The organism is Pseudomonas putida, assembly GCF_028682175.1.
GTDB classification, from domain to species: Bacteria; Pseudomonadota; Gammaproteobacteria; order Pseudomonadales; family Pseudomonadaceae; genus Aquipseudomonas; species Aquipseudomonas putida_AD.
The window spans coordinates 1-110,661 of sequence record NZ_JANHKS010000013.1 but is presented as its reverse complement, the minus strand read 5'-3'; the positions used below and the strand labels follow the sequence as shown (position 1 = coordinate 110,661).

Here is a 110,661-nt window from a genome sequence, read left to right as displayed (position 1 = left end):
CGCATGAAGCCGAAATCGACGAAGGGTTGAATCATCAGGCTATAGAGCGTCACAGCGTGGTTTCCTCGTCGATTTCGCAGGCCGCAGCATCCGGGCTCCAGTGCTCGGCCATGTTCTTGGCGCGGCGCAGGTTATCTGCGTGAAGGATGTCGGCGGTGTTGCCCCAGGCGATGGTTTCCCGCGCCAGCAGCAGGGTGCTGGGGAAGTGCTGGCGAACCTGCTCGATGTCGTGCAGTACGGCAATCACGGTGCGGCCCTGGCCGTGCCAGGTGTTGATGAGCTTGAGCAGGTCTCGCGTGGTGCGGGCGTCAATGGCGTTGAACGGCTCATCGAGCAGGATCACCGAAGCGTCCTGTAACAGCAGGCGGGCGAACAGCACTCGCTGAAACTGCCCCGACGACAGCGAACTGATGCTGCGTTGTTCAAAGCCCTCAAGGCCTACCGCCAATAACGCCTGGCGCGCCTGTTCGGCATGCTGACGGGTGGCGCCGCGAAACGCGCCGATGCTGCGCCAGGCGCCCATCATCACGGTGTCGGCCACGCTCAGCGGAAAGCTGCGATCGATCTCCGCCGCTTGAGGGAGATAGCCGATGTGCCGGGTTTTCAGGCTGCCACGGTCGATACGGCCCACCGCAGGTTTCAGTGTCCCGGCGATGGCCTTTATCAGCGTCGACTTGCCTGCGCCGTTCGGCCCGACAATCGCCGTCAGGCTGCCCGCCGCGAAACGCCCGCTGACGTGATGCACCGCAGGCCGGCGCTCGTAGGTCACGGTCAGGTCGTGTAGATCAATCGCGGCACTCATGGGATTGCCACCGCCCACGCGATGCCCGCCCACAGGAGCGCGATCAGGGCCAGCGAAACCAGCACCCGCCTGCCCGCCGATTGAGCAAGGGCGGAGGCAGCGATGTTGGGGGAAAATCGGGGTGCGGGTTTCACTGTAAATGTGCCTGAAATGTTTTGTTATAGTATTACATCACTATTTTCCGGCGTGAGGGAAGGGGTATTTTGGGCTGGTTCAGCAAGCCGACAGAATGCTGGTGGGTGTGGCCCCGGCGTTTTCTCGGGGCGACAAACCCTGTAGTTTCCTGAGCATGTGTTTTTCTTTTCTCAGGATCATCCGTCATGTCCGCTTCCCATCGCCGCGCTGTTCCCCTCGCCAAATGCTATCGCCTGCTCAATCACGGGCCGACGGTGCTGGTCAGTGCCGCCCATGAAGGGCAGCGCAATATCATGGCGGCGGCGTGGGCGATGCCACTGGACTTCCTGCCGCCCAAGGTGACGGTGGTGCTGGACAAGTCGGTGTGGACGCGCACCTTGCTGGAAGGCTCGGGGACCTTCGTGATCAACGTGCCGACGGTCAGCCAGGTGGATATCGTCGAGACGGTGGGTTCGACTTCGGGGCTGGAGATTTCCGGAGAGCAGGGCTTCGACAAGTTCAAGGCGTACAACCTGTCGACCTTCGACGGTGAGGTGGTCGAGGCGCCGCTGCTGGAGGGCTGTGTGGCCTGGCTGGAGTGTCGCTTGCTGCCCGAGCCGCATAACCAGAATCAGTATGATCTGTTCATCGGCGAGGTGGTCGCCGCCTGGGCGGACGAGCGCGTGTTTTCGGACGGGCGCTGGCATTTTGATGGGTTTGATGAGTTGCGCACCTTGCACCACGTGGCCGGCGGGCATTTTCTGGTGATCGGGGAGAGTGTCGATGGCAGGGTGCTGGAGCGCTCGGCGACTTGAGAGCGCAGATTATGGGCCAGTTTCAAGCTCGCTGACGCCGGCAAGCGCGACGCCCCACCCGTAGCAGCACGGCTTGCCGGCGGGGGCGATTTCAAGGCCCCCGTCGCGGGCAAGCGCGCTCCTACAGGAGAGCGGTCAATCCTTGACCGGCTGACCATCCACCAGACGCCAGGTGTGCAGCGGATTGCCTTGTTGCAGCGCGGGCGGCAGCAGGGAATCCGGCACGTTCTGGTAGCACACCGGACGCAGGAAACGGTCGATGGCCGTGGCACCCACCGAGGTACTGCGGCTGTCCGATGTCGCCGGGAACGGCCCGCCGTGGACCATCGAGTAACTCACCTCGACACCGGTGGGGAAGTCATTGAACAGAATCCGCCCGGCCTTGCGCTCCAGAATCGGCATCAACGCTTGGGCAATCGTCTTGTCGCCTTCCTCATAGTGCAGGGTGACTGTCAACTGGCCGTCGAACCTGGCCGCGACTTTCTGCAGGTCCGCCACATCCTTGCACACGATCAACAGCGCGCTCGGGCCGAAGTTCTCGTCTTCCAGCGCCGGGTTGGCGAGGAAGGTCGCCGAGTCGGTGCGAAAGAACGCGGCCCGTGCCTGGAACGAGCCTTCAGCTTCGCGACCTTCGGCCACCAGCGTTACGCCAGCGGCTTTATGCAGGTTGTTCAGGCCGTTGCAGTAGGCGCCGTGAATGTTCGGCGTGAGCATGGTGGTCGGCGTTTTTTCAGCCAGCGCCTTGGCGGCGGCCGAAACGAAGCGCTCAAGCGCATCGCTTTCCAGCGCCAGCAACAGGCCGGGGTTGGTGCAGAACTGCCCGGCGCCCAGCACCAGAGACTCGACAAAGCCCTGGGCGATGCTGTCTGCGCGGCTCGTCAGCGCAGCGGGCAACAGGAACACCGGGTTGATGCTGCTCATCTCGGCGTACACCGGAATCGGCACCGGGCGGGCTTGGGCTGCGGCGACCAGCGCCAGGCCACCGCGACGCGAACCGGTAAAACCTACCGCCTGAATGCGTGGGTGGCTCACTAGCGCCTGGCCGACGCTGATGTCCTTGTCGATCAGTAGCGAGAACACGCCGTCCGGCATCCGAGTGTCGGCGGCGGCTTTCTGGATCACTCTGCCAACCAGCTCGCTGGTGCCCAGGTGCGCCGGGTGAGCCTTGACGATGACCGGGCAACCGGCCGCCAGCGCCGAGGCCGTGTCGCCACCCGCCACCGAAAAGGCCAGCGGGAAGTTGCTGGCGCCGAACACTGCAACCGGGCCGACGCCGATGCGGCGCTGACGCAGGTCAGCGCGAGGCAGCGGCTGACGATCCGGCAGGGCGCCGTCAAGCACCGCGCCGTGCCAGCGACCGTCGCGCAACAGGCTGGCGAACAGCTTGAGCTGGTTGACGGTGCGCATGCGCTCGCCCTCCAGGCGCGGCTTGGGCAGGCCGCTTTCCAGGTGAACACGCTCGGTCAGGGTGTCGCCAAGATCCAGCAGGCCTTGTGCGATGGCATCGAGAAAACTCGCCCGCTGCTCGTCGCTCAAGTGTCGGTAAGAGTCGAAGGCGGCTTCTGCCAGTTCACAGGCCGCCTGCACATCATCCACCGTGCTGGCGCCGAAGGCCGGGGTCAACTGCTCGCCGGTGGCGGCCGCAAGGGCAAACACCTCGCCACCCTGGCCGCGCGCGGTACGTTGGCCGATGATCGTTTCACCAAGAATCTGCATCGCTACACCTCCCGTTGTTTCCATGACGACCACTATCGGCCTGTTGTATTGCAATGCCGTGGACAGGTGTCGAGGTTACATCAGGCGCTGGGCACGCGAGCGCGAAAACTGGAAACAACAGGGGCGGGGATTGTGGGGCAGGGATAAAAGGTCCAAAATAACGACCTGTTTTGAGGGCTTAAATATGCAAAGTGTTCTTGCTGATGTCGCCGTAAGCGTGTCCGAACTAAAGAAAAACCCTTCGGCGGTACTCAAGGGGGGAAACGGTCAGCCCATTGCGGTGCTCAACCACAACCGAGTCATGGGTTACATGGTGCCGACCGAAGTCTTTGAAGCAATGATGGAGCGGCTGGACGATCTGGATCTGGCAGAGTTGATCAAGTCTCGCGCGCACGAGGTGCCGGTGCCGGTAAGTGTCGCGAAGAAGCGTTGAGTGTTGCAGATCAGAACCTGCAACACCCAGGATGTGAAACCTTACTGCTGAACCGCGCTATACCCTGCAAACGCCGTCTGCTGGGCAATCGCTGTCACGATGTTCTTGCGGGTGGCAGGCTGTTCGTTGCCTTCGTTGTCCGTGAAGACTTCGCTTTGCAGTTCTGCCTCATCGCCTTCGCCGATGAACGAGAAGCCCAGGAATTCGAAGGCTTCGCGGTCCAGGCTGGCTTTGGAGCGCGGGGTGCGCAGGGGCAGGGTGACGCTGATGCCGTCCTTGCTGATGACGAACACTTCGGCTTCTTTCTTTGCCCGTGTGGCCTTGCTCTTGCCGCCGCTCGGGTTGCTGACGGCCTGATGGGTCTGGTTCAGGACCTTCAATGCCAGGCTGTAGACCAGTTCCTGGAAGCTTGGGTCTTCCTTGTAGCTGGACAGGATCCGGCTGATCGGGAATTTCGTGCTCAGGTCTTCCAACGCGGCCATGTCGGCGGCTTCGGCGTCCTTGAGCTGTTTGAGCTGGCCCATCAGTTCGTAGGCCTGGTCGTCGTCGAAACGATCGTGGGCCTGACGGATGGCTGCGCGAAGCTCACGAATCTGATCGCTTTCCTTGGCGCTCTGGAAGGCGTCGAGCACCATCTCGCTGATGGTCTTGGCCTGGGGCACGTGCTGTGAAAGATTGATGGCGTCTTCGTAGGCCTGCTTGGAAGACTGGGCAGGCTGGGCTGCATCATTACGAAAATCAGACATTGAACATCCATTGCTTCATTAACGGGGTTTGAGACGCGAACCAGGGTGCGCGTCTCGCAAGGGAGGGTAAATTATTTACCGCCCAGAGCACCACCTGCAGCGCCGCCCAGGCCTGCGCCGATGGTGCCGCCCGTCTTGCCACCCAGCTTGTTGCCGATTACCGAACCGGCAGCGCCGCCAAGGCCGCCGCCGACGGCTGCGCGGGTCTTGTGGCCCTTCTTCGCGCCCACCGCACTGCCGGCAGCGCCTGCCAGGCCTGCGCCGACCGCAGCACCGGTGCTACCGCCCATTTGCTGACCGACCACGTTGCCCAGCGCGCCACCCAGACCACCACCAATGGCGGTGTTGGTGCTGCCGGCCATTGCGCCTTGGGAAATCAGAAGACCTAGAACCAGTGCAGGAATCGTGAAACGCATGAGCTCGACCTCAGTAGATAAGGAATGCATCTTGAAGGGATATCTTAAAGGCTCTGGGCCAGCCTGGCTGCCGGGACGATGGACGGATCAGACAGCCAGAAACAACAAAGCCCGCACGAGGCGGGCTTTGTTGAGGTACTTGGTGGCTACACAGGGACTTGAACCCCGGACCCCAGCATTATGAATGCTATGCTCTAACCAACTGAGCTATGTAGCCAAGTGGCGCGCATTATTCTCTGAGATCGGGGATGTGTCAAGCGTCTGTTCAAAAAATTTATGCGTGCGATCAATCGGTTAGGGTTTTCGTTCCGATTCCTGCCTTCAGCGCCCCATTGCGTCCCCATGGCGGTGACAGCCCTGCGGTGCATTCTGTGTGGTTTTGCCCCACTTTGATGCGTATCGGCTGCACTGGATTCGCGCACGTGCCCATTTAGATGGCTTGTTGCTATCGGTCCGTTTCTTGCTTCGTGCCTGCCACTTCGTTTGTCTGCGCCACTGTAGACGGGCGGTGATCGTTTTCGAAACAAAGACATGGCATTTTGCCGGTAACAATGTGAGGCAACATCTGTCGTGGTCACAAGCTGCGGTGGCGGGTTGTCCGTGAGGAGTAGTCGGACATGCAAAGTCTTCTGTCGCCAGGTATCCGTCTGCTCGGACGTTTGGGGTTTGCGCGCAAGTTTCAGGTGCTGTTCCTGCTATTCATGCTGCCGCTTGCGGGCAGCCTGTGGATGATCGGCCAGGATTATCGCAGCAAGCTTGCGGTGATTTCCGGTGAGCAATCCGGCGCCCGGCAACTGCTGGCGCTCAACGCGCTGGATGACCAGTTGACCGCCCAGCGCAACCGCGCTTCTCGCTGGAAAGCCGCTGACATCCTTCACGACCCGACCCCGGCTGCCAAAGCCGCCATGGCAGCGCTGGATGCCGCCAGCCCTGTTTTGAACCAGACACTGTCAGATCTTGGCGAGCAACTGCGGCGGCACAACGCCGGTGCCGACACCCTGGCGCGCTACCAGGCGTTGCAGGCGGCGGTCAAAGGCATGGATTCCGACGCGCTGCGCACCGTGGGCTGGTGGCCTGACGGTTATGACCGCTTCACCGCGGCACTGACCGCACTGCAAAGCCTGCGCGAACAGATCGCCATGGACACCGGGCTGATCCTGGATCCCTGGCTTGAAACCTATCAGTTGATGCAAGTGGCGACCCAACAGGCGCCGGACCTGATTGAGCGCGTGGCGCGCACTGCCAGTATCGGCCAGTCATCGGTGGCGTCGGGGCAGTTCTCGCTGCAGAGCCGCCTGCAGATGCGCGACCTGCGCAGCCGCATCGGCGATGCGCGCGATCAACTGGTCAAGGCCGGGGCATCGTTGCAGGCCAAGGCCTATCCGGGCATGGAAGACTGGAGCCGGCAATACAACGACAGCCTGCAGCGTCTGGACGGCGAGCTGAAGGTGCTGGATGACGGCGTCTTCGGTGGCACTATCAAACTGGATACCGCCACATTCGAACGCAGCGTCGACGGCACCCTCGAAGCGCTGGCCGCGCTGCGCAACCGCTCGCTGATGTCGCTGGACAGCCGTCTGGATCACTACCACGATCAGGCGATCCGGCACTTCATCCCCGTCGCTGCGGTCTTTGGCATTCTGGCGCTGGCTGCGCTCTACCTGTTCATGTGTCTGCAAACCTCGATTCGGCGCAGCGCCAGTGGCATCACTACCCTGGCCGAGTCGCTGCGTGACGGCAACCTGTGCGTGGAAGTCGCGGTAGAAGGCCGCGATGAGCTGGCAGCCATCAGCACCGCCCTCAACGTTGCGGTGGTGCAGTTGCGCAGCAGCCTGCTGGGCGTCAACCACGAGACTCAGCAGCTGGGCGCGGCGGTGCAGACCCTCAACTCGCAATCGGGCAGCACGCTCAACGAAGTGGAAGATCAGCAGCAACAGATCAGCCAGATCGCGGCGGCGGCGACCCAGTTGGCGGCAACTTCCATGGGCGTCGCCAAGAGTTGCGAAGAGGCGTCCGGCAGCGCACAGCGCACCCGCCTCATTGCTCAGGACAGCAGCCGCGACAGCCAGCGCACCACGGCAAGTATCCAGCAGCTCAATCAGAAACTCACCGAGACCGCCGACGCACTGGGCAAGGTCAGCGAGCAGGGCCAGCAGATTCAGTCGGTGGTGGACAGCATTCGTGGCATCGCCGAACAGACCAACCTGCTGGCGCTCAACGCCGCTATCGAAGCGGCCCGGGCGGGGGAGCAGGGGCGTGGTTTTGCCGTGGTGGCCGACGAAGTGCGCAGCCTCTCGCAGCGCACCCAGGCGTCCACCGCGCAGATCGCCGGAACCGTCGACAGTTTGCGCGCGACCGTGAGCCAGGCGGTGAACCTGATGGAGGCGGCGTGCGGCCAGGCCGTCACCGATGCGCAGTCGGTCACAGGTTTGGGTGAGCGACTTGGGGAGATTGCCAGCGCGGTGCAAGTGGTGACCGATACCCTGGCGCAGATCGCAACCGCCGTGGAAGAACAGGCAGCGACCGCCGATGAGGTCAGCGGCAACATCCAGCAGGTGGATCAGGCCGCCGGGCGCCTGCTCGATGGCGCGCGGGCGGTGAACCACGCAGCCGATACGCTGAGCAAAGGCAGCCGGGCGCTGAGCGACAACACCTCGCGTTTCAATTTGGGATAAACCAGTCCCGTAGCAGCACGGCTGACAGGGGCGCAAACCTGTAGCAGCACGGCTTGCCGGCGGGCTGGTGCGCAGCGCCAGTAGAACCAGACGCCGCCGGTGCATCAGGCAGATCGCGTGCTCAGGGTTTACTGGCGCTTCGCACCAGCCCGCCGGCAAGCCGTGCTGCTACGGGATCGGGTTCACAAGAACACAAAAAACCTTGACGAGGCATCCGGGTCATCGGTCTTATTGCCGACTGATTCGATCACTCGCAAGGTGCTTCCCATGACCGACAGCAGCGCCGCCGGTGCGGCGGTTTACTCTCCACTGACCCTGGCCCTGTACGACGCGTGGGTGCTGGGTATTTCCAATCGCTACGCCTGGCGCTGCCCGACCGGTTCGACGCTGTTGCCGTTTTTTCGCGCCAACGTGCGCCCGCGTCATCTGGATATCGGCGTCGGGACCGGCTACTACCCGGCGAAGGCGCAGCTGTCTTCCCAGACGCAAGTCACCCTGCTCGATCTCAACCCCAGCAGCCTGGAGGCGGCCAAGCGCCGGATCAACCGCCCAACCACCCGCACAATCCAGCACGATGTGATGCAGCCGCTCCCGGGCGAGCCGCGCTTCGATTCGATTTCCCTGTTCTACCTGCTGCATTGCCTGCCGGGCCCGCTGGACGCCAAGGCGAAGATCTTCGCCAACCTCAAGCACAACCTGCAGCCGGGCGGGGTGCTGTTCGGTGCGACGATTCTGGGGGACGAGGCCGGGCACAACGCCTTCGGCCGCAAGCTGATGGCCGTGTACAACAAGAAGGGGATTTTCGGCAATCGCCAGGACACCCAGGTCGGTTTCGAAGGGCATCTGCGCGAGCACTTTCGCGATGTAACCATCAAGCGCGAGGGCTGCGTGCTGCTGTTTCGGGCGGCCCAGCCGGTTATCTGAACAGGCTTGGCCCGGCCAGCGCCGCTCAGGGAGCAAGCGACGCTGGCTGGCTGCGCTGCATTAGGCCTTTTTCTGCACGCTGGCAGCGGTTTGCCCGAACAGGATCTTCTTGCCTTCCTCGGTCACGGTGGTGCGGTTTTGTGAAACCGTCTCACCCTTGGCGTAGGCGCGGATCGTCGCCGGGCGAGCGGCGATCGCGTTGAGCCAGCGCTTGAGGTTCGGGAAGTCATCCAGATTCTGCTGCTGGCGCTGCCACGGCACCACCCACGGATAGCACGCCATGTCCGCCACCGAATAATCCTGCCCGGTGATGAAGTCGCGGCCTTGCAGGCGACGATCCAGGACGCCGTACAGGCGGTTCGTCTCGTTCACGTAGCGGTCGATGGCGTACGGCAGTTTTTCCGGCGCATAGACGCCAAAATGATGATTCTGGCCGGCCATCGGACCAAGGCCGCCGACCTGCCACATGAGCCATTCGGTCACGGTGTTTTGACCGCGCACATCGCTTGGCATGAACCGGCCAGTCTTCTGCGCCAGGTACAACAGGATCGCCCCCGACTCGAAAACGCTGATCGGCTCGCCGCCGTCGGCAGGCGCGGTGTCGATGATCGCCGGCATCCGGTTGTTCGGCGAGAACGCCAGGAACTCAGGCTTGAACTGATCACCCGCGCTGATATCGACCGGGTGAATCCGGTAGTCCAGGCCAGCCTCTTCCAGAAACAGGGTGATTTTGTGGCCATTGGGTGTTGGCCAGTAGTAGAGCTCGATCATCGCTGCGACTCCATGACAAGTGAGGAAAGCGAAGCAGGCGCAAGCTGTACATCGAGCAGCGCCAGCACCGGGCGGACCACGCTTTCCAGCAGGGGCCGCTGCGGTTTGGCCCGCGCCAGTACGCGCAAGCCCAGCAAGGTGTTGAGCAACAGGCTGGCCAGGTCTTCGTCGGCCTGAAAGCGCGAAATCGTGCCGTTCTCCTGGCCCGCCCTGACGCAGCGCAGGAAGAACGCCTGTGCCTGCGCCAGAAACTCATCCACCACCACCTGGGCATCGGGATTGTGCGGCGCGGCTTCAAGCGCCGAGTTCACCATCAGGCAACCGCGTTGCTGCGGGTCAGTGATGGAGCGCTCGATGATCTCGACGAAAAACGCCTCGATGGCCTCACGCGGGGCCAGGCTGCCCTCAAGGCGGGCGACACGTTCACCCAGACCGTTCTGCAGGTAGTGCTCCAGCGCCTTGCGATACAGCGCGCGCTTGTCGCCAAACGCGTTGTACAGGCTGGCGCCGGTGATGCCCATGCAGTCGATCAGATCGCGCATCGACGTCGCCTCGAAACCCTTGACCCAGAAGCACTGGATCGCCGCATCGAGCACGCTGGCTTCGTCGAATTCTCTTGGTCTTGCCACGTTGATTTCCTTGCCTGGCTGACACAAACGTTGCGCCATGCTTCACATTGCGCCTAATCTAGATCAACTGTTCTAAAACGCAAGGTGCTTTTTCGAGCAGCGCAGCCATTCGCGATTTTGCCCATTTCCTACCGTACGAGATGACCGCCATGATCCGTTTCTACTTCCACCCTACGCCCAATCCCGCCAAGGTCGCGCTCTTCCTCGAAGAGTCGGGCCTGGCCTACGAACTGGTGCCGGTGGATACCAGCAAAGGCGAACAGCACCTGCCCGAGTTTCGCGCCATCAACCCCAACGGCAAGGTGCCGGCCATCGTCGACACCGACGGCCCCGGCGGCAAGGACGTGCGGGTGTTCGACTCCACGGCGATCCTCCTGTACCTGGGCGAAAAAACCGGCCAGTTCATGGGCGCAGCTGAAGACAAACCCGAGCTGCTCTCATGGCTGTTCTTCATCGCCTCGGGTCTTGGGCCGTTCTCGGGTCAAGCGGTGCATTTCCAGTACGCAGCCCCCGAAGGCAACGACTACGCCGTGAACCGCTATCGCCGTGAAATCGAGCGCCATTACGAGGTGCTGGACAAGCATCTGGCAGGCCGCGACTACATCGTCGGCAACCAGTACACCCTCGCCGACATCAGCGCATGGGGCTGGCTGATCCGCGCCCCGCGCGTAATGAAAGGCGCCGAGGATGCGCTGGCAGACTTCCCGAATCTTGCCCGCTGGTTCCACGCCATCAACGCCCGCCCGGCTGTGGCCAGGGCGAACAAGGTCGGGAGCGAGGTGGCGTTCAAGAAGGACATGGATGAACAGGCGAAGCGGGCGTTGTTTCCGTCGAATTATCCGAAGGGCTAACGCATACGCGCAGGAGCCGGACGCGCATAAGCAAGGCATGAAGCCATGCAGAGCAAGTCCCAAGCGTGTAAAACGTAGCTCCTGCCAACCGACCCGATGCGTTCATGACTGCCTTTTACCTCAAGCTCCTCATCACACCACTGCTGATGCTCTCGATTTCACTGGCCGCCAAGCGCTGGGGCACCCGGATTGGCGGGTTGCTTTCCGGGCTGCCGGTGACGTCGGCGTCGGTGATGTTGTTTCTGAGCCTTGAACAAGGCCCGGGCTTCGCCGAGAAGGCGGTGCCTGGGGCGCTGGCGGGAGTGGCGGCGATTCAGGCGACTTACCTGTTTTACTTCCTGGTGACGCGCAGGCTTTCAGTGCTGCCCGGGTGCGTGGCGGCATTGGTTTTCTATGCCGCTGTCGCATTTCTGATGAGCTGCATCGGATGGCAGGCGGTGTCGATTGTGGTCGCGCTGTGTCTGGTTGCGGCAATCGTCCGGGCCACCGCTAAAGGCAGCGAGCCTGCGCCTGGGCGTTATGTCTCGCTGCCGCGCTGGATCATCCCGATGCGCATGCTGACCGCGACCCTTCTGCTGCTGGCCATTACCGCTGGCGCCCAGTGGTTCGGGCCGGTGGTCAGTGGCTTTCTGGCGCCGATCCCGGTGATCGCCTGGCCGCTTGCGGTCTTCGCTCATGTTCATGGCGGACGCTATGAACTGGCGGCCATCGTGCGCGGGAATGCCATCGGCGGTGTTGGCGTGATCGGGTTTTATCTCGCGCTTCAGGGCCTGGTGATGCAATGGGGCATCTTCGTCACAGTAGCCGTCGCGGTTGCGTTGGCGGTCGTGGTGACTGCCGGTCTGGCGGGGCTGCTGAAGGATTGATAGAGCGTCGCTCAGACCCGCTCTTCTGCTTCGGCCACCTGGGTCGCGATGGCTTCCAGGTACTGGGATTTCAGGTCATCGGTCAATGGGCCGAGGATGGGATTCTTCTTGAAAGCACCCATCAGGCGATTGATTACCGCATCGACCGTCACCTTGGCCGCCTCGACGCTGGCGGGGATTCGCGGGTCGAACTCGATCCGTTCCATCTCCAGATCGAGCCGTTTCAGGACCGGTTCGGCATCCTGAATCTGGTTACGAAGCACGTCGAGCGCTGATCCCATCATGTATCTCCCTATGTGATGTTCGATCCGAAACCTGTGCCCACACGCTTTTCGGCGGCTTTCCAGGAAGCCAGGAATACCGTCCTAGAGCCTCGCGTGGCGATTTCAGGCGGCGCGACTATACCGCTGAAATGTTGAATTGCTGTAGTGAAAAAGTTTACATCTGGTTACCAGCAGCCTCTTCTGCGATACGCAGGCAATAAAAAACCCGCCGAAGCGGGTTCTTTTCTATCAAGGCCATCCAACGTCCTGTCGGTAGCGTTCCTGGCAGTGGCAGATCATCCGTGATCTCCGAGGTGCTTCCTGCTCCCCGGTTGATGGATCCAATTTATGACTTTGCCCTCGTTGTGTAAACGGCCAGTTTGATGAAGTGCGTGTAAGCCTTTTCTTACACGTTTGCGCCGGGGTTGCGAGGTCGTGCTTCAACGTCAGATTCCCACCTGTAGGAGCGCGCTTGCCCGCGAATGGTCGTGTCCGGCGACGGAGATGTTTTGGACGTACCAACGTCGTCGCGGGCAAGCGCGCTCCTACAATGGTGGCTCAGAGGTCTCTGGAAACCACGCAAAAAGGGCGAGCATCATGCCCGCCCTTGTCATTGAGGGAAGTTACTTCTTGGCAGCCGTCAGCGCCGAGTAGCTGTTCATCAGGTTGCGGTAGTTGGGAATGCGCTGGGACAGCAGGTTGCCCAGGCCTTCGATGTCGTTGCGCCAGTCGCGGTGCAGCTCGCAGGCCACGGCGAACCAGTTCATCAACTGCGCACCGGCCGCCGACATGCGATTCCATGCCGCCTGCTGCACGCCTTCATTGAAGGTGCCCGAAGCGTCGGTCACCACGAACACATCAAAACCTTCGGCCAGGGCGCTCAGGGTCGGGAAGGTCACGCAGACGTCGGTCACAACGCCGGCAATGATCAGCTGCTTGCGGCCAGTGGCCTTGATCGCCTTGACGAAATCTTCGTTGTCCCAGGCGTTGATCTGGCCAGGGCGGGCGATGTACGGCGCGTCGGGGAACATCTCTTTCAGCTCCGGCACCAGCGGGCCGTTCGGACCCTGCTCGAAGCTGGTGGTCAGGATGGTCGGCAGGTCGAAGAACTTGCCGCAATCGGCCAGGGCCAGCACGTTGTTCTTGAATTCGTTGGGCGAGAAATCCTGAACCAGGGAGATCAAGCCAGTCTGGTGGTCAACCAGCAGCAGTACGGCGTCGTTCTTGTCCAGGCGCTTGTAAGTAGTCATGTGTGCATTCCTTTTGAGTCGAGAGAGTTGTGAATCGAAAGTGTTGCTGCGGCGTGTCTGTGTGTTCAGTCGCTGCGGCATGGGATGAACTTTAGGGGTGATTCGATTCGCTAACAATCCGGCAAAAAAGAGACTTACTGATTCAAAATCAGGGACAGTAATACAGACATTGCATCAATCTCCGCAAATTCCCGAACATGAAGGATGGTAATGAGAATCTTTCTATGTATCATGCGCGACACTTTTCTTGGTATACCATCGTCTGAGAGTTTCTAGATGCGCTACGCGTTGACCTCGCTGTGCCTGCTTAACGTATTTTCCCCGGCCGTATGGGCAGAAGGTTCGAATGAACTGGCACTGCCCGCAATCGACATCCAGGCCAGCAGCCAGGGCGCAGCGAGTGAACGCGAGGCGTACCGTGCCACGCACACGTCCAGCGCCACGCGCACCGATACCGACATCCACGAAGTGCCGCAGTCGGTTTCCGTCATCACCAACAAGGTGCTGGAGGACAGCAACGTCACTCGCCTGCAGGATGCGCTGGATTACGGCGGCGGCATCGGCCGGGCCAACAACTTCGGCGGCCAGGGGCTGACCACCTACACCGTGCGCGGCTTCACCACCGGCGAGTTCTATCGCAACGGCTTCCCGGTCAACCGTGGCTATCCCAACGCGCCGGACGCCAACACCATCGATCACGTCGACATCCTGCGTGGCCCGGCGGCCACCATGTACGGCCGCAGCGATCCGGGCGGCACCTTCAACGTGGTCACCCAGCAGCCCGAGGCCGAGCAGAAAACCTCCATCGGCGGGCAGATGGACGACCAGGGCATGTACCGTGGCACCCTGGACACCACCGGCGCGCTCAATGATTCCAAGACCCTGACCTACCGTCTGAATTTGTTGGGCGAGGGCGGCGATTCGTTTCGCGATCACGTCGAAACCGAGCGTTACGACCTGGCGCCTGTGATCGAGTGGCAGGCCACCGACGACACGCGCATCACCTTCGAGGGTGACTACATGCGCAACAACCATCCGCTCGACCGTGGCAATACCCATTACGGCAGCCAGATCGGCGTCGGCAACCGCGACACCTACGTGTGGGAAAAAGGCTCGGACAACCTGCTGCACAACGACAACAACGTCAGCCAGTTGCGTTTCGAGCACCTGCTCAACGACAACTGGAAGTTGAGCGGCGGCGTGCAGTGGCTCGATGGCCAGCTCAAGGGCAACGCGGTGGAGGCCAACGGTATCCAGGCGGACGGCCGCACCCTGGGGCGCAATTTCAACTGGCGCAAACTGGAATGGAATGACCAGGATTTCCAGTTGAACCTGTCCGGCACCTTCAACACCGGCAGCATCGAACACACCCTGCTGACCGGCCTTGAGTATGAGGAATACGACTACAAGTCGATCATCATGCGTTCCAGCGGAGCGTTGACGGCGTATCCGATCGACATCTTCAATCCGGTACTGGGCCAGGCGCGTCCGGCGCTGACCCGCACAACCACCCATGACCACGAAAAGCTCAAGAGTACGGCAGCCTTCGTGCAGGATCAGATGCGCCTGACCGAGCGGTTGAAGTTGCTGGTTGGCGCCCGGATCGAGCGTGACGAGCACGACTACGACAACAAGCTGCCCAACTCCGTGGACTGGAACAAGAGCGAGAGCGCGGTCACGCCACGTTACGGCCTGGTCTACGACCTGACGCCGGATGTTGCGCTTTATGGCAGCTACTCGGAGTCATTCAAGCCCAACACCGGCGCATCGCGTGAAGGTGGCGGTTTCGATGCAGAAGAGGGTAAATCTTACGAACTGGGCGTGAAGTGGAAGACGCTGGAAGATCAACTCACCGTCGATGCGGCCATCTTCCACACCATCAAGGACAACGTGCTGACCCTCGATCCGGTCGATTCCAACTACAGCGTGGCGGCCGGGCGCGTGCGCAGCCGAGGTTTCGACCTGAACGTGGCGGGCAACATCACCCCGCAGTGGCGCGTGCTGGGCGGCTATTCTTACGTCGATGCCGAAGTGGTCAAGGATAACTCGCTGCAAACCGGCACTCGCCTGGCGAACATCCCGCGCAGCAGTTACAACCTGCTGAACGTGTATGAGTTCCACGAAGGCACACTCAACGGCCTTGGGCTGGGCTTGGGTGTGCGCCATGTGGGAGGCCGTGCGGGCCAGACCGCCAACTCGACCTACAACATGGCGAGCTACACCGTGGCCGACGTGCTCAGCTTCTACCAGATCACGCCGAAGCTGCGGGTGAACCTGGACCTGAAGAACGTCTTCAACGAAGACTACGAAGAAGGTGCGTTCAACCTGTACGCCTATCCGGGCGCGCCGCGCACGGTTCAGACTGGCTTCACCTACACGTTCTAAAAAGCGTCATCAAAGGTCCAGCACCAGATCGGATGTCGGGCGGCTGCAACAGAGCAGACGCAAGCCTTTGTCGATCTCGCGCTGGCGAATCCCTCCGTTGTGCTGCATATCGACTTCGCCCTGCAGCACGGCGGTCTTGCAGGTGCCGCATACGCCCTGGCTGCAGGAGGAGGGGACTACGGCTCCGGCTTTTTTCGCCGCGGCCAGCAGGGTCTGGCTGGGGCTGACGCTGAAGGTCTTGCCGGATTTGGCGAGGGTCACGGTGAAGCTCGTTTCGCTCGGTGCGCTGGCTGGCGTCACCGGTGCGGCCGTTTCCGCAGCCAGTGCGTTGATGTCGAAACTTTCCTGATGGTAGTGCGCCACATCGAAACCAGCTTTCTCCAGCACGCCACGGGTGGCGCTCATGTAGCCCTGAGGGCCGCAGGTGAAGACTTCGCGCTCCAGAAAGTCGGGCACCTGTGTGCTTAGCAGCGCCAGGTCCAGGCGGCCAATCGGACCCTGCCAATCGGCTTCGTCACCTTCCGCTTCACAGACGGCCAGCACCCGGAAGCGGGATTGCTGGGCCTGCATCTGCGCCAGTTCATCACGGAAAATAATGTCGGCGGGCGAGCGCGCGCTGTGGACAAACACGATGTCCAGATTGGCCGCCAGATCGTACGCCGCCCGTGCCATGGCCATCAGCGGGGTGATGCCCGAACCTGCCGAGAGATACAGCAGCTTGCCGGTGGGCAGCCCGACCGGGGTGAAGCTGCCTGCCGGCCCTGACGCGGCCAGCGTGCTGCCCGGATGCAGGTTGTCGTGCAGCCAGTTGGAGACTTCGCCGCCCGGTACGCGCTTGACCGTGATGCAGAAGTTGAAAGGCCGCGTCGGCGAGGACGAAAGGGTGTAGCAGCGCGAAACGATCTTGCCGTCGATCTGTGGCGAGATTGTGATGAACTGCCCCGGTTCGAAGGCCAGCGCGGTGAAGTCGGCACAGCGAAAGACGAAGGTTTTGACGTCGTGGGTTTCGTTGCGCACGGCGCAGCATTCGATGCGCCGGGTTTCCCCACTGGGCCATTCGGCGCCGTGGGTGGCCCAGGTGGCTTCATCGGCGAAGCGCACGTCCGGAATATTCTGCAAAGTGGTCATGGTCATTCCCTCACACGCCGTGGGCGGCCAGGCGCGCGGCGTACCAGCGCGAGAACTGATCGACGTAGGACTCGGTAAATGCCGAGAACGGCCCCGGTGCGTAAGCCGGATCCTGGGTGCCGCTGTGGGTGATGGCGACCAGATTGGCGTCCTGCTGGTTGGTGGCGTTCCACACTTCGGTGAGGGTCTGGCGCTCGTAATCGACGCCTTCGACCGCATCCTGGTGCACCAGCCAGCGGCTGCGCACCAGGGTCTTGTCGGCGGACAGCGGGATGATCCAGGAGATCACCGCGTGGTCGCTCATGACGTGGGTCCAGGAATTGTGCGTCCACAGGTGCATGTCGCCCAGATCGCGGCGCGTCACGTCGCCCAGCAGACGGGTGCAGGCCACCTGGGTGTTGAGGGTTTGCGACTCGCCGTTGCCGGCGATCACCAGCCGTTGCGAGCGAAACTGCGTGATCGAGGCTTCGTCCAGATACTCGACGGCGTCACAGATGAAGCCGTCTGCTTCCCAGCTCGCCTTGGCCGCGGCGTTGCGGGCGTAGTAATCGTCCAGCGCGACGAGGGATTCTTCGCTCAGACCGTCGGTGCAGAAGCCGAAGTCTTCCGGCAGGAACGAGGCGGTCAGTTCCGGGTGGGTGCCTGCGCAGTGGTAGCACTCGCGGTTGTTCTCGATGACCAGCTTCCAGTTACCGTTCTCGATGATCTCGGATTCGTGGGCGATCTTGGCCCTGCTCAAATCGAACGGTGCGAAGCGCGGCGTCATGGTGTCTTCGAGGTAACCGATGTCTTCTGGCGGCTCGCTGGACAGGCAGACGAACACGTGGGCACCCACGACCTTGGTGTGCACCGGGTGCAGGCTCTTGCAGGTGCGGTCGAAGTCCTTGCCCATGTGCGCGGCGTGCTTGAGGCTGCCGTCCAGGTCGTAGGTCCACTGGTGGTAGGGGCAGACCAGCATCCCCACCGTGGACTTGCCGGCCTCCTTCAGGCGCGCGCCGCGATGGCGGCAGACGTTGCGGAAGGCCTGGACGTTTTCGTCATCGTCGCGCACCAGGATGATCGACGCCTTGCCCAAGTCAACCGTGTAGACATCACCCGGTTCCGGAATGTCGGCGGTGACGCCGACCAGAATCCAGTGCTTGTTGAAGAACACGTCAACGTCGGTGGTGAAGACGTCGTCGCGACCGAACAATTCGCCGGGCATGCCGTGGCCGGGCATGCGTTCGACGAGCAGTTGGCGATGGCTCTTCACGGGGGATACGATCATGTTGCACCTCGGGTCATCAGGCTTGTTTTGCTTCGATCCAGTATCGAAATGCCCCGAAGAACGGTCAACGCGCTTTATTCTCACCCTCGTATGAGCGCAGGTTATGCGAACTCCCGCGTGCCATCCTGACGCAGCCACTGGGTCAGGATCTGCACGAATCCCGAGCTGCTTCGGCCTGTGGGAACCACCACGTAATAGGCGTCCTTGGGCTTGACCACCAGCGGAGTGACCCGCACCAGCTCCCCCGATTCGAGCAGGTGATGCACCAGCCGGCCCCAGCCCAGCGCGATGCCGTGACCCTGCATTGCGGCCTGAACCGCGTCGCTGTAATGGCTGCAACGCAGCTGATAGGTCAGGCGCGGCGGTGCCTCTCCCAGCGCACGGAACCAGCTGTTCCAGGTGATCCAGCCTTCGAGGGTGGCGTCTGAATCGATCAGCGGCGCGTGGTGCAGATCCTGCTCGGTGTGCGGCGCAGGATGGCTGGCGAGCCAGGCCGGGGAGCACACCGGGAAGACCTCTTCATCGAACAGCAGCGTCGAGGTGCCGTCGTCCCAGCGGCCTGTGCCGAAGCGCACTGCGAGGTCGACGTCATGGTGCTGCGTGGACACCAGCCGCAGGTGCAGGTCCGGTTGCGCCTGGCGCAGCGCCGTGAGCCGGGGGAGGATGCGCAGTTGCGAAAATGCCGAGGTGCTGGCGAGCACCAGTTCCTGCTCGGTGGTGCCTTCGGCGATCTTGTCGAACGTCCCGGCGATGCGCTGCATGGACTCGGCGACCACGGCATACAGCGCGTAGCCCTCGGTGGTGAGCTTGATCGAGCGGTGCAGGCGATGAAAAAGCCGCGCATTGAGGGTGTCTTCCAAGAGCTTCACCTGCTTGCTCACCGCCGCCTGGGTGACGCCCAGCTCCTGCGCCGCGAGGGTGAAGCTGCTCAGGCGCGCCACGGCTTCGAATTCCAGCAGCGCGGTCATGGAGGGAATCAGGCGCCGGTAGCCCTTGATGCGTCGCGGTCCGGGTGGTTGCAAGCTGGGGATGCTCATGGTCGGCCTCGGCTGTTTTTATAGTCTTTCGGAATAGCGTCCACACAATGTACGCAGGTGTACATTAAATGATCGATACAGTACAGTGCTTTTATATTGATGTGTGGGGAAAGCGGTCATGGCGAGAATCAAGGCACAGGATGCGGGCTGGCGCGGCTCGGCGGAGGGCTGGCTTCAAGCGGCTTATGAAGCGCTGAAAGAGGCGGGCATCGATGCCGTTCGGGTGATGCCGCTGGCCAAGCGCCTGAACCTGTCGCGTACCAGTTTCTACTGGTTCTTCGAAGACCGCGAGCAGTTGCTCGCTGCGCTGATCGCGCGCTGGCGGGACAAGAACACCGGCAGCCTGCTGCGCCAGAGCGAGGGCTATGCCGAAAGCATCAGCGAGGCTGCGCTGAACGTCTTCGAGTGCTGGCTCAACCCCGAGATGTTCGACTCGCAATTCGAGTTTGCGGTGCGCAGTTGGGCGTTGCAATCGCCGGAAGTCAGCCAGGAAGTGGCCGCCGCCGACCAGGCGCGCCTGGCCGGATTGGCCGCGATGTTTCGCAGATTCGGTGCCGAACCCGAGGTGGCAGATGCCCGGGCGCGGACGCTGTACCTGACGCAGATCGGCTACATCACCATGAACACCCGTGAAGAGGCCGTGGAGCGTTTCCAGCGCATTCCGCACTACGTGACCATCTTCACCGGCAAGGCGCCCAAGCGCCGCGAGCTTGACCGTTTCTATGGCAAATTCGGGTACGCACAGACCGATCCCGGCGTGTTTGTCCCGCTGGTTGATACCTTCGAGGAGGCCGTGAGTGAGTGACCAAACGCTGGGCATCATCGGCGGCACCGGCTGGTTGGGCGACGGGATTGCCAAGGCTGCGCTGGCGAGCGGGCTGTTGTCGGCGGATCACCTGGTGCTGTCTAACCGTTCCGGCGAGGGTGAGCTGGCCGGGCGTGGGGTGCGCATCACCACCGACAATTGCGAGCTGGTTCAGATGAGCTCGATGATCATGCTCTCGGTCCGGCCCGAGCAGTTCGACGGTTTGAAGCTGGACGCGGCGGGCAAGTGCGTGATTTCGCTGATGGCTGGCGTCCCTGCGTCGCGCATCAAGGCGGCAACCGGTGCCAGCGTTGTCGTGCGCGCGATGCCCAATGCGGCGGTGGAGATTCGACGGTCTTTCACGCCTTGGTTCGAGGACGGTGAGCTGTCGGTGGCCGACAAGATGTTCGTGCAGCGGTTGTTCGAAAGCGTGGGCGATGCGGCCGAAGTGCCGTTGGAAGATCATATCGATTACCTGAGCGCGCTGTCGGGCACTGGGCCTGCGTACCCGGCCTTGCTGGCGCAGGCGTTGACCCAGGGTGCAATGGCTCAAGGCATACCCGAATCAATCGCCCGTCGCGCAGCCTTGGGTGTGGTGGTCGGCAGCGCACCGTTGCTGGCCGAGCGTTCCGCAGAGCAGTTGATCGAAGCCCTGATGGCGTATCGCGGGGTAACCGCAGCCGGGTTGCAGGCGCTCACCGATGACGGGTTCGAAGGCCTGATAGGCAGCGCGATCCAGGCCGGCGCCACGCTTGCCCGAAAAGGAATGTAGCCCCACAGAGTTCTGGGGTGTACACGGTCACGCTTCTGCCCGAAGGGCGTAGCAGCGCGGCTTGCCGGCGGGCTGGCGCGAAGCGGCAGTAAACCCTGAGTACGCGGTTTACCTCACAACACCGCGGCGTCTGATTTTACTGGCGCTGCGCACCAGCCCGCCGGCAAGCCGTGCTGCTACGGGTGCAAGGCTGGCAAGCCGGACTGCTACGGGGCATGGTTGTATGGGCAATCTCTTTGGGAGCACACGGTCACGCTTCTGCCCGAAGGGCGTAGCAGCACGGCTTGCCGGCGGGCTGGCGCGAAGCGGCAGTAAACCCTGAGTACGCGGTTTGTCTGCCACCACCGCAGCGTTGATTTTACTGGCGCTGCGCACCAGAACGCCGGCAAGCCGGACTGCTACGGGTGCAACGCCGGCAAGCCGTGCTGCTACGGGGCAGCGTCGGCAGGGCGGGTGACGTTTTCAGAGATCCTTCACCAACCGCAGTGCGTCGTAGATCGCGGCGTGGGTGTTACGTGCCGCGACGGCGTCGCCGATGCGGAAGAGCTGGAAGCGCCCATCGGGGTTGGTCACGATGTTTTGCGCGTTGCCGGCGATCAGGTCGTGCTGCTCCACGGCCCCATCGTTGAGCGAGTGAGGGCGCAGGTCGAAATACAGATCGTCCAGCGGCAGGGTGCCGTGGTTGACGATCACCTGATCAACGACCCGATGCTTGTTCACCGGCCCATAATCACTGCCCAGATGCGCAATCAGTTTGCCGTCCTGGCGCTCCACCCGGTCAACCCGGTAGGTCACGGTGAAGGTCACGTCCAGGTCCTGCAGCGCCCGCATGTACGGCACCAGGTTCATCGCCATCACTTCCGGCGAGAACGAGCGGTCCGGGGTAATGACTTCCAGCGTCGCGCCGCTTTTGGCGATCAATTCCGCAGCCTGCAGCGCGGCATGATCGCCCGCATCATCGAAAATCAGCACGTTCTTGCCGGGCTTCACGTCGCCGGAAATCACGTCCCAGGCCGACACCACCAGCTCGTTGCCGCTGCTCAGCACTTCAGTGTCAGGCAGGCCGCCGGTGGCGACGATTACCACGTCCGGCTCTTCGGCCAGCACGGTGTCGGCCTCGGCCCAGGTATTGAAATTGAATTTGACCCCCAGGCGTTCGCACTGGGTCATGCGCCAGTCGATGATGCTGATCATCTCCCGGCGACGTTCCGACAGCGCCGTCAGGCGAATCTGTCCGCCTGGCTGATCCGCCGCTTCGAATACCGTCACCTGATGCCCGCGTTCGCCTGCCACCCGCGCCGCCTCAAGCCCGGCGGGACCTGTGCCGATCACCACCACCTTGCGCGTTTTCGCGGCCTTGGGGATGTCATGGGGCATGGTGGTTTCACGCCCGGTGGACGGGTTGTGGATGCAATACGCCGCACCGCCCTGATAGATGCGGTCCAGGCAGTAGTTGGCGCCGACACAGGGGCGGATGTCTTCTTCGCGCTTCTCGATGATCTTGCGCACGATGTGCGGATCGGTCATGTGCGCGCGGGTCATGCCGATCATGTCGACCTTGCCCGAGGCGATGGCGTGGCGCGCGGTGGCCACGTCCGGAATCTTCGCTGCATGGAAGGTCGGGAAGCCGGTGGATGCGCGAATCTCTCCGGCGAAATCCAGGTGCGCGGCGTTACGCATGCCCTGAATCGGAATCACGTCGGTCAGGCCTGCGTCGGTGTCGATGTGCCCGCGCACCACGTTGAGGAAATCGACCAGGCCGCTGTCCTTGAGCATGTGGGAAATCTTCATGCCTTCTTCAGCGTTGAAGCCACCCGCCAGGTCCTCATCGCCGGTGTAGCGCACGCCCAGCAGGAAATCCTCGCCGCAACGCTTGCGAATGCCGCTCAGGATATCGAAGGTGAAGCGCATGCGGTTTTCCAGCGAGCCGCCGTACGGGCCGTCCAGATCGTTGGTCAACGGCGACCAGAACTGATCCATCAGATGCCCGTACGCCTGCAGCTCCAGGCCATCCAGGCCTGCGGCCTTCATGCGTTCCGCGGCATCGACATAGTCCTTGATGATGCGGTCGATGTCCCAGTCTTCCAGCTTCTTCGGGAACGAGCGGTGCGAGGCTTCGCGACGGTGCGAAGGCGAGACGACCGGCAACCAGTCGGCCTTGTCCCAGCGCGTGCGACGGCCCAGGTGGGTCAACTGGATCATCACCGCCGCGCCGTGTTCGTGGCACTCGTCGGTCAGGTCCTTCATCCACTTCACCACCTCATCCTTGTACGCCAGCACGTTGTTGAACACCGGCGGACTGTCCCGCGACACCGCGGCCGAACCTGCGGTCATGGTCAGCGCCACACCGGCCTTGGCGCGCTCCACGTGGTAGGCGCGATAAAGGTCCTTGGGCATGCCGTCCACCGGATACGCCGGTTCGTGGGAGGTGGTGATGATGCGATTGCGCAGGGTCAGGTGCTTGATCTGGTAGGGCTGCAGAAGCGGATCGGTGGACATTATCGGTGCTCTCTTGGAGGAACATCAGGCTCGGTCTGGCATAACATTAGGATCGAATGTTCACAGGTGTCAATCTCTAAAACACAGGTGTACATTTTGCTTGCTAGCCCCGAAAACCATGGCTAAGATCCGTTCAGAACAGGCGATACAGCGTCCTGAAGACGAAGGAGACCGATACGTAGCTCACTCATTACCTGGATTCATTCGACGCAGCGTTTTAGTCGTTTGAACGCGGTGTGGCATTTTGCTTTGATAGGCCGAATGCCTGCCTTTTTCACTGCCAGCTCCACCACACATAGAAGAACCAAAGGAGAAGCCCTAGATGAATAATTGCGCGTTCAAGACCAAGACAAGCCGCTGGCTTGCCGGCATGGCCCTGGCGACAGTGTCGATGTTTTCCCAGGCGGCCGAGCCTGTGAAGATTGGCTGGGTCAACTGGTCGGACACCGAAATCGCAGTGAAACTGGCCTCGGCCGCTCTGCAGGATCATCTGCAGCAGCCCGTCAAACTGGTGCAAGCCGACATCGGTATCCAGTTTCAGGCACTGGCCAACGGCAGCATCGACCTGATTCCGATGGTCTGGCTGCCCTACACCCACAAGCCGTTCTACGACAAATACAAGGATCGTCTGGAAGATCTGGGCGTGTTGTATGAAGGCCGCATCGGCATGGCGGTGCCGGACATCGTGCCGGAAAGCGAAGTCGCCAGTATCGAGGACCTGAACAAGCCCGGCATCCGCGAGAAGTTCAGCGGACAGATCCTTACTTCCGAGGTGGGCAACGGCCAGTACAAGGTCACCCTCAAGGCGATCGACGACTACAAGCTCAATGGCTACAAGATGGTCGCCTCAAGCGAAGCGGGCATGCTCAGCGAACTGGACCGCAACCTCAAACGCGGCAAGTGGTCGCTGGTCAACGCCTGGAGCCCGCACTGGATGTTCTCCAAATATCCGCTGCGTTACCTGGCTGACCCTAAAGGCGCACTGGGCGGCACCGAGCAGATCCACGCCATCGCCCGCAAAGGCTTCTCCGCCGAACACGCCGACGTCGCTCACTTCTTCGCCAACTTCAAGATTCCAAAGGAAGATCTGGAAAAGCTGATGCTGGCCGCGCGTGAAAGCAGCGCAGACAAGGTCGTGGCCGATTACTACGCCGCCAACAAGGCGCGTTACCAGGCGATGTTTGCCAGCGCGCAATAACGATTATCTGCGGTAACGAAGAAGCCCCGACATCTCGCGATATCGGGGCTTTTTTGCAGCGCCGGAATCTTGTTTCTCGCCTTATCAATACCTTTGGGGACTTGGCCAACAGCCTGTCAGGCAATATCTGCGTCATCTTCAGGTCTGCGGTGAGAAGATCATGCACCAACCGCCCAGTTACATTTGCGTCAGCCGACGACCCACCAGAGCCGTGTAAAATCAGATGATTACAATGCGCTCGAGGACTGAGCTTGGCGAAATTTCACGTTGACGCTATCCAGCATTGGGAGTCGTTTGAACATGCTGGAACGTCGTATGATCTTGGTCACTTGGACTGTCACGAAGTCCTGCTACGCAAAGAAGCGGGGAAGGATCCGATCCGCTTCGTCGTCACTTACGGGCTGCATTGCTTCACCAAAGATGACACGGAACAGAACATTCCACTGAAATACGCTGATGGGCGTGAGAGCCGCCTGGTTTGCATTGAGCGCTATGAAACCTCCCGACAACTGCGCAGCGCGCTCGAAAAATTGGCCGGCGCGACTGTCTACCTGACCCAGGGCGAAAGCTTTTTCACCATGGATGTCATGAATAACGCGAGCGGTGAGGTAGAACCATTCAAGATCTGCATGGCTGTTTTTCGAGAAAACCGGGTTTTGCGGATCCATGTCACCAGCGCATTTTTTGCGAGGTCAGGTGAAGGTTCGCCTGGGGTACCGATCAGAAGAAAAGGCTTCAGCATCTTCAAGATCGCAGTCGACGCTCTTAAGAAACCGAACGGCCAATTCCCCAAAGAGGTTCGGAATCGCTATCCCAAGAGGAAATGAATGGCCCAGAAACGGCGAATCCCTCTCAAGGAGGGATTCTCAGCCGTTGATGCATGCATCAACGGGGCAGGTCGTTCTCACGTCGCGCTCGGCGAACTGGTGTCCCAGTAACGGGGTGCGATCCGAAGATCCCTGTAACCACCCTTTGGTTTACGCATATGCGCAAAAATATCTTCCACTATCAGTGGAATGGGATCAAGGTTTTTTTATGTTCATCTCTCAAAGCTGCCGATCCCATTGGTCGTAACAGCATCGTTATGCTGACTTTCTGTCACCCGATATCAGAGCCTCTAAAACGCAAAACCCCCGTATCGCTTGGCGATAACGGGGGAGATCTTTCACGCGCCGTGGAATCCCACGAAGTACGTCAGACGTTGAAACGGAAGTGCAGCACGTCACCGTCCTTGACGATGTAGTCCTTGCCTTCCAGGCGCCATTTGCCTGCTTCCTTGGCACCGGCTTCGCCCTTGTACTGGATGAAGTCGTTGTAGGCGACGCATTCGGCGCGGATAAAGCCTTTTTCGAAGTCGGTGTGGATCACGCCAGCAGCCTGTGGTGCGGTGGCGCCGACGCGGACGGTCCAGGCGCGGACTTCTTCGACGCCTGCGGTGAAGTAGGTCTGCAGGTGCAGCATCTCGTAACCGGCACGGATCACGCGGTTCAGGCCTGGCTCTTCGAGGCCCAGGGCTTCGAGGAACATGTCTTTCTCTTCACCGTCTTCGAGTTCGGCGATTTCTGCTTCGATCTTGTTGCAGACCGGCACCAGCATTGCGCCTTCTTCTTCGGCGATGGCGCGGACCACGTCCAGGTGCGGGTTGTTCTCAAAGCCGTCTTCGGCGACGTTGGCGATGTACATCACCGGCTTGGTGGTCAGCAGGTGGAAGCCCTTGATCACGGCTTTCTCATCGACACCCATGTTCTTCATCAGGCTGCGCGCCGGCTTGCCTTCGGTGAAGTGGGCGATGAGTTTTTCCAGCAGGCCTTTCTGGACCACTGCGTCCTTGTCGCCGCCCTTGGCGTTACGGGCAACTTTCTGCAGCTGTTTTTCGCAGCTGTCGAGGTCGGCGAAGATCAGTTCCAGATCGATGATCTCGATGTCGCGTTTCGGGTCGACGCTGTTGGAGACGTGAATCACGTTCTCGTCTTCGAAGCAGCGAACCACGTGGGCGATGGCATCGGTTTCGCGGATGTTGGCCAGGAACTTGTTGCCCAGGCCTTCACCTTTGGACGCACCGGCTACCAGGCCTGCGATGTCGACGAACTCCATCGTGGTCGGCAGGATGCGCTTGGGGTTGACGATGTCCGCCAGCGCCTGAAGGCGGGAGTCGGGCATGGCCACGATGCCGCTGTTCGGCTCGATGGTGCAGAAGGGAAAGTTCTCTGCCGCGATACCGGATTTGGTCAGGGCGTTGAACAGGGTGGACTTGCCGACGTTGGGCAGGCCGACGATGCCGCAGTTGAATCCCATGATGTTTCCCCTCGAGTGATGTCAGGCCTTCTGGCTGTGCAGGACGCGCATCGCCTTGGCGAAGTCGCCGGCGAATACATCCGGCAGCACGCCGAGGGCAAAGTCGATGCTGGCATCGAGTTTTTCCTGTTCGGCGCGTGGCGCACGACCCAGGACGAAATTTGAAACCATGCTGGCGACGCCCGGGTGGCCGATGCCAAGCCGCAGGCGGTGGAAATTGTTCTGATTACCCAGTTGCGCAATGATGTCGCGCAACCCGTTGTGCCCGCCATGGCCGCCGCCCAGCTTGAGCTTGGCAACGCCCGGAGGCAGGTCGAGTTCGTCGTGTGCCACCAGGATTTCTTCAGGCTTGATGCGGAAGAAACCGGCAAGTGCCGCCACGGCCTGGCCGCTGCGGTTCATGTAGGTGGTGGGAATCAGCAGACGAACGTCCTGGCCCTGATGGCTGAATTTAGCCACAAGACCGAAATACTTGCGATCAACGGTCAGATTGACACGCTGTGCGCTGGCAATGCGTTCAACGAAAAGAGCCCCTGCGTTATGCCGGGTCTGTTCGTATTCGGGGCCGGGGTTTCCCAGGCCGACGATCAGTTTGATGGCGGTCACGTCAGGGGCTCTTCCTTGGGTTGCGAGTGACGATAGCGAATACCGTCACCCGGTCAACCGGCGTGCGAGTAAAGATTACTCGGCAGCGCCTTCTTCAGCTTCTTCAGGAGCAACGCGTGGAGCGTGAACGTTGGCAACTGCCTTGTCGTCACCGTGAGCCAGAGCCACGAATTCAACGCCTTTCGGAGCTTTGAGGTCCGACAGGTGGATGATGGTGCCGATTTCAGCGTTGGCCAGGTCGACTTCGATGAACTCAGGCAGGTCTTTGGCTTCGCAGGAAACTTCGATGTCGTTTTCTACGTGCGAGATTTCGCCGCCTTTCTTGACCGGAGCTTCTTCGTTGATGAAGTGAACCGGAACCTTGGCAGTCAGTTTCTGGCCAGCGACAACACGGATGAAGTCAGCGTGCATGATGAACTGCTTGGCTGGGTGACGCTGCATGGCCTTGACGATGACGTTTTGCTTTTTGCCGTCAACGTTCAGTTCGATAACGTGGCTGTAGGCCGCTTCGTTTTCGAACAGTTTGGCGATTTCCTTGGCCACGATGGTCAGGGATTCAGCGGCTTTGTCACCACCGTAAACTACGGCAGGGATGCTGGCGGCGTGACGCAGGCGGCGGCTCGCACCTTTCCCCAGGTCAGTACGCGCTTGGGCGTTCAGAGTGAAATCAGTCATTTTGTATCTCCAAAATAGCCATTACCGGTTGGCGTTTGCGACCAGCGCCAGACTCGGTATGGGCAAAAAAGCCCCGCCCCGACAATGAGTGTCGGGGCGGGGCGCTTTTCGTCAACGGATGATTCGAAAGGGCAGGGCCCTTAGCGGAACATCGCGCTGATCGATTCTTCGTTGCTGATGCGACGCATCGCTTCAGCGACTACCGGTGCGATATCCAGCTGGCGGATACGGTCACAGGCTTGTGCTGCAGCGGACAACGGGATGGTGTTGGTCACCACCAGTTCGTCCAGCACGGAATTTTCGATGTTCTCGATCGCGCGACCCGACAGAACAGGGTGGGTGCAGTAGGCAAAAACCTTGGCTGCGCCGTGTTCTTTAAGGGCCTTGGCCGCGTGGCACAGGGTGCCGGCGGTGTCGACCATGTCGTCGACGAGAATACAGGTACGGCCTTCGACGTCACCGATGATGTGCATCACTTCGGAGTGATTGGCCTTCTCACGGCGCTTGTCGATGATCCCGAGATCCACGCCCAGGGATTTGGCAACAGCACGTGCACGCACGACGCCGCCGATATCCGGGGACACGATCATCAGGTTTTCGAAGCGTTGGTCTTCGATGTCATCCACCAGAACCGGGGAGCCGTAGATGTTATCTACCGGAATATCGAAGAAGCCTTGAATCTGGTCAGCGTGCAGGTCAACGGTCAGCACACGGTCGATACCGACGACGGTGAGCATGTCCGCAACCACTTTAGCGCTGATAGCCACGCGAGCGGAACGCGGACGGCGATCCTGGCGGGCATAACCAAAGTAAGGAATAACAGCAGTGATACGAGTAGCCGAGGAACGACGGAAGGCATCAGCCATCACGACGAGTTCCATCAGGTTATCGTTGGTCGGAGCGCAGGTCGGCTGAATAATGAAGACGTCTTTACCGCGAACGTTTTCATTGATCTCAGCGGTAATCTCGCCGTCGGAGAATTTTCCGACAGAGATGTCACCGAGAGGGATATGCAGCTGACGTACGACACGCCGAGCCAGATCGGGGTTGGCGTTCCCCGTAAAGACCATCATCTTGGACACGCGCAGTACCTGGAGGCTTAGGGTATGCCTGGATGACTATAGGAAAATGGCAGGGGCGGCTGGATTCGAACCAACGCATGGCAGGATCAAAACCTGCTGCCTTACCGCTTGGCGACGCCCCTGTATCTGTTGCAACGAATGCCTGGCATTCGGTTCTCTTAGAGCAGTGTCTGTAACTTGCGATGCAACATCGAAACGTTGCTTCCCTTTGCTACAAACCCTGTAAGGGTCTCTGTAAGAAGGGCCGAGACTTTATCAGCTTCAGCTTTGTTTGGGAAGGCCCCAAACACACAACTTCCAGTTCCGGTTAATTTTGCTTCGGTAAATTTACCTAGCAAATTCAAAGCGTTACGTACATCTGGATAACGCCTTGCTACAACCGGTAAGCAGTCATTTCGACTGTTTCCCTTGGGAACGGGGCGCACTTTAATGGGAGGAGTGTCACGTGTCAACAGTGGATCTGAAAAAATTTCTGCTGTACTTACAGATACTTGCGGCACGAGCACGACATACCACGGTTCTTCGGGGGTTACAGGGGTAAGGATTTCGCCCACACCCTCAGCAAATGCGGCGTGTCCGCGCACGAAAACCGGCACGTCAGCCCCCAGCTTGAGCCCCAGCGCCGCCAGGCGATTTTCATCCCAGCCCAGTTGCCAGAGATGATTGAGCCCCAGCAAAGTCGTCGCTGCATCGGAGCTTCCGCCACCGATGCCCCCGCCCATGGGCAGGATTTTTTTCAGCCAGATGTCCACGCCGAGCGTGCAACCCGATTGTTCTTTCAAGGCGCGAGCCGCTTTGACAATCAGATTGCTGTCGTGAGGGACGTCGGCAATTTCCGTTTGCAGGCGCACTTCACCATCTTCGCGCAGGGCGAAACTCAACTCGTCGCCGTAGTCCAGAAACTGGAAAATCGTTTCGAGCTGGTGATAGCCGTCTTCGCGGCGGCCAAGAATGTGCAGCATCAGGTTCAGTTTGGCCGGCGCGGGGAGGGTCAGGCGGGGTGCGTCTTGAACAGGCAGCGACATGATCATTGCCCCAGCTTGCGTGGTTGCCAGTCCTTGATGACCAGCGTGACGTCCAGGTCCTGGCCGTGCAGTTTCATCCGCTCGGGCAGCCAGTAACCGTTTTGCTCGGTGTAGCTGAGGTACTCGATCTGCCAGCCATCCTGCTCAAGACCCGACAGGCGGCTGTCGCCGTCCAGGGTAAGGCTGCTCTTGGTTTCGGGGGCGGGCAGGCCGCGCACCCACCACACCAGATGCGAAACCGGCAGTCTCCAGCCCAGTTGATCCTTGAGCAGGGTTTCGGGATCGGGCGCGTCATAGCGGCCCTGATTGGCGACTTCCAGCGAGACAGCGCCAGGGCGCCCGGTCAGGCGTGCTGCACCGCGCCCCAGGGGGCCGGAGAGGCGAATGTCGTAATAATCCTGGCGTTGCAGCCAGTACAGCGTACCGCTGCCGGAATCCTTCGGCGCGCGAATGCCGACCTTGCCGTTGATCTCCCAGCCGTCGAGGCGGGTGAGCTGTTCTTTGTTGACGCGCCATTTGGCGGCGTCGCCCGTGCCTTGTACAGCTTCGCGCGGGGTGACCCCTGCGCAACCGGCGAGCAGGGCGATAAGGGTGAAAGCGATCAGGTGGCGCAAAGACATAAATCAGAGGGTCTCGGAGCCGGTCAGGCGCTTGAGCGTACTGCGCAGGACCGGGCTGTCAGGTTGTTGTTCCAGGGCCTTGCCCCATATTTTGCGTGCCTCGCGCTGTTCGCCCTTGGCCCAGAGCACTTCGCCCAGGTGCGCCGCGACTTCGTGGTCGGGGAAGCGCTCCAGGGCTTCGCGCAGCAGGCGCTCGGCCTCGTCGAGGTTGCCCAGGCGATAATTGACCCAGCCCAGGCTGTCGAGGACCGCAGGGTCTTCGGGATTGAGCTGGTGGGCGCGTTCGATCAGTTCCTTGGCTTCGGCATAGCGCGTGGTGCGGTCGGACAGGGTGTAGCCCAGCGCATTGAGCGCCATGGCGTTGTCCGGCTCGCGCTTGAGGATCGCCCGCAGGTCGGTCTCCATCTGCTTCAGGTCGTCGCGCTTCTCCGCCAGCATCGCGCGGGTGTACAGCAGGTTCAGATCGTCCGGGTACAGCTTCAACGCCTGGGTCAGCACTTGCCAGCCACGGTCGCTCTGGTTGTTGTTGGTCAGGGTTTCAGCTTCGATCAGGTACAGTTGAATCGTGTAATCGGGCTGATCGGCACGGGCCTGGGCCAGGCGCTTGGAGGCCTCGGCGGTGTTGCCGTTGCTCATCAGGATGTCAGCCTGACGCAATTGCGCCGGCAGGTAATCGTTGCCCGGCCCGACCTGAGCGTACTCGCTCAAGGCGTTTTGCGGGTCGTTGCGCTCTTCGTAGATGCGGCCAAGGTTCACATGAGCCGAATCGACGTGGCTGCCACGGGCGACCAAGTCTTCGAGATAGCCCTGGGCTTCATCCCAGGCCTTGTTTTCCAGGCACACCAGCGCCAGCGAATAACGCAGTTCGTCGTCATCCGGGTACTGCTGAACAAGATTGGAGAACTGCACCTTGGCGTCTTCCATGCGGTTCTGTTCCACCAGCATGCGCGCGTAAGTCAGGCGCAGACGCTTGTCGTCCGGGTACTTCTTGATGCTCTTTTCCAGCAGCGGAATCGCTTCCTTGCCGCGGTTCATGCTTTGCAGCAGGCGTGCGCGCAACAGGATCGGCGCGACTTCGCCTTCGCCCGGCGGGTTGTCTTCGAGCAGCTTGAGGGACGCATTGCTGTCGCCCTCCTGCTGGAGCAGCAGCGCCTTGCCGAAGATCAACTGGCCGTTTTTCGGGTACTTGGCCAGCAGCCGGTCAAAGCTGGCCAGAAGGCCCTTGCGGGTGTTGGAGTCGGTTTCCGCAGCCGACAGGGCGAGGAAGTCGAAATGGGTATCGCCCTGACCCTGCAGCACCTTTTCCATGTAGCGCATGGCGTCGTCGTAGCGACCGGCCCGGGCCAGCTGGATAGCGGCCGCGCGCTGGGCTTCCAGGTTGGTCGGATCGTTGCGCGCCCAGATCATCGAGGTGTCCAGGGCGGCCTGATCGGCGCCAAGGTACTCGGCAATGCGGAAGGCTCGCTCGGAAATGCCCGGATCCTGGGTCTGGATGGCCTGGGTCACGTAGTTGTCCAGCGCAATGTCGAAGCGGTTGCGCTGTCCGGCAAGCTCGGCAGTCAGCAGGCTGACGACGGTGTCCTGGGTGAACGATCCGTAGACCTGCGGCTTGGCCTCGGGCGCGGGCGTCGTTTCCTTCGCCGCAGCCGGCGGCTGCGAGGATGCGGGAGGCGTCGACTGACAGCCACCGAGAACGACTAGGGCAAGGAACAACGCGGACGATTTATTCATATAGAAGAGGGGCGGCTTACCTGCGGTTTGGAAGCATCATGACATAAGGCAGGGAGCAAACCCACAGCCCGGCTAAAAACTTAAAGACCCGTTATTTAAAGCCTGCGCCCGGACAATTTGTCGCAGGGGCAGGGCTGCGAAGCGGATCTCTATAGGGACAATAGACTGTCCTGGACGTTCTGAATGTATTGCGGTGGTTGTTCTCGGTCTAGTGAAGTAGGACAATTGCCGGCTTCTCGTCACCGTCAGCGACCTTGAATGGCCTTTCTTGCTCTGGGTATCAATCATAAGACTGCATCAGTGGATGTCCGCGAGCGCGTGGCATTTACGCCTGAGCAGCTGGTTGAGGCATTGCAGCAGCTGTGTCGCCTGACCCAGAGTCGTGAAGCGGCGATTCTTTCGACCTGCAACCGCAGCGAGCTCTATATAGAGCAGGATCAGCTCACCGCCGAGGTGGTGCTCAGCTGGCTGGCCGACTATCACCACTTGAACCTCGAAGAGTTGCGCGCCAGTGCCTATGTGCACGAGGACGACGCTGCCGTGCGCCACATGATGCGCGTGGCTTCGGGGCTCGATTCGCTGGTGCTGGGCGAGCCGCAGATTCTCGGCCAGATGAAATCCGCCTACGCCGTGGCGCGTGAAGCGGGGACCATCGGCCCTTTGCTCGGACGGTTGTTCCAGGCCACCTTCAGCGCTGCCAAGCAGGTGCGCACCGACACGGCCATCGGTGAAAACCCGGTTTCCGTGGCTTTTGCCGCCGTCAGCCTGGCCAAGCAGATATTCAGCGACCTTCAGCGCAGCCAGGCATTACTGATCGGCGCCGGCGAAACCATCACGCTGGTCGCCCGGCACCTGCGTGATCTTGGGGTCAAGCGTATCGTGGTCGCCAACCGCACGCTGGAACGCGCAAGCATCCTGGCCGAAGAGTTCGGTGCCCACGCGGTGTTGCTGGCCGACATCCCGGCCGAACTGGTCAACAGTGATATCGTCATCAGTTCCACCGCCAGCCAGTTGCCGATCCTGGGCAAGGGCGCGGTGGAAAGCGCGCTGAAACTGCGCAAGCACAAACCGATCTTCATGGTCGACATCGCCGTCCCTCGCGACATCGAGCCGGAAGTCGGCGAGCTGGACGACGTTTACCTGTATACCGTCGACGATCTGCACGAAGTCGTCGCGGAAAACCTCAAGAGTCGCCAGGGTGCAGCCCAGGCGGCCGAGGAACTGGTGAGCCTTGGCGTCGATGATTTCATGTCGCGCCTGCGCGAGCTGGCGGCGGTCGATGTACTCAGGGCCTATCGTCAGCAGAGCGAACGCCTGCGCGACGAAGAACTGCAAAAGGCCCAGCGCCTGCTCGCCAATGGCGCCAACGCTGAAGATGTACTGGCGTCGCTGGCCCGTGGCCTGACCAACAAAATGATGCATGCCCCCAGCGTGCAACTCAAAAAGCTGTCCGCCGAAGGCCGCGTCGATGCGCTGGCCATGGCCCAGGAACTCTTTGCCCTCGATGAGGGCTCCACGGATAAACCCCCGCAATGAAAGCTTCACTGCTCAACAAGCTGGACGTGCTCAGCGACCGTTTCGAAGAATTGACCGCGTTGCTGGGCGACGCCGAAGTCATTTCCGATCAGACTCAATTTCGCGCCTATTCCCGTGAATATGCGGAAGTCGAGCCGGTGATCCAGGTCTATCGCCAACTGCAGAAGGTGTACAGTGATCTTGAGGGTGCCCAGGCGCTGCTCAAGGACAGCGACCCTGACCTGCGCGAAATGGCGGTCGAGGAAGTACGCGAAGCCCGCGACCGCCAGGAAGTCCTGGAAGCCGATCTGCAAAAGATGCTGCTGCCCAAGGATCCCAACGACAGTCGCAACGTGTTTCTGGAAATTCGTGCCGGCACCGGTGGTGACGAGGCGGCGATTTTCTCCGGCGACCTGTTCCGCATGTACTCGCGCTATTCGGAGCGTCGTGGCTGGCGGGTGGAAATCCTATCGCAGAACGAAGGCGAGCATGGCGGCTTCAAGGAAGTCATCGCGCGGGTCGAGGGCGACAACGTCTACGGCAAGCTTAAGTTCGAATCCGGGGCGCATCGCGTGCAGCGGGTTCCCGAAACCGAATCCCAGGGCCGCATCCATACCTCGGCCTGCACGGTGGCGGTATTGCCCGAGCCCGATGAGCAACAGGACATCGAGATCAACCCGGCGGATTTGCGGGTCGACACCTACCGCTCTTCGGGTGCGGGCGGGCAGCACGTGAACACCACCGACTCGGCCATCCGTATCACTCACTTGCCAACCGGTATCGTGGTCGAGTGTCAGGAAGAGCGTTCCCAGCACAAGAACCGCGCCCGGGCGATGGCCTGGCTCGCGGCCAAGCTCAAGGATCAGCAGACTTCCGCAGCGGCCAACGCCATCGCGTCCGAGCGCAAGCTGCTGGTGGGTTCGGGCGACCGTTCCGAGCGCATCCGCACGTACAATTTCCCACAGGGGCGAGTGACAGATCATCGCGTCAACCTGACGCTGTACTCGCTGGATGAAGTTCTGGCCGGTGGAGTCGATGCAGTGATAGAACCGTTGCTTGCCGAGTATCAGGCAGACCAACTTGCGGCACTGGGTGAGTAAATGACCATCATCGCCAGCCTGTTAAGAAACGCCGAACTGCCGGACTCCCCGACAGCCCGCCTGGACGCCGAACTGCTGCTCGCCGCTGCCCTGGGCAAGCCGCGCAGCTTTCTGCACACCTGGCCCGAGCGCATCGTCAGCTCCGAAGCCGCCCAGGCCTTCGATGGCTATCTGAAACGCCGTCGTACTGGCGAGCCGGTGGCCTATATCCTGGGCCTGCAGGGCTTCTGGAACATCGATCTGGAAGTCGCGCCCCACACGCTGATTCCGCGGCCGGAAACCGAAATGCTGGTGGAGACCGCGCTGGAGCTGCTGCCCGGGGCCATCGCTCATCGCCTGCTGGACCTGGGCACTGGCACCGGCGCTATCGCCCTGTCGCTGGCCAAGGATCGCCCGCAGTGGACCCTGACCGCCGTGGACCGCGTGGAAGACGCCGTCGAGCTTGCCGAGCGCAATCGCCAGCGCCTGCACCTGGACAATGCCCGGGTGCTGCAAAGCCACTGGTTCAGCGCCGTTGAGGGTCAGCGTTTCGACCTGATCCTGAGCAATCCCCCTTATATCGCCGCAAGCGACCCGCACCTGGTCGAAGGTGACGTGCGCTTCGAGCCCAGCAGTGCGCTGGTGTCGGGCGACGACGGGCTGGACGACCTGCGGCTGATCGTCTCCCAAGCGCCTGCGCATCTGGAAGCCGGTGGCTGGTTGCTGCTGGAGCACGGCTACGATCAGGGCCCGGCGGTGCGCGAACTGCTCAATCGTCATGGCTTCGAACAGATCCAGACCCGCCGCGATCTGGGGGACCACGAACGCATCACTTTCGGACGCGTGCCACTTTGAACACTGCCGACCTGACCGACGAAGAGCTGCTGCGCTACAGCCGACAGATCCTGCTGTCTCAGGTCGATATCGACGGCCAGTTGCGCATCAGGCACAGCCGCGCCTTGATCGTCGGCGTCGGCGGGTTGGGCTCGCCGGTGGCGTTGTACCTGGCGGCGGCCGGTGTGGGCGAGCTGCATCTGGCGGACTTCGACACGGTCGACCTGACCAACCTGCAACGCCAGATCATCCACGACACCCAGAGCGTCGGCCAGAGCAAAGTCGATTCGGCCATCGCCCGTTTGAGCGCGATCAACCCGCAGATCAGACTGGTCGCCCATCGCACCGCGCTGGATGTCGATTCCCTGGCTGCTGCGGTGGCGGGTGTGGACCTGGTGCTCGATTGCTCCGACAACTTCTCGACCCGCGAGGCGGTCAACGCTGCTTGCGTGGCCGCCAGACGTCCGCTGGTCAGTGGCGCGGCGATCCGTCTGGAAGGGCAGCTCTCGGTGTTCGACCCGCGTCGCCCTGAAAGCCCGTGCTATCACTGTCTTTACGGGCATGGGAGCGAAAGCGAACTGACCTGCAGCGAAGCCGGCGTGATCGGCCCTCTGGTGGGCCTGGTCGGCAGCCTGCAAGCGCTGGAGGCCCTGAAACTGCTGGCCGGTTTTGGTGAGCCGCTGGTCGGGCGGCTGCTGTTGATCGATGCCCTGGGCAGCCGCTTCCGCGAGCTGAAGGTCAAGCGTGATCCCGGTTGCAGCGTCTGCGGCGCGGCCCATGAATAGAGCGCGCAAGGATGGCTAGAGACAACGATGCGCCCATCGGCGTGTTCGATTCAGGTGTCGGCGGCCTGTCGGTCCTGAGCGAAATCAATCAGCTGTTGCCCCGCGAGTCGCTGCTCTATGTGGCTGATTGCGGGCACATCCCCTATGGCGAGAAATCCCCCGAGTTCATTCGTGAGCGCTGCGTGATCGTCGCCGAATTCTTTCGCGCTCAAGGCGCCAAGGCCCTGGTGCTGGCGTGCAACACCGCGACGGTTGCAGCGGCTGCCGACCTGCGCGAGCGCTACCCGGACTGGCCAATCGTCTGCATGGAGCCTGCGGTAAAGCCTGCGGCCGCCGCCACCCGCAGCGGTGTGGTCGGTGTGCTCGCCACCACGGGCACCCTGCAAAGCGCAAAGTTCGCCGCCTTGCTCGACCGTTTTGCCGCCGATGTTCAGGTGGTCACCCAGCCTTGCCCCGGGCTGGTCGAGCTGATCGAAACCGGTGATCTGGCGAGTCCTGCCCTTCGGCAACTGCTCAAGGGCTATGTCGACCCGCTGCTGGAAGCCGGTTGCGACACCATCGTGCTGGGTTGCACCCACTATCCCTTCCTCAAGCCGCTGCTGCGGGAGATGATTCCGGCGTCGATTTCGCTGATCGATACCGGCGCCGCCGTCGCCCGTCAATTGCAGCGTCTGCTCAGCCAGCAAGACTTGCTCGCCAGCGGTCACCCTCTGACCGCGCAGTTCTGGACCAGTGGTGATCTGGAAAATTTCAGAAACATCCTACCTGTACTATGGAAATATTCTGACAGTGTGCGAAGCTTCGGCCTGTGAAAAAAACGTGAATAGCGCTGTTTTCTACTGAACTAACGCTCGCTGACGGATTTCTACACGAAGTCTGTTGATATAAAAATTTCTAACTGCACTCGAAAATGGGATGTTTCAGATGAAGCGACTGTTTTGTTTGGCTGCGATTGCGGCCGCGTTAACGGGGCAAAGTGCAATTGCTCAGGCCGATGGGGTCGAGTTCTCGGTGGGACACACCGGCGAATCGACGATGACCTATCGTCTGGGCGCGCAATTTGATTGGGACAAGAGCTGGTGGCAAACCAGCGTCGGTCGTCTGACGGGCTACTGGAGCGGCGCCTACACCTACTGGGAAGGTGACAAGAGCTCCAGCAACAACAGCCTGTCGTTCTCCCCGGTATTCGTTTACGAATTCTCCGGTGAAAGCGTCAAGCCGTACATCGAGGCCGGAATCGGTGCTGCAGTATTCCAGCACACCGAAGTTGAAGGGAACAAACTGGGCAGCGCCTTCCAGTTCGAAGACCGCATCGGCTTCGGCCTGCGCTTCGCCGGTGGTCATGAAGTCGGCCTGCGCGCCACTCATTACTCCAACGGTGGCCTGACCAGCAGCAACGATGGTATCGAAAGCTACGCGATCCATTACACGATGCCGTTTTAAGCATCTGGGCCAATTCGCCGGCAATCTTTCTGCTGGCGATTGAACTCACGTAGCAGCACGGCTTGCCGGCGGGGCGGTGTATCTGTGAAGGATATGTCCGCTGACACACCGCCCCCGCCGGCAAGCCGTGCTGCTACGGGTAGGTGTTACACATACGCCGTCGCAATCCCTTCCCGCTCGGTGATGCATTCCGGCGCACCCATCTCGAATTCCCTACAGATCAACGGCCTTTTGTCGTAGATCGTGCAGCGCATCGTGTCGCGATCCAGCGCCGCGCACCAGCCGTCGTCCAGGCGCAACATGACCTCGCCGCCCCAGTCATCGGTATCGATGAAGCGTTCGGGCACGCCGGTATCGGTGATCAGCATCACTTCCAGTTGGCAGCAGCAGGCGGCGCAGGTGGAACAGGAAACGGCGGGCTCGGCAGGTTCTGCGGGGAGTTGCAGCAGGGGAATGGCACTCATGGGCGGCAGTTTAAAGCAGTGACGCCATCGCAGGTGAGCGGACTGACAGACGTAGTCATCAGGCTGAAACCTCGCTGTGGTGGGCCTGGCGAAAGTAGTTCGCCAGCCAGTGCAGCAACGGCAGCACCAGCGCCCAGATCGCGGCAAGGATCAGCGCACTGGGCCACACCCCCAGCGGCAGTTGAACGTAGGTCAGGTGCGAGCCGGCAATGTAGGACGCCGGGCCGCCCACGGCGCCCATGACACTGGCCAGCCACCAGCGCTTGCCGGACCACGCCAGGCAATGTCCCAGGGTGGTCGCCAGCAAGGGCCACAACAGCGCCAGCCACAGCGGGATTACCCGTCCGACCTCGCCGAAATCGAACACGCCGATTTTGATCAGCGCGCTGTCGAGCACGCAGCCCAGGGCGAACACGGTCATCAGCAGCTTGCCCTCGGCCCGCCAGGAGCCGATGAAACGCAGGTGCACGAGCAGGATCGCAAAGGGGATCAGCAACCAGCCACTGTTGCCGCCCAATACACAGGTGAACCATCCCAACTGAAACAAAACTGCGTTCAGTAGATTTCTAAGCATCGAAACGTCCCAACAAAGGCTGCGACATCGCCCGGGGCTTGGCCAGCAGCAATTGCGCGGTACCAATGGTGCGCTCAAGAAAACCGCCCTCGCAGTAGCATAGGTAAAACTCCCACAGGCGCAGGAAGTAATCGTCATAACCCAGTTGCGAAAGACGGCTGCTGGCGTGCCTGAAGTTCTCGTGCCACAGGCGCAGGGTGCGCGCGTAATGCAGGCCGAAGTCCTCCATGTGCAGCAGGTTCATGTCGGTGTCCCTGGCGACGACATCCAGCATCCGCGTGACCGAAGGCAAGGCGCCACCAGGGAAGATATAGCGCTGGATGAAGTCGACGCTGCGCCGCGCCTGTTCATAGCGCTGCTCACGGATGGTGATCGCTTGCAGCAGCATCAGGCCATCGTCCTTGAGCAGGCGCGTGCACTGCTTGAAGTAGGTGGACAGGAAGCGGTGGCCGACCGCCTCGATCATCTCGATGGACACCAGCTTGTCGTATTGCCCGGTCAGGTCGCGGTAGTCACTGAGCAGCAGGGTGATGCGGTCCTGCAGGCCCAGTTCGGCGATGCGCTGCTCGGTGTAGGCGAACTGCTCCTTGGAAAGCGTCGTGGTGGTGACCTTGCACCCGAAGTGCTGCGCCGCGTGGATCGCCATGCTGCCCCAGCCGGTGCCGATTTCGAGCAGGTGATCGCTGGGTTTGAGGGCAAGCTTCTGGCAGATACGCGTCAGTTTGTTCAGTTGCGCCTGCTCAAGGGTGTCGTCGGGGCTCTGGAACTGCGCGGCCGAGTACATCATGGTCGGGTCCAGGAACTGCTCGAACAGATCGTTGCCCAGGTCGTAGTGGGCGGCGATGTTCTTCTGCGAACCTTTGCGGGTGTTGCGGTTGAGCCAGTGCAGGCCGTGCACGAAGGGCCGTCCGAGCCTGGCCAGGCCACCTTCCATGGCGTCGAGCACATCCAGGTTGCTGACGAACACCCGGATCACGGCAGTAAGGTCAGGGCTGGTCCAGTACCCGTGGATGAACGCCTCCCCGGAGCCGATGGAGCCGTTGCTGGCGACCAGGCCCCAGACCGCCGGGTCATGCACGTGGATTTCGCCGAGGGTCTTGGAGCCCGCCGCGCCAAAGACATGGCGTTCATCGCCTTCATACACCACCAATTGGCCATGGCGCAGATGCGAAAGCTGGCGCAACACGCCTCGGCGCAACAGGCCCGAGGTCAGGCTGTTGGCGTTCAAGCCAGCAGCGAGGCTGTTACTTTTCATGGCGTCGATCCTCGGGTTGAACGGCGGCCGTGCGGTAGGTGCCTTCGGCGGCTTGATGGGAAAAAACCGGAACACGTTTGAGAAACAGGCGCAGCGCCTGCCAGTAGATGGCCAGGCAGGTCTTGGCGGTCATCCACGGGAAATCCCGCAGATGGCGATGCAGGGCGGAGCGATCCAGCGCCTGACGGTGCAGGTTCAGCGTGGCGTCGAACACTTTTTCATCGCCTTGCCAATCGGCCATGTGCACGCCCAGGCGCTCGCCGGGCGGGCTGAAACTCATGCGGTACTCAAGATCGGCTGGCAGAAACGGCGACACGTGAAAGGCCTTGGCCACGGCAAAGTGCTGGTGGCCCTCGCTGCCTGCCGGCAGCACGTAGTGATAGCGCTCGCGCCAGGGCGTGTTGGTGACTTCACAGACAATCGCCGCCAGCGAGCCATCGGTTTCGAAGCAATAGAAGAAGCTCACCGGGTTGAACGACAGGCCCCAACTGCGTGCTTGCGTCAGCAGGCAGACCCGGCCCTGGGGCGTGCGGCCCAGCGCGGTATGCAGAATTTCTCGCACGGAATCGATCAGAGACAGGCCGCGCCCGGTGTGTGCGCGCAGATAGTCGCTGTGGCGAAACGAAAACGGCGCAAGGCGACTGGCGCCGGACAGCGGTGACAGCTTCATCACCGCGTCCTGTTCGTCGAGGTCCAGGTACAGCATGCCGATGCGGTAAGTGAACGCATGGGCCTTCGGCGAGAAGCGCCGATGGGTCACCAGGCCGCTGTACAGGGCGCTGTTCATAGCGCCTCCCCGAATGCCGACGCCACGCGCAGCGCACTGACCACGCCATCCTCGTGAAAGCCGTTGGCCCAGTAGGCGCCGCAGTAATAACTGTGTTGCGCGCCGAGCAACTCCTGCCAGCGCGCTTGGGCGGCGATGCCCTTGAGGCTGTATTGCGGATGGGCGTAGCGGTAGCGGGCGAGGATCTTGTGCGGGTCGATCGCCGGCGTCTGGTTCAGGCTGACGCAGAACGTGGTATCGCTCTCGATGCCTTGCAGGATATTCATCGCGTAGGTCACCGCTGCCGACTGATCCCCCGCGCCGCCGAGCCGGTAGTTCCAGCTGGCCCAGGCCAGTGGGCGCTTGGGCAGCAGGCGAGTGTCGGTGTGCAGCACCACGTCGTTGTCGGCGTAGGGCAGGGCGCCGAGGATTTCCCGTTCGGCGTGGCTGGGTTCGGCCAGCATTCCCAGCGCCTGATCGCTGTGGCAGGCGAAGATCACCTTGTCGAAGCGCTCGCCGTTGCTGCTGCCCCCGCTATGGATCGTCACGCCGTCACTGTCACGCTCGACCCGGCTCACCGGGCATTGCAGGCGAATGCGCTCGCGAAACGGCGCGGTCAGCGGTTCGATGTAGCGGCTGGAACCGCCCTCGATCACGCACCACTGCGGTCGATTGCTGACCGACAACAGGCCGTGGTTCTTGAAGAAGCGCACGAAGAATTGCAGCGGGAACGCCAGCATGTCGGCCAGCGACATCGACCAGATCGCCGCGCCCATGGGCACGATGTAATGGTCGGTGAAGCGCTGCCCGTAACCCTCGGACTTGAGGTATGCGCCCAGGGTGGTGTCGGCGGCGATACGCTGGCTTTGCAGATCGGCCAGCGCCTGTTTGTTGAAGCGCAGAATGTCGCGCAGCATGCCCCAGAAGGATGGCGACAACAGGTTGCTGCGCTGGGCGAACAGGCTGTTGAGGTTGTTGCCGTTGTACTCGGTCTGGCTGCGCGGGTCGCTCACCGAAAAGCTCATCTCGGTGGGTTTGAAGGCGACGCCCAGGGTGTCCAGCAGCTTGATGAAGTTGGGGTAGGTCCAGTCATTGAAGACGATGAAACCGGTGTCGATGGCGTGGCTCTTGCCGTTCACCGTGACGTTGACGGTGTGGGTATGCCCGCCGATCCAGTCATTGGCTTCGAAGACCGTGATGTCGTGGGCCCGGTTCAGCAACCAGGCGCAGGTCAGGCCGGAAATGCCGCTGCCGATAATCGCGATCTTCATGCCGAGCTCCCGCTCTGCCTGGCGTCACGGACCATGCGTTTGCCCAGCGCCAGTTGCAGGCGCTCGGGGAGCAGGGCGAGGAGTTTCAGGGACAGGATCAAGGGCCAGGGAAAGGCGACTTCCATGGGGCGGCGGTTTTTTTGCAGACGCTGCGCGATGAACCGCGCGGCTTTCGGCGCGGGCCAGCTCATGGGCATCGGGAAGTCGTTCTTGCGGGTCAGGGGCGTATCGACGAACCCTGGGCTGACCACCGTGACATCGATCCCTTCGCGGGCCAGGTCGATGCGCAGGGAGCGAAACAGGTAGCGCAGACCGGCCTTCGACGCGCCGTAGGCTTCGGAGCGGGTCAGTGGCAGGTAGGCCACGGAGCTGGCGACCCCAACCAGATGCGGCCTCTGGCCCAGGCGCAGCAGGTGCAGCGCCTCCTGGATGCAATAGGATGTGGCGATCAGGTTGGTGGTGACCACCCGCTCGACCAGTTGCGCATCGAACCGGGTGGCGTCGATGTACTCGCAGGTGCCGGCGTTGAGAATCGCCGTGTCCACCGCACCCCAGACCTGTGCGATGCGCTCGCCGATGGCCTTCACCTGCTCAGGGTCGGTGATGTCGCCGGGTGCGAGCAGCACCTGGCGCGGGAAGCGCTGGTCCAGGGCCTCCAGCGGCTCGAGGTTGCGCGCCGTCAGGGCAAGCTGGTGCCCGGCGTTCAGCAGTTCTTCAGCCAGGGCCAGGCCGATGCCGCTGCTGGCACCGGTCAGCCAGATGCGCCGTTTCATCCCAGTCGCCCCTTAAGCCAGCGGATCATCCTGCCCATGACGGGCAGGTGTTCATAGAGCAGGGCGCCTGCGTCGAAGAAATCCCGATGCTGGAACACCTTGTTGTCGGTCCATAGCAAGTGTGAACAACCCTGCACGGCGATCGGCTCGCCATGCTTGAGATGGGCGTGGCGCACGGTCATGGTCCAGCGCAGGTAGCCTTTGCCTTCGCGGACCTGGTCGAAGGCGTGGAATTCGAACTGCAGGTCCGTGACGTTTGCGTACAGGTCAGCGAAATATTTCTGCAGCGCCGGCAGCCCGTGGACTTCATGCAGCGGGTCGGTGAAAGCGATGTCGTCGCTGTACAGCTCGCCGAGGCGGTGCAGGTTGTCCTTGTCCAGTTCGGCGAAACGCCGGGCGTAATCGCGCAGGAATTCACTCATGGTCTTGAGTCTCTGCTTGTCGATGGGGCAGGGATTTGAACGCGGCCAGTGCGCGCTCGCGGCTGGATTTCAGGTCGACGATGGGCCGTGGATAACCCTGGACGCCAAACAGGCCGCCCATTGCCGATGGATCGTGGATGTCGCGTTTGTTCAGCTCGGCCAGTTCAGGAACCCAGTGCTTGATGAACAGCCCTTCAGGGTCGAAGCGCTCGGACTGGCTGACCGGATTGAAGATCCGGAAATAGGGCGAAGAGTCGGTGCCGGTGGACGAACTCCACTGCCAGCCGCCGTTGTTGGCCGCCAGATCGCCATCGATCAGGTGCTGCATGAAGAACCGCTCGCCTTCGCGCCAGTCCAGCAGCAGGTTTTTGGTCAGGTACATCGCCACCACCATGCGCAGGCGGTTGTGCATCCAGCCGGTTTCCAGCAATTGGCGCATGGCGGCGTCGACCAGGGGCAGCCCGGTGCGGCCCTGTTGCCAGGCTTCCAGGTCCTTGGGGGCATGGCGCCACTTCAGCGCTTCGGTTTCAGGGCGGAAGGCTCGATGGCGGGATACCCGCGGGAAACCCACCAGGACGTGCTTGTAGAACTCGCGCCAGATCAACTCGTTGATCCAGGTGACGGCGCCCTGGCTGCCGGATTCGAACTCGCCATGGTTGCTGCGCAGGGCGGCGTGCAGGCACTGGCGCGGCGAAACCACGCCCGCCGCCAGGTACGCAGACAACTGGCTGGTGCCGGGTTTGGCCGGGAAATCCCGCTCGTCGTTGTAGTAATGCACCTGGTCGTCGGTGAAGTGCTCAAGGCGCTTGCGTGCCTCGTCTTCCCCCGCCGGCCAGAGCTTGCGCAGCGCCTGGGACGGCGTGGCGAAACCCTTGACGCTGTCGGGCACTTCGTCGCTCTTGATATGCACCGGCGACTGCTTGTGGGGCAGGCGCACCACCGACGGCACCGAGTGGTGCAGACGGCCGTAACAGACCTTGCGAAACTGGGTGTAGACCTTGAAATAGCCGCCGCTCTTGGTCAGCACGCTGCCCGGCTTGAAGAACAACTGATCCAGATGGCTGTGAAACGCGATGCCCTGCTTATCCAGTGCGGCGGCCACCTCGCGGTCCCGGCTCTGTTCGTTGACACCGTATTCTTCGTTGACGTGAACCTGCTCGACCCCATGCTCCTTGCAAAGATCCGCCAGGGCCTTGGGCGCCTTGTCCCAGGTGTTGGCGTGAACGATCAGCAGCGGCACGTTCAGGGCCTTGAGTTCGGTCTGCAACGCCTTGAGGTTGCGCAGCCAGAAGTCGACCTTGCAGGCGGCGTCGTCGTGCAACTGCCATTGGCCGGGACTGATCATGTACAGCGCAATCGTCGGCCCCTGATGCATGGCAGCGCTCAGGGCGGTGTTGTCATGTACGCGCAGGTCGGTGCGCAGCCAGAAGAGTTGCATGGTCATTCCTTAGATGAGCCCCAGCCGCTGCAGGGCGGTCTGGGTGGTCAGCGGGTCTTCGGCAAGGGTGAGTCCGGCGACCTCACTGACAGATACGGTCAACTCGGCCGAATGGATGCGCACCGTCGGTCCGATAATCAGTTTCGGGCAATCGATATTGTTCAGCAGGCGCGGCAACTGGCTCAGGTTCAGTGACTTGCTGGAGTACAAGAGCACCGCGCGAGGCTTGAGATGTTCGCAGGCCAGGCCCAGCTCGCCCGGCGGCACCGGCCAGTCGAAGACTTCCACGGGGCAGTCGGCGCTGCTGATCAGCCAGGCGGTCAGCCACAGGTGCGGCTCCAGCGGGACATCGGACTGATTGATCAGCAGGAACGGCGCACCACTGACCTGGCGGTTGTTGTGGTACAGGCGTGCGCCAAACTTGCTGCGCAGCCAGGAGTAGAAGAACACCCGCTCCATCTGCGCGCCGAATTGGCCTTGCCAGCGCTGTTCCAGGGCGGCCAGCAACGGCAGCAACAATTGCTCGCACAACGTGCGCGGCGGGTAGAGCGACATGGCCTGGTTGACGGTTTCGTCCAGCTTGCGCTCGGCCAGGTTGCTGATCGCTTGCAGGAGCGTCTGGCGCAGCCGGTCCCAGTCGCTTTCGACATCGGGAGGCGGCGTCTGCTGGCTGTCGATCAGGTTCTTGACCTGGCTGACGGCCACACCGCGATTGAGCCAGGTGAGGATGGTCAGCACCCGCTCGACATGTTCGGTGCTGTACAGACGGTGCCCCTTGGGCGTGCGATGGGGGACGATCAGGCCGTAGCGGCGTTCCCAGGCACGCAGGGTCACGGCGTTGACGCCGGTCAGGCGCGCCACCTCGCGGATCGGCAGCCAGCCGTGTTCGATGGCCTGGGCGTATTCGTGCGGATCGTCGGCGAGGGCTTCTGGATTGGAATTGTTCATGGGTCAGATCGCATTGCGCAGGCTGAGGTTTTCCGGATGCGGTTGCAGGTAAACCTGTAGCGCGATGTAAGGGTCCGGGTGTTGGCGAAAGTGGTGCTTGAGCAGCGTCAGCGGCACTACCAGCGGCACGATGCCTTGGTGGTACTGGTTGATGAGCCCCTGGATTTCCTGCTTGTCGGAAGCGCTGATGGTTTCGCGCAGGTAGCCGCAGATGTGTTGCAGGACATTGGTATGGGTGCGGCGGGTGGCCGGTTTTTTCAGGGCGGTCATCAGCTCGCTGAAATAACGCGGGGCGATTTCGGCGGGATCGCTGCGCCCCATGTTGCCCAGCAGGCTGCCCAGCGCCTTGTACTGCATGGGGTCGTTGGCCATCAGCTGGTACTTGTAGCGCGAGTGAAACTCGGTGAGCGCGCGGCGGGTGATGCCGGCTTTGAGCAACTCTTGCCAGGCGGCGTAGGCGAATACCCGGGTAATGAAATTCTCCCGAAGCACGGGATCATTCAGGCGCCCGTCTTCTTCCACCGGCAGGTTGGGGTGCTGCTCGCAGAAGGCCTGGGCGTAGATGCCACGGCCCCCTTCGTCGAACGGCGCGCCGTTGGGGCGATAGACCTTGACCCGCTCCAGGCCGCAGGACGGGGATTTCTGCATGAAGATGTAGCCGCAGATGTCATCCATTTCCCGGGCCATGTGTGTGCCGTAGTCGGCCAGCGGTTGGGTGACGTTCATGTCCTCGTGGACAGTGCCCACCGCCTGCGGGTGCGCGGGATCGCCCACCAGGCGGATGGCTTCGCGAGGGATACCCATGCCGATGGCGACTTCAGGGCAGGCGGGGACGAAATCGAAATATTCGTTCAGGGCGCGGGTGAGCAGATGGGATTCCTTGTGCCCGCCGTTGTAGCGAACCTCGACTCCCATCAGGCAGGCGCTTACGCCCAGTTTGGGTCTGGATGTGTGTTGCGGCGATTGATCCGCAGGCGTGGACATGGCAAAACCTCGATAAGCGACTTGTACAACTTGTAATGGTTGTACAACTTAGCTTCATCATAGGTTTGGAGTTGTACAAGTCAAATTATTTGTACAAGGTTTTTGCGGAGCCGTGGGCAGTGTAGGAGCGCGCTTGCCCGCGACGGCGGTTGTGCATCCGACACTTTTCCATCGAATGCACCGCCCATTCGCCGGCAAGCGCGCTCCTACGGTTTTGGCTATGCCCAAGAATATGGAACCGATCCAAATCCTGTAGGAGTGAGCTCGGTCTGGGCCGCATTCGGACGATGGCGACCTTGAGATCGTTCCCGCCGGCAAGCCGTGCTGCTACGGGGGGGGCGGCGTTGAGCCATTGCGTAGACAAGGCAAACAGCTCAGAGCTTCCAGCCCATCAGCCAGCTCTGCTCATCCTGCAGCACCTGCCAGGCCATTCGCTCGCTGCGTTTGGTCAGTACGGCCTGCAATTCGACGTCCAGCACGGTGCCTTCTTCATCGCAGAAGAGCTCGGTAACCAGGAAGTGTTTCTCGCGGTTTCGGGGATGGGCTGCTGTCCATTTCGACAGCAGCAATTTGCGCGGGTTGAGACGATTCACTTCAGGTGTTCAAGCAAGCGACGTGCTGCCTCCTGGCCGCTGAGCCATGCGCCTTCGACACGCCCGGACAGGCACCAGTCGCCGCACACGTAAAGGCCCAGATCCGGATCGGACAGCGCGCCGACTTCGCGTCCTCCGGCAGGGCGGGCGTACAGCCAGCGGTGGGCGAGGGTGAAGGCCGGGGCGGGCATTGCGCAGTTCATCAACTCGGCGAAGGCCCCGTGCAGATGGTCGATCACCTGTTCCTTGGGCATGTCCAGGTGCTGGCGGCTCCAGGCGCTGGTCGCGTGCAGCACCCAGGTGTCCATGCGGTCGTCGCGGCCGGGCTTGCTGCGGTTGCGCGCCAGCCAGTCCAGCGGGCTGTCTTGAACGAAGCAGCCTTCGAGCGGTGTATCGAGCGGGGTATCGAACGCCAGCGCGACCGCCCAGGTCGGCTCCATCTTCACGCCCGCCACCACACTGGCGAGCTTGGGCACCGAGGCCAGCAGGGTCGAAGCCTGCGGTGCGGGGATGGCGATGACCACCTGACTGAAGGGGCCGTGGGTGCGGCCATCGGTGTCGATCAGGTTCCAGTGCTCTTCGCCCCGGAACACTTCGGCGATGCGGCAGGAAAACGTGACCGGCATGTCGCCAAGCATGGCGCGGGTGATGGCGCTCATGCGCGGCGTCCCTACCCAGCGGACCTGTTCGTCCGGGGAAAGGCTGAGCTGGCCGCCGTGGAAGTTGTACAGCAGCGGCGCCCATTCGGCGACGTGACCTTCGGCCTGCCACTGCTGAACGGCAGCGGCAAAGCGGCGGTCGCGGGCCGTGAAGTATTGCGCGCCCATGTCGAGCGAGCCTGCATCGCTGCGCTTACTGGACATCCTGCCGCCCGGGCCGCGGCTCTTGTCGAACAGGTGAATGCCATGCTCGGCGGCTTGCAGCGCCCGGGCGGCAGAGAGTCCGGCGATGCCGGTACCGATGATTGCGATGGGTACAGTCATGGGGGCCTCGTTACCTTGTCTGCACAGACTACGCCGTCGTTGAAACCTGTACAATTCTGTTTTTCGGTATAACTTGGCGTCCTTCGACGTTCAGGACGCAGACCGCTCTGGCGATCAATCTTGAGTCTGACGCTTCACGAAAAACGTTCAACTCTACGAACGGATTAATCGAACGGATGCGGATGAGGTCGTTCTCTATAGCGTGGCCTATGGTTCAACAATGCGCTTCGTTCAGAAGCACTTTGTTTGTGAAGAAATAGACTACTGATTTGCGACGAACGCCACGCGAGGAACTCAGTCATGCACATCTTGCTGACCGGCGGTACAGGTCTGATAGGTCGTCGGCTTTGTCGGCACTGGCTCGATCAGGGCCATCAATTGACGGTCTGGAGTCGCAGGCCCGAACAGGTCGCGCGGCTGTGTGGCGCTGGCGTGCGCGGCATTGCCCATCCCGACGATTACGGCAGCCAGCCGGTCGATGCCGTCATCAACCTGGCCGGTGCGCCTATTGCCGATCGCCCCTGGACCCGCAAGCGCCGGCTGCTGCTGTGGGACAGCCGCATCACCCTCACCGAGCAACTGGTGAGCTGGCTTGAGCGGCGAGAGCAGAAACCCGCTGTATTGATTTCCGGCTCGGCCGTGGGCTGGTATGGCGATGGTGGCGAGCGTGAGCTGGATGAAAACGCCGGGCCCGTCAGCGAAGATTTCGCCAGCCAGCTTTGCATCGCCTGGGAGGAAACGGCGCAGCGGGCGCAGGCGCTGGGCATTCGCGTGGTGTTGCTGCGAACAGGTCTGGTGCTGGCCCCCGACGGCGGCATGATGCAGCGGCTTTTGCCGCCGTTCAAAATGGGTCTGGGCGGACCGATTGGCAACGGGCGCCAGTGGATGCCGTGGATTCATATCGATGACCAAATCGCTGCGATTGATTTTCTGTTGAACCGTGAAGACGCCGAAGGTCCTTATAATGCCTGCGCGCCATCACCGGTTCGCAATCGTGATTTCGCCAAAACCCTGGCCGAGATACTGCACCGCCCGGCGTTCATGCCCATGCCCGCTTTGGCCTTGCGCGTGTTGATGGGCGAGTTGTCGATTCTGCTGTTGGGCGGCCAGCGCGCACGCCCGGCCCGGTTGCAGGCTGCCGGGTTCACTTTCCGATTCACCGAGCTGCACGCGGCCCTGGAAAACCTTTTGGGCCGCCACTGACATAAGGTGTTGCATGACCGATCACGCACTACTGCTGGTTAACCTGGGCTCACCGGCCTCCACCGAGGTCGCGGACGTACGTCGTTACCTCAACCAGTTCCTGATGGACCCCTATGTCATCGATCTGCCGTGGCCGGTCCGGCGCCTGCTGGTGTCGCTGATCCTCATCAAGCGCCCGGAACAATCGGCCCACGCCTACGCCTCGATCTGGTGGGACGAAGGCTCGCCTCTGGTGGTGCTCAGCAAGCGTCTGCAACAGGCCATGACCGGGGAGTGGACCCAGGGCCCGGTGGAACTGGCGATGCGCTACGGCGAGCCGTCGATTGAAACGGTGCTGACCCGGCTGGCGAGCCAGGGCATCAAGAAGGTCACGCTGGCGCCGCTTTATCCGCAGTTCGCCGACAGCACGGTGACCACGGTGGTCGAAGAGGCCCGGCGGGTGATTCGCGATAAAAAGCTGAGTTTCGATCTGGCGCTGCTGCCGCCGTTCTTCAATCAACCTGAATACCTTGATGCATTGGTGGAGAGCGTGCGTCCGCATCTGACACAGGAATTCGATCACCTGTTGCTGAGCTTCCACGGCTTGCCCGAACGACATATCACCAAACTGGACCCTACCGGCAGTCATTGCTTCAAGAACGGCAATTGCTGTGAGAACGCGACGCCTGAAGTCCTTGCCGTGTGTTATCGCGCGCAATGCATGCGTTCATCCGCCGAGTTCGCCGAGCGGATGGGACTGCCCGATGCCAAATGGTCGGTGTCGTTCCAGTCGCGACTGGGCCGCGCCAAATGGATCGAACCCTACACCGAGGCGCATCTGGCCGAACTGGCGGGGCAGGGGGTGAAGAAGCTGCTGGTTATGTGCCCGGCGTTCGTTGCTGATTGCATCGAGACACTGGAGGAGATTGGTGATCGCGGGGCCGAGCAGTTCAAGGAGGCGGGGGGCGAGGAGCTGGTGTTGATTCCGTGCCTCAATGACGACCCGAACTGGGCGAAGGCTTTGAATGCGCTGTGTGAGCGTGCGCCGGTGATGAAGCTTTAGGAGAGCTGTAGGAGCACGCCCACTCCTACAGGTTTAAGGCGGACAGTGTGGGAGCGGGCTTGCCCGCGAATGCGTCAAGACAGACGCTGCGATGCTGACTGAAAATCCCTCATCGCGAGCAAGCTCACTCCTACAGGTTTTGCGTCATCACAGACGCCGCAAAGCCTTACGGCATCTGATCATCCAGACGCTTGTTCTTCCAGCCATCGTTGCCCGGCAGGATCAGGTTCAGCAGAATCGCAGTCACCGCACACAGCGCAATGCCTTTCATGCCGAAGTCATCCGGACCGTTGCCGGTGCCGATCAGTACGCCGCCAATGCCAAACACCAGCGTCACCGACACGATCACCAGATTGCGTGCCTCGGCGAGATCGACCTTGTGGCGAATCATGGTGTTCAGGCCCACGGCCGCGATCGATCCGAACAGCAGGCACAGGATGCCGCCCATCACGGGTACCGGAATGCTCTGCAGCAGCGCGCCGAACTTGCCGACAAACGCCAGGGTGATGGCGAATACCGCCGCCCAGGTCATGATCTTCGGGTTGTAGTTCTTGGTCAGCATCACCGCGCCGGTCACTTCGGCGTAGGTGGTGTTGGGCGGGCCGCCGAACGCGCCGGCCACCGTAGTGGCGATGCCGTCACCGAGCAGGGTGCGATGCAGGCCAGGCTTTTTCAGGTAGTCGCGACCGGTCACGCTGCCCACTGCAATCACGCCGCCGATGTGTTCGATGGCTGGCGCCAAGGCGACCGGCACGATGAACAGAATGGCCTGCCAGTTGAACTCTGGTGCTGTGAACTTCGGCAGTTCCAGCCATGGCGCTGCGGAGATCTTCGCCACGTCCACCACGCCGAACCAGAACGACAGCGCGAAACCCACCAGCACGCCGGAGATGATCGGCACCAGGCGGAAGATGCCCTTGCCGAACACCGCGACGATCAGCGTGGTCAGCAGAGCTGCCATGGAGATCGAGATCGCGACGTGGTACGGAATCAGTTCGGCTGCACCGTCACCGGTCCTGCCCATGGCCATGTTCGCGGCAATGGGTGCCATCGCCAGGCCAATCGAAATCACCACGGGACCAATCACCACCGGCGGCAGCAAGCGGTCGATGAATCCGGTGCCCTTGATCTTCACCGCCAGGCCCAGGAAGGTGTAGACGAAGCCTGCCGCCATCACGCCGCCCATGGTCGCCGCCAGGCCGAACTGGCCCTTGGCAAGAATGATCGGGGTGATGAATGCGAAGCTGGAAGCCAGGAAAACCGGCACCTGACGGCCTGTCACCACCTGGAAGCACAGCGTGCCCAGACCTGCGGTGAACAGCGCAACGTTGGGATCAAGCCCTGTAATCAATGGCATCAGCACCAGCGCGCCGAAGGCCACGAACAGCATCTGCGCACCCGACAGCACGGTGCGCCACAACGGGTCGTTGAACTCATCCTGCTTCATCAGGCGTCCTTCTGCTTGGTGCCGAAGATCTTGTCACCGGCATCGCCCAGGCCCGGAATGATGTAGCCGTGCTCGTTCAGGCGCTGATCGACGGATGCGGTATACATCTGCACGTCCGGGTGAGCCTTCTCGACCACCTCGATGCCTTCGGGCGCCGCCACCAGCACCATGGCGCGGATGTCCTTGCAGCCGGCTTTCTTCAGCAGGTCGATGGTGGCGACCATCGAGCCGCCGGTGGCGAGCATCGGGTCGATGATCAACGCCAGGCGCTGGTCGATTTCCGGCGCGAGCTTTTCAAGGTAGGTGTGCGCTTCGAGGGTTTCCTCGTTGCGCGCCACGCCCACGGCGCTGACCTTGGCGCCCGGGATCAGGCTGAGCACGCCCTCGAGCATGCCGATGCCGGCGCGCAGGATCGGCACCACGGTGATCTTCTTGCCAGCGATCTTCTCGACCTGAACGGTACCGGCCCAGCCCTGAATGTCGTAGGTTTCCAGCGGCAGGTCCTTGGTCGCTTCGTAGGTCAGCAGTGCGCCGACTTCCTGAGCCAGTTCACGGAAATTCTTGGTGCTGATATCAGCACGGCGCATAAGGCCGAGCTTGTGACGGATCAGCGGATGGCGGATCTCACGAATGGGCATAGGGGGAAGGCTCCAGCGGGCGGGCAAAAAAAACGGCTTAGATTAATCTATTCAGCTGTAACTTGTCTTACCGGTTAGGTTCAGCTTTCTTACATTAATGGGACGTCAGTTCTACGTTAGTCCAGAAACGCTTGCTCTGACGAAGCCGGATGCGTACCTTTGCCCGCTTTTCCTTACCCAGCCCCCCTTGGAGAGCGTCATGTCCGCTGATCTCGAGCATATCCGTCAAATCATGCGCGAGGCTGACTGCCTGTACACGAACGACGAAGTCGAGGCGTCCATCGCCCGCGTTGGCGAGCAAATCAACAGCGTGCTGGCCGACCGCAACCCGGTCGTGTTCTGCGTGATGAACGGCGGTCTGATTTTCGCCGGCAAGCTGCTGACGCATCTGAACTTCCCTCTGGAAGCGTCCTACCTGCACGCCACCCGCTACCGCAACGAAACCAGCGGCGGCGAGCTGTTCTGGAAAGCCAAGCCGGAAGTGTCGTTCATCGACCGCGACGTGCTCATCATCGACGACATCCTCGACGAGGGTCACACCCTGGGCGCGATCATCGACTTCTGCAAACACGCCGGCGCCCGCGCCGTGCACACCGCAGTGCTGATCAACAAGGATCACGATCGCAAGGCGCGTCCTGACCTGAAGGCCGATTTCGTCGGCTTGCCATGCATCGACCGTTACATCTTCGGTTACGGCATGGACTACAAAGGCTACTGGCGCAATGCGGCCGGTATCTTCGCCGTCAAGGGGATGTAAGCCATGAGCGCGCCACGTTACATGGATGCATCGCTGTTCCAGGGGCTTGCTGGCAAGGCAAAGGACAGCCCCCGTGGGCGCGCTCATCACAACTTCCACGAGATGGAAGAGCCGTGCCATCGGATGATGGTCGGGATGCAGCCCGAAACCTACATCCCGCCGCACCGTCATCTGAGCCCGGACAAGGCTGAAGCCTTGCTGGTGCTCAAGGGCAAGCTGGGCCTGCTGGTTTTCAGTGAGCAGGGCGAGCTGCTGGACAAGCGCGTGCTCGAGGCCGGTGGCGAATGCGTGGGCGTCGATCTGTCGCCCGGTGTCTTCCATGCCCTGGTGGTGCTGGCCCCCGACACACTGATGTTCGAGTGCAAGGCCGGTCCTTACCGCCCGGTCAGTGAAGCGGAGATGGCCCACTGGGCGCCTCGCGAAGGCGACGCCGGAGTGGCCGCCTATCACGCCTGGATGCTGGCACAGTTCGCCGAAGCCTGATCGACGCCCCTGATGCCCGTCGCGCTGCAGCCGGCAGCGAAACCCGTTGTGCCCCATGCTAGAGTGCTCCCCTGTTTTCCTGGGGAGCCACCATGTCTTTGTCATTGCGCCGTCGTGCTGCGTTGCTGGCCCTGTTGTGCCTGCCACTCAGCGCTCCTGTTTTTGCCGAACCCATGCACGCCCAGTACCTGCCGCCCGACGAATTGTCGGTGCGCGAGGGCGAGCCCGAGCAACAGCAATTGCTGCAGATCACCGACTATACGGTGGTGGTCGGCAGCCAGCGTCAGTCCAACCAGCAGCCGATTCCGGTGACGTCCCCCTTGAGCCTGAGCCTCAAAGGCAAGCCGATGAATAAGGGCGCGACCATCGCGCAGGTCTTGGTTCACTTCGACGGCGAAAGCAAAAGCCTGAAAAAACCGGCCTACGATGAATCGAGTCGGACCCTGACCCTGTACTACCCACCGAGCCAATACCGCGTGCTGGTCGATCTGCTGCGCAATGAAAAGGTCTACGTCCAGTTCCTCAGCTACGCCAACGGGCATGTCTGGGCCGATCTGCACACCGGCAGCGTACGAGCGCGTTGAGCCCGGGACCGGGCGAGGGGTAAACTGCCCGCCCCGTGAATGTCTTGCAAGTCAGTTGGAGTCAGCAATGCGTAAAGATAAGAAGCAGGTGATTGGCGATGAAATCGGCGACGCCCAGATCAAGCTGTTCCTGGATTTCGAACCGGCCGATGCCACTTCGCCGTCGCTGCACAAACTGATCAAGGCCTACCGTGGCCTGCGTATCGATGACTTCGAGCGTTTTCTGGCGTTCTTCAAGGAAGCCGGCTACGACCTCGATGGCAAGGACGAACAGGGCAATGATTTCGTCGCGATCATCAAGGATCAGCGTAACGCCGAAGACTATATCGAGCTGATCGAGAAGGCCCGAGGCTGATCGCAGACAGTCTGCGCAGTGGGCGAGTGATGCGGATTGTTGCTGCAAAACTGAAAGCCACGCTGCGTGGGCGTGGCTTTCAGTGATCTCACTGATTCAGGGCAAGCCCTGAATCAAGCGAAGCTTGCCGCCTGGCTGCTCGAAACCAGGTCCAGGCTCTCGTCGCTCTGGGCGCTGACACGCTGGTACAGCTGCGCGTCGGTTTCCAGGGCTTTTTCCCGAGCCGGGAAGATTTCGTTCAGTTTGGGGGCCCATTCGGTGCGGGCTTTCTCAGGGAAGCAGCGTTCGATCAGGTCGAGCATGATCGATACGGTCACCGAAGCACCTGGGGAGGCGCCCAGCAGCGCTGCAAGGGAACCGTCCTTGGCCGAAACCAGTTCGGTACCGAATTGCAGGACACCGCCTTTCTTCGGATCTTTCTTGATGATCTGCACGCGCTGACCGGCCACTTCCAGGCGCCAGTCTTCGGCTTTGGCTTCCGGATAGAAGCGACGCAGGGCATCCAGACGCTGTTCCATCGACTGCCGCACTTCGCTGATCAGGTACTTGGTCAGGTCCATGTTGTCGCGGGCCACGGCCAGCATCGGCGCAATGTTGGCGGCGCGGATCGACAGCGGCAGGTCCATCAGCGAGCCGTGCTTGAGGAACTTGGTGGTGAAGCCGGCGTACGGGCCGAACAGCAGGGAGGTCTTGCCGTCGACGACGCGGGTGTCCAGGTGCGGAACCGACATCGGTGGCGAACCCACGGCGGCCTGGCTGTAGACCTTGGCCTGGTGGCGCTTGACCACTTCAGGGTTGTCGCAACGCAGCCACTGGCCGCTGACCGGGAAGCCGCCGAAACCCTTGCCTTCTTCGATGCCCGACATCTGCAGCAGCGGCAGGGCCGCGCCGCCGGCGCCGAGGAACACGAACTTGGCGTCGATTTCGCGGGTCCCGCCGCTGTTGACGTCCTTGATGGTCACGCTCCAGCCGTCGCCTTTGCGGGCAAGGCCGGTGACGCGCTTGCAGTACTTGACCTGCGCATCGGGTGCGCTGGACAGGTGCTTGAGCAGCTGGTTGGTCAGGTTGCCGAAGTTTACGTCCGTGCCATGCATGACGCGGGTGGCGGCAATCGGCTCGTCGGCCGGGCGGCCCGGCATCATCAGCGGCATCCACTCGGCCAGCTTGGCCTTGTCTTCGGTGTATTCCATGGACGCGAAGGCGTGGTGCTTGTGCAGCGCCTCGTAGCGTTTCTTCAGGAACGACATGCCTTTTTCGCCCTGAACGAAGCTCAGGTGCGGCACCGGTGTAATGAAGGAACGGGCAGAGCCAAAGCTGCCTTTGCGCGCCAGATACGCCCAGAACTGCTTCGAGACTTCGAACTGGGTGTTGATGTGGATCGCTTTCTTGATGTCGATCGAGCCGTCGGCCGCCTGCGGCGTGTAGTTCAGCTCGCACAGGCCTGCGTGGCCGGTACCGGCGTTGTTCCATGGATTGGAACTCTCTGCGGCACCGGAATCCATCAGCTCGACGACTTCGAGTTTGAGGCTCGGATCAAGCTCCTTCAGCAGCACTGCGAGGGTGGCACTCATGATGCCGGCCCCGACAAGTACTACATCCACTGCTTCGTTATGCGCCATTAACGCGTCTCCAAAATCTGCAGCACCAAATTGACGACATGGGATCCCGAGGTCAGTTGCCAGGTGTGGGCGTCGCGGTCTTCGCGGGGTGCCTTTCACGACCTGGCCGGGTCGTCATGTCCGATTCTTCGCAATTCTTTGCACTTGCTCGCACGCCTTCATCGGGCCCGGGTCGATGCTCTTATAGAGAGCATGAACTCATTTTTTGGCCCCGACAGCCATTCGACCATCGTCAAGACGTCCGGTCATGCAGCCCGATCCGTAACGGAAAGGGCTCAGGCTCCGGTTGAGGAGGCTGCGTTGCGCGCGGTCCTGTGCAAGGGGGCTGGGTCAGACGCTAATGGTGCATTTACAAACGCGTAACTATTCATTTGCTCGCCACACTCTTGTGAAGTTGTGAAAACCCGTTTTTTTTCACGCTCTTTTGGAGACGCGAACCTCAAAAAAGGCTGCGCGATGGCAGCACTGGCAGATCATGTTCCAGCACAGTGTGGGCATTGGCGTGGGCGAATGGTTCGAGCGAATCGAGTTTTTTCGCACCGGCAAGGCGGACACACGACGCTGCACGTGTCTGTGTGGAAGGCTCTCTGTGGGCGATACGGAGGTGTTGATAACGGCATCAACGGTGCTGCGAGGCCCGATCAGGAGACGTCCTTATAATCGGGGGGAGATTATAGCGATGAAACGCGCAGAATTGATCCAGTAAAAATGACTTTTATTCGCCGTTCGGTCAGATGCTGAGCAATTGGCGGGCGGTAATCGCACGCGGGCGTGGGCTGACCCGTACGTTGGACGGCAAGGGCTGGTGCAGCCAGCTCAAGCGGGCCTCGCTGATTTCCACCCAGCCGCTGCCTTGTGGCTGCGCTGCGCAGTGCTTGAACGCCATGCAGACGCCGTGCTGATCCAAGCGAGCGAAGTGGCGATACCGGCGACGTGGCGAGAACAGAGACCAGAGAAAGTCCATGGTCGGACTCCTTGTTGGGGGCTGTGAAAATTATGTCGTGCGGCGATGACATCCCTGTGACGAGGTGATTGCACATTGAAGTTTTACAGCGACACGGCGCCGTCATGATGCGGAACCGGTGCGATGGCATTTTGTCTTATCTTTACGCTAGTGAGCGGCCACAGGAGGTCGTTATACTGCGGCACATTTAGTGCCTTGGCCCATGGAGAAATGAGCATGTTGCGTCGTGTTTTGTTCGGTTTGCTTGCTGTAGGCAGTCTGACGCTGGTGGGTTGTGCCCACAGCCCGCAGTCACTCAACCCGCAACCCAAGCTGAACAGCCAGCTGGCGCCGGTCGGCCATGGTCAGCAAGTGGTGGTGCGCGTGGTGGACGGTCGCCAGTCGCAGACCTTGGGCACCCGTGGCGGCCTGTACCCTGAAACCAGTTCTATCACCGTCAATGGCCAGCAACTGGTGCCGCAGTTGCAGGCTCAGGCCGAAGCGGCCGTGCGCCTGCTGGGCTTCACCCCGGTTCAGGGCGGCAACGGCCCGCAGTTGACCATCACCCTGGCTGACCTGAAGTACCAGTCGCCGAAAGAAGGCCTGTACGTGACGGAAGCCAACATCAGCTCGACCTTCCGCGCTGACGTGCAGAACAATGGCCGCAGCTACAGCGGTCGCTATGCCGCCTCGCTGGACCAGCGCTTCGGCATGGCGCCCAACGAAGAGACCAACACCAAGCTGATCGGCGATGTGCTCAGCGATGCGCTGACCCGTCTGTTCCAGGACCAGACCATCGGTCAGATGCTGGGCCAGTAAGCCTCAGGATCGCTACGAAAAAGCCCCGGTATCGCGAGATGCCGGGGCTTTTTGCGTTCTGCTACGGACCTGTAGGAGTGAGCTTGCTCGCGATGGGGTATGTCAGATGTCGATTTCGCGACGGTCAGATCGCTATCGCGAGCAAGCTCACTCCTACAGGGATTGGGTGTTTTAGGCGGCCTGGTAGAAATCCAGAAAGCTGAACCCCGTCTGCAGGTCAACCTCGGGCAGGTCGTGATGCTGGTGCCCGCCCAGCGCGCAATAGACCAGCCAGTGGCGGTCCTGGACGTTGAAAGCCAGACCATCGATCAAGGCTTGTTGTTCGTCGCTTTCGGCGATGAGATAGAGGCGATCCTGGTTGCGGGCGTGCAGCATGACGGGCTCCGTGTCGGGTGGGGTGGGGCTACACAGTGACCGGTTCAGGTGACGTTAAGGTGACACGCAGTACCGTTATCGTCAGTTGCAACCGAATCTGCCGCGCCTCCTCGCCAGGCGCCCTCGAGGCCCCCATGTCTGTCCTCTCGCAATCTCCCGGGATCATCCTCAACCTGTTCGCATTGCTGGCGGCCGGCCCCGGCATCTGGCTGCTGCACACCACCCGCAGCCGGGAGCAACGCGAGACCTCGCACCTGAACAGCCTCACCGAGCAGGCGCCTATCGACGAGCCGATGCACCTGATGGACGTGGCAACGCTGCGCATGATCCGCCAGAGCTACCGCATCGGTGCGGCGTGCCTGGCGTTTGCGCTGGCGTTGTCGTGGGTGAGTACCAAGCTCTGAAGTTCAACTGACGTTGAACCCCTGTAGCAGCACGGCTTGCCGGCGGGGGCGGTGGGGCAGCGAATGATGCATTGACTGACACGACGCCCCCGCCGGCAAGCCGTGCTGCTACGGGGTGTTTGGCGCGTGGTTCAGAGAGGCAAGCCGGCCTTGACCCGATACTGATTGCGCACCGGTGTCGCATATTGCAGCACCAGGTAAGGCCGGTGTTCGGCCGGGCAACCTTCCAGGCGGCGCTGCCATTCTTCCCTGGCGCGCTCCAGCTCTTCTGCCGGGAACACCTGGGCAGCACCTGGCACGTTCAGTTCAGGATCGGCGTCGACCCATTGTGCGTAGGCCAGGTAGTGCACAGGAAACAGGCGATAGCCGCCCAGGATCTGCTTGTCCATTTCCACCGCCAGTTGCTTGGTGTCTTCGAACAGCCCGGTGACCGGCGGGGCAAAGTTGACGTGCACCCGGCCTTTGTAGCCGGTGATGCCCAGCGCGATGCTGACGTCATCCTCGCCCGGCGCCTTGGTGTAGCTGCCGGTGGTGGCACGAATGTACAGCTCGCGGGCCTTGGCGTGATCGCATGGGTCATATTCGTAGCTGATCGACACCGGCGTCAGGTTCAGCGACTGGATGACTTCGCCGAACGGCTCGTCCTTGCGGCTCATGTGGAACATCTTGAGGATCGCCGATTCGGTGCGATCGTCGCCATCCTTGGCGCGTCCTTCGGCCTGGGCGATCCAGATCGAGGCGCAGTCATTGCGGATGGAGTGGTTGATGTAGGCCGACAGCAACTGATAAGCCGCCATCTTTTCCCGGCGTCCGGCGATGGAGCGATGCACGATGAAGCTCTTGTTCAGGCGCATCAGGTCGCTGACGAAGGGTTTTTGCAGCAGGTTGTCGCCAATGGCGATGCGTGGCGTGGGCAGGCCCGCGTGGTACACCGCGTAGTTGACGAACGCCGGGTCCATCACGATGTCGCGGTGGTTGGCCAGAAACAGATAGGCCACGCCCGACTTGAACTGCTCGACGCCGGTGTAGGTCACACCATCGGTGGCACGTTCGATTGTGTGATCGACGTAATGCTCGACCTTGTCCTGCAAGGCCGCGACCGACTCGATACCGGCAAACTGACGGCGCAGCTTGCGCGCGATGGCCGGCTGCAGCACCCAGCCCAGGGTATTGGCCAGGCGCGGAAAGCGGAAATGCGTGAGGATCGACAGGAACGCCTTGTCACCCAGCAGCCGGTCGAGAACGGCTTTTACTTCGGTGTCGTCGTACGGTCGGATGGCATCGAATTCGCCCATCATGCTCTCTTTCAGGAAACGGCTAGGGTAAAGGTAGGTCAGGCTCAGATGCTGAGATAGTGGCCGGACCGCAAACAAGTCGGCGATTATACGCAAAACTGCGCCCGGAGACTGTGATGCAGGAAATACAGGACTATGACTGCCCTTATTGCGGCGAGCCGGTCGAAGCAGTGCTGGATCTTTCAGGCGGCGACCAGACCTACATCGAAGATTGTCCGGTGTGTTGCCGGCCCATCATTTTCAGCCTGCACACGGACGGGGAAGACTGGACACTGGACGTGCGTAGCGAGAATGAATGATGCGCAAGATCTATGAGCCGGAAAACATGATGGAAGGCGAGTTGCTGCAGTCGATGCTGGCCAGCGAAGGCATCAAGTCGCATATCACCGGCCGCCACCTGCTCGGCGGAATCGGCGAATTGCCAGTGTTCGGTTTGCTGGGTCTTGCGGTGGACGATGAGCAGGCCGAACGGGCGCGGCAGTTGATCACTGAGTACAATGGCGCCTTCGTGCTGCCCGGTGAGGAACCTGACAGCTATCCCGATGTGTTGTTGTGCTGAAACCGGTACGGCGTCGCTTCATCCGCTTACAAGACGAGTTGGCCCCAACCCATGTGTGGACGTTATGCCCTGTTTCGCTGGACGCCAGCCTTTGCCGCCTTGCCCGGTTTCCCCGCAGGCCAGCAGGCGCAATGGAACATTTCTCCGGCCGATTCGGTGCTGATGGTTCGGGCAGGCGAGGAGGGTGGTCGGGAAGTGGCCCGGGCCCGCTGGGGGCTGACGCCGCCCTGGCTCACTGACATGTCCCGTACCCCGGCCCATGCCCGGGCTGAAACCCTGGCCGAACAACCGATGTTTCGCCAGGCGTTCCGCGAACGCCGCTGCCTGCTGCCGGCAAACGGCTTCTATGAATGGCGCGGTACGGTGCGCAAGCGTCCGTTCTGGCTGACGCCGGGGGAGGGTTCGTCGCTGTACTTCGCGGCGATCTGGGAGGCGTATCCGGTTGAAGGCCACACCTATCTGAGTGTGGCGGTGGTCACCCAGCCTGCGATGAACCAGCGCCGGCCGCTGATTCTCGACGAGGAAGGCCAGTCCCAGTGGCTGGACCCGAACAGCTCGCTGATCACCCTGCAATCACTGCTCGCCGTCCCGCAGGCACCGCTGCGCGAGCGGCCATTGGCCAATCTGGTGAACGATCCCAAGCTCAATGCGCCGGAGTGCCTGACGCCGCTTTAAGGCAGCTCACAAATCCCGTAGCAGCACGGCTTGCCGGCGGGCGCGGTGGATCAGCCAATGATGCATCGACTGACACGACGCCCCCGCCGGCAAGCCGTGCTGCTACGAGGCGGGGTGAGTCTGGTTTTCTTACACCCTGAACTGATTGATCAACCGGCGCTGCTGCTCCGCCAGCTTGGTCAGTTCCGCGCTGGCCTGGCTTGATTCATCCGCGCCGCCGGCCACTTCGTTGGCGACCTGGCCGATATTGATCACGTTGCGGTTGATGTCGTCGGCCACTGCACTCTGTTCCTCGGCAGCGCTGGCAATCTGGGTGTTCATGTCGTTGATGACCGACACCGCCCTGGTAATGCTTTCCAGCGCCTGGGCGGCCTCGGCAGCGTGGCCCACGCTTTCGTCGGTCTTGGTCTGGCTGTCTTCCATGACCTTGACCACCTGCCGCGTGCCGGTTTGCAGTTGCTGGATCATGCTCTGGATTTCTTCGGTCGCCTGCTGAGTCTTCTGCGCCAGGTTGCGAACCTCGTCCGCCACCACCGCAAAGCCGCGACCCTGTTCGCCCGCACGGGCCGCCTCGATGGCTGCGTTCAGGGCCAGCAGGTTGGTCTGCTCGGCGATGCCACGGATGGCCGTCAGGATCGCGTTGATGTTCTCGCTGTCCTTGGCCAGGGTCTGGACCACGCCAACCGCACGGCCGATTTCCACCGCCAGTTCGCTGATGGAGTTCGAGGTGTTGTGCACGATGCGCATGCCCTGGTTGGCCGCGTCGTCGGCATGGTTGGCGGCTTGCGCGGCCTGGGTCGCATTGCGCGCCACGTCCTGGGCGGTGGCGGTCATTTCGTGAACGGCGGTGGCCACCAGATCGATCTCGGCCATCTGCTTGTGCACGCCCTTGTTGGTGCGGATGGCGATGTCGGCGGTGTGTTCCGAGGAATCGCTGACCTTCTGCACCGAGGTCACCACTTGGGTAATCATCGCCTGCAGCTTGCCCAGGAAGGTATTGAAGCCGCTGGCGATAGCGCCCAGTTCGTCTGCACGGTCGCTGGTCAGGCGGCGGGTCAGGTCACCTTCGCCCTTGGCGATATCGTCGAGCATGGCAACCATCTGCTTGAGCGGACGGGCGATGCCGCGGCCCACGAGCCAGACGATCAGCAGGCCGAGCGCGGCAATCCCCAGGCCGACGACGGTCATGCCGAAGATGTCGGTGTCGCGCTGGTGCGCCAGGTCTTTCTGCAGTTTCTGCAGGTCAGCCATGACCGCATCGACCGGCATGCGGATCATCAGGGTCCAGCGGGCGTCGGTGTTGCCGATGCCGAACGGCAGGTACAGCTCGATGTGGCCGTGCTCCTTGTCGATGTCGTAACGCACTTCGCCTTTGGTGAGGGTATTGAGGTTGGCGACTTCGTTGGCGTCCAGAATCTCGCTGGCCTTCTCGCCCAGCTTGCTGGTGTCCTTGGTGTAGGCCACCAGCCGGCCGTTGGTGGCGATCAGGGCCAGGTCGCCTGCGCTGTTGTAGAGCTTCTTGTCGGCGTTCTCCAGCATGTCCTGGATGAAGTTCACCGACAGGTCGGCGCCGACGATGCCCTGGAACTTGCCATCGACCATGATCGGCTCGATGAAGGAAGACAGCATGACCATCTTGTCACCGACCTTGTACGGCGCCGGGTCGATCACGCAGGGCTTGCGGGTTTCACGGGAGCACAGGTAGTACTCGCTGGAGCGGATGCCGGTGGACAGGACCTTCTGGTCTTCAAGGCTTGCGAGTTTTTCCAGGTTGAAGGTGCCATCCGGTTTGCGATACCACCAGGCCATGAAGCGGCCGTCCTTGGGGTCGACGCCGGTAATCGGCGCTTCGGCGTAGGCTGCGTCATTGTGATCCAGTGCGTTGGGTTCCCAGCCAATGTAGGAGCCCAGAATCTTCGGGTTGCGCACCACGGTTTCGTGCAGCACGTTGAGCAGTTGCTCGCGGGTGACTTTGAGTAGCGGCTCGCCCTTGGCGTCTTTCATCCCGATGACGGCGTTTGTGGTGGCAAGGCCGGCGGCCGTCTGCAGCGGCGCTTCGAGTTCACGCTGGATCTCGCTGGCCTGGGTGCGGGCGATGGCGGTCAGGCGTTCCTGGATGGCCTGTTCGAATTGCTCAGAGGTGCGGTGCTCTACCAGTTCCTGGGTGCGGGCGCCGGAAAACAACGAATAAATCACGAGGGCCGCAACGACGCTGAGGACGATGGCACCTGCCAGCGCGGCAACCGAAAACTGGATCGACTTGAACTTCATAGGGGCTCCGGACGTGGAATTACGCCTGAATGGGCTATCGCCCCGGCGGTGTTTTCCATGAGCCGCAATCCGACGAAATGGCCGTTTTCGATCGCTATTGGTCGTTATTGGATATGTGGCCCGAATGCCCGGATTCATTGGGCTTCGGCCGTCCAGAAAGAGAGACGGGCAGTGTTTCAATCCTGTTACGTTAGCGGCAGATTCTGATGTCTGTTTATATGGCAATCCGCTGCCATCTGGCACATGAGTGCCGTACCGCCTAGGATGGGCGCCATGTTTCCACGGAGATACAAAATGCGTCAGACCTTTGCTCTATGTGCGCTGAGTGCCGCGCTGCTGGTTGCAGGCTGCCAGTCCGTCAATACCACCAGCGGAGATTCGGTGGGCGTCGAGCGCAAGCAGTACATGTTCAGCATGCTGTCGACCGACCAGGTCAACCAGATGTATGCCCAGTCCTATCAACAGACGGTCAGCGAAGCCACCACCAAAGGCGTGCTCGACAACAGCAGTGCCGAGGCCAAGCGCGTGCAGAACGTTGCCAAGCGCCTGATCGCCCAGGCGCCGAAGCTGCGGCCTGATGCTGCCCAGTGGCAATGGGAAGTGAACCTGATCAAGAGCGACGAGCTGAACGCCAACTGCGGCCCGGGCGGCAAGATCATCGTTTACAGCGGGCTGATCGACACGCTCAAGCTGAGCGATGACGAACTGGCCGCGGTCATGGGGCATGAAATCGCCCACGCCTTGCGTGAGCACGGTCGTGAAGCGATGTCCAAGGCGTACGGTGTGCAGATGGCCAAGCAGGGCGCCGGGGCATTGCTGGGCCTGGGCCAGGACAGCCTGGCGCTGGCCGACACGGTGGTCAACTACAGCCTGACCTTGCCCAACAGCCGGGCCAACGAGAACGAAGCCGACCTGATCGGACTGGAACTGTCGGCGCGTGCCGGCTACAACCCCAATGCCGCGATCACCCTGTGGCAGAAGATGCAGGCCCAGGCCGGTGCTTCGCAGCCTGAGTTCATGAGCACTCACCCGGCTTCGACCAACCGGATCGCTTCGCTGCAGGCAGCGATTCCGAAAGTGATGCCGCTTTACGAGCAAGCGCCGAAGTCCTGATGAAAATCATTGGTTAACGCCGAACCCTGTAGCAGCACGGCTTGCCGGCGGGAGCGATTTCGAAACCGCTCCCGCCGGCAAGCCGGACTGCTACGGGAGAGTCGCAGGCTTAAACCCAGCCACTCACCTGCATCGCCTTGTACACCGCGACGATCGCCAGGATGAAGAACGCACCCGCAGCCAGGCGGCGAATCAGGGTCAGGGGCAGTTTTTCTGCCGCGAAGTTACCCGCCAGCACCACCGGAACGTTGGCCAGCAACATGCCCAGCGTTGTGCCCAGGATCACCAGCCACAGGTAGGAATACTGCGCCGCCAGCATCACGGTTGCGATCTGCGTCTTGTCACCGATTTCGGCGAGGAAGAACGCGATCAGCGTGGTCAGGAACGGGCCGAACTTGCGGCCGGTGTTGGCTTCATCGTCGTCCATCTTGTCCGGCACCAGCGTCCAGAGCGCCGTGGCGGTGAAGCTTGCGGCCAGGATCCAGTGCAGCATGGCGTCGGAGAAGAAACTGCCGAACCAGGCACCGACGGCACCGGCTGCGGCGTGGTTGGCCAGCGTGGCCGCGACAATACCAGCGATGATCGGCCAGGGCTTGCGAAAGCGGGCTGCGAGGATAAGCGCGAGGAGTTGGGTCTTGTCACCGATTTCTGCCAGTGCGACGACGGCGGTGGGGACCAACAGGGATTCCAGCATCAGGATTTTCCTAAGGGGCGGGTCGACACGGCTATGACACGTACAGCCTCCCCGCCCCGGGTCAGGATGTTCGTGTCATAGGTCTTGTCAAACCGCCGATCCGTCTATGCGGATCTGGGGTCGCACGCACCATGGTCTGAGGACCAAGTATGTTGATGCGCGCCATACGAGCAAGGGGCTCGCGGGAGACTACTCCCCTAGGACGGTGCGGATTCTGCCTACAGCTTTTGCATTCGGCAAGCGCTAATTTTCACCCACGTTTTGCACGGTAAATCCGGAAACCCTGTCCTTCTGCCAAGACGGCACATACGCCAAGATGTTGCTCGATGATCGGCTGGTAGCGCAGGAAACTGTTGGCGACCAGCCGCATTTCGCCACCTTTTTTCAGATGATCGCGGGCTTTTCGCAGCAGGGTTTCTGTTGCGGCGTAGTCGGTGTGAACGCCGGTATGGAAGGGCGGATTGGTCAGAATCGAATCCAGGTGTTTCGGCGCTGCGTCGATTCCGTCACCGGTAATGACCTCGCCTTCCAGGCCATTGGCGGCCAGGGTGAGGCGGCTGCTGGCGGTGGCGAAGGCATCCACGTCGAGCAGGGTCACTTGCATGCCTGGATTGCGGCGTTTGACCGCAGCGCCGAGCACACCAGCGCCACAACCGAAGTCCAGCAGGTGCCCGGTGGGCAGGTTGGCGATGTTCTCAAGCAACAGCGCCGAGCCGCGATCAAGGCGGCCGTGGCTGAACACGCCGGGCAGGCTGACGATTTTCAGTGGCTCGTCGTTCACATCGATTTCAAAGTGTTTGGCCAGGCTGTCCAGTTCGACTGCCTGTGGAGGGTTTTCCACGGTGACTTGCCAGAGCTGGCAGTGGCGGGCGCTGTCGAGTTTGCGGGCGCGGCCCAGGGGGCTCAGTTGGCGCGCAGCGGCTTCGATCCCGCCGCGTTTCTCGCCCACCAGGAACAATTCCTTGCCGGCCAGGCGGGAGGCGAGGGCGTTGATCAGGTAGTCGCTGAGGTCCCGCGCCTTGGGCAGGAACAGCACGGCGGCATCGAACGCTTCGGCAGGCGGTTCGGTGCCAAAGTGGGTGCGCGCGCCGAAGCGCGCGTCCAGCGCGGCGAAATCGCCGGCGTGCCAGCTCCAGCCCCGGGCATTGGGCAAGGTGCCGAGCAGATCGTCGGCAGGCAAGCCGGTCAGCAGCAAAGAGCCCTGAAACAGTTCGGCCTGACGGAGTAACACTTCACTGCGCGGGTCCATCTTCGGCTCCTGCAAAAAAACGCGGAGTTTAACAGGTGCGAGAGGCCCTGCGCGTGACGTGAAAAGGGTTGGGAACGCACCGACGCCATCGTCCGGATGCGGCCCAGACCAAGCTCACTCCTACAGGTTCGCACGTTCCCTGTAGGAGTGAGCTTGCTCGCGATTTTTTCAGGCTGCGCGGTGTTAGCTGACCACGCGGATGGGCTGGCCTGCGTAAAACGCCCGGGCGTTCTCGTTCACCTGGCCGACGATGCGCTGCCGGGCTTCCTGGCTGCCCCAGGCGCTGTGCGGGGTGATGATCAGGCGCGGGATGTCCCCTGACAGCAGCGGGTTGCCGTTGACCGGTGGCTCGACGGTCAGCACGTCCGTCGCGGCACCGCCCAGGTGACCATTACGCAGCGCATCGGCCAGCGCCTGCTCGTTGATCAGTCCGCCGCGAGCCGTGTTGACGATGAATGCCTTGGGCTTGAACAGGCTCAATTCATGGGCGCCGATCATGTCGCGGGTGTGTTCGTTGAGCGGGCAGTGCAGGGTCAAGGCATCGACCTGCGGCAGCAATTCGTGCAGCGGTACGCGGTCCGGGCGGGCAGGGCGGCCTGGAATCTGGCCCAGCAACACGCGCATGCCAAAGGCTTCGGCCAGTTTCGCCACCGCGCCGCCCAACTCGCCGTGACCCAGCAAGCCAAGGGTCTTGCCTTCCAGTTCGACGATGGGGAAATCCAGCAGGCAGAACTGTTTCGATTTCTGCCATTGGCCCTGGTGAATCGCTTGCTGATAGTCCGGCAGCCGGGTCGCCATCGCCAGCAGCAACATCAGCGTGTGTTGGGCTACAGACGGCGTGCCGTAGCCTTGGCAATTGCTCACCACCACGCCGTGTTTGCGCGCAGCATCGAGGTCAACGTTGTTGACTCCGGTGGCGGTGACCAGTACCAGCTTCAAGTCCGGACAGGCAGCGAACGCGGCGGCATCGATCAGGATCTTGTTGGAAATGGCCACTTGCGCGCCTTGCAGGCGCTCGATCACCTGATCCTGTGTAGTGCTGCTGTGCAGAACCAGTTCGCTGAAGGTTTCACGCCAGGGGGCGAGGTCCAGATCGCCGAGGTCCAGAGAGGTGTGATCCAGGAAAACTGCTCTGCTTTGACTCGACATCAGCTGTACCTTTTGCTCGAAGGATGGGAGGCGTAAGGTAACGAACATATCAGAGCCTGTCGTTCGCCAACATATCTGGAGCACCCGATGTACTGGACGGAATTCCTCACCGTTGCGCTGATTCACCTGCTCGCCGTCGCAAGCCCGGGTCCGGACTTCGCGGTGGTGGTGCGTGAAAGCGTGACCCATGGCCGCAAGGCCGGCACCTACACCGCCATGGGTGTGGGAACGGCGATTTTCCTGCACGTCGGCTATTCGCTGCTGGGCATCGGGCTGATCGTTTCGCAGTCGATCGTGCTGTTCAACGCCTTGAAATGGGCGGCGGCTGCCTACCTGTTGTACATCGGCTTCAAGGCCCTGCGCGCCAAGCCTGCCGGCGCGTCCGATGCTCCGGTGGACATCGCCAAGGGTGAGCGCACCGCCAAGGGCGCCTATGTCGCAGGCTTCGTCACCAACGGCCTGAACCCCAAGGCGACGCTGTTTTTCCTGTCGTTGTTCACTGTCGTCATCAACCCGCACACGCCGCTGCTGGTGCAGGCCGGTTACGGTGTTTACCTGGCCCTGGCGACCGGCATCTGGTTCTGCCTGGTGGCGCGTCTGTTCAGCCAGCCGCGCGTGCGCGCAGGCTTCGCCCGCATGGGCCACTGGTTCGACCGCGCCATGGGCGGCGTGCTGGTGGCGCTGGGGATCAAGCTGGCGTTTACGCAGGCGAATTGATTTGAATTAGCACCCCGTAGCAGCACGGCTTGCCGGCGGGGGCGTCGTGTCAGACACGCATCTGGCACTGACCCACCGCTCCCGCCGGCAGGCCGTGCTGCTACGAGACAGGCGCGAACTCTGTGTTCAGCGCTTCAACTCTTTCAACTGCTTCAACGCCCCCAGATACTCCCGGGGGCTTTCCCCCAGCAGCCGGCTGAACATCGCACTGAACGCCCGCGCGCTGCCGTAGCCCAGGTCGTTCGCCACCCGCTGCACACTCTCGCCGTCCAGTAACCGTGGCAGCGCCTCCATCAGCCGCACCTGCTGGCGCCAACTGTTGAAACTCAGCCCCAGTTCCTGACTGAACAACCTCGTCAGGGTGCGCGAGCTGGCGCCGACGTCCTGCGCCCAGTCCTCCAGCGTGTTGCCGTGATCCGGCTTCTGCAGCAGCGCCATGCAGATGTTCTGCAAGCGCCGGTCCCGGGGCATGGGAATGTGCAGCGGCAGATTCTCCAGGGTCGCGACTTCTTCGAGCATCAGCCGCTGGATCAAGGGATTGGCCGCGTGCTCATCACTCTGGGTAGCGCGCACGATCAACTCACGCAGCAAGGGCGTCACCGCCAGCACGCAGCAGTGGTTCAAACCCGGCGGGCAATGCTCGGCGGCGACGAACAGCGAGCGCATCAGGACCTCCCCGGACATGAAGATCTCATGCTCGACCCCCGGGGGAATCCACACCGCACGGCTGGGCGGGATCACCCACGCGCCACTGTCGGTCACCAGCCGCATCACGCCGCTGACGGCATACAACAGTTGCGCCTCGGCATGCAGGTGCCGGGGCTGGTGGGCGCCGTCGGGATAGTCCCTGGGGTGGGCGGTGACAGGGCTGTGGCTGAGCAGGCTGATCAACATGGCGGATTCGATGACTTATGTGTCCCAAATGCGGTTTGTCGCCAACTTAGCATGATCCTCCACAATCACTGCAAGCCCAGGATGCGCTGCCATGAGTCAGACCCGAGCCGCCAACTCACCCCAACGGGTGATCCATTTCATCAACGCCGCCCACGTCATCGATCACATGTTCATGCTGATCTTTCCCGCCGCCGTGCTGGGCATGACCCACGCCTTCGCGCTGGACTACGCGCAACTGATCGGCCTGTCACTGGGCGGCTTCATCGCCTTTGGTGCCTGTTCGCTACCGGCGGGCTGGCTGGGTGATCGCTGGAGCCGTCGGCACATGATGCTGGTGTTTTTCTTCGGCATCGGCGCGGCTTCGATTCTCACCGGGCTGAGTACCAGCACCACGATGCTGGCCGTCGGCATGACTCTGGTCGGTGTCTTCGCCGCCATTTATCACCCTGTCGGTACGGCCGTGCTGGTGGCCTATGCGCAGAATCGTGGGCGCGAGATTGGCGTGAATGGCATGTGGGGCAACCTGGGCGTGGCCTTTTCGGCATTGCTGACCGGCTTTCTGGTGGCGCAGTTCGGCTGGCGCTCGGCCTTTATCCTGCCTGGCGCGGTGGCCATGGTGATCGGGGTGCTGTTCGCCTGGCAGGTCAAGGACGAACCGATTCCGGCGCGCCCCCACGCCGCGCCCAAGGGCAGCTCGGGCCAGCGTATTTCCATGACCATGGTCTTTACCGTGCTGGCCATCGCCACGGCCACCGGCGGCGTGGTGTTCAACGCCACCACCATGACCTACCCGAAATTGTTTCAGGATCGCCTGCATGAGCTGTTCGCCTCGCCGCAAACCCTGGGCCTGGTCATCAGCCTGGCTTACGCCTTCGGCGCCGTTGCGCAACTGACCATCGGCCGTTTTCTCGACCGCTTCAGCCTCAAGTGGCCGTTCGTGATCCTGACCGTTGCCCAGGCGCCGTTTCTGTTCGCGATGGCTTACGTCGATAGCTGGCCGGTGATCGTGCTGGGCGCAGGCTTCATGTTCGTGGTGTTCGGCCAGGTCACGGTCAACGATGCGATGGTGGCCAACTTCGTGGCCCCGCAGTGGCAATCCCGGGTGTTCGCACTGCGTTACTTCCTGTCGTTCGGCGCCAGTGCCACGGCGATTCCGCTGATTGCCTTTGTCGAGCCGCGTCAGGGCCTGGCCGGGCTGTATGTGATCCTGGCCGGGTTCGCCGCGCTTACCTTCGCTGCAGCGCTGATTTTTCCTCGCACTCCGGCGCAAAGCCCCGTCGCAAAGCTCGCGTAGGGCCGTTTTGCCCTTTCAAATGGCGCAATGCCTGTATGGTCGCTCGTCACCCGAATCATCCCTTTGGCTGATTTGGCTGGCGAGCGAAGGCTCTAGAGTGCATATTTTCGGCTCCGCCAATGCATCTTGAAAAGGGATTCCTATGCTGCAGACACGCGTGATTCCGCCAGCTGATGGCGCGTACCAGTATCCTCTGTTGATCAAACGCTTGCTGATGTCGGGCAGCCGCTATGAAAAAACGCGGGAAATCGTCTACCGGGACCAATCACGCTATTCGTATCTGACGCTCAACGAGCGGATCTGCAGACTTGCGAATGTGCTGACCGAGGCGGGAGTGAAAGCGGGCGATACGGTGGCCGTCATGGACTGGGACAGCCATCGCTATCTGGAATGCATGTTTGCCATTCCCATGATCGGCGCAGTGATCCACACCATCAACGTGCGCCTGTCTCCCGAGCAGATCCTGTTCACCATGAACCACGCCGAAGACACCTTCGTGCTGGTCAACAGCGAGTTCGTGCCGCTGTACAACTGCTTCGCCGACAAGCTCACGACCGCCGAGAAGACGCTGCTCCTGACCGACACCCCCGACAAGACCGCCGAGCTGCCGAACCTGGTGGGGGAGTATGAAACCCTGCTGGCGGCCGCAAGCCCGACCTATCACTTCGAAGACTTCGACGAGAACTCGGTCGCGACCACCTTCTACACCACCGGCACCACGGGCAATCCCAAGGGCGTGTACTTCACCCATCGCCAGCTCGTGCTGCACACCATGGCCGTGGCGACGATCATGGGCAGCGTCGAGGGGCTGCTGGGCACCGACAAGGTCTACATGCCGATCACTCCGATGTTCCACGTCCACGCCTGGGGCGTCCCGTACGCCGCGACCATGCTGGGGGTGAAACAGGTCTATCCCGGCCGTTACGATCCTGAACTGCTGGTGCAGCTGTGGCGCGACGAGAAAGTCAGTTTCTCCCACTGCGTGCCAACCATCATGCAAATGGTGCTCAACGCCAAGTCGGCCAAGGACGTCGATTTCACCGGCTGGAACATCATCATCGGCGGCAGCTCGCTCAACCGCTCGCTCTATGAGGCGGCCAAGGCCAAGGGCATCCAGCTGACCGCGGCCTACGGCATGTCCGAAACCGGGCCGCTGGTCTCGGTGGCGCATTTGAACGACGAGTTGATGGCGGGCAGCGAAGACGAACGCACTACCTACCGCATCAAGGCCGGTGCGCCGGGGGTGCTGGTCGAGGCGGAAATCGTCGACGGCGAAGGCAACTTCCTGCCCCACGACGGCGAAACCCAGGGCGAGCTGGTGCTGCGTGCGCCATGGCTGACCGAGGGTTACTACCGTGAGCCCGAGAAAGGCGCCGAACTCTGGGCCGGCGGCTGGCTGCACACCGGCGACGTCGCGACGCTCGACAGCATGGGCGGCATCGATATCCGCGACCGCATCAAGGACGTGATCAAGACCGGCGGGGAGTGGGTGTCGTCACTGGAGCTGGAAGACCTGTGCAGCCGTCATCCCGGCGTGCGCGAAGTGGCGGTGGTCGGGATCGCCGATCCGCAGTGGGGCGAGCGGCCTTTCGCGCTGCTGGTCGCGCGGGAAGGGCATGCCATCGACGCCAAGGCCCTGAAGGAGCATCTCAAGCCTTTCGTGGAACAGGGGCACATTAACAAATGGGCGATTCCGAGCCAGATCGCCCTTGTTACCGAAATTCCCAAGACCAGCGTCGGCAAGCTCGACAAGAAGCGCATCCGCCTGGACATCCTCGAATGGCAGAGCACTAACAGCGCTTTCCTCTCCACCCTCTGACCTTCTGCACTTCACGCCCGTTGCCGCGATTTCGCTCGTGGCAATGTGTCGTGAACGTGTCTGGCTTGCGTCTTCCTTGCCATATTTCGAAATTCAGCCATCCTCCCTGTGCCGCACCCGTCGGCACGTCGAAATCGGCGTGCCAGACGCTCTGACGCTCAAATCACACTTTAGAGGGATCAAGCGCTAGCGCACGCTCGTTATAGTCGGCTTCAGGTCTGAACCGGAGAAAAACGCCACGTCGTTTCGCAGCTTCACATGGGCTGCCCGACACGCGTTGCCACTCAGCCACTGCGGATCGGTGAGCCTGGGTCGTTTCTGGAAGCACCCACTGCCATAAAAATAAAGCACATGGAGTAGCGTCGATGACATCTGCAAACCAGTTCTGGCGCCGGGCGAAACTGCCTCTGGCCGTCAGCCTCGCTTCAACGCTCGCCGGTCCTGCATTCGGCGTCAGTTTCAACATCGGGGAAATCGAAGGCAATTTCGACTCGTCGCTCTCCATCGGCGCCAGCTGGTCGACCGCCAAGCCCAACAAGGACCTGATCGGTGTCAACAACGGCGGCCGGGGCCTTTCCCAGACTTCCGACGACGGTCACCTGAACTTCAAGCGTGGGGAGACCTTCTCCAAGATCTTCAAGGGCGTGCACGACCTTGAGCTGAAATACGGTGACACCGGCGTGTTCATGCGCGGTAAATACTGGTACGACTTCGAACTCAAGGATGAAAACCGCGAGTTCAAGGACATCAGCGATTCGGGCCGCAAGGAGGGCGCCAAGTCGTCCGGCTTCGAACTGCTCGACGCATTCGTCTACCACAACTATTCCATTGCCGATGAGCCGGGTTCCGTGCGTTTCGGCAAGCAGGTGGTGAGCTGGGGTGAAAGTACCTTCATCGGCGGCGGCATCAACTCGATCAACCCCATCGACGTCTCCGCGTTTCGTCGTCCCGGCTCGGAAATCAAGGAAGGCCTGATTCCGGTCAACATGTTCTACCTGTCCCAGAGCCTGACCGAGAACCTGTCGGCCGAAGCCTTCTACCAGCTCGAATGGGACCAGACCGTTGTCGACAACTGCGGCACCTTCTTCTCCCAGCCTGACGTGATCGCCGACGGTTGCAGCAACAACCTGCGCGTGCTGAACAAGCGCTCGACCATCCCCGCTGCCGCCTTGCCAACCCTCACCGCGCTTGGCGTCGACGTGAACCAGGAAGGCGTGCTGGTGCGCCGTGGCCCGGACCGCGATGCCCGCGACAGCGGCCAGTTCGGCGTGGCGATGCACTACAACTTCGAACCGCTGGATACCGAATTCGGCGCGTACTTCATGAATTACCACAGCCGCAACCCGATCTTCAGTGCCCAGGGTGCCGCCGCTTCGGCGTACACCCGTCCACTGGGGCCACTGGCTGCGCTGCGTCCACTGATCGTGGCGGGCAGCTCCAACTACTTCGTCGAGTATCCGGAAGACATCCGCCTGTACGGCCTGAGCTTCTCCACCACCCTGCCTACCGGTACGGCCTGGAGCGGTGAACTGAGCTACCGTCCGAACGCGCCTGTGCAATTGAGCACCACCGACATCCTGTTTGCCGGTGTGACGCCGATCCCGGGCTTTGCCAACGCCTCTGTGCTGACCGGTACTCCGGGGCAGGACCTGCATGGTTACAACCGTAAGGAAGTTACCCAGTTCCAGACCACCTTCACCCACTTCTTCGACCAGATCATGGGCGCCAGCCGCCTGACCACCGTCGCTGAAGTCGGCGTGACCCACGTCGGTGGCCTGGAAAGCAAATCCGATGCGCGCTACGGCCGTGACCCGGTCTTCGGCCCTGGTTCGCTGCCCGGCAACTTCTGTAACGTGCTGAACAACTCGACCGCACAAGGCGGTGGCCTGCCAAATGCCGCCGGCCTGAACACCAACTGCAGCAACGATGGCTACACCACCGCGACCTCCTGGGGTTATCGCGCCCGTGCCATCTGGGACTACAACAACGTGTTCGCCGGGGTGAACCTCAAGCCGAGCGTGGCCTGGTCCCATGACGTCAAGGGTTACTCGCCAGGTCCTGGCGGCAACTTCGAGGAAGGTCGCAAGGCGGTCAGCCTGGGCGTGGAAGCGGAGTACCAGAACACCTACACCGCCAACCTTTCCTACACCAACTTCTTCGGCGGCGATTTCAGCACCGTGGATGACCGCGACTTCGTGGCCCTCAGCTTCGGCGTGAACTTCTAAGGACGATTTATGAACATGAAAATCACCAAGAGTCTGTTGCCTGTCGCCATGCTGGGCCTGTCATTGCTGGCCACCAGCGTGATGGCGGCAGTTTCTCCGGACGAGGCCGCCAAGCTGGGCACTACCCTGACCCCGATGGGCGCGGAAAAAGCCGGTAACGCCGACAATTCGATCCCGGCCTGGAGCCCGATGCCGACCAACGCCGGCGCGGTCGATGACAAGGGCTTCCTGGCCAACCCGTACGCCAACGAGAAACCGCTGTTCACCATCACCGCGCAGAACGTGGAGCAGTACAAGAACAAGCTGGCGCCCGGCCAATACGCGATGTTCAAGCGTTACCCGGACAGCTTCAAGATGCCGGTCTACCCCTCGCACCGTGGCGCCACTGTGCCGGCCGATGTGTTCGCCGCCATCAAGAAAAACGCCACCAGCACCAAGCTGGTCGCTGGCGGCAACGGTCTGGAAAACTTCGAAACCGCAGTGCCGTTCCCGATTCCCAAGGACGGCCTTGAGGTGATCTGGAACCACATCACCCGCTACCGTGGCGGCAGCGTGTCGCGCCTGGTGACCCAGGCCACGCCGCAGACCAACGGTTCGTTCAACCCGGTGTATTTCCACGATGAGTTCGTGTTCCGCGACAAGATGAAGGATTTCGATCCGAAGAACCCGGGCAACATCCTGTTCTACTTCAAGCAGGAAGTGACCGCGCCTGCGCGTCTGGCCGGTTCCGTGCTGCTGGTTCACGAAACCCTCGACCAGGTCAAGGAACCACGCGCGGCGTGGGTCTACAACGCCGGGCAACGTCGCGTACGTCGCGCACCGCAAGTGTCCTACGACGGCCCGGGTACCGCAGCCGACGGCCTGCGCACCTCCGACAACCTGGACATGTTCAACGGCGCACCGGATCGCTATGACTGGAAACTGATCGGCAAACAGGAAATGTACATCGCCTCCGACAGCTACAAGCTCGACGATCCAAAGCTCAAGTACGCCGACATCATCAAGGCCGGCCACATCAACCAGGACCTGGCGCGCTATGAGCTGCGTCGCGTCTGGCACGTGACCGCGACCCTCAAGGACGGCCAGCGCCACATCTACGCCAAGCGTGACTTCTTCATCGACGAAGACACCTGGCAGGCAGCGGTGATCGATCACTACGATGGTCGTGGCCAACTGTGGCGCGTGGCCGAGGCCCATGCCGAGAACTACTACGACAAGCAAGTGCCGTGGTACGCCCTGGAAGCGCTGTATGACCTGCAATCGGGCCGCTACCTGGCGCTGGGCATGAAGAACGAAGAGAAGAAGGCCTACGACTTCGGTTTCACGGCTTCCATCAGTGACTTCCAGCCCAACGCCCTGCGCCAGGAAGGGGTGCGTTGATCTGAGCTGAATTGGCGCAGAGCTGCCTTGTTGATCACAGCTGCAAAGCACCGTTGTCCTGCGCCGCCTTACCCTATGGTTGAACCCCATAGCCGCAAGAAGAAAACGCCCCGATTCGTCGGGGTGTTTTTTTGTAGCAGTCCGGCTTGCCGGCGTCTGCGTCCTGGAAATCACTGACGCCGGCAAGCCGGACTGCTGAGGGCGAGGAGGGTCAACAACAGCCATTTCCTGCAACACATTCCCCCGTTTGAAGCCCCTTTCTTACAGTCTTCTCCCTTTCTTGTGCAGGACATTTCCTAGAAACTCTCAGCCGCTTGTGCATGGTGATTTCGCTCTCTACTCTGCGTCCGTCGCTGGAATCAGCGTCCGGGTTTAGCAGCCTGAAATTGTCATCCAAAGCCAGCAGAACCGCTTTATGGCGGCTTTGCGCGGGGCACGTTCGCGTGCGCTGGTTTTTTGGGCTTTTGGGACCAGTCTGCTAACCCGTGTCAAAGTCGCCACCTTCATTCGTTTAGCAGCGAAGCATTGGTGGCCTTATTAACCTAAAGGCCAAAAAATGCTCAAAATCACGCCAGACCCGCCCCACGCTTCCCTCGAAGAATCCCTCGTCCACGCATCCGACCTGTTGCGCTGCGCAACCGCCACCGCCTATGAAAGCGCCGACCACCTGAGCGGCAGCAAACGCGACCTGGCCTTCTCCGTCGTGCACCTGATAGACATGGCCAAAGCCGCCGTCGACCGCTCGCTAAACACCCTCCCACCCCGATAGCAACACGCTCCTATCCACTTAACACGTCTGAAAATACTTGGCGCCGTTGGTTGTGTCGGCGGCGCCTCCTGCATTTTCAGAAACGTCTGACAGACCTGCCAGCGAGTCTCCGTTACCTTTGTCGCCCTCCGCGTGCTTCAACCCCAGCCAGCTTCTGTAGGAAATCCCCACCCTTTTTCTCAGTCTTGTCTGATGGATTAGTTGGCTGTGGGCTCAGCCTGAGCATTTCAGCGGCGCTCACACTCATCACGATATTTATCTTGGCGGCTTTCAAAGCCGCTTTCGCAATGGATAGCCTCTATGACAACTCTCACACCTCGCATCAATAGCGCTACTCGACTGTATGAGCTGGAAGGTCCCGCACCCTTTGACCAAATGCTTGTCGAACGATGGACGGGGTTCGAGCAGCTGTCCAATCTGTTCCGATGGGACCTGCTGACGCTCAGTCCCGAACATGACATTGCGTTCGACAAAATGCTCGGCCAGACACTTCGCCTGCTAACGACGTTGGCCGACGGCAGCCGGTGTTCGCGAAGCGGTTTGGTCGTCAGTGTCCGCAATCAAAATTCCGACGGCGCGCTGACCCGGTATTACCTGGAACTCAGGCCGTGGCTGTGGGTGCTGGCCCAAGGTAGGAACAGCAGGGTGTTTCAGGACCTGTCGGTGCTGCAAATCGTCGAGCAGGTGTTTGCCGGGTATCCCGCCTACGCACACTGGCAGATCACAGGCGATGCCGAGCATTTGCTCACTCGGGTACGCCCACGCAGTTACTGCACTCAATATCGGGAAAGCGATCTGGATTTCGTCGAACGGCTGCTGGCTGAAGAAGGCTTGGGATATTGCTTTGTCGAACACGCACAGGCGCCAGCCGGGCACAGTCTGATCATCTTCGGAGACAGCACGCTGCTGCAAGAGGACTCGACTTCGGCCAGCGCCACGGGCCTGCGCTTCCACCGCGCCGCCAGCGCCGAGGAGCAGGACAGCGTACAAATGATGGGCCCGACTGTGCGCTCCGGCAGCACGCGTACCACCCTGCTCAGCAGCAATTACAAAACGCGTCAGGCCACCACGGCATCGCTCTCGCTCAGCACGGATGAGGGCCGGGAAAGTTACGACCCGGTGGGCAGCTACGCATTTCTCACCTCAGCGGAAGCCAGCCACTACGCGGTGCTGCACAAAGACGCGCACAACGTGGACCGGCGTTTCTGGAAGGGCCAGGGCACCGTTCGCAGTGCCCGCTGCGGCACGCGGTTTGAGGTGATCCAGGCGCCGTGGCTCAACCAAGGGCCCTACGCGCGGCAATCTGAATTTCTCTACACCGGCATTCTCGGCTGCGGCGTCAACAACCTGCCCGCGACCGTGCCGGTGCCGGAGGATCGGTGCCCTGACCTGCTGGGGCTGGATCGATTTGCCCGGCATGTGCTGGTGCGCGCGCAAGACCTGGGTTACGCCCAGCAATTCAGCGCGGTACCGCGCCTTACGCGCTGGCGTCCGACCTTGGCCAACGGCACCGGACAACGCCTCAACCCGGTACCCACGTCCCATGGCGCCCAAACCGCTATTGTCGTCGGCCCTGACGGCAGCACGACGCCGGGCAGCGGGGTGCCGCTGTATTGCGATGCGCGGGGCCGTGTGCGATTGCGCTTTCACTGGCAGGCCGAGGAAGATCGCGGCGCGTGCTGGGTACGCGTGGCCCAGGTGCTCACCGGCAACGGTCATGGTGCGCAGTTCCTGCCGCGCATCGGTCAGGAAGTGCTGGTGCAGTTCATGGACGGCGACATGGATCGACCGGTCATCGTCAAGTCGCTGTACAACGGCCGGGGCGACGCGGGTGTGCCGCCGACACCGGGCGGTCAACCGGGCAAGTCCGACCTCTCGGCCTACGGGCAAGCCCGCGATCACCGGCCCAGCGCCGAACTCAATCGCCGCGGCGGCAACAGCCCGGCGTGGCATGGTGGCGGGCCCGGCGAAGATCAGCATCGCAACCAGGCGGCGTTGTCCGGCATCAAGACCCGGGGCTTCGACGGCCAGGGTTACAACCAACTGGTGCTCGATGACAGCGACCAGCAAGGCCGTCTGCAGATGGCGACCACGCAGGCCCACAGTCAGCTCAACCTCGGCCACCTGATCCATCAGGCCGGCAACTACCGGGGCAGTTTTCGCGGTCTGGGGTTCGAGCTGCGCACCGATGCCTACGGCGCCATCCGTGCCCGACAAGGCCTGCTGTTGAGCACCTATGGCATTGACCCGCAGACCCCGGCCGGTGATGCGGTCGCCGCGCAAGCCCTGCTCGAACAACAACAGGCATTGGCCAGGCGTTTCGACCTTGCGGCGCAGATCCACCAGACCGTGCCGCTGAGCAGCGTACGCGGCGTCAACCTGCCGGACCACAGCGCATTGATTGCCGATCAAGCACCGCTCAAGGCGTTGTTCACCAGCCTGAGCACCACCGTGGCCAGCGACACGCTCAGCAACGGCCTTGCCGATGCCCCGCTGCGCGACAGCCACCCAGCCGAAGGCCGCGTTCCGCAGACCGGCGATGCCCTGCTCACCCTCAGCGCCCGCGACAGCCTGCTGCAAATCGCCGGACAAAGCCTGCACCACCACGCCGGCGAAACCATGACGCTTGGCAGCGGCCAGGACAGCAACTTCGCCATCGGCGAACAACTGCGCCTGCACAGCGGCCAGGCCATCGGCTACCTCGGCGGCGCGCAACAGGCCGACGACATCGGCCTCTCGCTGATCAGCGGTGCAGGCCCGCTCGACGTGCAGGCCCAACACGACGACATCAAGGTGCTTGCCCAGGGCGAACTCAAGCTGATGTCGCTCAATGCCGAAACCGAGCTGGCGGCGGGCAAGGCCATTTCAATCAAGGTCGATGGCGGCGCAAGCCTGACCATCGAGGGCGGCAACATCACCTTCGCCTGCCCGGGGACGATGACCTTGCATGCGGCTGAGCATCTGTTTGAGCCGGGGATAGCGGTGCCTTATGAGGTGCCGCAGTTTCCAGAAGGGATCTGCGTGGAGTGCATGCTCAAGGCCATGAATGGCGGCTCTGCTCTTTCCAGTAAAAATGCGTGAGGCCAGTCACCATGATCACACTACAACTTGAGACGCCCCTGCCTTACTGGGTCGATCCCTACCCGGAAAACGCTGCCCAATCACTGCTGGCCAACCTGCCCGCGCACACTTGCCACGCGTTGATCGACATGGCCTTCAAACCTGGCCTGCATGAACAGTGGGTTCAACACTTCCCTACGCTGGAAATGCACAGCCTGTTTGCCGGGAAGTTTGAAGGCGTTGGGCTGGCTGAACTCAGCCCCCACTTGCTGACCTTGCCCCAAGCGCCCGAGCAGCGCCGGCAAGTCATCGATTTTTTGCTGCATCACACACGCGGCACGCCGATGCTGAGCTTCGTCGCCAGCCCGCACGGTGGTCTGCTCAAACATCTGCAACAGCAACTCGACGCGCAGAATCCGGAGGGCGAAGGGTTTGTCATGCGCCTGGCCGACAGCCGAGCGCTGCACGCATTACTCCAGGTGCTTACCGCCGAGCAGCGCCAACGTCTGTTATTGCCGGGCATGCAGTGGTGGTACTGGAAAATGGACGGCGAACAGGTCCAGGTCGATAGTGACGCAGAGCCAACAGGCGAAGCCCAAACCGGGCCCTATCGGTTTAGCGATGAGCAAATCAGTCAGCTGATTGCATTGTCCCAACCAGGCAAGTGGCTGCGGGTGATCGAGCAACACCCACAACATTTTGGTCACCTCACAGGCACCCCTTCTCAGGTGTGTGAGTGTCTGCGTGAGGTATTGCAAAGAGAAGAGTCACGACAACTGCACGATGCCGAACTCTTGAATATTTTCAAAACCGCGCTGTTGCAGGCCGCTCTGGTAACTGTGGCTTCAAAGCATGGGACGCTGAATGAATAATCAACGCCTGGGCCGGATGATCTGGTGGCTGACGGCAACTACGTTAGTCATCACTGTACTGACACTCACCTTTTATAAACCAGAGCCCAAAGATGAAGGCCTAGGGCTGGGCATTTCAATTCTCAATTACGCAGATCAGCCATTAGGCGTTGTATATGTGAATGATATTTGGGCTGGCAACATGCCAAGTCACAGCGGTGGAAGTTCTCTCGCTGGAAGCGTGGGGCTACCCTCCAAATGGCGACCGGGGTTGAAAATTACCGTGCACTGGCAGGACGATGAGCTCTATAAAAAAGATCGTGACGCCTTGCATGTTACTGAAGTTTCGATCGAGCCCTATACCGGCGACTTTCCAAGCATTTTATTTCTCGCTTTTTTCCCGAATGGAAAAATAAAGGCTTATCCATCCAGCTATTTCCCACAACACCCGGATTTTCCGGACGACCTGGATCGTCCCGATACCATGTGCAAAGCCGACCCGGCCTGCAAAGCAAAGTTTTTTGACTAACGGAATTGACTATGATCAAACAACGCTTGGGCCGGATTATCTGGTGGCTGACAGCAGCGACATTAGTCATCACTGTACTGACACTCACCTTTTATAAACCAGAACCCAAAGATGAAGGCCTTGGGTTGGGCATTTCAATTCTCAATTATGCAGACCAGCCATTAGGCGTCGTATATGTGAATGACATCTGGGCCGGCGGAATGAAAAGTCACGGTGGAGGAAGCTCGCTTGCCGGAAGTGTGGGGCTGCCTTCAAAGTGGCGACCAGGCCTGACTATTACAGTGCACTGGCAGGATGACGAACTCTATCAAATGGACCCAACGGGTCTGCATGTGACAGAAGTGTCGATTGAGCCCTATACCGACGAATTTCCGAGCATCCTCTTCTTGGCCTTCTTTCTAGATGGAACGATAAAAGCTTTTCCAACCAGCTTTGGTCCTGGCCATCCTGATTTTGCAGGCGGGCTTCAGCGACCCGATGACGTATGCAAAGCTGATCCTGCTTGCAAAGCCCGCTTTTTTAAACTAAAGGAATAGATCATGACCAAACAACGCCTGGGCCGGATTGTCTGGTGGCTGACGACAAGTACACTATTAATGACTGTACTCACGCTCACGTTTTATAAGCCAACGCCGAAAGACGACGGACTGGGGTTAATCATTTCAATTCTCAACTATTCCGATGAACACATTGGAGTCGTTTACGTAAATGATATCTGGGCAGGCAGTATGCCCTACCATCGAGGAGGTAGTTCATTTGCTGGCAGCGTTGGTGTGCCTTCAAAATGGCGACCGGGGCTGACTATTACAGTACATTGGCGGGATGACGAACTCTACCAGCGAGACCCAACGGGTTTACATGTAGCTGAAGTTTCAATCGAGCCCTATACCGATGACTTCCCGAGCATCCTCTTCTTGGCTTTCTTTCCAGATGGTACGATAAAAGCCTTTCCAACCAGCTTTGGTCCTGGCCATCCTGATTTTGCAGGCGGGCTTCAGCGGCCAGATGACGTATGTAAAGCTGATCCTGTTTGCAAAGCCCGTTTCTTTTACTAAAGGAATAGATCATGCAACTTGAGAAAGTAGGAATTGATCCATTCGCATTAACACTCGATGAACAATGTCTTTGTCTGGCTGATAAATTCAATGCGATGGGAACATCCTGCACCACTGAGTTCCACCTGGGGTTTTTCTTCGATGGCACCAATAACAATCGTGAGCGGGACATCCCCAAACAAGCGCATAGCAATGTAGCTCGCCTTTACGACACTTATGAGGAAGCCAAAGAGCAGGCACGTATCTACGTACCCGGAGTAGGCACGCCATTTGAAAAAGAAACCAGCGACACCGGACGCGGATATCACGCCCGAGCCGGGCTTGGTGCAGGATGGGGTGGCGAGGCACGCATCAACTGGGCGCTGTTGCAGATCACTAATTATTTTTATCGGCGCCTCAAAGCCTCGACTGTCAGCTACAAAATGCGCACCAATGACCTTGATCTGGTCAAGCGTATGTCTACCGATATCAACCTGTCGGAACAGATTCTCAAGGCCACGGGCGCCGATGAAATCGAAGAGCTGAGCAATGCCACCACCCTTGGCACGCTGGGTTACATCCTTGACACCGCCTCGGTGGAACCTCGGCACAAGGTTCGTCGACAGGTACTCAAGGAGCGCCGGGATTTTGTGTCCAGAGAGCTCAAAGATGAGCTCGCCAAACGCAAACCCAAGCTACTCAAGATGCGCATCTCGGTATTCGGCTTTTCCCGAGGCGCGGCTGAAGCGCGGGTGTTCTGCAACTGGTTGAAAGACGCGCTGGACGATGACATGACCCTGGCGGGGGTACCGGTGAGCGTAGATTTCTTGGGCATTTTCGACACTGTGGCCTCGGTGGGGCTGGCGCAAAGCGCGATGTTCTTCAAGGGCCATGGCGGCTGGGGGCAGGAGCAATTTTTGCGCATCCCGGACTACGTCAAACAAACCCTGCACCTGGTCTCGGCCCATGAAGTGCGCGGCTCGTTCCCGTTGGACACGGTTGGTGAGCGGCGCAACTGCACCGAGTTGGTGTACCCCGGGGTGCATTCGGATGTCGGTGGCGGTTACCCGCCCGGCGAACAGGGTCGGGGATGTGATGAAGCCGGCAATCACGACGACAGCTCCAAGCTGTCGCAAATCCCGTTGGCGAAGATGTATCGCAGTGCTGTGGCTGCGGGTGTGCCGTTAAATATGGAAGGCCCGCACATCATTCCTGAAATAAAAAACGCACTGAAAATCTCCCCCACACTGCGCACCGCCTTCAACGACTACGTCGACCTGGTCAATGAGCTGACACCCGCGGGCGCCAGTACCACTGAAGCGGCGCGCACTCAATACGCTTTGTACCTGCGCTGGCGGCGTCTGCGGGTCAGCACCGACGACAATGCGCTGGAGCAGCAGCCTTTTTTCAGCAGGGCCGAGACCTTCAACCCGCAAGACGGCGAAGACCTGCGCAGGGCCAATGACGAATTGCGCGAAGAGATGCGCGACCTGCTGACACGTGAAAACGAATTCGCCTACTCCGACGGCTGGATGAAACGCACGCTGCTGGCGGCCATGCCGCTACGGGCTGCCTACTCAGCGTTTGAGCAAGCGATCTGGGGCGAAAAGGTCCGCCAATGGCGAGAGGTCAAACCCCATTGGCAACAGCCCGCCATTCTCGATCCCCGCGCCATCAAGATGTTCGACGATCATGTGCACGACTCACGCGCCTGGTTCAAACCCTTCGGCGCGACCAGCGAAGACGTCTGGAAATCCAACCAACGCGGGCGGATGCGGGAGCTGGAATCGCGACAGCAGCGGTGGGAGTCGCTGATGAACGAAGTCAAAAAAGACCCTCAAGGGGCTTTTCGCGCCTACCAGCCGATGGCGGATGGGCGCACGACCAAATACGCCCCGCTGCCCCTCAGCGACTCTGATCGCGAAGCCATCCTGCGCTACAGAAAAGACGGCAGCCTGCCCCTTGAGTCAACTGGCCGCGAAAGCAGCTCGATCTGGGGCTACCTGCGCTGGCGCACCCATTACGCTCCGGAGCCGACGTTGAGCGAACAGGCCGAGACGGCTTGGAATCAGGTCAAGGTGTACAGTGATGAGTATTTCCGCTCGATCATGACCGGTGTAGACAATGGCCAGCAAGGTCTGCTCGACGCGGCTGCCGAGTTGCTGCAAGACCCCGAGCAGTCGCTGGAAAAAAGCGTGGCGGATGAGTTGAAGCGCTGGCTTAGTCATGGATTGCCGAGGCTTTGAGATCCGACGCGCGCTGGAACGTCTGTACCGCGGCAGCAGGTGGTAACGCGAGCCTGATGACGATCGGTTAAACCGTTCTCCTGTAGGCGCGCGCTTACCCGCGACTGGGCTGGGTTAGACACCACAATAGTGACTGACCCGGCCCCATCGCGAGCAAGCTCACTCCTACAGCTTCTTCGGCATCTCGGATATTGATGTTCCACACCGCCCACCGTAGCAGCACGGCTTGCCGGCGGGGGCGTCCTCAAGATCGCTCCCGCGGGCAAGCCCGGCTGCTACGGGTATGCGAAGTCATGCAGCCCTTCTCCAAAACATATGAACCAACATTCGCACTGTTGATTGGATATGTTTTCTTACAGACTTTCGTCGAACTTTCTTCAAAACTCCAGGCATAGCCGCTAGTCTCCGGATCATCTGAACGCCGAATAACAAGCATCTCAACAAGAGCCGGCCATGACTGATCTGTCGCGTTTGCAGGGATTCGCAAATCACGCAGTCACTGCGTTGGAAGGACGTTTCTTCCGCCCACCCTTGCCCGAAGGCTATGTGCCCAGACCCCGGCTGTGCCAGCGCTTGAGCGCCGGTCTGTCCGGTCGCCTGTTGCTGGTCAGCGCGCCGGCCGGGTTCGGCAAGAGCTCGCTGGCGGTGGAGTTCTGTCAGAGCCTGCCCAGTCAGTGGCAAAGCCTCTGGCTGGGCCTGAGCCAGCGCGACAGCGATCCGGGGCGGTTTCTGGAACGGCTGCTTTGCGGCCTTCAGCAGTTTTTCCCGCAGTTGGGCAATCAGGCGCTGGGCCTGTTGAAGATGCGTCAGCGGCACCAGCCTTTCGCCTTCGAAGAATGGCTCGACGGCCTGCTGGACGAGCTGGCGATGCACCTGATGCTGAGCAAGCCGCTGTTGCTGGTGCTCGACGACTATCACCTGGTGCAGGGCCCCGTGCTGGATCGCTGCCTTCAATTCCTGCTCAATCACTTGCCGGCCGGCATGATCGTCATGGTCACCAGCCGCCAGCGTCCTGACTGGCATCTGGCGCGGCTGCGTCTTTCCCGGCAGTTGCTCGAGCTTTCCGAGCAGGACCTGCGCCTTACCCACGACGAATCACTGGCGGTCCTTGAGCAGCACAGCAGTTCACTGACCGAGGAAGCGTTGCACACACTGCTGCAACGCAGCGAGGGGTGGGTCGCGGGTTTGCGCTTCTGGCAACTGGCAGCCACTGAAGCCGGCAGCGATGCCTTGAATCACGGGTTCAACGGCGGAGAAGGGCTGATTCGGGAGTATCTGCTCGAAGAGGTCATCGATTGCCTGCCTGCCGATGTGCAGGCCTTCCTCTATGAAACGGCCTGTCTCGAAAAATTCTGCGCAGCCCTGTGCAATGCCGCCCGGGATACCCACGACAGCAGCGAAATGCTCGCTTTCCTGCAAGCGCATCAGGTGTTTCTGGTGCCGCTGGACGAAACCGGGCGCTGGTTTCGCTATCACCATCTTTTTTCCGACCTGCTGCGCGCCCGCGCTGGCAGTAACGTCGCGCCGCAGCAACGGCGCCTGCATCTGAATGCCTGCCGCTGGTTCAGTGAACAGGGCCTGCTGGATGAAGCCATCGAACAGGCCCTGCGCGCGGGCCATCTGGATGTGGCGGCCAACCTGGTACAAAACCTCTCCGAGGAGCAATTGCTCGCCGAGCAGAACGTCGGAATGCTGCTGCGCTGGAAGATGGACCTGCCCGACAGCCTGCTGGTCAGCACGCCGCGTCTGATCGTGCTGTACGCCTGGGCGCTGGGGCTGGCCTGCCAGCTGGATGCCGCCGAGGAACTGGGCAATCAACTGAGTCGCTTTCTACCGGCGCCTTCGGCCACCGCGCAGAAATCCATGCTGGCCCAATGGCTCGCGCTCAGCGGCATCATTGCCCGCGGGCGCGGCGACAGCGAAACGGCCCATCGCTATTGCAGCGAGGCGCTGGCGAGCCTTCCGCAGAAACGTTACGGACAGCGGCTGATGTGTCTGTCGACGCTGGCCAATCTGGCGATTGCCGAGGGCGACCTGTGGCGCGCCCGGGCACGAAATCGTGAAGCGCTCGAATTGGCCCAGCGGGTGGCCAATCCGCTATTCGAAGCGCTGGCGCATTACGATCGTGCGCGCACCTTGCAGGCTCGCGGCGAGGCGTTGCGCGCCCTGGAAGAGGTGCGTCAGGGCCTCAAGCGATTGAACGGACTGTCTTCGCAGCGCCTGTATGCCGTGCGTGCGCGTTTGACGCTGTACGAAGGCTACCTGCTCGCCCAGTGCCTGCAACCGGTGGCCGGACGCGAGCGCCTTGCCGCAGGCCTTGCCGAAGCCCGCGCCTGTCGTGACATCAGCGTGCTGATCGGGCACTGCGTGATCGCCGGGCTGGAAGGCCGGGAAGGGCGCTTTGCCGAGGCCTTCGCGGAGCTGGCCGAAGCCGAACGCCTGATGCACATCTGGGACGTGCCGCCAGTGTATTACCTGGCGATGATTACCCTGGCCAAATGCGAACTGTGGCTGACCCAGGGCCGCATCGACCTGGCCGACGCCTGGCTGCTGCGCCTGGGCCAGACCTACGGTGGCGAGCATCCTGCCGCAGCGCCCGAATGCCTGCCGCAGATGCCGCAGCACATCGAACTGCTGCGCGCCATGCTCGACCGGATCCAGGGCCGCACGGAACAATCAGCCCTGCGCCTGACACAGCTGCGAGACGACGCCTTGAAAACCGGCGCAGGTGTGCTCGCGCTGCATGCGTCGAGCCAGCACATCCTGCTGGCGCTGGACGCATCCGACCGCGCCCTCGCACAAAAACTGCTGGAACCTGCGCTACAGGCCGCCACCGGCGGAGCCATTCTGCCGCTGCTCGGTGTAATCCGCCAACACCCCGACTGGCTGCGCGAACAACTGCTCAAGCGCCCTGCGTGCCGACTGGTCAGCTACCTGCTCGACCAGCTTCCCCCAGGCACCGACAAAGACCTGCCCTGCGCGCGTGATCCCTCTGAACAGATCGCCTGCGCCGGCACAGACGCCCTGAGCGCACGGGAGCTGGGCGTGTTGCAACTCATCGCCCAGGGCTGCTCGAATCAGGAAATCAGCGACCGGCTGTTCATCTCCCTGCACACCGTCAAAACCCACGCCAGCCATATCAACAGCAAGCTTGGGGTCGAACGTCGGACCCAGGCGGTGGCGCGGGCGCAGGAGTTGGGGTTGTTGGGGTGAGATAAATCGGTATTAAAGTGCCGATTTCTTGAACGTAAGCGCTTTGGTCGGCATTAAATTGCCTTTTTGCTTCGTCTTGGCTATGGTCATAGGCATTAAATTGCCGAGTTGCGTTCATGCTGCTTACCTTACAGTTGTATGCCGACCATCGGTGGCGCGACAGGGGCAGGGGGCGAGGCGCCGAAGCTGTTGCTCGCTGAGGATGCAGGCGGTTTTTTGCACCCCGATGCCACCCTCGCAGACAATCTGGTCCGTCAGCACTGGTTCGTCAAATTCTCGCGTAACAAAGGCAATGAGACAGATCGAACCATCCTCAGAAGCGAGTTCTGTTATTACCAGGCACTGGAGCGTATCGGGGTCAACACCGTGTCGTGCGATGGCATGACGCTGGAGGAGTCCGCCAAGCCCAGCCTGTGGATGAAGCGTTTTGATCGCACGGTGAGCGAGGACGGGGTGAGCCGGCAGGCCGTAGAGTCAGTGTATTCCCTGGCACAGATCACCCGCCCGGGCAGCTACATGTCCCATGTAGATGTCGTGAAAGTACTTGCCCAGGCTTGGGAGGCCAATGGGCAGCGGGATGAGATTCCCGAACTGATCGCCGAGTATCTTCGCCGGGATCTGATCAACCAGATTCTGGGCAACAGCGACAATCATGGCCGCAACACCTCCATCGTACGTGACCCACAGCGTCTGGCCTTATCGCCCATCTATGACTTGGCGCCCATGGTCATGGACGAAGAGGGAATAACCCGCACGACCAAGTGGCCTGATCCGGTGGAGCGTGCAGGTGAAGTGGACTGGATGGCAGCTTGCAGGTCGCTCGCCGTGTGGGGCGACAGCGATCAGTGGTTCGAGGGACTCAGGGACGACGCCCGCCGCTTTCTTGCCTTGCCTGATCTATTGAGCGAAGCAGGGTTGCCGCACATGACCTTCAAGCATCCGCGCATCGCTTTGTCTCGTCTGGATGCGACGCTGAAAGCATGGGGCCTGCTATGACGAATGAACTACGCCAGCGCGGCATCATCCTGGATGAGTTGCGCACGCAACTGGCGGAGGGAACGATCAGCATCGGAGCCGCCGTCAAGCGGCTGCGCAGCGAGATCACCGGATTACGTCAGGAGCAGTTTGCCGATATGTGCAAGATTTCGTTGCGCACCCTGCGGCAGATCGAACAGGACGAAGGCAATCCCACCATCAATACGCTTAACGCGGTCTTCAAGCCGTTCGGGATGCGTGTAGGCATCGTTCCTACGCGGCGCTGATATGCAATTGCCCTGGCAGGCAACGCCTCACCCAGGCGCGCCTGCCCACAGGGTCTCCACATCCCTGACGCCCCAATCCTGGGCGAGTTCGTATTTGACGATCATGTCCTGTCCCAGCGAGAGGTTGATGACCTCATGGGGGACGGAGAGGCCGGTTCGTGTCGACATGAAGACTTTCACTTTCGGATGCAGCAGCGATTTCTCGCCTTGCTCAAGCACGACGCCCAGCCGCTCGCTCCTGAGGCGTACCAGGGCGCCGATCGGGTAGATCCCCACGGTTTTGACGAAGTGCTGAAATATCTGCTCATCGAAATGCCCTTTCCATGAGGCCATCTCGCGAATCGATTGCGCGCCGTCCCAACCCTTTTTATAGGGCCGTTCCGAGGTGACGGCGTCGTACACGTCGCAGATCGCGCCCATCCTGGCGAACAGGCTGATGTCATCGCCCTTCAGGCCGTGCGGATAACCCGTGCCGTCGATTTTCTCGTGGTGGTGCAGGCAGACGTCCATGACCGCTTGAGTCACCTGCTCGGTGCTCCGAAGAATCTCGAATCCGGCCTGGGGATGAATCTTCATGGCCTCATATTCATCCAGCGTCAGGCTGCCCGGCTTGTTGAGGATGGCCTGGGGGATGGTCATCTTGCCGACGTCGTGCATCAGCCCTGCAACCCCTGCCTCGCGCACCTGTTCTTCGCTCAGGTTCATCTGCCGGGCGAGGGCGACCATCAGCGCGCAGACCGCCACTGAATGCATATAGGTGTATTCGTCGGAGGTCTTAAGGCGCGAAAGGCTGATCAACGCGTGGGGGTGGCGCATGATCGAGGTCGAGATTTCTTCGACCAATAAATCGACGTCCTCGGTGTTCATCGAGCGCCCCATGCGCGCATCGCTGAACATGGTCATGACCGCCGCTTTGGCCCGCCCGCAAATCAGCCTGGCGCGGGCCAGTTCCTTGTCCATGGAGGCAGGCGCGGTGTCGGTCTCGCGGATGAGGGGCGCAGCGATGCGTTCACAGGGCGTCGAGCCATCGGGGCTCCTGCCGCGTCCTATGTCGATCCATACCTCGCGGGTCGAGGCCTGGATACGACGCAACACCGCTTCATCGCGAAGTTCGCGTTCGATATGTTCAGTCCAGAAGGGATCGTTGATCCGTGGGCGACAGAACTCATGGATATACATGCCCAGAGTGAGATCGGATACGGCGATTTTTCTCAGCATAAGACAACTCTTTAACGCTCAGGTCCGGGCTTTCCTGCAAGGGCATCGAGTTGTTTGCTTTTCTCTCGAGCGCCAGCCAATCCGATGGTTGCGCAGTGCCAGTATACGAGCGGGTCTTTGAAGAAATCATTAAGGAAAAGTGTGGCCCACTCGCAGGGATTTTGCTTTTTGTGTGCAAACAATGAGTTACCGATCACAGACCGGTTGTCGAAGAGGTCGGCCACGGAAAAACAGCGCCCGAGCGGACTGTCAGAACGGTGGTCTATGCCGTTACCGCACAATTGGATCTTTTCATCCAGATGCGGCCAACCGTACTTTCCGCGCTTTCGCCCGCATTGGCGGGGCAGGGGGATGGCATGGGTCTGATGTGGTGGAAAGAGGCCGCTGTGCCTCAGGTGGAATCGGCGTCAACGGGCCGAAGCGGCCCGACGGCTGAGCAGCTGCAGGCTTCGATTGTCGAGCTGCGTGAGGCGAAAAAAGACGACCTGCGCCAGCGCGACTTCTATCGGGGCCTTTCTGAGAATCTACTTACGTGTGGCAATTCTCTTTCCCACGTCAGCGAGTCCTTTTCCTCCCTCAACCAGCAACTCAAGACCAACCATCAGCGCGCTGATAACGTTGCCCGCTCGGCCATCGACAATCGCGAGCAGATCAGCCACCTGCAGGAGCAGTCGCGGGTGATGGAAGCGGGTGTCGATGCACTGGAAACCGTGATCAACCATCTGGTGGGTCGTGCGGGTGAAATTGACCGCATCGTCGACCTCATCAGTGACATCGCCCGCCAGACCAACCTGTTGGCCCTCAATGCCGCCATCGAGGCGGCGAGAGCCGGTGAGTCAGGCCGTGGCTTCGCCGTGGTTGCAGGAGAAGTCCGTCACCTGGCTGAGAAAACCGCCCAGGCCACGCAGGAAATCGTCAAGGAAACCTCGGCCATCCAGCAGGACATCCGGGTTGCCAAACAGGCCATTTCCGAACAGAGCCAGGCATCCGGTGCATTCTCCGTGGTCATCGACAAGACCGCCCAGGCCATGGCCGGCATGTATGACGAAGCCCAGACCATGCAGCGGGAAATCGACCAGTCGCACCTGCTCTCGAAGATCGAACTGGCCAACATGGAAGAACTCACCCTCAAGGTCGCCGTCTACGACCGCCTGCTCAACCCGCGCCCCGAACCTCTTGTCCTGCCCGACGAGACCGAATGCCTGTTCGGCAAGTGGTACTACGAACAGCAAGACCCCAACCAGCAACGCAGCGCCGAATTCCGCCGCCTGGAAATCCCCCACCAACTGGTGCACACCAGCGGCCAGGCCGCCATCGATGCCCATGCACAGGGCGAGCTGGAAAAAACGCTGGAGCACGTCGCGAAGATGGAGGCCGCGAACGTCACGGTGATGCAGGCTGTGAAGGGGTTGTTGAAAGGCAGGAGAATGGGGCTGGGCTGAAAAGTGTGGAGTCCAAAAAAATGTAACGGGACAAGTGTGTGTGTTGCCTACGCCTAGGGCTGACGCTTAACATACATCCCAACACGGCCCCCGCCTCTTGGCTCTTCATTGAGCTTACGCGGGGGTTTTTATTTGCCTGTAGAAAAGTGTTCGGACCACCAAGCCCCCCACTCGGGCGGCGCACCTGAGTCTGCGAGGGAGAGCTTTCGGCTGGAGTGTTGCAGCGGGAAGCGGTCGAGGTGCTGCTTAAGGTACTGATGCCACGTAGAGTGAGGTGCAACGTGCTTAACCATGTGCAGGACGATGGCCAATAGCAGTCTTCCTTGGATCGCTTGAGCAGTGCGCTGTATTTCTGCTGCCATGCTTCAAAGGCAGTTTTGCCTGTGGATCTTGAGAGCCGAGCCGCAAATGACGGGTGTAGCGCTGCCGGATTCAGATGGGCGAGCGGTTTTCTGGCGCCCAGCCGGTAAGCGATATCGACGCGCAGGGCAATTTCAATGGACTCCAGTGCGTCCATGAGGATCAGGCGAAGCTGCTTATCGAAGTGGTACAGATTCACTGCATCGTTGAACTGCGTTCCAGGTTCGAACAGATCCGTTTTAACGTAGCCAAGTTGCTCCCTGCCCGACTCCCGCGTGAGCTCGAAAGATCTGAATGGATACCAGTAGCCGCTGAGCCGGTAGTAACCAATATGCTCCAACTGATGGAGTGCCCACCTCTCGTCACTAATGTTCATGCCGCGGCGTTTGAGCAGATCCAGCTGATCAACGAATGATTTCCAGGGTCGTTGATATGCTCCCGGGGAGAGCTGCGAATTGGGATCGGGTTCTTGCTGTTGCATCGTGAAAGGACGCCCTGTCGAGAAAGGGCAATTTACATCGCCGACAATGGTGGCAGACGTAGGAGATCTCCGTATTTGCCTGCAGATTTGGCATCTAATACAGTCCGCGAATGCGTCACGATGCTTCACTGCACTCACAGGAACAATCATGCCCCCCAACACCCTCATCCGCGAAACCTTCCCCGTCGGCCCGTTGCAGTGCAACTGCACGATCATCGGCGATCCGATCACCAACCAGGCCATCGTCGTTGATCCGGGCGGCAATCATGAGTTGATTCTCGCCAGGCTCGAGGCCCATGGGCTCAAGGTCGTGAGCATCATTCACACCCATGCGCACCTGGATCATTTCTTGGCGTCGGGGCAGTTGAAGGAGAAGACCGGCGCGACCTTGCACCTGCATAAAGAGGATCAGTTCCTGTGGGATAACCTCGAAACCCAGTGTCAGGTGTTTCGTGTGCCGTATGTTCCTGTGCCGCCGCCGGATCGCTGGCTGGAGCACGAAGAGCAGCTGGCCTGCGGTTGCGGGGTGGCGTTGCACACGCCGGGGCATACGCCGGGGTCGATGAGTTTCTGGTTCGAGGACGCGGGGCTGTTGATTGCCGGGGATACCCTGTTCAAACGCGGCGTGGGGCGCACCGATTTGTGGGGTGGCGATGAGGCGACCATCGTGCGTTCGATCAAGGAGCGGCTGTATACCCTTGATGAAGACGCGACGGTTGTCGCAGGGCACGGCCCTGATACGCGGCTTGGCGATGAGATGCGCGAGAACCCTTTCGTCAGGGCGTGAAACTGTTCAGGTCGGGTTAAGGAATTTTTGACCGCCTCCGTGCTCTAATCGCGCACATGGCCCGGCCTTTGGCCGCTATGCCAAAGAAAAGCAAAACAGGAGCTCTCCTTGATGTTCACTTCCCGCCGTTTGATCATCGCTGCCACCGCACTTGCCATGCTGTCTGGTTGCGCATCGCAGAATCCATATGACAATCAGGGGCAGGCACAGAATTCCGGCGGCATGAGCAAGACCGCCAAATACGGTGGCCTCGGCGCACTGGCCGGTGCTGTCGCCGGCGCTGCCATCGACCACAATAACCGTGGCAAGGGTGCACTGATCGGTGCTGCTGTCGTGGGTGCCGCTTCGGCCGGTTATGGCTACTACGCTGACAAACAGGAAGCCGCACTGCGCGCGAGCATGGCCAACACTGGCGTTCAGGTGCAGCGTGAAGGCGACAACATCAAACTGGTAATGCCAGGCAACATCACCTTTGCCACCGACTCGTCGGCCATTGCCAGCAGCTTCTACTCGCCGCTGAACAACCTTGCCGGTTCGCTCAAGCAGTACAACCAGAACGTGATCGAGATCGTCGGCTACACCGACAGCACCGGCAGCCGCCAGCACAACATGGACCTGTCCCAGCAGCGCGCCCAGAGCGTGGCGACTTACCTCACGTCCCAGGGTGTGGATGCTTCCCACCTGTCGGTACGCGGTGCAGGCCCGGACTCTCCGATTGCCAGCAACGCCGACGTCAATGGCCGTGCGCAGAACCGTCGTGTCGAGGTCAACCTCAAGCCGATTCCTGGCCAGCAGTACCAGCAGCAGTAATCAGCTGCTTGTCACAAGAACCCCGGCCTGTGCCGGGGTTTTTTATTGGGCGCATGAAACCTGTAGGAGTGAGCTTGCTCGCGATAGCGGTTCGTCGGTGACAAATGCGCTGACTGACGCGACGCAATCGCGAGCAAGCTCACTCCTACAGGGCCGTATCAAGGCTTAAGCCGAATACCGCTCATGCATCTGCCCCAGCAACGCGTCCTTTTCTTCCCACAGCTGGTTGATCCACTGCTGGAATTCAAGGCGATAGGCTTCGTCCTGGTCGTAGCTCTTGCCGATGAACTGCGCAGGGATCTGCACCTCTTCAAAGTGCGCAACCACCTGACGAACCCTGCCGCACAACAGGTCCCAATAACCGGGCTGCCCGGACGGGTAATGAATGGTCACGTTGACCAGTGATTGCAGTTGTTCACCCATGGCGTCGAGCACGAATGCGATGCCGCCGGCCTTGGGCTTGAGCAGGTAGCGGAATGGCGAGCCCTGCTGGGCGTGCTTGGCCTGGGTGAAACGCGTGCCTTCGGCGAAGTTGAAGATGCCCACCGGGTTGTTGCGAAACTTGGCGCAGGTGCGGCGGGTGGTTTCCAGGTCCTTGCCTTTCTTTTCCGGATGTTTCGCCAGATAAGCTTTGCTGTAACGCTTCATGAACGGAAAGCCCAACGCCCACCAGGCGAGGCCGATCACCGGGACCCAGATCAGCTCCTGCTTGAGAAAGAACTTGAGCGGGCGAATGCGCCGATTGAGCACGTACTGCAGCACCATGATGTCGACCCAGCTCTGGTGGTTGCTGGTCACCAGGTACGAGTGCTGATAATCCAGGCGCTCCAGCCCGCTCAGGTGCCAGCGGGTGCGGCCCAGCAGATTGATCCACGCATTGTTGTTGCCGACCCAGGCTTCATGGATGTGGCTCATGAGCCAGTCGGTGACTTTTTGTGCGGCGGGGAAGGGCAGGCACAGTTTGAAGATCGCGACGATGAACAGTGGCGTGCAGCAGACAATCGTGTTGAGCGCCAACAGCAGCGAGGCGATGACGCCGCGCAAGGGGGCGGGCAAGAAATCCATGATGGATCGAACTCCAGAGGCAAGGCGGCCGCCGGTGAGTTCCCGGCGGCGTTATTGTGAATGACGTCTATTAAGGCAGGGTTGCAGCCTGAATGGCGGTGAGGGCGATGGTGTAGACGATGTCGTCCACCTGGGCACCGCGCGGCAGGTCGTTGACCGGCTTGCGCAAGCCTTGCAGCATCGGGCCCAGGCTTACGCAATCGGCACTGCGCTGCACAGCCTTGTAGGTGGTGTTGCCGGTGTTCAGGTCGGGGAACACGAACACGTTGGCGCGACCGGCCACGGGGCTGTCCGGCGCCAGTTGCCGGGCGACGTTCTCGTTGGCGGCGGCATCGTATTGCAACGGGCCGTCGATCAGCAGCCCGCGCTGGGTTTCCTGGGCCAGCAGGGTTGCCTCGCGGACCTTTTCCACTTCTTCGCCGCTGGCTGAGTTGCCGCTCGAATAGCTGATCATCGCCACCCGTGGCGAGAGGCCGAAGGCCACCGCCGAATCGGCGCTCTGCACGGCGATTTCCGCCAGCTCACGAGCCGTCGGGTGCGGGTTCATGATGCAGTCGCCGTAGACCAGCACCTGCTCGGGAAACAGCATGAAAAACACTGACGACACCAGGGTGCAACCCGGCGCCGTCTTGATCAGCTGCAAGGCCGGGCGGATGGTGTTGGCGGTGGAGTGCACCAGCCCCGACACCAGGCCATCCACCTCGTCGAGTGCCAGCATCATGGTGCCGATCACCACCGGGTCTTCCAGTTGCTGCTCGGCCATGGGCGCGTTGAGGTTTTTGGCGCGGCGCAGGTCGACCATCGGCGCCACGTAGCGCTCGCGGATTTCATCCGGGTCGAGAATCTCAAGGCCCGGGGGCAGTTCGATGCCCTGGGCGCGAGCGACGGCGTGCACCTCTTGCGGCTTGGCCAGCAACACGCAGCGGGCGATGCCACGGGCCTGGCAGATCGCCGCAGCCTGCACGGTCAAGGGCTCGGCGCCTTCGGGCAGGACGATGCGCTTGTTGGCGTTCTGTGCACGCTGAATCAACTGGTAACGGAAAACCGCAGGCGACAGGCGCATCTCACGCGGCGTGCCACAGCGCTGGTGCAGCCAGTTGGCGTCCAGATGGCTGGCGACGAAGTCGGTGATGATCTCCGCACGCTCGCGGTCATCGATGGGGATTTCCTTGTTCAACTGATTGAGCTGGTTGGCCGTGTCGTATGAGCCGGTGCTCACCGACAGCACCGGCAAGCCGGCCTGCAGCGCGCCGCGACACAACTCCATCAGGCGCGGATCGGGCAGGGTGTCGCTGGTCAGCAGCAGGCCGGCCAGTGGCACACCGTTCATGGTCGCCATGCTCACCGCCAGGATGATGTCGTCGCGATCCCCCGGCGTCACCACCAGTACGCCCGGCTTGAGCAACTGCAGGGTGTTGAGCACGGTGCGGGCGCAGATGATGATTTTCGACATGCGCCGCGTTTCATAATCACCCGCATTGATGACCTGGGCGCCCAGCAGCTCGGCCACGTCTCGGGTGCGCGGAGCGTTCAGGTCGGCCTGGAACGGGATGCAGCCCAGCAGGCGGAAATCACCGCTGCGCAGCAAGGGCGAATGCTCCTTGAGCCGTGCGGAGAAGGCTTCCATGCTCTCGTCGGTGCGCACCTTGTTGAGAATCACGCCGAGCACTTTCGGGTCCTTCGGGCCGCCGAACATCTGGGCCTGTAGCTCGACGCGACCGGAAAGCTCGGTCAGCACTTCATTCTCGGGCGCCGACACCAGGATCACCTCGGCATCCAGTGCCTTGGCCATGTGCAGGTTGACCCGTGCGGCGTAGCTGGCGCTGCGGGTGGGCACCATGCCTTCGACGATCAGCACGTCGCGGCCAACCGAAGCCTCCTGATAGAGGTTGATGATTTCTTCCAGCAACTCGTCGAGCTGGCCTTCACCGAGCATCCGTTCGACATGGCCCAGAGCCAGCGGCTTGGGCGGGCGCAGGCCATGGGTGCGGGCGACCAGTTCGGTCGAACGCTCAGGCCCCAGGTCGCCGGGATGCGGCTGGGCAATGGGTTTGAAAAAGCCGACTTTGAGTCCGGCGCGCTCCAGGGTTCTCACCAGCCCCAGGCTGATAGACGTCAAACCCACACCGAAGTCTGTGGGCGCGATAAAAAAAGTCTGCATGCGGGCTTCTCGAAAGTGAGCGTGCAATGGTCATGGCATCACGTTGTGCCGATGAACCGAAAAACCGGACGCTGTTCAGTCGCAGCGTCTCAACGGGGCACAAGGTTATCGTCAACTGCCCCCTGCGCGCACCAGCCGCAGCGAAAGGATTGACCTATTTTTTCCTGGCGCAGGCGGGCATCGAGCACCCACTCCCGTGACTGCCACGGAGGCTGGTGGCGCAGATGCTGGGTATGCCCGCACGAGAGCTCCACGATCCAGTGGCCGTCCTCGTCCTGACGAAAGCCGATAATGGTGGTGTCGCTCATAGGCAATGGGGTGTCGTGCAATCGGGGCCGTCCGTCTGAGTTGCGTTCGCTTTCGCGCGAGTGCTTGGTTAGACTTGTTCGCTCTTATCTCTATTTTGCAAAAGGTCTTGCCCCATGCCGATCGCCGCCAACAAGGCTGTCTCCATTGACTATACCCTGACCAACGACGCTGGTGAGGTCATCGACAGCTCCGCCGGCGGCGCGCCGCTGGTTTACCTGCAAGGTGCAGGCAACATCATTCCGGGTCTGGAAAAGGCACTGGAAGGCAAGGACGTCGGCGACGAGCTGAAGGTCTCCATCGAGCCTGAAGACGCCTACGGCGAATACTCTGCCGAACTGGTCAGCACCCTGAACCGCAGCATGTTCGAAGGCGTCGACGAGCTGGAAGTCGGCATGCAGTTCCACGCTTCCGCTCCGGACGGCCAGATGCAGATCGTCACCATCCGTGACCTGGACGGCGACGACGTGACTGTCGACGGCAACCACCCACTGGCCGGCCAGCGCCTGCACTTCCAGGTGAAGATCGTTGCCATTCGTGACGCAAGCCAGGAAGAAGTCGCCCACGGTCACGTGCATGGCGAAGGTGGCCATCACCACTGATTTGTCCTGCTAAGCTTCATTTAGCTGGCCAGGCGTCCTCGCGGGTCTTGTGAAAACCGTTCTTGTTTTCGCGACCTGACAGGGCGCCTTTTTCGGCCAATGGTCCTTAGGGGAGTTCGTCATGAGTATATTTCACGACCTGAAATTAAAAGCTCTGGATGGCCAGGAACTGCCTCTCGCGCCCCTGAAGGGCAAAGTGGTTCTGGTGGTCAACGTGGCCTCCAAATGTGGCCTCACGCCACAATATGCTGCGCTGGAAAACCTCTACCAGCAGTACAAGGACAAAGGCTTCAGCGTGCTGGGCTTGCCGTGCAACCAGTTCGCCGGGCAGGAGCCAGGTACCCAGGAAGAAATCCAGTCATTCTGCTCGCTCAACTACGGCGTGACCTTCCCGCTGGGCGACAAGCTTGAAGTCAACGGCCCTCACCGCCACAGGCTGTACCAGATGCTGGCCGGCGAAGGCGCCGAGTTTCCGGGGGACATCACCTGGAATTTCGAGAAGTTTCTGGTCGGGCAGGACGGCCGCGTGCTGGCTCGTTTCTCGCCACGTACCACGCCGGATGACCCAGCGGTGATTCAGGCGATTGAAAAAGCGCTGCATTGATCGTCGACACAATTCCCTGTAGGAGTGAGCTTGCTCGCGATTACGGTCTCAAGGACACCCTTGCAGTGTCTGATCTGACGTATCGCGAGCAAGCTCACTCCTACATGTACACGCTCTCTTCTTCTAAACCTTAATCACTCAAATCAATAGTGCTTTGCATCGTGTCATCCTCGGCTCATTCTGTATTATCTCAATAATATTTTCTTAGCCGAGGACGCTTGCATGCCAGTCAAAGCCTTGTTCAAACCGTTCCACATGGGCAGCCTGGAGTTGCCGACGCGCGTGGTGATGGCGCCGATGACTCGTTCGTTCTCCCCGGGCGGCGTTCCCAATGCTGGCGTTATCGAGTACTACCGTCGCCGTGCAGCCGCAGGCGTAGGGCTGATCATCACTGAAGGCACCACAGTCGGGCACAAGGCCTCCAACGGCTACCCTAACGTGCCGCAATTCTTCGGCGAGGCAGCGCTGGCCGGCTGGAAGAAAGTGGTCGAGGCGGTTCATGCTGAAGGCGGCAAGATCGTCCCGCAACTCTGGCACGTGGGTGCTGTGCGCCGGCTGGGCACCGAGCCCGACGGCACGGTTCCGGCCTATGGCCCGACTGAAAAACTCAAGGACGGCAACGTCGTCGTCCACGGCATGAGCAAGCAGGACATCGCTGAAGTCATCGCCGCCTTCGCCCAGGCTGCCAAAGACGCGCAGGACATCGGCATGGACGGCGTGGAAATCCATGGCGCCCACGGTTACATCGTCGACCAGTTCTTCTGGGAAGGCACTAACCAGCGCACCGATGAGTACGGCGGCGACCTTGCCCAGCGTTCGCGCTTCGCCATCGAGCTGATCAAGGCTGTGCGCGCCGCGGTCGGCCCTGAATTTCCGATTATCTTCCGCTACTCCCAATGGAAGCAGCAGGACTACACGGCACGCCTGGTGCAGACCCCGGAAGCGCTGGGGGCATTCCTCAAGCCACTGTCTGACGCAGGCGTGGACATTTTCCACTGCTCGACACGGCGTTTCTGGGAGCCTGAGTTCGAAGGTTCCGACCTGAACCTGGCTGGCTGGACCCGCAAACTCACCGGCAAGCCGACCATTACTGTGGGCAGCGTAGGGCTCGATGGCGAGTTTCTGCAGTTCATGGTCAAGACCGACAAGGTCGCCCAGCCTGCAAGCCTTGAGAACCTGCTCAAACGTCTGGGGGAAGAGGAGTTCGATCTGGTGGCGGTGGGGCGTGCCCTGCTGGTAGATCCGGACTGGGCGGTGAAAGTGCGTGACGGTCGCGAGGAAGACATCCTGCCGTTCAGCCGCGATGCCTTGGGCAAGCTTGAGTAACCCGTAAATGCGCTCATGGCGGTCAAGGTTTACAGGTATGTACCTGAGGCCGAGCCGCCAGAACTCTGTGGGAGCGGGCTTGCCCGCGAATGGGTCAGACCTGATGCAGCGAGGGTGGCTTACCACCGCCTTCGCGGGCTAGCCCGCTCCCACAAAAGCTTATTCCACATTCCGGTTTGCCGGGCTCAAACGCCCAGTATCACCCCATCGCGCGTCTCGCTCGCGTGGCGCAGATAACCCTCGAATGCATCGATGATGCCTGCCCAGCCCTGGCGGCTGGCGTGTTGCCGAGCGTTCAAACGAACTCGGCGCAGGTTTTCTTCGTCTTCGAGCATCCAGCACGCCGCGTCGATAAACCCTTCCTCATCTCCAGGCATCGCCAGCGCGCCGTTGTGGCCATGGCGGATGTGCTGCGCCGCTGCGGCCTCGTCGTAGGCCACCACCCCCAACCCCGAGGCGAGGGCTTCGAGCACCACGTTGCCGAAGGTTTCCGTCAGGCTGGGGAACAGGAACAGATCGCCCGACGCATAGTGCGCCGCCAGCGCCTCACCACGCTGTGTGCCACAGAAGATGGCATCGGGAAGTTGCTGCTCCAGCGGTGCACGCATGGGGCCGTCGCCGACGATCACCAATTTGAGCTTCTTGTCGGGATAGGCATCGACCAGCTTCTCGAAGCTGTTCTTGAGCAGCCCCAGGTTCTTCTCCTGCGCCAGGCGCCCGACGTGCACCACCGCCGTGTCACCCGGTTCGAGGCCCCAGGCTTCACGCAGAAAATTCGAACGCTTCGAAGGGTGAAACAACTGGCAATCCACCCCCCGCGACAGCAACTCCAGGCGCTCGAAACCGCGCCGTTCAAGCTCGGTCTTCTGGCTGACACTCGGCACCAGCGTGGCGTTGGAACGGTTGTGAAACCAGCGCAGGTAACTGGTCAGGATCCGCGTAATGAACCCCAGCCCGTACGTGCGCGTGTATTGCTGAAAGTTGGTGTGAAAGCCACTGACAATCGCAATGCGCAACCGCCGGGCCGCACGCAACGCTGACAACCCCAGCGGGCCCTCGGTAGCGATGTACAGCACGTCAGGCCGGTTACGCTGCCAGCGTCGCAACAGCTTGTGCATCGACGACTGCCCCCACTGCAACCCCGGATACCCCGGAATCGGCCAGCCGCGACACAACATCAGATCCTCCCCCGCAGCCCGCAACTCGTCGTCACTCTGACGCGGCCGAATCACCTCGACCCGATGCCCACGGGTGCGCAAACCATCGCACAGCCGGCTCAATGTGTTGGCCACACCGTTGATTTCAGGCGCGTAGGTTTCGGTGATCAGGGTAATGCGCAGGGATTTACTCATGACAGCAAGTTTCAGAGGCCTGCGTTGCGCTTGTGTGGCGGTTGAATGATGGATTTGTGACGGCGGTCGGGTGGCGGGCGAATCTGTTATGGATCCGCCCGCGACCGGCTGATCATGCAGCCGGCTTCAAATCCCGTTTCCTGTCACAAACGGCACGATCCGCGACTTGCCCACTTTTTCCAGCGCAGACGCTTGCGGGATGTAATGGGTCTGGACCGGGTTGAGGCTGACCAGTTCCAGGTGCGAACGCGGCTTCACCTGCCTTGAGAGGCTGGCCGGTTCCGGCTGGAGGGTTCTGGACGATACCTTTTCCACGGCGTCGGCCAGTGCCTGCATGAATTTGGGTGCATTGGGCTCGGGTTTGGGCTTTTGCTTGAGCAGTGTGGATGTGGGCGGGTTGGACGGGTTTACTCTGTTGGATTCCATGGACATGACACCCCCGATAAGGAAAGCGCCCGAAGTGGGCCTGTCCATCGTTGAACAGGTCGTTTGTGGGATGTATGGAAGAGTGTTGTAGGACTGTTCTTGATTTTTCTGATGGTGATTAAAAGCACGTTTTCGCCGCTAGGATGCTCGACACTCAACTCACCGAGGGAACGATGTGTCTGACGTCTTTTATACGCCGCCTGCTGCAAGCCTGACGGATCCACCCAAGAAGGGTGCGCCGTTTTTTATCGTGTCGCCCGACAAGCTGACCATCATGTTGATCGTCACCTCGGGCCTGTACGGCATCTATTGGTGCTTCAAGAACTGGTCGGCTTACAAGGCGCATTCCGGAAGGTCGATATGGCCAGTTGCGCGTACGCTATTCGGGCTTTTCTATCTGCCTTCGCTTTTCTACAAGGTCGACGGGCTGCTCAAGGCTCAAGGCAAGGGCGCAATGCCCTACTGGGCTGCTTCTGGTGCGGGGATGATTTTGCTCGCGTCCGTGCCTCACACCATCGGGTTCATGAAGGGGTTGATCCAGGCGCTGCGCGGGGAGCCTTTCACGGGTTTTGGCGTCATTACCCTGGTCAGGATGTCCGTTGTACCGCTGCTGCTGCAGTGCCTGATCGTGCGCAGGGTACAGACTTTCATGAACCAGCTGGATGACCACCCAGACGGTCTTCGCAACAGCGGGTTTACGGTCTCGAACAAACTGTGGATGTTCATCGGAGTCATCTATTGGGGTGTCGGGCTTTCCATCGCAATCGACATGAACTCAGCCCGTCAATAGATCAAGACGAGGGCCCCATCAGAGGCCCTCTTTCCGTCAGCTCGGCTGCGATACCAGAGTTTCAGCCCCACGCTCCCTCACCCAGAACAACGTCGCCCCCGCCACCGCTGCCGGCATCATCAGGATGTTGACCACCGGGATCAGCAGCACCAGATAGACGATGCCGCCGAAGCTCATGCTCTGCCAGCGTTTGGCGCGCAGCCAGGCGAGCATGTCTTGCCAGCTCATCTTGTGGTTGTCGGCGGGGTAGTCGATGTACTGGATGGCCATCATCCACACGCCGAACAGCAGCCACAGTGGCGCGGCGATGATGTTCACCACCGGGATCCACGAGAGGATGAACAGCCCGATGGCGCGGGGCAGGAAGTAGCCCAGTTTGCGCATCTCCCGGCCGAAGGTGCGCGGGACCATCGCCACCAGTTCACCCCAGCTGAAGGCCGGGAAGTCGTCGGTGCCACGCACGACCACCTCGACCTTTTCCGCGAGAAAGCCGTTGAACGGCGCGGCAATGACGTTGGCGATCATGGTGAAGGTGAAGAACACCATGAGCACCACCAGCACCACGAAAAGGGGCCATAGGATGTAGTTCAGGAAGCTCAGCCAGCTGGGCAGCGTGGGCATGAACGAATCGACCCACAGGCTGAACTCGTGGCCGGCAAAGTAGATGAGCGCGCTGAACAGCACCAGGTTGATGGTCAGCGGCAGCAGCACGAACAGGCGCAGGCTCGGGCTTAGAACCAGTTTCAAGCCTTCACGCAGGTATTGCGGGCCGGAAAGGGCGGGTGCGGGCATAAGGGCCTCCGAGTGTTGAAGTCGCGCCGACCTTACCGGCTTTGCGTCGGGCGCGGAAGCTGGATCAGCGCGGCGACATTCGCCGAAACAATCTGCTGGGGATAAAGTCTATCCACAAGGCTTGCGACACGCTTTGTCGGAATAGGTGCTGTCTATGAACTGGATTGTGAATCGATATTTCCTTAATCTTCCCCGCCCCGATAAGCTTGCGGGCAACTTTTAGACCTATTCCCATTCACTTTGAACCTCGAAGGAGTCGTAATGAGCGTTCTGGTAAACAAACAAGCCCCTGATTTCACCGCAGCGGCAGTCCTGGGTGACGGTTCGATCGTCGACAGCTTCCAGCTGTCTTCCCTGCGTGGCAAATACGTCGTGCTGTTCTTCTGGCCTCTGGACTTCACGTTCGTATGCCCGTCGGAAATCATCGCGCACGACAACCGCATCGCTAAATTCCGCGACCTGGGCGTAGAAGTGGTCGGCGTTTCCGTCGACTCGCACTTCACCCACGCCGCATGGCGCAACACCCCGGTTGAAAAGGGCGGCATTGGCCCGGTCCAGTTCACCATGGTTGCCGACATCAAGCACGAGATCACTCGCGCTTACGGTATCGAACACGAAGACGGCGTTGCGCTGCGCGGTTCGTTCCTGATCGACCAGAATGGCGTGGTTCAGCACCAGGTCGTGAACAACCTGCCGCTGGGTCGCGACGTAGACGACATGGTGCGTCTGGTCGAAGCCCTGCAGTTCACCGAACAGCACGGCGAAGTCTGCCCTGCTGGCTGGCGTCCGGGCCAGAAAGGCATGAAGGCTGACGCTTCGGGCGTTGCCGACTACCTGGCTGAAAACGCCAAGAGCCTGTAATACCCTTGCTGCGGTGTGAGCCGCAGCATCCAGATTTTTCAGGAAGGGGCACGAGCCAATGCGAGCCGTGCTCCGTCCCTAATAGATGCACCGGTTCGCCGGTTCGAAAACTGTAACTCCGACCACAGGTAAACGTTGGCCGGTCAATAGGAGTGTGTCATGTCCGATGTACGTCATTCCCGAGTGATTATTCTCGGCTCCGGCCCTGCCGGTTACAGCGCTGCGGTCTATGCGGCACGCGCCAACCTCAAACCGCTGCTGATCACCGGCATGCAGGCTGGCGGTCAGCTGACCACCACCACCGAAGTCGACAACTGGCCGGGCGACCCCCATGGCCTGACTGGCCCGGTGCTGATGGAGCGCATGCGCGAGCACGCCGAGCGTTTCGAGACCGAGATCATTTTCGACCACATCAATGCGGTCGACCTGGCCGGCAAGCCGTTCAGCCTCAAGGGCGACAGCGGCACCTACACCTGTGACGCGCTGATCATCGCGACCGGCGCCAGTGCTCGTTACCTGGGCCTGCCGTCCGAAGAAGCGTTCATGGGCAAGGGTGTTTCGGCCTGTGCGACCTGCGACGGTTTCTTCTACCGCAACAAGCCAGTGGCTGTGGTCGGTGGCGGTAACACCGCTGTGGAAGAGGCGCTGTACCTGGCCAACATCGCCAGCAAAGTGACCCTGGTCCACCGTCGCGACACGTTCCGCGCCGAGAAGATCCTGATCGACAAGCTGCACGCACGTGTGGCCGAAGGCAAGATCGAGCTCAAGCTGAACTCGAACCTGGACGAAGTGCTGGGCGACAACATGGGTGTCACCGGTGCACGCCTGAAGAACAACGATGGCAGCTTCTCGGAGCTGAAAGTCGATGGCGTGTTCATCGCCATCGGCCACACGCCGAACACCTCGCTGTTCGAAGGCCAGCTCGCGCTGAAAGATGGCTACATGGTCGTCAATGGTGGCCGTGAAGGCAATGCGACTGCCACCAGTGTCGAGGGTGTGTTTGCCGCAGGCGACGTGGCTGACCACGTGTATCGCCAGGCGATCACCTCCGCCGGCGCAGGTTGCATGGCGGCACTGGATGTCGAGCGTTACCTGGACGGTCTGGCGAACGCCTCGTTCTGATTGTCTGCTGCAAACAAAAAAACCGGCTCATTGAGCCGGTTTTTTTTGTGTTCGCAGTGTAGGAGCGGGCTTGGTCTGGGCCGCATTCGGACGATGGCGTCCTCGAGATCGCTCCCGCCGGCAAGCCGTGCTGCTACGGGGTGGTGTTGATCCTGTAGGAGTGAGCTTGCTCGCGATGGCGCCCTCAAGATCGCTCCCGCCGGCAAGCCGTGCTGCTACGGGGCGGTATTGATCCTGTAGGAGCGCGCTTGCCCGCGATGGCTGTGTGTCAATCGCATCAATGTTTCTGACCCACCGCAATCGCGGGCAAGCGCGCTCCTACAATGGGTGTTACACCTTGCGTTTGAGTGGTTCGCCTGAAAACTTCACGCCGGCCAAACCGTGGGCTATCAGTGCGCGGATGTTGCCGTGGTCGCTGCCTTCGGGGGTTGCGACGACGGAGCGGTAGTGCTCGCCGAACGCCAGCAGCGCTTCTTCATCGCTCAAGCCTTCCAGCACGGCCAGGCCCAGGGTCTTGCACGAACCTTCGTTCTGGCCTGCGGCGTTTTCCACCGGGCCGTTGCTGAACGCTTGCGGCTGGTAGTCGTAATGCTCGGCCACAAATGCCAGGGTGTCGGCAAAAACGTGCTCGCCGGATGCGAGGCTCATGCGCAGGGTGTTCAGGTCAGTCATGCTTCTTTTCCTTGGCAAACGCCGCTTGCTGCTCGGCGCTGGCTTCTTTCTGATAAAGGGATTTCCACTCGCTGTACGGCATGCCGTAAACCACTTCGCGGGCGTCATCCAGGCTGATGTCGATCTGCTTCTCGTCGGCAGCGGCCTTGTACCATTTGGACAGGCAGTTGCGGCAGAAACCGGAAAGGTTCATCAGGTCGATGTTCTGCACGTCCTTGCGGCTGTCCAGGTGCGCGACCAGACGGCGGAAGGCGGCGGCTTCGAGTTCGAGGCGTTGTTGCTCGGTCATGGCGGGCTCACGTGTAAAGTATTGATGCGAATTTTAACGGCGCCTAGCGCTCGGCGGCCAGGGTGATCGACACCGACTCGGCAAAGCGCAGGGCGTGGGGCTTGTCGACTTCCACCTCGGCATAGCGAACCGGCTCATGGCTCATCACCAGGTCCAGCACCTCTTGGGTCAGGCGTTCGAGCAGCGCAAAGCGGTTGCTCTCGACGTGCTGAATGATCGCCTTGGTGATGGTGCGGTAGTTGAGCGCGTGGTCGATGTCGTTGTCGCGCACCGCCTCCTGGGCCGCGTACAGAATCGTCAGGTTGATCAGGACGTCCTGCTTGTTGAGGATTTCGTCTTCGTTGATGCCGATGTAGGTGCGCAGGCACAGGTCCTTGACGCGGATGCGTGCGGTGCCGGGTTCGAGTCTGGCCATGGCTTACTTGCTCCGTCCGATCAGTTGCAGGAATTCCATCCGTGTCGTGTTCGACTCGCGAAATGCACCCAGCATCACCGAGGTGTTCATGGTCGAGTTCTGTTTCTCGACGCCGCGCATCATCATGCACATGTGCTGCGCTTCGATGACCACCGCCACGCCCGCGGCATTGGTCACGCTCTGTACCGCATCGGCGATCTGCCGGGTCAGGTTTTCCTGGATTTGCAGGCGGCGGGCGTACATGTCCACGATCCGCGCGATCTTCGACAGGCCAAGTACCTTGCCGGTGGGAATGTAGGCGACATGCGCCTTGCCAATGAACGGCAACAGGTGGTGCTCGCACAGCGAATACAGCTCGATGTCCTTGACGATCACCATCTCGTCGTTGTCGGAGGCGAACAGCGCACCGTTGACGATTTCTTCCAGGGTCTGTTCGTAGCCGTGACACAGGTACTGCATGGCCTTGGCCGCGCGCTTGGGGGTATCCAGCAGGCCTTCGCGTTGTGGGTCTTCGCCCAGTCCGACCAGGATTTCACGATAGTGCTCAGGCAGTGACAGTGTCATCAAAGGGTTCCTCGGGGCGGCTTACTTGACGTGCCGTCCACCGTTTACGGTCATTGTGGTGCCGGTGACGTACGGGCTGTCCAGCAGATAGCGCAGGCTCTGGTAGATCACCTCGGCACCGGGTTCGATGCCCAGTGCCGACTTGGCCAGGGTTTGCGCGCGGTAATGCGCGTCGTCGTCGGGTTGGAATATCAGCATGGCCGGAGCGATGCCGTTGACCTTGATATGTGGAGCGAACTTCGCCGCGAACGACAGCGTCAGGTTCTCCATGCCGGCCTTGGTGGCGCAGTAGGCCAGGTGCTTGCTGCTGCCTTTGCGCGTCACGTCGTCACTGATGTGAATGATGTCCGCAGGTGTCGAGCGTTGCAGCAGCTCGGCGCAATGCAGGTTGATCAGGTACGGCGCGAGCATGTGCACATTGAACATGCTCAGGAATGCATCGCCCTGATCGCCCGGGGTTTCGGCCAGCCATTCGGAAGCGTTGTGCACAATGGCGCGCAGGCGGTCGGTCGTGTCCTTGAGGCGGGCGATGAAGGCCATCACTGACTCCTGGGACGAAAAGTCGGCCTGCATCGCAATCGCCCCCAGATCCCTGAGCCGCTGCACGCCGGGGCGCTCGGTGCGGTAGCTGAAGATCACCGGTTGACCGTCTGCCAGCAACCGCTCTGCACAATGCAGCCCGACGCGCTGGCCGGCGCCAGTAATCAGGACAGGGGCGGGAGAGGAGGTCATGGTAGCTCGCGCAGTGATCGGGGAGGGCAGGTAAGCGACAGGCACCGATTGCTTTCATTGCGCCATCAAAGAGCGACCGTCTGGAGGCAAAGTTAACGCAATGGTCACAGCTGTACAACCTGCTCACACCTGCCGTTGTAGCAGCACGGCTTGCCGGCGGGGGCGACCGTGAGTACGCCACGCCGGCAAGCCGTGCTGCTACGGGGGGCTAACGTGTGGAAACTGGCGCAACCGGTGTGCGCGGCTCGCTGTTGAGCCACCCGGACAGCAGGTACGTGGAAAGCGGAATGAACCAGAACACCATCAGCGGGGTAAGGATCAGCGTGCTGATCATGATTCGCGGCACCAGATCGAACTGCGCCAGCAGCGGGCCGAGCACGAAGTTGAAGATCAATGAAACCGGAAAGAACGCCAGCCAGATTGCCACTGCCTGTTTCCAGCGGGGCGGGCGCTGACCGACGGCGCCGAACCAGCCGTCCATGCCGCGCACGCGATGGGTGGAGTTCTTGGCGAACAGCCCGCTGCCACGCACCAACCAGGAGCGTCTGGAGGCAGAATGCTCCCAAGCGTGCATGGTGGCTTCATCGGCGAAGCGGAATATGATCTGGAATTCGTCGTCTCCCGGAGGCGGTGCGAGCACGCCTGAGCCCAGGTAGCCGGGAAAGTCGGTGGCCAGTTGTTCGCCTTCGCGCAGCCAGTTCATCATCTCCTGGTACTGGCCATGGGCGACGCGACGGGCAACCATCAGCGTGACGGGTGAGGTAGACATTGTGTATCTCCAATAAGACGAGTGAGATTCCCGGGTGGGGGAAGTCACAGGCGCGGCGCCGGGGTGGTGGCGTCGCGTCAGCTTCATCTGGAAGCAAGCAAGGATTATTCCTGATTTCATGTTTCATTTCAGAACTTCCGCAGAGGCGGAGACGATCCCCGGTCGGGCGGGATGTACAATTGGCGCTTCTCTATTGACGTCGCGACAGGTACCCACATGGCTCACTCGCTCGATACCCCGTCGACTCCTGAGGGGCCTTCCGCCGATCAACTGCTTCCGATTCGAGAAGTGTCGCGTATCACGGGGGTCAACCCGATCACCCTGCGCGCCTGGGAGCGCCGCTACGGCCTGATTGCACCGACGCGCACCGAGGGCGGTCACCGGCTGTACTCCGAGGAGGACGTCGACACGATCCAGCGCATCACCGGCTGGATCGAACGGGGCGTGGCAGTGAGCAAGGTTGGCAGGATTCTGGCCGCTACCCGCACCCAGGACGCCCGCGCGCGAGGTCCGCGCAGTGTCATCGACACTGGCGGCCAGCGCGTCTGGCAGGACCGGCTGCGTCAGGCCGCGTCGTCGTTCGATGAGCCCTTGCTGGATCAACTGGTCGATGGCGTGTTCGCCGTTTACCCCGTGCCGGTCGCCTACGAGAACGTGTTGATGCCGGTGTGGCGTGATTTCGCCGCGCGCAAGGAGTCATACGGCCAGATCAGCGAATGGCTGTTTTTCGACGGCTTCCTGCGCCTGCGTACACTGCGGCTTTTGCAACGGGATGGTGGCGCACGCGAGCGACACGTGCTGCTGGCATCGATTCCGGGCATGTGCCGCGAGCTTGAACTGTCGGTCGCGGCCTTGCTGATGACGACGCCACACACGCGGATCACAGTCTTGTCTCCCGACCAGCCGCTGGAGGAACTGAGTTTGGTCTGCAGCCGGATTCGCCCCGATGCGCTGGTGCTGTTTTCCAACCACAAACCCCACGGTTATCAACCCAGACGCCTGCTCAAGCTCGGCCTGGGGTTGAGTTGCCCGATGGTGATGGCAGGGGAAATGGCCGACATGGTGCAGGACGACATCAAAGACACGCCGATCGGTTGCCTGGGCAGCGACGGTGCCGTGATGCGCGAGCGTTTGCAGCGGTTTCTGGAGGGCAGACTCGATACGTAGCAGCACGGCTTGCCGGCGGGGGCGTCCGTACAATCGCCCCCGCCGGCAAGCCAGATCG

At 61.1% G+C, this 110,661-nt stretch carries 109 protein-coding genes, 2 tRNA genes, 4 pseudogenes and 1 riboswitch (1 of these 116 only partly in view); of the genes and pseudogenes, 55 read left to right on the top strand and 60 right to left on the bottom strand.

The window, feature by feature from the left end; all coding sequences use genetic code 11:
• Window positions 1-53 carry the start of a metal ABC transporter permease gene (locus NPS29_RS11965; RefSeq protein ID WP_274132766.1) on the bottom strand. It extends 817 nt beyond the left edge of the window, so only the first 53 of its 870 coding nucleotides appear in the window; it begins with the start codon at window positions 51-53; the stop codon falls past the left edge of the window.
• Window positions 50-802, bottom strand: coding sequence for a zinc ABC transporter ATP-binding protein AztA (gene aztA, locus NPS29_RS11960; RefSeq protein ID WP_274132764.1), 753 nt, complete (start codon window positions 800-802; stop codon window positions 50-52). The genes NPS29_RS11965 and aztA overlap by 4 nt, the downstream gene beginning before the upstream one ends.
• Window positions 803-1,122: 320 nt before the next feature.
• On the opposite strand from aztA, the gene NPS29_RS11955 reads away from it, so the two are divergent.
• On the top strand, window positions 1,123-1,731 hold the full coding sequence (locus tag NPS29_RS11955) for a flavin reductase family protein (protein WP_274132763.1): 609 nt from the start codon (window positions 1,123-1,125) through the stop codon (window positions 1,729-1,731).
• Between the two features lie 135 nt (window positions 1,732-1,866).
• On the opposite strand, the gene NPS29_RS11950 is transcribed toward NPS29_RS11955, so the two are convergent.
• A complete protein-coding gene (locus NPS29_RS11950) occupies window positions 1,867-3,447 on the bottom strand; it encodes an aldehyde dehydrogenase (NADP(+)) (RefSeq protein ID WP_274132761.1) in 1,581 nt (526 codons plus the stop codon).
• Window positions 3,448-3,631: 184 nt separating this feature from the next.
• Here NPS29_RS11950 and NPS29_RS11945 point away from each other — a divergent pair, with 184 nt between their 5' ends.
• Entirely contained in the window at window positions 3,632-3,880 is a 249-nt protein-coding gene (locus NPS29_RS11945) for a type II toxin-antitoxin system Phd/YefM family antitoxin (protein ID WP_274132797.1), read from the top strand.
• Between the two features lie 41 nt (window positions 3,881-3,921).
• On the opposite strand, the gene NPS29_RS11940 is transcribed toward NPS29_RS11945, so the two are convergent.
• The 3 genes from NPS29_RS11940 to NPS29_RS11930 all read right to left on the bottom strand — a co-directional run bounded on the left by NPS29_RS11940 (window position 3,922) and on the right by NPS29_RS11930 (window position 5,259).
• Window positions 3,922-4,626 (bottom strand): hypothetical protein, encoded by a 705-nt coding sequence (locus tag NPS29_RS11940; protein WP_274132759.1) that lies wholly within the window; start codon window positions 4,624-4,626, stop codon window positions 3,922-3,924.
• 71 nt (window positions 4,627-4,697) lie between these two features.
• Complete coding sequence (locus NPS29_RS11935) at window positions 4,698-5,042, bottom strand: bacteriocin (protein WP_274132758.1); 345 nt, start codon at window positions 5,040-5,042, stop codon at window positions 4,698-4,700.
• A gap of 140 nt (window positions 5,043-5,182) precedes the next feature.
• A tRNA-Met gene (locus tag NPS29_RS11930) sits at window positions 5,183-5,259 on the bottom strand.
• Window positions 5,260-5,659: 400 nt separating this feature from the next.
• On the opposite strand from NPS29_RS11930, the gene NPS29_RS11925 reads away from it, so the two are divergent.
• Entirely contained in the window at window positions 5,660-7,717 is a 2,058-nt protein-coding gene (locus NPS29_RS11925) for a methyl-accepting chemotaxis protein (RefSeq protein WP_274132756.1), read from the top strand.
• Between the two features lie 267 nt (window positions 7,718-7,984).
• Window positions 7,985-8,641, top strand: a complete 657-nt coding sequence (locus tag NPS29_RS11920; RefSeq protein WP_274132754.1) for a class I SAM-dependent methyltransferase — start codon at window positions 7,985-7,987, stop codon at window positions 8,639-8,641.
• 60 nt (window positions 8,642-8,701) lie between these two features.
• Here NPS29_RS11920 and NPS29_RS11915 read toward each other — a convergent pair whose 3' ends face one another.
• Entirely contained in the window at window positions 8,702-9,412 is a 711-nt protein-coding gene (locus tag NPS29_RS11915) for a glutathione binding-like protein (RefSeq protein ID WP_274132752.1), read from the bottom strand.
• Window positions 9,409-10,041, bottom strand: coding sequence for a TetR/AcrR family transcriptional regulator (locus NPS29_RS11910; RefSeq protein ID WP_274132751.1), 633 nt, complete (start codon window positions 10,039-10,041; stop codon window positions 9,409-9,411). The genes NPS29_RS11915 and NPS29_RS11910 overlap by 4 nt, the downstream gene beginning before the upstream one ends.
• A gap of 149 nt (window positions 10,042-10,190) precedes the next feature.
• Between NPS29_RS11910 and NPS29_RS11905 the strand changes: the two genes are divergently transcribed.
• Window positions 10,191-10,892, top strand: a complete 702-nt coding sequence (locus NPS29_RS11905) for a glutathione S-transferase family protein (RefSeq protein WP_274132750.1) — start codon at window positions 10,191-10,193, stop codon at window positions 10,890-10,892.
• A 104-nt stretch (window positions 10,893-10,996) separates the two neighbouring features.
• Window positions 10,997-11,758: a hypothetical protein gene (locus NPS29_RS11900; RefSeq protein ID WP_274132748.1), complete on the top strand. Its 762-nt coding sequence runs from the start codon at window positions 10,997-10,999 to the stop codon at window positions 11,756-11,758.
• A gap of 11 nt (window positions 11,759-11,769) precedes the next feature.
• On the opposite strand, the gene NPS29_RS11895 is transcribed toward NPS29_RS11900, so the two are convergent.
• Together NPS29_RS11895 and ycaC are read right to left on the bottom strand one after the other, a co-directional pair.
• Window positions 11,770-12,039: a hypothetical protein gene (locus tag NPS29_RS11895; protein WP_274132747.1), complete on the bottom strand. Its 270-nt coding sequence runs from the start codon at window positions 12,037-12,039 to the stop codon at window positions 11,770-11,772.
• A gap of 605 nt (window positions 12,040-12,644) precedes the next feature.
• Window positions 12,645-13,271, bottom strand: coding sequence for an isochorismate family cysteine hydrolase YcaC (gene ycaC / locus NPS29_RS11890; protein ID WP_274132746.1), 627 nt, complete (start codon window positions 13,269-13,271; stop codon window positions 12,645-12,647).
• Window positions 13,272-13,547: 276 nt separating this feature from the next.
• Here ycaC and NPS29_RS11885 point away from each other — a divergent pair, with 276 nt between their 5' ends.
• Window positions 13,548-15,656 (top strand): TonB-dependent siderophore receptor, encoded by a 2,109-nt coding sequence (locus tag NPS29_RS11885; RefSeq protein WP_274132745.1) that lies wholly within the window; start codon window positions 13,548-13,550, stop codon window positions 15,654-15,656.
• 9 nt (window positions 15,657-15,665) lie between these two features.
• Here NPS29_RS11885 and NPS29_RS11880 read toward each other — a convergent pair whose 3' ends face one another.
• The 3 genes from NPS29_RS11880 to NPS29_RS11870 all read right to left on the bottom strand — a co-directional run bounded on the left by NPS29_RS11880 (window position 15,666) and on the right by NPS29_RS11870 (window position 19,088).
• Window positions 15,666-16,784, bottom strand: coding sequence for a hybrid-cluster NAD(P)-dependent oxidoreductase (locus tag NPS29_RS11880; protein WP_274132744.1), 1,119 nt, complete (start codon window positions 16,782-16,784; stop codon window positions 15,666-15,668).
• Window positions 16,785-16,794: 10 nt separating this feature from the next.
• A complete protein-coding gene (locus NPS29_RS11875) occupies window positions 16,795-18,051 on the bottom strand; it encodes an aromatic ring-hydroxylating oxygenase subunit alpha (RefSeq protein WP_274132743.1) in 1,257 nt (418 codons plus the stop codon).
• Between the two features lie 101 nt (window positions 18,052-18,152).
• Window positions 18,153-19,088 carry a LysR substrate-binding domain-containing protein gene (locus NPS29_RS11870; RefSeq protein WP_274132742.1) on the bottom strand — a complete coding sequence of 312 codons (936 nt, stop codon included), beginning with the start codon at window positions 19,086-19,088 and terminating at the stop codon, window positions 18,153-18,155.
• A 118-nt stretch (window positions 19,089-19,206) separates the two neighbouring features.
• On the opposite strand from NPS29_RS11870, the gene NPS29_RS11865 reads away from it, so the two are divergent.
• Together NPS29_RS11865 and NPS29_RS11860 are read left to right on the top strand one after the other, a co-directional pair.
• Window positions 19,207-19,893 carry a TetR/AcrR family transcriptional regulator gene (locus NPS29_RS11865; RefSeq protein ID WP_274132740.1) on the top strand — a complete coding sequence of 229 codons (687 nt, stop codon included), beginning with the start codon at window positions 19,207-19,209 and terminating at the stop codon, window positions 19,891-19,893.
• The gene (locus tag NPS29_RS11860) at window positions 19,886-20,665 is read left to right on the top strand and encodes a pyrroline-5-carboxylate reductase family protein (RefSeq protein ID WP_274132739.1); all 780 of its coding nucleotides are present in this window, start codon (window positions 19,886-19,888) and stop codon (window positions 20,663-20,665) included. Before NPS29_RS11865 ends, NPS29_RS11860 begins: the two co-directional genes overlap by 8 nt.
• 462 nt (window positions 20,666-21,127) lie before the next feature.
• On the opposite strand, the gene NPS29_RS11855 is transcribed toward NPS29_RS11860, so the two are convergent.
• Window positions 21,128-23,164 (bottom strand): NADH:flavin oxidoreductase, encoded by a 2,037-nt coding sequence (locus NPS29_RS11855; protein WP_274132737.1) that lies wholly within the window; start codon window positions 23,162-23,164, stop codon window positions 21,128-21,130.
• A gap of 322 nt (window positions 23,165-23,486) precedes the next feature.
• Here NPS29_RS11855 and NPS29_RS11850 point away from each other — a divergent pair, with 322 nt between their 5' ends.
• Together NPS29_RS11850 and NPS29_RS11845 are read left to right on the top strand one after the other, a co-directional pair.
• Window positions 23,487-24,362, top strand: a complete 876-nt coding sequence (locus NPS29_RS11850; protein WP_274132735.1) for a glycine betaine ABC transporter substrate-binding protein — start codon at window positions 23,487-23,489, stop codon at window positions 24,360-24,362.
• Window positions 24,363-24,613: 251 nt separating this feature from the next.
• The gene (locus NPS29_RS11845; protein ID WP_274132733.1) at window positions 24,614-25,189 is read left to right on the top strand and encodes a hypothetical protein; all 576 of its coding nucleotides are present in this window, start codon (window positions 24,614-24,616) and stop codon (window positions 25,187-25,189) included.
• A 367-nt stretch (window positions 25,190-25,556) separates the two neighbouring features.
• Here NPS29_RS11845 and ychF read toward each other — a convergent pair whose 3' ends face one another.
• The 8 genes from ychF to NPS29_RS11805 form a co-directional block, all read right to left on the bottom strand.
• Window positions 25,557-26,657, bottom strand: a complete 1,101-nt coding sequence (ychF, locus tag NPS29_RS11840) for a redox-regulated ATPase YchF (protein WP_274132731.1) — start codon at window positions 26,655-26,657, stop codon at window positions 25,557-25,559.
• Between the two features lie 21 nt (window positions 26,658-26,678).
• Window positions 26,679-27,263 (bottom strand): aminoacyl-tRNA hydrolase, encoded by a 585-nt coding sequence (gene pth / locus NPS29_RS11835; RefSeq protein WP_274132729.1) that lies wholly within the window; start codon window positions 27,261-27,263, stop codon window positions 26,679-26,681.
• Window positions 27,264-27,338: 75 nt separating this feature from the next.
• Complete coding sequence (locus NPS29_RS11830) at window positions 27,339-27,938, bottom strand: 50S ribosomal protein L25/general stress protein Ctc (protein WP_274132728.1); 600 nt, start codon at window positions 27,936-27,938, stop codon at window positions 27,339-27,341.
• 140 nt (window positions 27,939-28,078) lie between these two features.
• The gene (locus NPS29_RS11825; RefSeq protein WP_037018241.1) at window positions 28,079-29,020 is read right to left on the bottom strand and encodes a ribose-phosphate pyrophosphokinase; all 942 of its coding nucleotides are present in this window, start codon (window positions 29,018-29,020) and stop codon (window positions 28,079-28,081) included.
• Window positions 29,021-29,067: 47 nt separating this feature from the next.
• Window positions 29,068-29,142 (bottom strand) — tRNA-Gln (locus NPS29_RS11820).
• Window positions 29,143-29,178: 36 nt separating this feature from the next.
• Window positions 29,179-30,045, bottom strand: a complete 867-nt coding sequence (gene ispE / locus NPS29_RS11815) for a 4-(cytidine 5'-diphospho)-2-C-methyl-D-erythritol kinase (RefSeq protein WP_274132726.1) — start codon at window positions 30,043-30,045, stop codon at window positions 29,179-29,181.
• Window positions 30,046-30,047: 2 nt separating this feature from the next.
• Window positions 30,048-30,665, bottom strand: a complete 618-nt coding sequence (gene lolB, locus NPS29_RS11810) for a lipoprotein insertase outer membrane protein LolB (RefSeq protein ID WP_274132724.1) — start codon at window positions 30,663-30,665, stop codon at window positions 30,048-30,050.
• 3 nt (window positions 30,666-30,668) lie between these two features.
• The gene (locus NPS29_RS11805) at window positions 30,669-32,396 is read right to left on the bottom strand and encodes a tetratricopeptide repeat protein (RefSeq protein ID WP_274132722.1); all 1,728 of its coding nucleotides are present in this window, start codon (window positions 32,394-32,396) and stop codon (window positions 30,669-30,671) included.
• A 258-nt stretch (window positions 32,397-32,654) separates the two neighbouring features.
• On the opposite strand from NPS29_RS11805, the gene hemA reads away from it, so the two are divergent.
• The 6 genes from hemA to NPS29_RS11775 all read left to right on the top strand — a co-directional run bounded on the left by hemA (window position 32,655) and on the right by NPS29_RS11775 (window position 38,052).
• Complete coding sequence (gene hemA / locus NPS29_RS11800; protein WP_274132721.1) at window positions 32,655-33,932, top strand: glutamyl-tRNA reductase; 1,278 nt, start codon at window positions 32,655-32,657, stop codon at window positions 33,930-33,932.
• A complete protein-coding gene (gene prfA, locus NPS29_RS11795; RefSeq protein ID WP_274132719.1) occupies window positions 33,929-35,011 on the top strand; it encodes a peptide chain release factor 1 in 1,083 nt (360 codons plus the stop codon). The genes hemA and prfA overlap by 4 nt, the downstream gene beginning before the upstream one ends.
• Window positions 35,012-35,845 carry a peptide chain release factor N(5)-glutamine methyltransferase gene (gene prmC, locus NPS29_RS11790; RefSeq protein WP_274132718.1) on the top strand — a complete coding sequence of 278 codons (834 nt, stop codon included), beginning with the start codon at window positions 35,012-35,014 and terminating at the stop codon, window positions 35,843-35,845.
• An 11-nt stretch (window positions 35,846-35,856) separates the two neighbouring features.
• Window positions 35,857-36,609, top strand: a complete 753-nt coding sequence (locus NPS29_RS11785; RefSeq protein ID WP_274132795.1) for a molybdopterin-synthase adenylyltransferase MoeB — start codon at window positions 35,857-35,859, stop codon at window positions 36,607-36,609.
• Between the two features lie 11 nt (window positions 36,610-36,620).
• Entirely contained in the window at window positions 36,621-37,421 is an 801-nt protein-coding gene (murI, locus tag NPS29_RS11780; RefSeq protein WP_274132716.1) for a glutamate racemase, read from the top strand.
• A gap of 112 nt (window positions 37,422-37,533) precedes the next feature.
• Complete coding sequence (locus NPS29_RS11775) at window positions 37,534-38,052, top strand: acyloxyacyl hydrolase (protein WP_274132793.1); 519 nt, start codon at window positions 37,534-37,536, stop codon at window positions 38,050-38,052.
• 146 nt (window positions 38,053-38,198) lie between these two features.
• Here the strand turns inward: NPS29_RS11775 and NPS29_RS11770 are convergent, their stop codons facing one another.
• The 12 genes from NPS29_RS11770 to NPS29_RS11715 form a co-directional block, all read right to left on the bottom strand.
• On the bottom strand, window positions 38,199-38,516 hold the full coding sequence (locus tag NPS29_RS11770; protein ID WP_274132714.1) for a YkgJ family cysteine cluster protein: 318 nt from the start codon (window positions 38,514-38,516) through the stop codon (window positions 38,199-38,201).
• Window positions 38,517-38,574: 58 nt separating this feature from the next.
• Complete coding sequence (locus NPS29_RS11765; protein ID WP_274132713.1) at window positions 38,575-39,090, bottom strand: DUF2878 domain-containing protein; 516 nt, start codon at window positions 39,088-39,090, stop codon at window positions 38,575-38,577.
• Window positions 39,083-40,345, bottom strand: a complete 1,263-nt coding sequence (locus NPS29_RS11760; protein WP_274132712.1) for an SAM-dependent methyltransferase — start codon at window positions 40,343-40,345, stop codon at window positions 39,083-39,085. The genes NPS29_RS11765 and NPS29_RS11760 overlap by 8 nt, the downstream gene beginning before the upstream one ends.
• A complete protein-coding gene (locus tag NPS29_RS11755; RefSeq protein ID WP_274132711.1) occupies window positions 40,335-41,132 on the bottom strand; it encodes a DUF1365 domain-containing protein in 798 nt (265 codons plus the stop codon). Before NPS29_RS11755 ends, NPS29_RS11760 begins: the two co-directional genes overlap by 11 nt.
• Window positions 41,129-42,382, bottom strand: a complete 1,254-nt coding sequence (locus tag NPS29_RS11750; protein ID WP_274132710.1) for an NAD(P)/FAD-dependent oxidoreductase — start codon at window positions 42,380-42,382, stop codon at window positions 41,129-41,131. The genes NPS29_RS11755 and NPS29_RS11750 overlap by 4 nt, the downstream gene beginning before the upstream one ends.
• Window positions 42,379-43,155: an SDR family NAD(P)-dependent oxidoreductase gene (locus NPS29_RS11745; RefSeq protein ID WP_274132709.1), complete on the bottom strand. Its 777-nt coding sequence runs from the start codon at window positions 43,153-43,155 to the stop codon at window positions 42,379-42,381. The genes NPS29_RS11750 and NPS29_RS11745 overlap by 4 nt, the downstream gene beginning before the upstream one ends.
• A complete protein-coding gene (locus tag NPS29_RS11740; RefSeq protein WP_274132708.1) occupies window positions 43,152-43,577 on the bottom strand; it encodes a nuclear transport factor 2 family protein in 426 nt (141 codons plus the stop codon). The genes NPS29_RS11745 and NPS29_RS11740 overlap by 4 nt, the downstream gene beginning before the upstream one ends.
• The gene (gene phrB, locus NPS29_RS11735) at window positions 43,570-45,015 is read right to left on the bottom strand and encodes a deoxyribodipyrimidine photo-lyase (RefSeq protein WP_274132707.1); all 1,446 of its coding nucleotides are present in this window, start codon (window positions 45,013-45,015) and stop codon (window positions 43,570-43,572) included. The genes NPS29_RS11740 and phrB overlap by 8 nt, the downstream gene beginning before the upstream one ends.
• A gap of 9 nt (window positions 45,016-45,024) precedes the next feature.
• Window positions 45,025-45,963, bottom strand: a complete 939-nt coding sequence (locus NPS29_RS11730; RefSeq protein WP_274132706.1) for a MerR family transcriptional regulator — start codon at window positions 45,961-45,963, stop codon at window positions 45,025-45,027.
• A 3-nt stretch (window positions 45,964-45,966) separates the two neighbouring features.
• A complete protein-coding gene (locus tag NPS29_RS11725) occupies window positions 45,967-46,947 on the bottom strand; it encodes a YbgA family protein (protein ID WP_274132705.1) in 981 nt (326 codons plus the stop codon).
• Between the two features lie 374 nt (window positions 46,948-47,321).
• Window positions 47,322-47,540 carry a TIGR02450 family Trp-rich protein gene (locus NPS29_RS11720; RefSeq protein WP_274132704.1) on the bottom strand — a complete coding sequence of 73 codons (219 nt, stop codon included), beginning with the start codon at window positions 47,538-47,540 and terminating at the stop codon, window positions 47,322-47,324.
• Window positions 47,537-48,523, bottom strand: coding sequence for an NAD(P)/FAD-dependent oxidoreductase (locus tag NPS29_RS11715; protein ID WP_274132703.1), 987 nt, complete (start codon window positions 48,521-48,523; stop codon window positions 47,537-47,539). Before NPS29_RS11715 ends, NPS29_RS11720 begins: the two co-directional genes overlap by 4 nt.
• A 300-nt stretch (window positions 48,524-48,823) precedes the next feature.
• On the opposite strand from NPS29_RS11715, the gene NPS29_RS11710 reads away from it, so the two are divergent.
• Window positions 48,824-49,726, top strand: coding sequence for a TIGR01777 family oxidoreductase (locus tag NPS29_RS11710; protein ID WP_274132702.1), 903 nt, complete (start codon window positions 48,824-48,826; stop codon window positions 49,724-49,726).
• A 13-nt stretch (window positions 49,727-49,739) separates the two neighbouring features.
• A complete protein-coding gene (gene hemH, locus NPS29_RS11705; protein ID WP_274132701.1) occupies window positions 49,740-50,768 on the top strand; it encodes a ferrochelatase in 1,029 nt (342 codons plus the stop codon).
• 166 nt (window positions 50,769-50,934) lie between these two features.
• Here the strand turns inward: hemH and NPS29_RS11700 are convergent, their stop codons facing one another.
• Window positions 50,935-52,215, bottom strand: a complete 1,281-nt coding sequence (locus NPS29_RS11700; protein ID WP_274132700.1) for a uracil-xanthine permease family protein — start codon at window positions 52,213-52,215, stop codon at window positions 50,935-50,937.
• Window positions 52,215-52,853, bottom strand: coding sequence for a uracil phosphoribosyltransferase (gene upp, locus NPS29_RS11695; protein ID WP_274132699.1), 639 nt, complete (start codon window positions 52,851-52,853; stop codon window positions 52,215-52,217). The genes NPS29_RS11700 and upp overlap by 1 nt, the downstream gene beginning before the upstream one ends.
• A 199-nt stretch (window positions 52,854-53,052) precedes the next feature.
• On the opposite strand from upp, the gene NPS29_RS11690 reads away from it, so the two are divergent.
• The 4 genes from NPS29_RS11690 to NPS29_RS11675 all read left to right on the top strand — a co-directional run bounded on the left by NPS29_RS11690 (window position 53,053) and on the right by NPS29_RS11675 (window position 55,032).
• Window positions 53,053-53,610: a hypoxanthine-guanine phosphoribosyltransferase gene (locus tag NPS29_RS11690; protein ID WP_274132698.1), complete on the top strand. Its 558-nt coding sequence runs from the start codon at window positions 53,053-53,055 to the stop codon at window positions 53,608-53,610.
• Window positions 53,611-53,613: 3 nt separating this feature from the next.
• Complete coding sequence (locus NPS29_RS11685; protein WP_274132697.1) at window positions 53,614-54,093, top strand: WbuC family cupin fold metalloprotein; 480 nt, start codon at window positions 53,614-53,616, stop codon at window positions 54,091-54,093.
• A gap of 92 nt (window positions 54,094-54,185) precedes the next feature.
• Window positions 54,186-54,677: a hypothetical protein gene (locus NPS29_RS11680; RefSeq protein ID WP_274132696.1), complete on the top strand. Its 492-nt coding sequence runs from the start codon at window positions 54,186-54,188 to the stop codon at window positions 54,675-54,677.
• A 67-nt stretch (window positions 54,678-54,744) separates the two neighbouring features.
• Window positions 54,745-55,032, top strand: a complete 288-nt coding sequence (locus NPS29_RS11675) for a PA4642 family protein (protein WP_274132695.1) — start codon at window positions 54,745-54,747, stop codon at window positions 55,030-55,032.
• Between the two features lie 113 nt (window positions 55,033-55,145).
• Here the strand turns inward: NPS29_RS11675 and mqo are convergent, their stop codons facing one another.
• On the bottom strand, window positions 55,146-56,651 hold the full coding sequence (mqo, locus tag NPS29_RS11670; RefSeq protein WP_274132693.1) for a malate dehydrogenase (quinone): 1,506 nt from the start codon (window positions 56,649-56,651) through the stop codon (window positions 55,146-55,148).
• A gap of 730 nt (window positions 56,652-57,381) precedes the next feature.
• Window positions 57,382-57,615, bottom strand: a complete 234-nt coding sequence (locus NPS29_RS11665; RefSeq protein WP_274132692.1) for a hypothetical protein — start codon at window positions 57,613-57,615, stop codon at window positions 57,382-57,384.
• Window positions 57,616-57,831: 216 nt separating this feature from the next.
• On the opposite strand from NPS29_RS11665, the gene NPS29_RS11660 reads away from it, so the two are divergent.
• Complete coding sequence (locus NPS29_RS11660) at window positions 57,832-58,413, top strand: YajG family lipoprotein (RefSeq protein ID WP_274132690.1); 582 nt, start codon at window positions 57,832-57,834, stop codon at window positions 58,411-58,413.
• Window positions 58,414-58,584: 171 nt separating this feature from the next.
• Here the strand turns inward: NPS29_RS11660 and NPS29_RS11655 are convergent, their stop codons facing one another.
• Entirely contained in the window at window positions 58,585-58,788 is a 204-nt protein-coding gene (locus NPS29_RS11655) for a hypothetical protein (protein WP_274132689.1), read from the bottom strand.
• Between the two features lie 134 nt (window positions 58,789-58,922).
• On the opposite strand from NPS29_RS11655, the gene NPS29_RS11650 reads away from it, so the two are divergent.
• Window positions 58,923-59,192, top strand: a complete 270-nt coding sequence (locus NPS29_RS11650; protein WP_274132688.1) for a hypothetical protein — start codon at window positions 58,923-58,925, stop codon at window positions 59,190-59,192.
• A gap of 131 nt (window positions 59,193-59,323) precedes the next feature.
• Here NPS29_RS11650 and NPS29_RS11645 read toward each other — a convergent pair whose 3' ends face one another.
• Window positions 59,324-60,487 (bottom strand): 1-acyl-sn-glycerol-3-phosphate acyltransferase, encoded by a 1,164-nt coding sequence (locus NPS29_RS11645; RefSeq protein WP_274132687.1) that lies wholly within the window; start codon window positions 60,485-60,487, stop codon window positions 59,324-59,326.
• A 116-nt stretch (window positions 60,488-60,603) separates the two neighbouring features.
• Here NPS29_RS11645 and NPS29_RS11640 point away from each other — a divergent pair, with 116 nt between their 5' ends.
• Genes NPS29_RS11640 through NPS29_RS11630 form a run of 3 tightly spaced genes read left to right on the top strand, consistent with a single transcriptional unit; the run spans window position 60,604 to window position 61,721 of the window.
• Window positions 60,604-60,786: a CPXCG motif-containing cysteine-rich protein gene (locus NPS29_RS11640; RefSeq protein ID WP_274132686.1), complete on the top strand. Its 183-nt coding sequence runs from the start codon at window positions 60,604-60,606 to the stop codon at window positions 60,784-60,786.
• Window positions 60,786-61,046 (top strand): DUF2007 domain-containing protein, encoded by a 261-nt coding sequence (locus NPS29_RS11635; RefSeq protein ID WP_274132791.1) that lies wholly within the window; start codon window positions 60,786-60,788, stop codon window positions 61,044-61,046. The genes NPS29_RS11640 and NPS29_RS11635 overlap by 1 nt, the downstream gene beginning before the upstream one ends.
• Before the next feature lie 51 nt (window positions 61,047-61,097).
• Window positions 61,098-61,721, top strand: coding sequence for an SOS response-associated peptidase (locus NPS29_RS11630; protein ID WP_274132685.1), 624 nt, complete (start codon window positions 61,098-61,100; stop codon window positions 61,719-61,721).
• A 129-nt stretch (window positions 61,722-61,850) separates the two neighbouring features.
• Here the strand turns inward: NPS29_RS11630 and NPS29_RS28885 are convergent, their stop codons facing one another.
• Both NPS29_RS28885 and NPS29_RS28880 read right to left on the bottom strand, forming a co-directional pair.
• Window positions 61,851-62,594 (bottom strand): methyl-accepting chemotaxis protein, encoded by a 744-nt coding sequence (locus NPS29_RS28885; RefSeq protein ID WP_400605213.1) that lies wholly within the window; start codon window positions 62,592-62,594, stop codon window positions 61,851-61,853.
• Between the two features lie 111 nt (window positions 62,595-62,705).
• Window positions 62,706-62,909: pseudogene (locus tag NPS29_RS28880) on the bottom strand (HAMP domain-containing protein); the annotation flags it as partial.
• A 1,377-nt stretch (window positions 62,910-64,286) separates the two neighbouring features.
• On the opposite strand from NPS29_RS28880, the gene NPS29_RS11620 reads away from it, so the two are divergent.
• Window positions 64,287-65,105 (top strand): M48 family metallopeptidase, encoded by an 819-nt coding sequence (locus NPS29_RS11620; RefSeq protein ID WP_274132683.1) that lies wholly within the window; start codon window positions 64,287-64,289, stop codon window positions 65,103-65,105.
• Window positions 65,106-65,214: 109 nt separating this feature from the next.
• Here NPS29_RS11620 and NPS29_RS11615 read toward each other — a convergent pair whose 3' ends face one another.
• The 3 genes from NPS29_RS11615 to NPS29_RS11605 form a co-directional block, all read right to left on the bottom strand.
• Window positions 65,215-65,799: a TMEM165/GDT1 family protein gene (locus NPS29_RS11615; RefSeq protein WP_274132682.1), complete on the bottom strand. Its 585-nt coding sequence runs from the start codon at window positions 65,797-65,799 to the stop codon at window positions 65,215-65,217.
• An 89-nt stretch (window positions 65,800-65,888) separates the two neighbouring features.
• Window positions 65,889-66,009: riboswitch (yybP-ykoY riboswitch) on the bottom strand.
• A gap of 40 nt (window positions 66,010-66,049) precedes the next feature.
• Entirely contained in the window at window positions 66,050-67,048 is a 999-nt protein-coding gene (locus NPS29_RS11610) for a class I SAM-dependent methyltransferase (RefSeq protein ID WP_274132681.1), read from the bottom strand.
• 183 nt (window positions 67,049-67,231) lie between these two features.
• Window positions 67,232-68,197 (bottom strand): 2-hydroxyacid dehydrogenase, encoded by a 966-nt coding sequence (locus NPS29_RS11605; protein WP_274132680.1) that lies wholly within the window; start codon window positions 68,195-68,197, stop codon window positions 67,232-67,234.
• Between the two features lie 87 nt (window positions 68,198-68,284).
• Between NPS29_RS11605 and NPS29_RS11600 the strand changes: the two genes are divergently transcribed.
• Entirely contained in the window at window positions 68,285-68,914 is a 630-nt protein-coding gene (locus tag NPS29_RS11600) for a LysE family translocator (RefSeq protein ID WP_274132679.1), read from the top strand.
• A 126-nt stretch (window positions 68,915-69,040) separates the two neighbouring features.
• Here the strand turns inward: NPS29_RS11600 and NPS29_RS11595 are convergent, their stop codons facing one another.
• Entirely contained in the window at window positions 69,041-69,808 is a 768-nt protein-coding gene (locus NPS29_RS11595; RefSeq protein ID WP_274132678.1) for an AraC family transcriptional regulator, read from the bottom strand.
• Window positions 69,809-69,899: 91 nt separating this feature from the next.
• On the opposite strand from NPS29_RS11595, the gene NPS29_RS11590 reads away from it, so the two are divergent.
• The 14 genes and pseudogenes from NPS29_RS11590 to NPS29_RS11525 all read left to right on the top strand — a co-directional run bounded on the left by NPS29_RS11590 (window position 69,900) and on the right by NPS29_RS11525 (window position 89,490).
• The gene (locus tag NPS29_RS11590) at window positions 69,900-71,102 is read left to right on the top strand and encodes an MFS transporter (RefSeq protein WP_274132677.1); all 1,203 of its coding nucleotides are present in this window, start codon (window positions 69,900-69,902) and stop codon (window positions 71,100-71,102) included.
• Window positions 71,103-71,244: 142 nt separating this feature from the next.
• Window positions 71,245-72,921: a fatty acid--CoA ligase gene (locus NPS29_RS11585; RefSeq protein ID WP_274132676.1), complete on the top strand. Its 1,677-nt coding sequence runs from the start codon at window positions 71,245-71,247 to the stop codon at window positions 72,919-72,921.
• A gap of 365 nt (window positions 72,922-73,286) precedes the next feature.
• Entirely contained in the window at window positions 73,287-75,146 is a 1,860-nt protein-coding gene (locus tag NPS29_RS11580) for a DUF1302 domain-containing protein (protein ID WP_274132675.1), read from the top strand.
• 15 nt (window positions 75,147-75,161) lie between these two features.
• Window positions 75,162-76,526, top strand: coding sequence for a DUF1329 domain-containing protein (locus NPS29_RS11575; protein WP_274132789.1), 1,365 nt, complete (start codon window positions 75,162-75,164; stop codon window positions 76,524-76,526).
• A 556-nt stretch (window positions 76,527-77,082) separates the two neighbouring features.
• Window positions 77,083-77,295: a DUF6124 family protein gene (locus tag NPS29_RS11570; protein ID WP_274132674.1), complete on the top strand. Its 213-nt coding sequence runs from the start codon at window positions 77,083-77,085 to the stop codon at window positions 77,293-77,295.
• A 300-nt stretch (window positions 77,296-77,595) separates the two neighbouring features.
• Window positions 77,596-80,376: a type VI secretion system Vgr family protein gene (locus tag NPS29_RS11565; protein ID WP_274132673.1), complete on the top strand. Its 2,781-nt coding sequence runs from the start codon at window positions 77,596-77,598 to the stop codon at window positions 80,374-80,376.
• Between the two features lie 11 nt (window positions 80,377-80,387).
• Window positions 80,388-81,227 carry a DUF4123 domain-containing protein gene (locus tag NPS29_RS11560; RefSeq protein ID WP_274132672.1) on the top strand — a complete coding sequence of 280 codons (840 nt, stop codon included), beginning with the start codon at window positions 80,388-80,390 and terminating at the stop codon, window positions 81,225-81,227.
• Complete coding sequence (locus tag NPS29_RS11555; RefSeq protein ID WP_274132671.1) at window positions 81,220-81,735, top strand: DUF3304 domain-containing protein; 516 nt, start codon at window positions 81,220-81,222, stop codon at window positions 81,733-81,735. Before NPS29_RS11560 ends, NPS29_RS11555 begins: the two co-directional genes overlap by 8 nt.
• An 11-nt stretch (window positions 81,736-81,746) precedes the next feature.
• The gene (locus NPS29_RS11550; RefSeq protein ID WP_274132670.1) at window positions 81,747-82,271 is read left to right on the top strand and encodes a DUF3304 domain-containing protein; all 525 of its coding nucleotides are present in this window, start codon (window positions 81,747-81,749) and stop codon (window positions 82,269-82,271) included.
• Between the two features lie 3 nt (window positions 82,272-82,274).
• Window positions 82,275-82,790, top strand: coding sequence for a DUF3304 domain-containing protein (locus NPS29_RS11545; protein WP_274132669.1), 516 nt, complete (start codon window positions 82,275-82,277; stop codon window positions 82,788-82,790).
• Window positions 82,791-82,801: 11 nt separating this feature from the next.
• Entirely contained in the window at window positions 82,802-85,015 is a 2,214-nt protein-coding gene (locus tag NPS29_RS11540; RefSeq protein WP_274132668.1) for a T6SS phospholipase effector Tle1-like catalytic domain-containing protein, read from the top strand.
• Window positions 85,016-85,468: 453 nt separating this feature from the next.
• Window positions 85,469-88,228 carry a LuxR C-terminal-related transcriptional regulator gene (locus NPS29_RS11535; RefSeq protein WP_274132667.1) on the top strand — a complete coding sequence of 920 codons (2,760 nt, stop codon included), beginning with the start codon at window positions 85,469-85,471 and terminating at the stop codon, window positions 88,226-88,228.
• Window positions 88,229-88,375: 147 nt separating this feature from the next.
• Window positions 88,376-89,224, top strand: a pseudogene (locus tag NPS29_RS11530) (HipA domain-containing protein); the annotation flags it as partial.
• Complete coding sequence (locus NPS29_RS11525) at window positions 89,221-89,490, top strand: helix-turn-helix domain-containing protein (RefSeq protein WP_274132666.1); 270 nt, start codon at window positions 89,221-89,223, stop codon at window positions 89,488-89,490. The pseudogene NPS29_RS11530 and the gene NPS29_RS11525, both read left to right, overlap by 4 nt.
• A gap of 27 nt (window positions 89,491-89,517) precedes the next feature.
• Here the strand turns inward: NPS29_RS11525 and NPS29_RS11520 are convergent, their stop codons facing one another.
• The gene (locus NPS29_RS11520) at window positions 89,518-90,708 is read right to left on the bottom strand and encodes an HD-GYP domain-containing protein (RefSeq protein WP_274132665.1); all 1,191 of its coding nucleotides are present in this window, start codon (window positions 90,706-90,708) and stop codon (window positions 89,518-89,520) included.
• A gap of 299 nt (window positions 90,709-91,007) precedes the next feature.
• Between NPS29_RS11520 and NPS29_RS28875 the strand changes: the two are divergent.
• Window positions 91,008-91,727, top strand: a pseudogene (locus tag NPS29_RS28875) (methyl-accepting chemotaxis protein); the annotation flags it as partial.
• Window positions 91,728-91,736: 9 nt separating this feature from the next.
• Complete coding sequence (locus NPS29_RS28870; protein WP_400605209.1) at window positions 91,737-92,150, top strand: CZB domain-containing protein; 414 nt, start codon at window positions 91,737-91,739, stop codon at window positions 92,148-92,150.
• Here NPS29_RS28870 and NPS29_RS28865 read toward each other — a convergent pair.
• Entirely contained in the window at window positions 92,092-92,886 is a 795-nt protein-coding gene (locus tag NPS29_RS28865) for an Abi family protein (RefSeq protein ID WP_425312493.1), read from the bottom strand. The two genes, NPS29_RS28870 and NPS29_RS28865, sit on opposite strands and share 59 nt — an antisense overlap.
• 253 nt (window positions 92,887-93,139) lie before the next feature.
• On the opposite strand from NPS29_RS28865, the gene NPS29_RS11505 reads away from it, so the two are divergent.
• Complete coding sequence (locus NPS29_RS11505; protein ID WP_274132662.1) at window positions 93,140-93,778, top strand: MBL fold metallo-hydrolase; 639 nt, start codon at window positions 93,140-93,142, stop codon at window positions 93,776-93,778.
• Between the two features lie 111 nt (window positions 93,779-93,889).
• Window positions 93,890-94,588 (top strand): OmpA family protein, encoded by a 699-nt coding sequence (locus NPS29_RS11500; protein WP_274132661.1) that lies wholly within the window; start codon window positions 93,890-93,892, stop codon window positions 94,586-94,588.
• Window positions 94,589-94,753: 165 nt separating this feature from the next.
• Here the strand turns inward: NPS29_RS11500 and NPS29_RS11495 are convergent, their stop codons facing one another.
• The 3 genes and pseudogenes from NPS29_RS11495 to NPS29_RS11485 form a co-directional block, all read right to left on the bottom strand.
• Complete coding sequence (locus NPS29_RS11495) at window positions 94,754-95,653, bottom strand: acyltransferase (RefSeq protein WP_274132660.1); 900 nt, start codon at window positions 95,651-95,653, stop codon at window positions 94,754-94,756.
• Window positions 95,654-95,723: 70 nt separating this feature from the next.
• The gene (gene pta / locus NPS29_RS11490) at window positions 95,724-97,814 is read right to left on the bottom strand and encodes a phosphate acetyltransferase (RefSeq protein WP_274132659.1); all 2,091 of its coding nucleotides are present in this window, start codon (window positions 97,812-97,814) and stop codon (window positions 95,724-95,726) included.
• Window positions 97,815-97,903: 89 nt separating this feature from the next.
• Window positions 97,904-98,238: pseudogene (locus NPS29_RS11485) on the bottom strand (DUF3565 domain-containing protein).
• Between NPS29_RS11485 and NPS29_RS11480 the strand changes: the two are divergent.
• From NPS29_RS11480 to NPS29_RS11470, 3 genes are all read left to right on the top strand, one after another.
• A complete protein-coding gene (locus NPS29_RS11480; RefSeq protein WP_274132658.1) occupies window positions 98,237-98,722 on the top strand; it encodes an FKBP-type peptidyl-prolyl cis-trans isomerase in 486 nt (161 codons plus the stop codon). The pseudogene NPS29_RS11485 and the gene NPS29_RS11480 sit on opposite strands and share 2 nt — an antisense overlap.
• A 121-nt stretch (window positions 98,723-98,843) precedes the next feature.
• Entirely contained in the window at window positions 98,844-99,326 is a 483-nt protein-coding gene (locus NPS29_RS11475; RefSeq protein ID WP_274132657.1) for a glutathione peroxidase, read from the top strand.
• A gap of 222 nt (window positions 99,327-99,548) precedes the next feature.
• Window positions 99,549-100,652 (top strand): NADH:flavin oxidoreductase, encoded by a 1,104-nt coding sequence (locus NPS29_RS11470; protein ID WP_274132656.1) that lies wholly within the window; start codon window positions 99,549-99,551, stop codon window positions 100,650-100,652.
• A 185-nt stretch (window positions 100,653-100,837) separates the two neighbouring features.
• Here the strand turns inward: NPS29_RS11470 and NPS29_RS11465 are convergent, their stop codons facing one another.
• Both NPS29_RS11465 and NPS29_RS11460 read right to left on the bottom strand, forming a co-directional pair.
• On the bottom strand, window positions 100,838-102,004 hold the full coding sequence (locus NPS29_RS11465; protein WP_274132655.1) for a glycosyltransferase family 4 protein: 1,167 nt from the start codon (window positions 102,002-102,004) through the stop codon (window positions 100,838-100,840).
• A gap of 126 nt (window positions 102,005-102,130) precedes the next feature.
• Window positions 102,131-102,430: a hypothetical protein gene (locus tag NPS29_RS11460; protein ID WP_274132654.1), complete on the bottom strand. Its 300-nt coding sequence runs from the start codon at window positions 102,428-102,430 to the stop codon at window positions 102,131-102,133.
• Window positions 102,431-102,605: 175 nt separating this feature from the next.
• On the opposite strand from NPS29_RS11460, the gene NPS29_RS11455 reads away from it, so the two are divergent.
• A complete protein-coding gene (locus tag NPS29_RS11455) occupies window positions 102,606-103,220 on the top strand; it encodes a hypothetical protein (protein WP_274132653.1) in 615 nt (204 codons plus the stop codon).
• A 36-nt stretch (window positions 103,221-103,256) separates the two neighbouring features.
• Here the strand turns inward: NPS29_RS11455 and cysZ are convergent, their stop codons facing one another.
• Window positions 103,257-104,012: a sulfate transporter CysZ gene (gene cysZ, locus NPS29_RS11450; protein WP_274132652.1), complete on the bottom strand. Its 756-nt coding sequence runs from the start codon at window positions 104,010-104,012 to the stop codon at window positions 103,257-103,259.
• A gap of 261 nt (window positions 104,013-104,273) precedes the next feature.
• Between cysZ and NPS29_RS11445 the strand changes: the two genes are divergently transcribed.
• Window positions 104,274-104,873 (top strand): peroxiredoxin, encoded by a 600-nt coding sequence (locus tag NPS29_RS11445; protein WP_274132651.1) that lies wholly within the window; start codon window positions 104,274-104,276, stop codon window positions 104,871-104,873.
• 159 nt (window positions 104,874-105,032) lie between these two features.
• Window positions 105,033-105,995, top strand: coding sequence for a thioredoxin-disulfide reductase (gene trxB, locus NPS29_RS11440; protein ID WP_274132650.1), 963 nt, complete (start codon window positions 105,033-105,035; stop codon window positions 105,993-105,995).
• Window positions 105,996-106,325: 330 nt separating this feature from the next.
• On the opposite strand, the gene NPS29_RS11435 is transcribed toward trxB, so the two are convergent.
• From NPS29_RS11435 to NPS29_RS11410, 6 genes are all read right to left on the bottom strand, one after another.
• Window positions 106,326-106,667 carry a HopJ type III effector protein gene (locus tag NPS29_RS11435; RefSeq protein WP_274132649.1) on the bottom strand — a complete coding sequence of 114 codons (342 nt, stop codon included), beginning with the start codon at window positions 106,665-106,667 and terminating at the stop codon, window positions 106,326-106,328.
• On the bottom strand, window positions 106,660-106,956 hold the full coding sequence (locus tag NPS29_RS11430; RefSeq protein ID WP_274132648.1) for a DUF1244 domain-containing protein: 297 nt from the start codon (window positions 106,954-106,956) through the stop codon (window positions 106,660-106,662). The genes NPS29_RS11435 and NPS29_RS11430 overlap by 8 nt, the downstream gene beginning before the upstream one ends.
• 43 nt (window positions 106,957-106,999) lie before the next feature.
• The gene (folX, locus tag NPS29_RS11425; protein WP_274132647.1) at window positions 107,000-107,371 is read right to left on the bottom strand and encodes a dihydroneopterin triphosphate 2'-epimerase; all 372 of its coding nucleotides are present in this window, start codon (window positions 107,369-107,371) and stop codon (window positions 107,000-107,002) included.
• Between the two features lie 3 nt (window positions 107,372-107,374).
• Window positions 107,375-107,935 (bottom strand): GTP cyclohydrolase I FolE, encoded by a 561-nt coding sequence (gene folE, locus NPS29_RS11420; protein WP_274132646.1) that lies wholly within the window; start codon window positions 107,933-107,935, stop codon window positions 107,375-107,377.
• Window positions 107,936-107,956: 21 nt separating this feature from the next.
• Window positions 107,957-108,667, bottom strand: coding sequence for a dihydromonapterin reductase (folM, locus tag NPS29_RS11415; RefSeq protein ID WP_274132645.1), 711 nt, complete (start codon window positions 108,665-108,667; stop codon window positions 107,957-107,959).
• Between the two features lie 208 nt (window positions 108,668-108,875).
• Window positions 108,876-109,436: an antibiotic biosynthesis monooxygenase gene (locus NPS29_RS11410; protein WP_274132644.1), complete on the bottom strand. Its 561-nt coding sequence runs from the start codon at window positions 109,434-109,436 to the stop codon at window positions 108,876-108,878.
• A gap of 216 nt (window positions 109,437-109,652) precedes the next feature.
• On the opposite strand from NPS29_RS11410, the gene NPS29_RS11405 reads away from it, so the two are divergent.
• Window positions 109,653-110,603 carry a MerR family transcriptional regulator gene (locus tag NPS29_RS11405; protein ID WP_274132643.1) on the top strand — a complete coding sequence of 317 codons (951 nt, stop codon included), beginning with the start codon at window positions 109,653-109,655 and terminating at the stop codon, window positions 110,601-110,603.
• The last annotated feature ends 58 nt before the right edge of the window (window positions 110,604-110,661 follow it).

Excerpts from the sequence above, each read along its gene's own strand:
- aztA (WP_274132764.1), bottom strand. The coding sequence starts at position 802 with ATGAGTGCCGCGATTGATCTACACGACCTGACCGTGACCTACGAGCGC.
- NPS29_RS11955 (WP_274132763.1), top strand. The coding sequence starts at position 1,123 with ATGTCCGCTTCCCATCGCCGCGCTGTTCCCCTCGCCAAATGCTATCGC.
- NPS29_RS11950 (WP_274132761.1), bottom strand. The coding sequence starts at position 3,447 with ATGCAGATTCTTGGTGAAACGATCATCGGCCAACGTACCGCGCGCGGC.
- NPS29_RS11945 (WP_274132797.1), top strand. The coding sequence starts at position 3,632 with ATGCAAAGTGTTCTTGCTGATGTCGCCGTAAGCGTGTCCGAACTAAAG.
- NPS29_RS11940 (WP_274132759.1), bottom strand. The coding sequence starts at position 4,626 with ATGTCTGATTTTCGTAATGATGCAGCCCAGCCTGCCCAGTCTTCCAAG.
- NPS29_RS11935 (WP_274132758.1), bottom strand. The coding sequence starts at position 5,042 with ATGCGTTTCACGATTCCTGCACTGGTTCTAGGTCTTCTGATTTCCCAA.
- NPS29_RS11925 (WP_274132756.1), top strand. The coding sequence starts at position 5,660 with ATGCAAAGTCTTCTGTCGCCAGGTATCCGTCTGCTCGGACGTTTGGGG.
- NPS29_RS11920 (WP_274132754.1), top strand. The coding sequence starts at position 7,985 with ATGACCGACAGCAGCGCCGCCGGTGCGGCGGTTTACTCTCCACTGACC.
- NPS29_RS11915 (WP_274132752.1), bottom strand. The coding sequence starts at position 9,412 with ATGATCGAGCTCTACTACTGGCCAACACCCAATGGCCACAAAATCACC.
- NPS29_RS11905 (WP_274132750.1), top strand. The coding sequence starts at position 10,191 with ATGATCCGTTTCTACTTCCACCCTACGCCCAATCCCGCCAAGGTCGCG.
- NPS29_RS11900 (WP_274132748.1), top strand. The coding sequence starts at position 10,997 with ATGACTGCCTTTTACCTCAAGCTCCTCATCACACCACTGCTGATGCTC.
- NPS29_RS11895 (WP_274132747.1), bottom strand. The coding sequence starts at position 12,039 with ATGGGATCAGCGCTCGACGTGCTTCGTAACCAGATTCAGGATGCCGAA.
- ycaC (WP_274132746.1), bottom strand. The coding sequence starts at position 13,271 with ATGACTACTTACAAGCGCCTGGACAAGAACGACGCCGTACTGCTGCTG.
- NPS29_RS11885 (WP_274132745.1), top strand. The coding sequence starts at position 13,548 with ATGCGCTACGCGTTGACCTCGCTGTGCCTGCTTAACGTATTTTCCCCG.
- NPS29_RS11880 (WP_274132744.1), bottom strand. The coding sequence starts at position 16,784 with ATGACCACTTTGCAGAATATTCCGGACGTGCGCTTCGCCGATGAAGCC.
- NPS29_RS11875 (WP_274132743.1), bottom strand. The coding sequence starts at position 18,051 with ATGATCGTATCCCCCGTGAAGAGCCATCGCCAACTGCTCGTCGAACGC.
- NPS29_RS11870 (WP_274132742.1), bottom strand. The coding sequence starts at position 19,088 with ATGAGCATCCCCAGCTTGCAACCACCCGGACCGCGACGCATCAAGGGC.
- NPS29_RS11865 (WP_274132740.1), top strand. The coding sequence starts at position 19,207 with ATGGCGAGAATCAAGGCACAGGATGCGGGCTGGCGCGGCTCGGCGGAG.
- NPS29_RS11855 (WP_274132737.1), bottom strand. The coding sequence starts at position 23,164 with ATGTCCACCGATCCGCTTCTGCAGCCCTACCAGATCAAGCACCTGACC.
- NPS29_RS11850 (WP_274132735.1), top strand. The coding sequence starts at position 23,487 with ATGAATAATTGCGCGTTCAAGACCAAGACAAGCCGCTGGCTTGCCGGC.
- ychF (WP_274132731.1), bottom strand. The coding sequence starts at position 26,657 with ATGGGATTCAACTGCGGCATCGTCGGCCTGCCCAACGTCGGCAAGTCC.
- NPS29_RS11830 (WP_274132728.1), bottom strand. The coding sequence starts at position 27,938 with ATGACTGATTTCACTCTGAACGCCCAAGCGCGTACTGACCTGGGGAAA.
- ispE (WP_274132726.1), bottom strand. The coding sequence starts at position 30,045 with ATGTCGCTGCCTGTTCAAGACGCACCCCGCCTGACCCTCCCCGCGCCG.
- lolB (WP_274132724.1), bottom strand. The coding sequence starts at position 30,665 with ATGTCTTTGCGCCACCTGATCGCTTTCACCCTTATCGCCCTGCTCGCC.
- NPS29_RS11805 (WP_274132722.1), bottom strand. The coding sequence starts at position 32,396 with ATGAATAAATCGTCCGCGTTGTTCCTTGCCCTAGTCGTTCTCGGTGGC.
- hemA (WP_274132721.1), top strand. The coding sequence starts at position 32,655 with ATGGCCTTTCTTGCTCTGGGTATCAATCATAAGACTGCATCAGTGGAT.
- prfA (WP_274132719.1), top strand. The coding sequence starts at position 33,929 with ATGAAAGCTTCACTGCTCAACAAGCTGGACGTGCTCAGCGACCGTTTC.
- prmC (WP_274132718.1), top strand. The coding sequence starts at position 35,012 with ATGACCATCATCGCCAGCCTGTTAAGAAACGCCGAACTGCCGGACTCC.
- murI (WP_274132716.1), top strand. The coding sequence starts at position 36,621 with ATGGCTAGAGACAACGATGCGCCCATCGGCGTGTTCGATTCAGGTGTC.
- NPS29_RS11775 (WP_274132793.1), top strand. The coding sequence starts at position 37,534 with ATGAAGCGACTGTTTTGTTTGGCTGCGATTGCGGCCGCGTTAACGGGG.
- NPS29_RS11770 (WP_274132714.1), bottom strand. The coding sequence starts at position 38,516 with ATGAGTGCCATTCCCCTGCTGCAACTCCCCGCAGAACCTGCCGAGCCC.
- NPS29_RS11765 (WP_274132713.1), bottom strand. The coding sequence starts at position 39,090 with ATGCTTAGAAATCTACTGAACGCAGTTTTGTTTCAGTTGGGATGGTTC.
- NPS29_RS11760 (WP_274132712.1), bottom strand. The coding sequence starts at position 40,345 with ATGAAAAGTAACAGCCTCGCTGCTGGCTTGAACGCCAACAGCCTGACC.
- NPS29_RS11755 (WP_274132711.1), bottom strand. The coding sequence starts at position 41,132 with ATGAACAGCGCCCTGTACAGCGGCCTGGTGACCCATCGGCGCTTCTCG.
- NPS29_RS11750 (WP_274132710.1), bottom strand. The coding sequence starts at position 42,382 with ATGAAGATCGCGATTATCGGCAGCGGCATTTCCGGCCTGACCTGCGCC.
- NPS29_RS11745 (WP_274132709.1), bottom strand. The coding sequence starts at position 43,155 with ATGAAACGGCGCATCTGGCTGACCGGTGCCAGCAGCGGCATCGGCCTG.
- NPS29_RS11740 (WP_274132708.1), bottom strand. The coding sequence starts at position 43,577 with ATGAGTGAATTCCTGCGCGATTACGCCCGGCGTTTCGCCGAACTGGAC.
- phrB (WP_274132707.1), bottom strand. The coding sequence starts at position 45,015 with ATGCAACTCTTCTGGCTGCGCACCGACCTGCGCGTACATGACAACACC.
- NPS29_RS11730 (WP_274132706.1), bottom strand. The coding sequence starts at position 45,963 with ATGAACAATTCCAATCCAGAAGCCCTCGCCGACGATCCGCACGAATAC.
- NPS29_RS11725 (WP_274132705.1), bottom strand. The coding sequence starts at position 46,947 with ATGTCCACGCCTGCGGATCAATCGCCGCAACACACATCCAGACCCAAA.
- NPS29_RS11715 (WP_274132703.1), bottom strand. The coding sequence starts at position 48,523 with ATGACTGTACCCATCGCAATCATCGGTACCGGCATCGCCGGACTCTCT.
- NPS29_RS11710 (WP_274132702.1), top strand. The coding sequence starts at position 48,824 with ATGCACATCTTGCTGACCGGCGGTACAGGTCTGATAGGTCGTCGGCTT.
- hemH (WP_274132701.1), top strand. The coding sequence starts at position 49,740 with ATGACCGATCACGCACTACTGCTGGTTAACCTGGGCTCACCGGCCTCC.
- NPS29_RS11700 (WP_274132700.1), bottom strand. The coding sequence starts at position 52,215 with ATGAAGCAGGATGAGTTCAACGACCCGTTGTGGCGCACCGTGCTGTCG.
- upp (WP_274132699.1), bottom strand. The coding sequence starts at position 52,853 with ATGCCCATTCGTGAGATCCGCCATCCGCTGATCCGTCACAAGCTCGGC.
- NPS29_RS11690 (WP_274132698.1), top strand. The coding sequence starts at position 53,053 with ATGTCCGCTGATCTCGAGCATATCCGTCAAATCATGCGCGAGGCTGAC.
- NPS29_RS11685 (WP_274132697.1), top strand. The coding sequence starts at position 53,614 with ATGAGCGCGCCACGTTACATGGATGCATCGCTGTTCCAGGGGCTTGCT.
- NPS29_RS11680 (WP_274132696.1), top strand. The coding sequence starts at position 54,186 with ATGTCTTTGTCATTGCGCCGTCGTGCTGCGTTGCTGGCCCTGTTGTGC.
- NPS29_RS11675 (WP_274132695.1), top strand. The coding sequence starts at position 54,745 with ATGCGTAAAGATAAGAAGCAGGTGATTGGCGATGAAATCGGCGACGCC.
- mqo (WP_274132693.1), bottom strand. The coding sequence starts at position 56,651 with ATGGCGCATAACGAAGCAGTGGATGTAGTACTTGTCGGGGCCGGCATC.
- NPS29_RS11665 (WP_274132692.1), bottom strand. The coding sequence starts at position 57,615 with ATGGACTTTCTCTGGTCTCTGTTCTCGCCACGTCGCCGGTATCGCCAC.
- NPS29_RS11660 (WP_274132690.1), top strand. The coding sequence starts at position 57,832 with ATGTTGCGTCGTGTTTTGTTCGGTTTGCTTGCTGTAGGCAGTCTGACG.
- NPS29_RS11655 (WP_274132689.1), bottom strand. The coding sequence starts at position 58,788 with ATGCTGCACGCCCGCAACCAGGATCGCCTCTATCTCATCGCCGAAAGC.
- NPS29_RS11650 (WP_274132688.1), top strand. The coding sequence starts at position 58,923 with ATGTCTGTCCTCTCGCAATCTCCCGGGATCATCCTCAACCTGTTCGCA.
- NPS29_RS11645 (WP_274132687.1), bottom strand. The coding sequence starts at position 60,487 with ATGGGCGAATTCGATGCCATCCGACCGTACGACGACACCGAAGTAAAA.
- NPS29_RS11640 (WP_274132686.1), top strand. The coding sequence starts at position 60,604 with ATGCAGGAAATACAGGACTATGACTGCCCTTATTGCGGCGAGCCGGTC.
- NPS29_RS11635 (WP_274132791.1), top strand. The coding sequence starts at position 60,786 with ATGCGCAAGATCTATGAGCCGGAAAACATGATGGAAGGCGAGTTGCTG.
- NPS29_RS11630 (WP_274132685.1), top strand. The coding sequence starts at position 61,098 with ATGTGTGGACGTTATGCCCTGTTTCGCTGGACGCCAGCCTTTGCCGCC.
- NPS29_RS28885 (WP_400605213.1), bottom strand. The coding sequence starts at position 62,594 with ATGGCCGAGATCGATCTGGTGGCCACCGCCGTTCACGAAATGACCGCC.
- NPS29_RS11620 (WP_274132683.1), top strand. The coding sequence starts at position 64,287 with ATGCGTCAGACCTTTGCTCTATGTGCGCTGAGTGCCGCGCTGCTGGTT.
- NPS29_RS11615 (WP_274132682.1), bottom strand. The coding sequence starts at position 65,799 with ATGCTGGAATCCCTGTTGGTCCCCACCGCCGTCGTCGCACTGGCAGAA.
- NPS29_RS11610 (WP_274132681.1), bottom strand. The coding sequence starts at position 67,048 with ATGGACCCGCGCAGTGAAGTGTTACTCCGTCAGGCCGAACTGTTTCAG.
- NPS29_RS11605 (WP_274132680.1), bottom strand. The coding sequence starts at position 68,197 with ATGTCGAGTCAAAGCAGAGCAGTTTTCCTGGATCACACCTCTCTGGAC.
- NPS29_RS11600 (WP_274132679.1), top strand. The coding sequence starts at position 68,285 with ATGTACTGGACGGAATTCCTCACCGTTGCGCTGATTCACCTGCTCGCC.
- NPS29_RS11595 (WP_274132678.1), bottom strand. The coding sequence starts at position 69,808 with ATGTTGATCAGCCTGCTCAGCCACAGCCCTGTCACCGCCCACCCCAGG.
- NPS29_RS11590 (WP_274132677.1), top strand. The coding sequence starts at position 69,900 with ATGAGTCAGACCCGAGCCGCCAACTCACCCCAACGGGTGATCCATTTC.
- NPS29_RS11585 (WP_274132676.1), top strand. The coding sequence starts at position 71,245 with ATGCTGCAGACACGCGTGATTCCGCCAGCTGATGGCGCGTACCAGTAT.
- NPS29_RS11580 (WP_274132675.1), top strand. The coding sequence starts at position 73,287 with ATGACATCTGCAAACCAGTTCTGGCGCCGGGCGAAACTGCCTCTGGCC.
- NPS29_RS11575 (WP_274132789.1), top strand. The coding sequence starts at position 75,162 with ATGAAAATCACCAAGAGTCTGTTGCCTGTCGCCATGCTGGGCCTGTCA.
- NPS29_RS11570 (WP_274132674.1), top strand. The coding sequence starts at position 77,083 with ATGCTCAAAATCACGCCAGACCCGCCCCACGCTTCCCTCGAAGAATCC.
- NPS29_RS11565 (WP_274132673.1), top strand. The coding sequence starts at position 77,596 with ATGACAACTCTCACACCTCGCATCAATAGCGCTACTCGACTGTATGAG.
- NPS29_RS11560 (WP_274132672.1), top strand. The coding sequence starts at position 80,388 with ATGATCACACTACAACTTGAGACGCCCCTGCCTTACTGGGTCGATCCC.
- NPS29_RS11555 (WP_274132671.1), top strand. The coding sequence starts at position 81,220 with ATGAATAATCAACGCCTGGGCCGGATGATCTGGTGGCTGACGGCAACT.
- NPS29_RS11550 (WP_274132670.1), top strand. The coding sequence starts at position 81,747 with ATGATCAAACAACGCTTGGGCCGGATTATCTGGTGGCTGACAGCAGCG.
- NPS29_RS11545 (WP_274132669.1), top strand. The coding sequence starts at position 82,275 with ATGACCAAACAACGCCTGGGCCGGATTGTCTGGTGGCTGACGACAAGT.
- NPS29_RS11540 (WP_274132668.1), top strand. The coding sequence starts at position 82,802 with ATGCAACTTGAGAAAGTAGGAATTGATCCATTCGCATTAACACTCGAT.
- NPS29_RS11535 (WP_274132667.1), top strand. The coding sequence starts at position 85,469 with ATGACTGATCTGTCGCGTTTGCAGGGATTCGCAAATCACGCAGTCACT.
- NPS29_RS11525 (WP_274132666.1), top strand. The coding sequence starts at position 89,221 with ATGACGAATGAACTACGCCAGCGCGGCATCATCCTGGATGAGTTGCGC.
- NPS29_RS11520 (WP_274132665.1), bottom strand. The coding sequence starts at position 90,708 with ATGCTGAGAAAAATCGCCGTATCCGATCTCACTCTGGGCATGTATATC.
- NPS29_RS28870 (WP_400605209.1), top strand. The coding sequence starts at position 91,737 with ATGGCCGGCATGTATGACGAAGCCCAGACCATGCAGCGGGAAATCGAC.
- NPS29_RS28865 (WP_425312493.1), bottom strand. The coding sequence starts at position 92,886 with ATGAACATTAGTGACGAGAGGTGGGCACTCCATCAGTTGGAGCATATT.
- NPS29_RS11505 (WP_274132662.1), top strand. The coding sequence starts at position 93,140 with ATGCCCCCCAACACCCTCATCCGCGAAACCTTCCCCGTCGGCCCGTTG.
- NPS29_RS11500 (WP_274132661.1), top strand. The coding sequence starts at position 93,890 with ATGTTCACTTCCCGCCGTTTGATCATCGCTGCCACCGCACTTGCCATG.
- NPS29_RS11495 (WP_274132660.1), bottom strand. The coding sequence starts at position 95,653 with ATGGATTTCTTGCCCGCCCCCTTGCGCGGCGTCATCGCCTCGCTGCTG.
- pta (WP_274132659.1), bottom strand. The coding sequence starts at position 97,814 with ATGCAGACTTTTTTTATCGCGCCCACAGACTTCGGTGTGGGTTTGACG.
- NPS29_RS11480 (WP_274132658.1), top strand. The coding sequence starts at position 98,237 with ATGCCGATCGCCGCCAACAAGGCTGTCTCCATTGACTATACCCTGACC.
- NPS29_RS11475 (WP_274132657.1), top strand. The coding sequence starts at position 98,844 with ATGAGTATATTTCACGACCTGAAATTAAAAGCTCTGGATGGCCAGGAA.
- NPS29_RS11470 (WP_274132656.1), top strand. The coding sequence starts at position 99,549 with ATGCCAGTCAAAGCCTTGTTCAAACCGTTCCACATGGGCAGCCTGGAG.
- NPS29_RS11465 (WP_274132655.1), bottom strand. The coding sequence starts at position 102,004 with ATGAGTAAATCCCTGCGCATTACCCTGATCACCGAAACCTACGCGCCT.
- NPS29_RS11460 (WP_274132654.1), bottom strand. The coding sequence starts at position 102,430 with ATGGAATCCAACAGAGTAAACCCGTCCAACCCGCCCACATCCACACTG.
- cysZ (WP_274132652.1), bottom strand. The coding sequence starts at position 104,012 with ATGCCCGCACCCGCCCTTTCCGGCCCGCAATACCTGCGTGAAGGCTTG.
- NPS29_RS11445 (WP_274132651.1), top strand. The coding sequence starts at position 104,274 with ATGAGCGTTCTGGTAAACAAACAAGCCCCTGATTTCACCGCAGCGGCA.
- trxB (WP_274132650.1), top strand. The coding sequence starts at position 105,033 with ATGTCCGATGTACGTCATTCCCGAGTGATTATTCTCGGCTCCGGCCCT.
- NPS29_RS11435 (WP_274132649.1), bottom strand. The coding sequence starts at position 106,667 with ATGACTGACCTGAACACCCTGCGCATGAGCCTCGCATCCGGCGAGCAC.
- NPS29_RS11430 (WP_274132648.1), bottom strand. The coding sequence starts at position 106,956 with ATGACCGAGCAACAACGCCTCGAACTCGAAGCCGCCGCCTTCCGCCGT.
- folX (WP_274132647.1), bottom strand. The coding sequence starts at position 107,371 with ATGGCCAGACTCGAACCCGGCACCGCACGCATCCGCGTCAAGGACCTG.
- folE (WP_274132646.1), bottom strand. The coding sequence starts at position 107,935 with ATGACACTGTCACTGCCTGAGCACTATCGTGAAATCCTGGTCGGACTG.
- folM (WP_274132645.1), bottom strand. The coding sequence starts at position 108,667 with ATGACCTCCTCTCCCGCCCCTGTCCTGATTACTGGCGCCGGCCAGCGC.
- NPS29_RS11410 (WP_274132644.1), bottom strand. The coding sequence starts at position 109,436 with ATGTCTACCTCACCCGTCACGCTGATGGTTGCCCGTCGCGTCGCCCAT.
- NPS29_RS11405 (WP_274132643.1), top strand. The coding sequence starts at position 109,653 with ATGGCTCACTCGCTCGATACCCCGTCGACTCCTGAGGGGCCTTCCGCC.